Source organism: Pseudomonas fluorescens (assembly GCF_001307275.1).
Classification (GTDB): domain Bacteria; phylum Pseudomonadota; class Gammaproteobacteria; order Pseudomonadales; family Pseudomonadaceae; genus Aquipseudomonas; species Aquipseudomonas fluorescens_AA.
Genome location: NZ_CP012831.1, coordinates 3,153,680 through 3,269,022 on the forward strand (window position 1 = coordinate 3,153,680; position 115,343 = coordinate 3,269,022).

The 115,343-nt window shown below is 61.7% G+C and carries 96 protein-coding genes, 1 tRNA gene and 1 pseudogene (2 of these 98 running past the window's edge); 48 read left to right on the forward strand and 50 right to left on the reverse strand.

Translation table 11 applies throughout. The features are described from left to right. The 8 genes from dgcA to AO356_RS13960 all read left to right on the forward strand — a co-directional run. Positions 1 to 80, forward strand: the 3' portion of a protein-coding gene (gene dgcA, locus AO356_RS13925) for a dimethylglycine demethylation protein DgcA (RefSeq protein WP_060740286.1). It extends 1,981 nt beyond the left edge of the window; only the last 80 of its 2,061 coding nucleotides appear in the window; its start codon lies beyond the left edge, outside the window; its stop codon occupies positions 78 to 80. Positions 81 to 250: 170 nt separating this feature from the next. After that, positions 251 to 2,200: a dimethylglycine demethylation protein DgcB gene (dgcB, locus tag AO356_RS13930; RefSeq protein ID WP_060740287.1), complete on the forward strand. Its 1,950-nt coding sequence runs from the start codon at positions 251 to 253 to the stop codon at positions 2,198 to 2,200. After that, positions 2,200 to 3,420 (forward strand): electron transfer flavoprotein subunit alpha/FixB family protein, encoded by a 1,221-nt coding sequence (locus AO356_RS13935; RefSeq protein ID WP_060740288.1) that lies wholly within the window; start codon positions 2,200 to 2,202, stop codon positions 3,418 to 3,420. The genes dgcB and AO356_RS13935 overlap by 1 nt, the downstream gene beginning before the upstream one ends. A gap of 13 nt (positions 3,421 to 3,433) precedes the next feature. After that, a complete protein-coding gene (locus tag AO356_RS13940; protein WP_060740289.1) occupies positions 3,434 to 4,204 on the forward strand; it encodes an electron transfer flavoprotein subunit beta in 771 nt (256 codons plus the stop codon). A 320-nt stretch (positions 4,205 to 4,524) separates the two neighbouring features. Further along, the gene (locus AO356_RS13945) at positions 4,525 to 5,091 is read left to right on the forward strand and encodes a GNAT family N-acetyltransferase (protein ID WP_060740290.1); all 567 of its coding nucleotides are present in this window, start codon (positions 4,525 to 4,527) and stop codon (positions 5,089 to 5,091) included. Positions 5,092 to 6,193: 1,102 nt separating this feature from the next. After that, a complete protein-coding gene (locus AO356_RS13950) occupies positions 6,194 to 9,646 on the forward strand; it encodes a GMC oxidoreductase (protein WP_060740291.1) in 3,453 nt (1,150 codons plus the stop codon). Between the two features lie 162 nt (positions 9,647 to 9,808). Next, positions 9,809 to 11,677, forward strand: a complete 1,869-nt coding sequence (locus AO356_RS13955) for a hypothetical protein (RefSeq protein ID WP_060740292.1) — start codon at positions 9,809 to 9,811, stop codon at positions 11,675 to 11,677. Positions 11,678 to 11,704: 27 nt separating this feature from the next. After that, positions 11,705 to 12,949, forward strand: coding sequence for a metallophosphoesterase (locus AO356_RS13960; RefSeq protein ID WP_060740293.1), 1,245 nt, complete (start codon positions 11,705 to 11,707; stop codon positions 12,947 to 12,949). Between the two features lie 101 nt (positions 12,950 to 13,050). On the opposite strand, the gene gbcA is transcribed toward AO356_RS13960, so the two are convergent. Then, the gene (gene gbcA, locus AO356_RS13965) at positions 13,051 to 14,343 is read right to left on the reverse strand and encodes a glycine-betaine demethylase subunit GbcA (RefSeq protein ID WP_060740294.1); all 1,293 of its coding nucleotides are present in this window, start codon (positions 14,341 to 14,343) and stop codon (positions 13,051 to 13,053) included. Positions 14,344 to 14,627: 284 nt separating this feature from the next. Between gbcA and gbcB the strand changes: the two genes are divergently transcribed. Then, positions 14,628 to 15,728, forward strand: coding sequence for a glycine-betaine demethylase subunit GbcB (gene gbcB / locus AO356_RS13970; protein ID WP_060743118.1), 1,101 nt, complete (start codon positions 14,628 to 14,630; stop codon positions 15,726 to 15,728). Positions 15,729 to 15,903: 175 nt separating this feature from the next. Here the strand turns inward: gbcB and AO356_RS13975 are convergent, their stop codons facing one another. Then, complete coding sequence (locus AO356_RS13975) at positions 15,904 to 16,944, reverse strand: low specificity L-threonine aldolase (protein WP_060740295.1); 1,041 nt, start codon at positions 16,942 to 16,944, stop codon at positions 15,904 to 15,906. Between the two features lie 194 nt (positions 16,945 to 17,138). Here AO356_RS13975 and AO356_RS13980 point away from each other — a divergent pair, with 194 nt between their 5' ends. The 8 genes from AO356_RS13980 (at position 17,139) to fdhA (ending at position 27,202) form a co-directional block, all read left to right on the forward strand. Continuing rightward, a complete protein-coding gene (locus AO356_RS13980; protein ID WP_060740296.1) occupies positions 17,139 to 17,843 on the forward strand; it encodes a TraX family protein in 705 nt (234 codons plus the stop codon). A 300-nt stretch (positions 17,844 to 18,143) separates the two neighbouring features. Continuing rightward, entirely contained in the window at positions 18,144 to 19,397 is a 1,254-nt protein-coding gene (glyA, locus tag AO356_RS13990) for a serine hydroxymethyltransferase (protein WP_003206308.1), read from the forward strand. A gap of 21 nt (positions 19,398 to 19,418) precedes the next feature. Next, positions 19,419 to 20,669, forward strand: coding sequence for a sarcosine oxidase subunit beta (locus AO356_RS13995; protein ID WP_003177603.1), 1,251 nt, complete (start codon positions 19,419 to 19,421; stop codon positions 20,667 to 20,669). Between the two features lie 14 nt (positions 20,670 to 20,683). Next, entirely contained in the window at positions 20,684 to 21,013 is a 330-nt protein-coding gene (locus tag AO356_RS14000) for a sarcosine oxidase subunit delta (protein ID WP_060740298.1), read from the forward strand. Beyond that, positions 21,010 to 24,027 carry a sarcosine oxidase subunit alpha gene (locus AO356_RS14005; RefSeq protein ID WP_060740299.1) on the forward strand — a complete coding sequence of 1,006 codons (3,018 nt, stop codon included), beginning with the start codon at positions 21,010 to 21,012 and terminating at the stop codon, positions 24,025 to 24,027. The genes AO356_RS14000 and AO356_RS14005 overlap by 4 nt, the downstream gene beginning before the upstream one ends. A 159-nt stretch (positions 24,028 to 24,186) precedes the next feature. After that, positions 24,187 to 24,819, forward strand: a complete 633-nt coding sequence (locus AO356_RS14010; protein WP_060740300.1) for a sarcosine oxidase subunit gamma — start codon at positions 24,187 to 24,189, stop codon at positions 24,817 to 24,819. Positions 24,820 to 24,977: 158 nt separating this feature from the next. Further along, positions 24,978 to 25,835 (forward strand): formyltetrahydrofolate deformylase, encoded by an 858-nt coding sequence (gene purU, locus AO356_RS14015; RefSeq protein ID WP_060740301.1) that lies wholly within the window; start codon positions 24,978 to 24,980, stop codon positions 25,833 to 25,835. Between the two features lie 167 nt (positions 25,836 to 26,002). Further along, positions 26,003 to 27,202 (forward strand): formaldehyde dehydrogenase, glutathione-independent, encoded by a 1,200-nt coding sequence (gene fdhA / locus AO356_RS14020; protein ID WP_060740302.1) that lies wholly within the window; start codon positions 26,003 to 26,005, stop codon positions 27,200 to 27,202. Positions 27,203 to 27,270: 68 nt separating this feature from the next. On the opposite strand, the gene AO356_RS14025 is transcribed toward fdhA, so the two are convergent. The 3 genes from AO356_RS14025 to AO356_RS14035 form a co-directional block, all read right to left on the reverse strand. Further along, positions 27,271 to 27,483: a cold-shock protein gene (locus tag AO356_RS14025; RefSeq protein ID WP_060743119.1), complete on the reverse strand. Its 213-nt coding sequence runs from the start codon at positions 27,481 to 27,483 to the stop codon at positions 27,271 to 27,273. A gap of 311 nt (positions 27,484 to 27,794) precedes the next feature. After that, the gene (locus tag AO356_RS14030) at positions 27,795 to 28,370 is read right to left on the reverse strand and encodes a hypothetical protein (RefSeq protein WP_060740303.1); all 576 of its coding nucleotides are present in this window, start codon (positions 28,368 to 28,370) and stop codon (positions 27,795 to 27,797) included. 106 nt (positions 28,371 to 28,476) lie between these two features. Beyond that, entirely contained in the window at positions 28,477 to 28,899 is a 423-nt protein-coding gene (locus AO356_RS14035; RefSeq protein ID WP_060740304.1) for a hypothetical protein, read from the reverse strand. A 303-nt stretch (positions 28,900 to 29,202) separates the two neighbouring features. On the opposite strand from AO356_RS14035, the gene AO356_RS14040 reads away from it, so the two are divergent. Continuing rightward, complete coding sequence (locus tag AO356_RS14040; protein ID WP_060740305.1) at positions 29,203 to 29,772, forward strand: DUF2780 domain-containing protein; 570 nt, start codon at positions 29,203 to 29,205, stop codon at positions 29,770 to 29,772. Here AO356_RS14040 and AO356_RS14045 read toward each other — a convergent pair whose 3' ends face one another. Continuing rightward, complete coding sequence (locus AO356_RS14045) at positions 29,773 to 30,660, reverse strand: acyltransferase (protein ID WP_060740306.1); 888 nt, start codon at positions 30,658 to 30,660, stop codon at positions 29,773 to 29,775. It abuts the gene before it with no gap. A 210-nt stretch (positions 30,661 to 30,870) separates the two neighbouring features. On the opposite strand from AO356_RS14045, the gene AO356_RS14050 reads away from it, so the two are divergent. The 4 genes from AO356_RS14050 (at position 30,871) to creD (ending at position 35,140) form a co-directional block, all read left to right on the forward strand. Continuing rightward, on the forward strand, positions 30,871 to 31,377 hold the full coding sequence (locus AO356_RS14050; RefSeq protein WP_053188779.1) for an ATP-dependent zinc protease: 507 nt from the start codon (positions 30,871 to 30,873) through the stop codon (positions 31,375 to 31,377). Between the two features lie 70 nt (positions 31,378 to 31,447). Next, on the forward strand, positions 31,448 to 32,128 hold the full coding sequence (gene creB, locus AO356_RS14055) for a two-component system response regulator CreB (protein WP_060740307.1): 681 nt from the start codon (positions 31,448 to 31,450) through the stop codon (positions 32,126 to 32,128). Then, positions 32,128 to 33,546 carry a two-component system sensor histidine kinase CreC gene (creC, locus tag AO356_RS14060; RefSeq protein ID WP_060740308.1) on the forward strand — a complete coding sequence of 473 codons (1,419 nt, stop codon included), beginning with the start codon at positions 32,128 to 32,130 and terminating at the stop codon, positions 33,544 to 33,546. The genes creB and creC overlap by 1 nt, the downstream gene beginning before the upstream one ends. 220 nt (positions 33,547 to 33,766) lie before the next feature. Next, entirely contained in the window at positions 33,767 to 35,140 is a 1,374-nt protein-coding gene (gene creD / locus AO356_RS14065; protein ID WP_060740309.1) for a cell envelope integrity protein CreD, read from the forward strand. Positions 35,141 to 35,337: 197 nt separating this feature from the next. On the opposite strand, the gene AO356_RS14070 is transcribed toward creD, so the two are convergent. From AO356_RS14070 to AO356_RS14110, 9 genes are all read right to left on the reverse strand, one after another. After that, positions 35,338 to 35,967, reverse strand: a complete 630-nt coding sequence (locus AO356_RS14070; RefSeq protein WP_060740310.1) for a glutathione S-transferase — start codon at positions 35,965 to 35,967, stop codon at positions 35,338 to 35,340. A 101-nt stretch (positions 35,968 to 36,068) separates the two neighbouring features. Continuing rightward, entirely contained in the window at positions 36,069 to 37,367 is a 1,299-nt protein-coding gene (locus AO356_RS14075) for an MFS transporter (RefSeq protein ID WP_060740311.1), read from the reverse strand. Between the two features lie 206 nt (positions 37,368 to 37,573). Continuing rightward, positions 37,574 to 37,753 carry a hypothetical protein gene (locus tag AO356_RS14080; protein WP_060740312.1) on the reverse strand — a complete coding sequence of 60 codons (180 nt, stop codon included), beginning with the start codon at positions 37,751 to 37,753 and terminating at the stop codon, positions 37,574 to 37,576. After that, positions 37,750 to 38,880, reverse strand: a complete 1,131-nt coding sequence (locus AO356_RS14085; protein WP_060740313.1) for a PepSY-associated TM helix domain-containing protein — start codon at positions 38,878 to 38,880, stop codon at positions 37,750 to 37,752. The genes AO356_RS14080 and AO356_RS14085 overlap by 4 nt, the downstream gene beginning before the upstream one ends. A 213-nt stretch (positions 38,881 to 39,093) precedes the next feature. Further along, a complete protein-coding gene (locus AO356_RS14090) occupies positions 39,094 to 41,532 on the reverse strand; it encodes a TonB-dependent siderophore receptor (RefSeq protein ID WP_060740314.1) in 2,439 nt (812 codons plus the stop codon). A gap of 231 nt (positions 41,533 to 41,763) precedes the next feature. Then, a complete protein-coding gene (locus AO356_RS14095) occupies positions 41,764 to 42,735 on the reverse strand; it encodes a FecR domain-containing protein (protein ID WP_060740315.1) in 972 nt (323 codons plus the stop codon). After that, entirely contained in the window at positions 42,732 to 43,250 is a 519-nt protein-coding gene (locus tag AO356_RS14100; protein WP_060740316.1) for an RNA polymerase sigma factor, read from the reverse strand. The genes AO356_RS14095 and AO356_RS14100 overlap by 4 nt, the downstream gene beginning before the upstream one ends. 226 nt (positions 43,251 to 43,476) lie before the next feature. Further along, entirely contained in the window at positions 43,477 to 44,184 is a 708-nt protein-coding gene (locus AO356_RS14105) for a PolC-type DNA polymerase III (protein WP_060740317.1), read from the reverse strand. Beyond that, positions 44,181 to 46,115 (reverse strand): putative nucleotidyltransferase substrate binding domain-containing protein, encoded by a 1,935-nt coding sequence (locus AO356_RS14110; RefSeq protein WP_305882487.1) that lies wholly within the window; start codon positions 46,113 to 46,115, stop codon positions 44,181 to 44,183. The genes AO356_RS14105 and AO356_RS14110 overlap by 4 nt, the downstream gene beginning before the upstream one ends. A gap of 259 nt (positions 46,116 to 46,374) precedes the next feature. Here AO356_RS14110 and AO356_RS14115 point away from each other — a divergent pair, with 259 nt between their 5' ends. Next, positions 46,375 to 46,821, forward strand: a complete 447-nt coding sequence (locus tag AO356_RS14115; RefSeq protein ID WP_060740319.1) for a response regulator — start codon at positions 46,375 to 46,377, stop codon at positions 46,819 to 46,821. Positions 46,822 to 47,004: 183 nt separating this feature from the next. Here the strand turns inward: AO356_RS14115 and AO356_RS14120 are convergent, their stop codons facing one another. Further along, the gene (locus tag AO356_RS14120; RefSeq protein ID WP_060740320.1) at positions 47,005 to 49,182 is read right to left on the reverse strand and encodes a malate synthase G; all 2,178 of its coding nucleotides are present in this window, start codon (positions 49,180 to 49,182) and stop codon (positions 47,005 to 47,007) included. 430 nt (positions 49,183 to 49,612) lie between these two features. On the opposite strand from AO356_RS14120, the gene AO356_RS14125 reads away from it, so the two are divergent. After that, complete coding sequence (locus AO356_RS14125) at positions 49,613 to 50,131, forward strand: glycine cleavage system protein R (RefSeq protein WP_060740321.1); 519 nt, start codon at positions 49,613 to 49,615, stop codon at positions 50,129 to 50,131. Between the two features lie 217 nt (positions 50,132 to 50,348). On the opposite strand, the gene rarD is transcribed toward AO356_RS14125, so the two are convergent. From rarD to AO356_RS14150, 5 genes are all read right to left on the reverse strand, one after another. After that, complete coding sequence (gene rarD, locus AO356_RS14130) at positions 50,349 to 51,236, reverse strand: EamA family transporter RarD (protein WP_060740322.1); 888 nt, start codon at positions 51,234 to 51,236, stop codon at positions 50,349 to 50,351. Positions 51,237 to 51,440: 204 nt separating this feature from the next. Beyond that, positions 51,441 to 52,415 (reverse strand): serine/threonine protein kinase, encoded by a 975-nt coding sequence (locus AO356_RS14135; RefSeq protein ID WP_060740323.1) that lies wholly within the window; start codon positions 52,413 to 52,415, stop codon positions 51,441 to 51,443. Positions 52,416 to 52,631: 216 nt separating this feature from the next. Continuing rightward, the gene (locus AO356_RS14140) at positions 52,632 to 54,533 is read right to left on the reverse strand and encodes a PhoX family protein (RefSeq protein WP_060740324.1); all 1,902 of its coding nucleotides are present in this window, start codon (positions 54,531 to 54,533) and stop codon (positions 52,632 to 52,634) included. Between the two features lie 67 nt (positions 54,534 to 54,600). Further along, positions 54,601 to 55,365, reverse strand: coding sequence for a TOBE domain-containing protein (locus AO356_RS14145; RefSeq protein WP_060740325.1), 765 nt, complete (start codon positions 55,363 to 55,365; stop codon positions 54,601 to 54,603). A 58-nt stretch (positions 55,366 to 55,423) separates the two neighbouring features. Continuing rightward, complete coding sequence (locus tag AO356_RS14150; protein ID WP_060740326.1) at positions 55,424 to 56,164, reverse strand: ComF family protein; 741 nt, start codon at positions 56,162 to 56,164, stop codon at positions 55,424 to 55,426. Positions 56,165 to 56,254: 90 nt separating this feature from the next. Between AO356_RS14150 and bioB the strand changes: the two genes are divergently transcribed. The 14 genes from bioB to AO356_RS30935 all read left to right on the forward strand — a co-directional run bounded on the left by bioB (position 56,255) and on the right by AO356_RS30935 (position 70,818). Next, positions 56,255 to 57,310, forward strand: coding sequence for a biotin synthase BioB (gene bioB, locus AO356_RS14155; RefSeq protein ID WP_014340550.1), 1,056 nt, complete (start codon positions 56,255 to 56,257; stop codon positions 57,308 to 57,310). Between the two features lie 168 nt (positions 57,311 to 57,478). Beyond that, positions 57,479 to 58,657, forward strand: coding sequence for an 8-amino-7-oxononanoate synthase (gene bioF / locus AO356_RS14160; protein ID WP_060740327.1), 1,179 nt, complete (start codon positions 57,479 to 57,481; stop codon positions 58,655 to 58,657). After that, a complete protein-coding gene (locus AO356_RS14165) occupies positions 58,650 to 59,381 on the forward strand; it encodes an alpha/beta fold hydrolase (RefSeq protein ID WP_060740328.1) in 732 nt (243 codons plus the stop codon). Before bioF ends, AO356_RS14165 begins: the two co-directional genes overlap by 8 nt. Next, complete coding sequence (gene bioC / locus AO356_RS14170) at positions 59,374 to 60,186, forward strand: malonyl-ACP O-methyltransferase BioC (RefSeq protein WP_060740329.1); 813 nt, start codon at positions 59,374 to 59,376, stop codon at positions 60,184 to 60,186. The genes AO356_RS14165 and bioC overlap by 8 nt, the downstream gene beginning before the upstream one ends. Beyond that, complete coding sequence (bioD, locus tag AO356_RS14175; protein WP_060740330.1) at positions 60,183 to 60,863, forward strand: dethiobiotin synthase; 681 nt, start codon at positions 60,183 to 60,185, stop codon at positions 60,861 to 60,863. The genes bioC and bioD overlap by 4 nt, the downstream gene beginning before the upstream one ends. A gap of 119 nt (positions 60,864 to 60,982) precedes the next feature. Continuing rightward, positions 60,983 to 61,279 (forward strand): hypothetical protein, encoded by a 297-nt coding sequence (locus AO356_RS14180; protein ID WP_060740331.1) that lies wholly within the window; start codon positions 60,983 to 60,985, stop codon positions 61,277 to 61,279. A gap of 276 nt (positions 61,280 to 61,555) precedes the next feature. After that, positions 61,556 to 63,361: a phenylacyl-CoA dehydrogenase gene (locus AO356_RS14185; RefSeq protein ID WP_060740332.1), complete on the forward strand. Its 1,806-nt coding sequence runs from the start codon at positions 61,556 to 61,558 to the stop codon at positions 63,359 to 63,361. A 357-nt stretch (positions 63,362 to 63,718) separates the two neighbouring features. Beyond that, on the forward strand, positions 63,719 to 63,853 hold the full coding sequence (locus AO356_RS33205) for a hypothetical protein (protein ID WP_257720544.1): 135 nt from the start codon (positions 63,719 to 63,721) through the stop codon (positions 63,851 to 63,853). Beyond that, complete coding sequence (locus AO356_RS14190; protein WP_060740333.1) at positions 63,843 to 64,334, forward strand: DUF1097 domain-containing protein; 492 nt, start codon at positions 63,843 to 63,845, stop codon at positions 64,332 to 64,334. Before AO356_RS33205 ends, AO356_RS14190 begins: the two co-directional genes overlap by 11 nt. Positions 64,335 to 64,420: 86 nt before the next feature. After that, positions 64,421 to 64,933: a DoxX family protein gene (locus tag AO356_RS14195; protein ID WP_237140814.1), complete on the forward strand. Its 513-nt coding sequence runs from the start codon at positions 64,421 to 64,423 to the stop codon at positions 64,931 to 64,933. A 180-nt stretch (positions 64,934 to 65,113) separates the two neighbouring features. After that, positions 65,114 to 66,403, forward strand: coding sequence for a GGDEF domain-containing protein (locus AO356_RS14200; RefSeq protein ID WP_060740334.1), 1,290 nt, complete (start codon positions 65,114 to 65,116; stop codon positions 66,401 to 66,403). Between the two features lie 91 nt (positions 66,404 to 66,494). Beyond that, positions 66,495 to 68,291, forward strand: a complete 1,797-nt coding sequence (locus AO356_RS14205) for an acyl-CoA dehydrogenase C-terminal domain-containing protein (RefSeq protein WP_060740335.1) — start codon at positions 66,495 to 66,497, stop codon at positions 68,289 to 68,291. A 243-nt stretch (positions 68,292 to 68,534) separates the two neighbouring features. Beyond that, complete coding sequence (locus AO356_RS14210) at positions 68,535 to 70,313, forward strand: acyl-CoA dehydrogenase C-terminal domain-containing protein (RefSeq protein WP_060740336.1); 1,779 nt, start codon at positions 68,535 to 68,537, stop codon at positions 70,311 to 70,313. Positions 70,314 to 70,659: 346 nt separating this feature from the next. Continuing rightward, positions 70,660 to 70,818 (forward strand): YqaE/Pmp3 family membrane protein, encoded by a 159-nt coding sequence (locus AO356_RS30935; RefSeq protein ID WP_003177654.1) that lies wholly within the window; start codon positions 70,660 to 70,662, stop codon positions 70,816 to 70,818. A 127-nt stretch (positions 70,819 to 70,945) separates the two neighbouring features. Here AO356_RS30935 and AO356_RS14215 read toward each other — a convergent pair whose 3' ends face one another. From AO356_RS14215 to AO356_RS14250, 9 genes are all read right to left on the reverse strand, one after another. Beyond that, complete coding sequence (locus AO356_RS14215; protein ID WP_060740337.1) at positions 70,946 to 72,775, reverse strand: alpha/beta hydrolase family protein; 1,830 nt, start codon at positions 72,773 to 72,775, stop codon at positions 70,946 to 70,948. Then, entirely contained in the window at positions 72,741 to 73,910 is a 1,170-nt protein-coding gene (pqqE, locus tag AO356_RS14220) for a pyrroloquinoline quinone biosynthesis protein PqqE (RefSeq protein WP_060740338.1), read from the reverse strand. The genes AO356_RS14215 and pqqE overlap by 35 nt, the downstream gene beginning before the upstream one ends. After that, on the reverse strand, positions 73,882 to 74,157 hold the full coding sequence (gene pqqD, locus AO356_RS14225; RefSeq protein WP_060740339.1) for a pyrroloquinoline quinone biosynthesis peptide chaperone PqqD: 276 nt from the start codon (positions 74,155 to 74,157) through the stop codon (positions 73,882 to 73,884). Before pqqD ends, pqqE begins: the two co-directional genes overlap by 29 nt. After that, on the reverse strand, positions 74,154 to 74,906 hold the full coding sequence (gene pqqC, locus AO356_RS14230) for a pyrroloquinoline-quinone synthase PqqC (RefSeq protein WP_060740340.1): 753 nt from the start codon (positions 74,904 to 74,906) through the stop codon (positions 74,154 to 74,156). The genes pqqD and pqqC overlap by 4 nt, the downstream gene beginning before the upstream one ends. 202 nt (positions 74,907 to 75,108) lie before the next feature. Continuing rightward, positions 75,109 to 76,020 (reverse strand): pyrroloquinoline quinone biosynthesis protein PqqB, encoded by a 912-nt coding sequence (gene pqqB / locus AO356_RS14235; protein WP_060740341.1) that lies wholly within the window; start codon positions 76,018 to 76,020, stop codon positions 75,109 to 75,111. Positions 76,021 to 76,100: 80 nt separating this feature from the next. Next, a complete protein-coding gene (gene pqqA, locus AO356_RS30940) occupies positions 76,101 to 76,175 on the reverse strand; it encodes a pyrroloquinoline quinone precursor peptide PqqA (protein WP_003177660.1) in 75 nt (24 codons plus the stop codon). A gap of 170 nt (positions 76,176 to 76,345) precedes the next feature. Continuing rightward, positions 76,346 to 78,778: a pyrroloquinoline quinone biosynthesis protein PqqF gene (gene pqqF / locus AO356_RS14240; RefSeq protein ID WP_060740342.1), complete on the reverse strand. Its 2,433-nt coding sequence runs from the start codon at positions 78,776 to 78,778 to the stop codon at positions 76,346 to 76,348. 62 nt (positions 78,779 to 78,840) lie between these two features. Further along, positions 78,841 to 79,635 (reverse strand): carbon-nitrogen hydrolase family protein, encoded by a 795-nt coding sequence (locus tag AO356_RS14245; RefSeq protein ID WP_060740343.1) that lies wholly within the window; start codon positions 79,633 to 79,635, stop codon positions 78,841 to 78,843. A gap of 12 nt (positions 79,636 to 79,647) precedes the next feature. Then, positions 79,648 to 81,330, reverse strand: a complete 1,683-nt coding sequence (locus AO356_RS14250) for a flavin monoamine oxidase family protein (RefSeq protein WP_060740344.1) — start codon at positions 81,328 to 81,330, stop codon at positions 79,648 to 79,650. Positions 81,331 to 81,688: 358 nt separating this feature from the next. On the opposite strand from AO356_RS14250, the gene AO356_RS14255 reads away from it, so the two are divergent. Both AO356_RS14255 and AO356_RS14260 read left to right on the forward strand, forming a co-directional pair. Next, on the forward strand, positions 81,689 to 82,054 hold the full coding sequence (locus tag AO356_RS14255; RefSeq protein ID WP_060740345.1) for a type II toxin-antitoxin system RelE/ParE family toxin: 366 nt from the start codon (positions 81,689 to 81,691) through the stop codon (positions 82,052 to 82,054). Further along, positions 82,047 to 82,361 carry an XRE family transcriptional regulator gene (locus AO356_RS14260; RefSeq protein ID WP_025215812.1) on the forward strand — a complete coding sequence of 105 codons (315 nt, stop codon included), beginning with the start codon at positions 82,047 to 82,049 and terminating at the stop codon, positions 82,359 to 82,361. The genes AO356_RS14255 and AO356_RS14260 overlap by 8 nt, the downstream gene beginning before the upstream one ends. Positions 82,362 to 82,486: 125 nt before the next feature. Here the strand turns inward: AO356_RS14260 and AO356_RS14265 are convergent, their stop codons facing one another. Beyond that, positions 82,487 to 82,948: an Lrp/AsnC family transcriptional regulator gene (locus tag AO356_RS14265; RefSeq protein WP_060743121.1), complete on the reverse strand. Its 462-nt coding sequence runs from the start codon at positions 82,946 to 82,948 to the stop codon at positions 82,487 to 82,489. Between the two features lie 35 nt (positions 82,949 to 82,983). Continuing rightward, a complete protein-coding gene (locus AO356_RS14270) occupies positions 82,984 to 85,311 on the reverse strand; it encodes a hypothetical protein (RefSeq protein ID WP_081015470.1) in 2,328 nt (775 codons plus the stop codon). Positions 85,312 to 85,631: 320 nt separating this feature from the next. Between AO356_RS14270 and AO356_RS33060 the strand changes: the two are divergent. Beyond that, positions 85,632 to 85,760, forward strand: a pseudogene (locus AO356_RS33060) (transcriptional regulator); the annotation flags it as partial. A 187-nt stretch (positions 85,761 to 85,947) separates the two neighbouring features. Here AO356_RS33060 and AO356_RS14275 read toward each other — a convergent pair. The 5 genes from AO356_RS14275 to rpsU all read right to left on the reverse strand — a co-directional run bounded on the left by AO356_RS14275 (position 85,948) and on the right by rpsU (position 94,477). Beyond that, positions 85,948 to 86,024, reverse strand: a tRNA-Ile gene (locus AO356_RS14275). A 15-nt stretch (positions 86,025 to 86,039) separates the two neighbouring features. Further along, a complete protein-coding gene (locus AO356_RS14280; RefSeq protein WP_060740347.1) occupies positions 86,040 to 89,783 on the reverse strand; it encodes a bifunctional diguanylate cyclase/phosphodiesterase in 3,744 nt (1,247 codons plus the stop codon). Between the two features lie 126 nt (positions 89,784 to 89,909). Continuing rightward, on the reverse strand, positions 89,910 to 91,757 hold the full coding sequence (rpoD, locus tag AO356_RS14285; RefSeq protein ID WP_060740348.1) for an RNA polymerase sigma factor RpoD: 1,848 nt from the start codon (positions 91,755 to 91,757) through the stop codon (positions 89,910 to 89,912). A 67-nt stretch (positions 91,758 to 91,824) separates the two neighbouring features. After that, positions 91,825 to 93,783, reverse strand: coding sequence for a DNA primase (gene dnaG / locus AO356_RS14290; RefSeq protein ID WP_060740349.1), 1,959 nt, complete (start codon positions 93,781 to 93,783; stop codon positions 91,825 to 91,827). 478 nt (positions 93,784 to 94,261) lie between these two features. Further along, positions 94,262 to 94,477 (reverse strand): 30S ribosomal protein S21, encoded by a 216-nt coding sequence (gene rpsU / locus AO356_RS14295; RefSeq protein ID WP_002551877.1) that lies wholly within the window; start codon positions 94,475 to 94,477, stop codon positions 94,262 to 94,264. Positions 94,478 to 94,676: 199 nt separating this feature from the next. On the opposite strand from rpsU, the gene tsaD reads away from it, so the two are divergent. Further along, positions 94,677 to 95,702 (forward strand): tRNA (adenosine(37)-N6)-threonylcarbamoyltransferase complex transferase subunit TsaD, encoded by a 1,026-nt coding sequence (gene tsaD, locus AO356_RS14300; protein WP_060740350.1) that lies wholly within the window; start codon positions 94,677 to 94,679, stop codon positions 95,700 to 95,702. Between the two features lie 8 nt (positions 95,703 to 95,710). Here the strand turns inward: tsaD and plsY are convergent, their stop codons facing one another. Beyond that, on the reverse strand, positions 95,711 to 96,280 hold the full coding sequence (gene plsY / locus AO356_RS14305; protein WP_060740351.1) for a glycerol-3-phosphate 1-O-acyltransferase PlsY: 570 nt from the start codon (positions 96,278 to 96,280) through the stop codon (positions 95,711 to 95,713). Positions 96,281 to 96,354: 74 nt separating this feature from the next. Between plsY and folB the strand changes: the two genes are divergently transcribed. Further along, a complete protein-coding gene (folB, locus tag AO356_RS14310; RefSeq protein ID WP_060740352.1) occupies positions 96,355 to 96,708 on the forward strand; it encodes a dihydroneopterin aldolase in 354 nt (117 codons plus the stop codon). Continuing rightward, the gene (gene folK, locus AO356_RS14315; protein ID WP_060740353.1) at positions 96,699 to 97,217 is read left to right on the forward strand and encodes a 2-amino-4-hydroxy-6-hydroxymethyldihydropteridine diphosphokinase; all 519 of its coding nucleotides are present in this window, start codon (positions 96,699 to 96,701) and stop codon (positions 97,215 to 97,217) included. The genes folB and folK overlap by 10 nt, the downstream gene beginning before the upstream one ends. A gap of 150 nt (positions 97,218 to 97,367) precedes the next feature. Here the strand turns inward: folK and AO356_RS14320 are convergent, their stop codons facing one another. From AO356_RS14320 to AO356_RS14370, 11 genes are all read right to left on the reverse strand, one after another. After that, positions 97,368 to 98,594 carry a multifunctional CCA addition/repair protein gene (locus AO356_RS14320; RefSeq protein ID WP_060740354.1) on the reverse strand — a complete coding sequence of 409 codons (1,227 nt, stop codon included), beginning with the start codon at positions 98,592 to 98,594 and terminating at the stop codon, positions 97,368 to 97,370. A 63-nt stretch (positions 98,595 to 98,657) separates the two neighbouring features. Then, the gene (locus AO356_RS14325) at positions 98,658 to 100,223 is read right to left on the reverse strand and encodes a SpoVR family protein (protein WP_060740355.1); all 1,566 of its coding nucleotides are present in this window, start codon (positions 100,221 to 100,223) and stop codon (positions 98,658 to 98,660) included. Then, positions 100,220 to 101,491, reverse strand: a complete 1,272-nt coding sequence (locus AO356_RS14330) for a YeaH/YhbH family protein (RefSeq protein WP_014340517.1) — start codon at positions 101,489 to 101,491, stop codon at positions 100,220 to 100,222. The genes AO356_RS14325 and AO356_RS14330 overlap by 4 nt, the downstream gene beginning before the upstream one ends. Positions 101,492 to 101,604: 113 nt before the next feature. Further along, complete coding sequence (locus AO356_RS14335) at positions 101,605 to 103,527, reverse strand: PrkA family serine protein kinase (protein WP_053125937.1); 1,923 nt, start codon at positions 103,525 to 103,527, stop codon at positions 101,605 to 101,607. 299 nt (positions 103,528 to 103,826) lie between these two features. Next, on the reverse strand, positions 103,827 to 104,156 hold the full coding sequence (gene glpE, locus AO356_RS14340; RefSeq protein ID WP_060740356.1) for a thiosulfate sulfurtransferase GlpE: 330 nt from the start codon (positions 104,154 to 104,156) through the stop codon (positions 103,827 to 103,829). Positions 104,157 to 104,188: 32 nt separating this feature from the next. Continuing rightward, entirely contained in the window at positions 104,189 to 105,064 is an 876-nt protein-coding gene (locus tag AO356_RS14345) for a symmetrical bis(5'-nucleosyl)-tetraphosphatase (RefSeq protein WP_060740357.1), read from the reverse strand. Further along, a complete protein-coding gene (gene apaG / locus AO356_RS14350; RefSeq protein ID WP_053125932.1) occupies positions 105,064 to 105,444 on the reverse strand; it encodes a Co2+/Mg2+ efflux protein ApaG in 381 nt (126 codons plus the stop codon). The genes AO356_RS14345 and apaG overlap by 1 nt, the downstream gene beginning before the upstream one ends. 116 nt (positions 105,445 to 105,560) lie before the next feature. After that, positions 105,561 to 106,379 (reverse strand): 16S rRNA (adenine(1518)-N(6)/adenine(1519)-N(6))-dimethyltransferase RsmA, encoded by an 819-nt coding sequence (gene rsmA, locus AO356_RS14355; RefSeq protein WP_060740358.1) that lies wholly within the window; start codon positions 106,377 to 106,379, stop codon positions 105,561 to 105,563. Then, complete coding sequence (pdxA, locus tag AO356_RS14360; RefSeq protein ID WP_060740359.1) at positions 106,376 to 107,365, reverse strand: 4-hydroxythreonine-4-phosphate dehydrogenase PdxA; 990 nt, start codon at positions 107,363 to 107,365, stop codon at positions 106,376 to 106,378. Before pdxA ends, rsmA begins: the two co-directional genes overlap by 4 nt. Then, positions 107,362 to 108,678 (reverse strand): peptidylprolyl isomerase SurA, encoded by a 1,317-nt coding sequence (surA, locus tag AO356_RS14365; RefSeq protein WP_013694355.1) that lies wholly within the window; start codon positions 108,676 to 108,678, stop codon positions 107,362 to 107,364. Before surA ends, pdxA begins: the two co-directional genes overlap by 4 nt. Then, positions 108,659 to 111,457, reverse strand: coding sequence for an LPS-assembly protein LptD (locus AO356_RS14370; protein WP_060740360.1), 2,799 nt, complete (start codon positions 111,455 to 111,457; stop codon positions 108,659 to 108,661). The genes surA and AO356_RS14370 overlap by 20 nt, the downstream gene beginning before the upstream one ends. A gap of 130 nt (positions 111,458 to 111,587) precedes the next feature. Here AO356_RS14370 and AO356_RS14375 point away from each other — a divergent pair, with 130 nt between their 5' ends. Genes AO356_RS14375 through AO356_RS14385 form a run of 3 tightly spaced genes read left to right on the forward strand, consistent with a single transcriptional unit; the run spans position 111,588 to position 114,050 of the window. Then, the gene (locus AO356_RS14375) at positions 111,588 to 112,613 is read left to right on the forward strand and encodes an aminoglycoside phosphotransferase family protein (protein ID WP_060740361.1); all 1,026 of its coding nucleotides are present in this window, start codon (positions 111,588 to 111,590) and stop codon (positions 112,611 to 112,613) included. Beyond that, on the forward strand, positions 112,610 to 113,281 hold the full coding sequence (gene murU, locus AO356_RS14380) for an N-acetylmuramate alpha-1-phosphate uridylyltransferase MurU (protein ID WP_060740362.1): 672 nt from the start codon (positions 112,610 to 112,612) through the stop codon (positions 113,279 to 113,281). The genes AO356_RS14375 and murU overlap by 4 nt, the downstream gene beginning before the upstream one ends. Position 113,282: 1 nt before the next feature. Beyond that, positions 113,283 to 114,050, forward strand: a complete 768-nt coding sequence (locus AO356_RS14385) for a TerB family tellurite resistance protein (protein WP_060740363.1) — start codon at positions 113,283 to 113,285, stop codon at positions 114,048 to 114,050. Positions 114,051 to 114,245: 195 nt separating this feature from the next. Here AO356_RS14385 and AO356_RS14390 read toward each other — a convergent pair whose 3' ends face one another. Next, on the reverse strand, positions 114,246 to 115,238 hold the full coding sequence (locus AO356_RS14390; RefSeq protein ID WP_060740364.1) for an alpha/beta hydrolase family protein: 993 nt from the start codon (positions 115,236 to 115,238) through the stop codon (positions 114,246 to 114,248). 74 nt (positions 115,239 to 115,312) lie between these two features. On the opposite strand from AO356_RS14390, the gene AO356_RS14395 reads away from it, so the two are divergent. Beyond that, positions 115,313 to 115,343, forward strand: the beginning of a protein-coding gene (locus AO356_RS14395; protein ID WP_060740365.1) for a PAS domain-containing sensor histidine kinase. Its footprint extends 2,366 nt past the window's final position; 31 of the gene's 2,397 nt are visible here — the first part of the coding sequence; its start codon is at positions 115,313 to 115,315; its stop codon lies off the right edge, out of view.

Below are 115,343 nucleotides of genomic sequence, written 5' to 3' on the forward strand. Positions count from 1 at the left end.
TCCGCATCGGTGACTGCGTGGCCCAGCGTAATACCCACGCGGCCATCTACGACGCCCTGCGGTTGTGCAAGGATTTCTAACGGCTTGTGGATAACCCTGTGGGAGCGAGCTTGCTCGCGATAGCGGTGGATCAGGCGACATTTATGTTGGATCTGAGTCCGTCTTCGCGAGCAAGCTCGCTCCCACAGGGATCGAGCAAGACATCCAGGTTTCTGTGCCTGCAAGACCTGAGGTCTTTGGGAGCTTCACCATGCTGAACACCCTTCTTCCAACCCTGCTGTTCGCAGCCCTGGGCCTCGCGGTCCTCGGCGCCTTGCGGCGGGTGAACATGTGGCGCCGGGGACGACCGGCCAAGGTCGACCTGATCGGCGGTCTCTTTGCCATGCCCAAGCGCTACATGGTGGATTTGCACCACGTAGTGGCGCGGGACAAATACATTGCCAACACCCACGTCGCCACGGCCGGTGGTGCGGTGGCGTCGGTGGTGCTGGCGATTCTGGTCCACGGGTTTGGCCTGCATAACCGTTTCCTCGGCTATGCGTTGCTGTTGATGTCGGCCGTGATGTTCGTCGGTGCGATCTTTGTCTACCTGCGTCGGCGCAATCCGCCGGCCCGTTTGTCCAAGGGCCCGTGGATGCGCCTGCCGAAAAGCCTGTTGGCGTTTTCGGCGTCGTTCTTCCTGGTGACCCTGCCGGTGGCGGGCATCCTGCCGGAGAACTTCGGCGGTTGGCTGGTGGCGGCGGTCCTGGGTGTCGGTGTGCTGTGGGGCGTCTCGGAACTGTTCTTCGGCATGACCTGGGGCGGGCCGATGAAGCACGCCTTCGCCGGTGCCCTGCACCTGGCCTGGCACCGCCGCGCCGAGCGCTTTGGCGGCGGCCGTTCCACCGGTCTCAAGCCGCTGGATCTGAACGATCCCGCCGCGCCACTGGGCGTGGAGAAACCCAAGGATTTCACCTGGAACCAACTGCTGGGCTTTGACGCCTGCGTGCAGTGCGGCAAGTGTGAGGCTGCCTGCCCGGCGTTCGCGGCCGGCCAGCCGTTGAACCCGAAAAAACTCATCCAGGACATGGTCGTCGGCCTGGCCGGCGGCACCGATGCGAAATTCGCTGGCAGCCCATACCCGGGTAAACCTGTGGGCGAACATGCGGGTAATCCCCATCAGCCGATCGTCAACGGCCTGGTAGACGCCGAGACCCTGTGGTCCTGCACCACCTGCCGCGCGTGCGTCGAGGAATGCCCGATGATGATCGAGCACGTCGATGCCATCGTCGACATGCGCCGCCACCTGACCCTGGAAAAAGGCGCCACGCCGAACAAGGGCGCCGAGGTGCTGGAAAACCTCATCGCCACCGACAACCCTGGCGGCTTTGCCCCGGGCGGGCGGATGAACTGGGCGGCGGACCTGAACTTGAACCTGCTCAGCGAGAAGAAATCCACCGACGTGCTGTTCTGGGTCGGCGACGGTGCCTTCGACATGCGCAACCAGCGCACCTTGCGCGCCTTCGTCAAAGTGCTGAAGGCGGCGAAAATCGATTTTGCCGTGCTCGGCCTCGAAGAACGCGACAGTGGCGACGTGGCCCGGCGCCTGGGTGATGAAGCGACGTTCCAGCTGTTGGCCAAACGCAACATCCAGACCCTGGCCAAATACAGCTTCAACCGCATCGTCACCTGCGACCCCCACAGCTTCCATGTGCTGAAAAACGAATACGGCGCCTTCGATGGCAACTATTTGGTGCAGCACCACAGCACCTACCTGGCGGAGATTATCGACGCCGGCGCGCTGAACCTCGGCCAGCACAAGGGCGACAGCGTGACCTATCACGACCCGTGCTACCTGGGCCGCTACAACGGCGAATACGAGGCGCCGCGCCAGGTGCTGCGTGCGCTGGGTATCGAGGTCAAGGAGATGCAGCGTTCCGGTTTCCGTTCGCGTTGCTGCGGCGGCGGTGGCGGTGCGCCGATCACTGACATTCCAGGCAAGCAGCGGATTCCTGATATGCGCATGGACGACATTCGCGAAACCGGCGCTGAGCTGGTGGCAGTGGGTTGCCCACAGTGCACCGCGATGCTCGAAGGCGTGGTCGAACCGCGGCCAATGATCAAGGACATTGCCGAACTGGTGGCTGACGCACTGCTTGAAGACGCAGCCCCGAGCAAGCCCGTGGCCCCAGCCAAACGTGAACCTGCGGAGGTGCATTAATGAGCGACATCATCCGCCGCGACCCGCGCGCCGAGTGGATCGCCCGCAACCGCCTGCACCCGCTGCACGCGGCCATGCAACCGGTCCAGCACAGCTGGATGGGCCCCAACGGTGTCATCCGCAAGAACGTCCATGGCATCGGTTTCATTGGCCCCAACGGCATCAAGCGCATCGACCGCAGCGGTGCCCAGCAGGGTGGCGCGAGCAAGCGCACTGCCGCCGTTGAAGTGCAATTGCCGCTGCATCAAGTACCGCAACCGGCGTTCTACATCAGTGTGGTGCCGGACATGGTCGGTGGTCGCCTCAGCAGCCACGACCGCGATCTGCTGGGCCTGGCCCATCAGCTGGCGGGTACGGACGGCGCGGTGCTGGCAGTGGTGTTCGGCGAGCACAAGGAAAACGCCTTCGCCACGGCCGGTGTCGACCGCTTGCTGGTACTGGAAGGTGAGGCCTTCAGCGGTTATGCACCGGAACAACGGGTGCAGGGTCTGCGGGCTGTGGATAACCAATTCAACCCACGCCATTGGCTGCTGCCCGACAGCCGCACCGGTGGCGGTGAACTGGGCCGGCGTTTTGCCGCAGCCCTGGGTGAGCGCCCGGCCACGCGGGTCTGGCAGGTCAAGGGCGAAGAGTGCATTGGCCGCGCCGGTGCGGGCCTGCAAGACTTGGCCCGGCCGTTGGCGCGCTTGATCCTGGCAGCGGCCGAATGCGCCGAACCGGTCAGCGAAACCCGCCACGAAGCCTTGCCGGTGGAGTTATCCACAAGCGTGGCCCGCAGCTTGTCGCGAATCGAAGATCTCGGTGCGGTGGCGGTGGACCCGGGCGCGATCCCGATGGCCGAGGCCGAATTCATTTTCTCCGGCGGCAACGGGGTCAAGGACTGGGCGCTGTTCCACCAGACCGCTGCGGCCCTGGGTGCCACCGAAGGCGCTTCGCGGGTGGCAGTGGACGACGGCTTCATGGCCCGGGATCGCCAGGTCGGTGCGTCCGGTACCTGGGTCACGGCACGGGTCTACGTGGCGGTGGGGATTTCCGGGGCGATCCAGCACCTGCAGGGCATTGGCGCCTGCGACAAGGTGGTGGCAATCAACCTCGACCCAGGCTGCGACATGATCAAACGGGCAGACCTGTCGGTGATCGGTGACAGCGCGGCGATTCTCCAGGCCTTGATCGCGGCGGTAGAGGCTTACCGCAACGAAGCCAAGCGTGATGCGGCTTAAGAAGGATAAGTTGATGAGTACCCAAGTGATCAGCCTCGTGTCCATTGGCGCCCACCCCACTTCCGGTCGGCCCCGGCGCGCCGAACAGGACGCCCGGGCCGTGGAACTGGGCCTGCAACTGGCCGGCAACGACCTGCAAGTGCTGCACGCCGGTGACGTGGCCGAACCAGCCCTGCGCGCCTACTTGGGCATGGGCCTGGATGAACTCCACGTCCTGGAAAATCCCGAGGGGGCCGACGCCCTGCCGGCCCTGACCGACTACCTGCGTGACGCTGGCGCCCAAGTGGTGCTCACCGGCAGCCAGGCGGAAACCGGTGAAGGCTCGGGCATGCTTCCCTTTCTGCTGGCGGAAAACCTCGGTTGGCCGTTGGTGGTGGGGCTGGCCCAGGTCGAGTCCATCGACAGTGGCGTGGCCCTGGTGCTGCAAGCCTTGCCCCGCGGCCAACGGCGTCGTCTCAAAGTGCGCCTGCCATTCCTGGCCACTGTGGATAACGCCGCGCCAAAACCTCGGCAAAGCGCCTACGGTCCGGCCCGGCGTGGGGCATTGCATGCCGAGGAAGTCGAAGTGATCGACGACACCTTGCTGGCGGTGGCGACCCTGCAACCGGCCAAGCCACGCCCCAAGCGCTTGAAAGTGATCAAGGCCAAGAGCGGCGCCGACCGCATGAAAGCCGCCACGGCCAAGGCCAGCGGCGGAGGCGGGCAAGTGCTCAAGGGCGTGAGCCCGGAGGCCGGGGCCGAGGCCATTCTCAAGTTGTTGATTGAGGAAGGGGTCGTTCGCTAACCCCAGGAATACCTGAATCCCTTTGTGGGAGCGAGCTTGCTCGCGATGGCGGTATGTCAGGTTGCATCTTCTTCGCTGACACGCCGCTATCGCGAGCAAGCTCGCTCCCACAGGAGGGTAGTGTTTGCCCACCATTATCGTGCGTCTCTGTGGATAACCTGCTCGGCCCCCCGCCGTAAACCAGGCCATCCAGGCCTGCGCTCAAACCCCCCCACCTGACCTGCTGCAACATCCGGCCATAAAACCGCTGGCCTGACGGGTTGCCGCGTCCCAAGCCTGTGGGTGAAAAAGGTCGTTTCATCGCCAATGGAGTCCTATCAATGGAAGTAGCAATTCGCCCGGCCTTGCCCACGGATGCACGGGAGATCGCCCGTCTGTTCCGGATTTCCTCAGAGGGGGCGTCGGATTACATCTGGAGCCAACTGGCGGAGCCTGGTCAGGATCTGCTTGACGTGGGCGCCGCGCGTTATGCCCGGGAAGGTGTCGATTTTTCCTACCAGAACTGCCTTGTCGCCCAGGCCAACGGACAGGTCATCGGCATGATGCACGCTTATGTCACGCGTCATGATCCACAGGCGGCACCAGTCACAGACCCGGTCCTGGCGCCCTACGCCGACATGGAAGTGCCCGACACCCTCTATATCTCAAGCTTGGCCCTGCATGAAGGCTGGCGTAACAAGGGGCTCGGCGTTCGCTTCCTCGAACTGGCGCAACAGCGTGCCGATCAACTGGCACTCAAGGGCCTGAGCCTGATCGACTACGCCGCGAATACCGGCGCACGGCGTTTTTACGAGCGCCATGGCTTTGGCATCGTCAAAACCTGTCAGGTCGTCCCGCATCCGTTGATTCAAGTAACGGGCGCCGCCTACCTCATGCATCGGCCTTAGCCGGCACAGCGGCCCTGAAACCCTGTGGGAGCGAGCTTGCTCGCGATAGCGGTAGATCAGTGGCATCGATGTTGACTGACGCACCGCCATCGCGAGCAAGCTCGCTCCCACAGGGGCATGTGTTTACCCACAATCCCTGTGCGCGCCTCTGTGGATAACCTGTTCGCCCCTCGCTGCACCCCATGCAGATCGGGCCCTGCCGGCCTGCGATCAAAAAGTAGCCAGGCTAACCCACGGTTTTTATTGGCTTTTTGTGGTGAATAACGACCCCTTCCAGCTGAAACTTGCCCCCAATCTCTGTTGGCGCTTCTGTGGATAAGATGTTCGCTCAACGCTGCAAGCCATACGAGACGGGGTGTTCAGTGGATTGATCATAAAATGATCGATTGGTGTTTTTTATCGGTAAAACCTCCGGAAAACCGCGATTTACAAGCCGTCCACGGGGTTTTCCACAGAATCGTCAAAATTACCCCCAAACACTGTTGGCGCTTCTGTGGATAAGGTGTTTGCTCACCGCCACAGCCCATGCTTATCGGGGCTTACAGGGATTTGTTCAAAAAACAACCGATGGACCCCTAAAACCGTGATTGTCCATAAGTCACGGTTTTTATTCACTTTGCCACGGAGAAAATGCCCGACTTACGCACACTTGTCCCCATTTGCTGTGGGTGGTCATGTGGATAACTTGTTCACCAAACGCTGCCGGCCACGGCCGGCATAGCGCAAATCGCGATAGATCAAATTTCATACAGTTCTAAGGCCCAACCTTGACGCAGGTCTGTCGGCTGTCTTCACTTCCATGGCACAAGGACATCGCACTTTATCCACATCAGGTTCAGGGAGAACACATGATGGATAGCAAGCACCCCCGCTCGCACCCGCTCCCCCTGCTGACCTGCGTCCCGGCACCGCCCACTTCGCTGCATAAACGCATCCACCGTCGCGCCGCCAATCAGCGTGCACGTCTATAGCGTCCGGTTTTTCCCCCTGTAGCACCGCTGACTGCCGCTGGACCCTGCACGGGACAGTGGCCAGGCGTTCGTGCGCCTGTCGATTTGCAGGCAACCGCAGAGTTGCCCCTTCTGCCTGAGAGGACTTGAACATGACACGGATCTCAACCCCCATCAGTGATATCCAGGAGCACTACGACGTCATCGTCATCGGTTCCGGCTACGGTGGCGGCATTGCTGCCTCGCGCCTGTCCCGGGCCGGACGCAAGGTGTGCCTGCTGGAGCGTGGCCGGGAAATCCAGCCCGGCGAATACCCCAACACCCTGCTCGCGGCCACCGAGGAACTGCAGGTCCATGACCCGGACGGGCATATCGGCTCGCGCACCGGGCTGTTCGACCTGCACGTCAACGCCCAGCAGAACGTGGTGGTCGGTTGTGGCCTGGGCGGCACGTCGCTGATCAATGCCAACGTTGCGCTGGAGCCGGAGCCTGGCGTGTTCGACGACCCGCGCTGGCCCCTGGCGGTACGGGAGCACCGCGACACGCTGCTCAAGGACGGCTACGCCCGGGCCCGAGAGATGCTCAAGCCCAACCCTTACCCGGCTTCAGCACCGAACCTGCCCAAGCTCGACGCTCACAAGAAGTCGGCCGATTACCTCAAGCAAGGCGCGCATTTCTACAAGCCGCCGATCAACGTGACCTTCGACAAGCTGCCCAACAACCTCAACCACGTCGGCGTCGAACAGTTGCCCTGCAATGGCTGTGGCGATTGCGTCTCGGGCTGTAACAACAAGGCCAAGAACACCACGCTGATGAATTACCTGCCGGATGCCTGGAACCACGGCGCGGAGATTTTCTGCCAGGCCGAGGTGCGGCACCTGGAGCGCGACGGCGACGGCTGGATCGTGCACTTCCAATACCTGGACAGCGGCCGCGAGCTGTTCTCGGCGCCCACTTTGTTCGTGCGGGCCGATATCGTGGTGGTGTCCGCCGGCACCCTGGGCTCCACCGAAATCATGTTGCGCTCGCGGGACAAGGGCCTGGCCATGTCCAGCCAACTGGGCGAGCACATGAGCGGCAACGGCGACATCCTCGGGTTCGGCCACAACTGCGACCAGGTCATCAATGGCATCGGTTTCGGCGCCCATCCGGCCAAGGAGCTGGAGCCGGTGGGGCCGTGCATCACCTCGATCATCGACATGCGCACCGAAGGCGACTGGCGCAGCCGCATGGTCATCGAGGAAGGTTCGATTCCCGGCGCCCTCGGCCGGGCCATGGTGCCGAGCATGGCGGCGTTTGCCGAAATGATCGGCGTGGCCACCGACACCGGTTTCGGTGCCAGCCTCAAGTACAAGGGCCGGGAGGCCGAGAGCTTCCTGCGCGGGCCGTATTACGGCGCGCTGCACAACATGCAGACCTACTTGATCATGAGCCATGACAACGCCAAGGGCCGCATGCTGCTCGACAACAAGGACCAGTTGCGCATCGACTGGCCCGGCGTCGGCGAACAGGAGAACGTCACCCTCGGCAACGAGCGGCTGCACCAGAGCACCAAGGCCCTGGACGGGATCTGGGTCGAGAACCCGATCTGGACCAAGCTGCTCAAGCACAGCATCGTTTCGGTCCACCCCCTGGGCGGTTGCGTGATGGGCGAGGATGCCACCCAAGGGGTGGTCAACCACAAGGGCCAGGTGTTCAGTGGCGCCAGCGGCACCGATGTCTACCCGGGCCTGTACGTGACTGACGGTGCGGTGATCCCCACGTCCCTGGCGGTCAATCCGCTGCTGACCATCTCGGCGGTAAGCGAGCGCAACATGGGGCTGCTGGCGGCCGATCGTGGCTGGATCATCGACTACACGCTGCCCTCGGCCCCGCGCAAAACGGTGGCGCCGCCGACCCTTGGCGTGCAGTTCACCGAAACCATGAAGGGCTACTTCTCCACGGCCTTCACTCAGGCCCAGGGCACCGATCTGAGCCTGTACGAGGCGGCGGCCAAGCGCGGCAAGGCCGACAACTCGCCCATCGAATTCACCCTGACCATCACCGCCGCCGACCTCAACCGTCTGATCAAGGAGCCGGAACACGCCGCCACCCTGGTGGGCACCCTCGATGCACCGCTGCTCTCACCGCAACCGCTGGTGGCCAGCAACGGGGTGTTCAACCTGTTCGAGCAGTACCAGGAACAGGTCGGCGTACGGCACATGAACTACGACATGAAGCTGACCGCCGAGGACGGCAGCGACTATTACTTCAGCGCCTTCAAGACCGTGCCCGAGGACAACGGCGTGCTGAATATCTGGCACGACACCAGCACGCTCTATGTCACGCTCTATCGCGGGCCGGACAAGACCGGCGCAGTGATTGGCTGCGGCGTGATGCACATCCTGCCGGCCGACTTCGCCAAGCAGATGACCACTATGAAAGTGCTCAACGCGCGCAACGAGCGTGAGCGCGTGGAGGCGCTGGCGCGGTTCGGCAAGTTCTTTGCCGGGATCCTGTGGGAGAGCTACGGCGGTGTCTTCGCCGGCGACGTCTATTTCAACCCGGACGCGCCGCCCCGGTTGAAACGGCCGTTGGATGCGCCGGCGCCGGCCGTGCATTTCTTCCAGACCGAAGACAACGTCGAGCTGCGCCTGACCCGTTATCAGGCCGGCACCAAAGGTCCGGTGATGTTGGTCCATGGCTTGGGCGTGGGCTCGAACATTTTCTCCACCGACACCATCCACACCAACCTGCTGGAGTACCTGTGCAAGCACGAATATGACGTCTGGCTCCTGGATTTGCGGGTGAGTATCCTGCTGCCGGCCAGCAAGCACGAATGGAACGGCGACCAGGTGGCCCAGTACGATTTCAAGGCCGCCATCGAGCAGATCCAGCAAGCGACCCTGGCCCGTGACGTGCAGTGCGTGGTGCATTGCTACGGCGCGACGACGTTCTTCATGTCGATGCTGGCGGGGCTGCAGGGCGTGCGCTCGGTGGTCTGCTCGCAGATCGCCGCCGACACGGTGGTCGCCACCGCCACCGGTCTGAAGGCCGGCTTGCACTTGCCGGGGATGCTCGATGCCATCGGCATCAAGTCCCTCACGGCCTACGCCGACACCAAGGAAAGCTGGTTCAACAAACTCTACGACAAGGCCCTCAATGGCTATGCCCGGATCGAGGCCCAGGGCTATTGCACCAACCCGGTCTGCCATCGCATCACGTTCATGTATGCCTCGCTGTACCGCCACGACACCCTCAACGAAACCCTGCACGACAACCTGCATGAGTTGTTCGGCGAGTCGAACATCCAGACCTTCGAGCACCTGGCGCTGATCGTGCGCAAGGGGCACCTGGTGGACTTCAAGGGCAACGACGTCTACATGCCGCATTTCGATCGGTTGAAGTTGCCGATCTGCTTCATCAGCGGCGCCGACAACCAGTGCTACCTGCCGCAAAGCACCCTCAAGACCTACGAGCGACTGTGCGAGATGCATGGCCCGCAGTTGTTCAGCCGCCACGAAGTGCCGGGGTACGGTCACATCGACTGCATGTTCGGCAAGGATGCGGTGGTGGATGTGTATCCGATCATTCTTGAGCACTTGGAAAAGACTGCCCTCGGTTGACGCAAGACCGAGTGGTCTGCATCGCGAGCAAGCTCGCTCCCACAGGGGCCATGTGCCGCTGATTTTGTGCACGCCACACATCCAGTGTGGGAGCGAGCTTGCTCGCGATGGCGATCGTCAGAGCGCCGCATATCGTGAGCCAAGAATAAGGAAAAGGATGCCATGAACACTTACATCCGCTGGTTCCAACGCATCATCTGGGTCGGGATTGTCATGAACATGTTCTTCGCGATCCCGGCGTTGTTCGCGCCGGCATTGCTGACGTCCATGATCGGCCTGCCACCTGTCTTGTCCGATCCCTGGCTGGAGAACGCCGGCATGTTGCTGGTGGGGATCAGCCTGTTCTACATGCCCTCGGGGTTCAACGCGCCGCGTTTCGTCGTGCATTCGTGGTTGTGCGTGCTGTCGCGGCTGGTGGCGGTGGTGTTCTGGATCTACCTGATCAACACCAATAACCAGGGCCAATTGTTTGTGCCGATGTTGATGGGCGACCTGAGCATGTTCCTGATCCTGGGCGTGCTGCTGTACCTGGGCAGCCCGGTGGCCAATCGTCCGCTGGCCCTGCTGTGCGCCGGTTGGCGGGAATGGCGCGCCGGCTGGGCGCTGCGCTGGCAGAGCCACGGGTTCAAGGTCGGCATGTTGGTGGTGGTCGTGTTGCTGGGTTTCATTGGCTACCAGACCTGGTACCAAATGATCCGGGAGGTACCGCAACCGGATTTCGCCTCCGACGAAGACCATTACAAATACGCCGCCATCGGCCTGGGCATCGAGGCGCGGATTCCCTACTACCTGTTCGCCGTGCTGCCGCAAATGTGCCCGGAAAAACTGCCCAAGCCCGGCGGCTACGAAGTGTTCGGGTTTCTCTATGAAAACGGCAAAGACCTGCCCATCGGCATGGCCAAGCGCCAACTCGGTTACCCCACGGTCGAGCCCAATTGCGCCCTGTGTCACACCGGCTCCTACCGGGCCAATGCCACTGACGTGGCAGTGCCGGTCGCCGCCGCGCCGGCCAATACCCTGCAACTGCAAGCCTTCCAGTGGTTCGCCTACGATTGCGCCAGCGACCCGAAATTCACCCCCGAGGCGGTGATGGCGGCGATCAATGGCAAGTTCCAGCTGGGTTTTTTCGAAAAACTGTACAACCGTTACTTGATCATCCCGATGGCCAAGAGTGCGCTGCTCAAGCAGAAGCAGGCCTATGCCTGGCAGAAGCTGCGCCCGGCCCAGGGGCCAGGGCGGACCGACACCTTCAACCCGACCAAAATGGTGGTGTTCGGCTTCCCGGATGACTCCACCATCGGCACCGTGGATCTGCCACAGGTCTGGAACCAGAAACCCCGCGAGTCCATGTACCTGCATTGGGACGGCAATAACAACCAGATCCACGAGCGCAACTACGCAGCGGCCATGGCCGTGGGCGCGACGCCGGAATCGGTGCTGCCGCCGAGTTTCAACCGGGTGACCAACTGGCTGCTGGGCCACAAGGCACCGGCCTGGCCGTTCGCCCTGGACCAGGCGAAAGTCACCCAGGGCAAACCGATCTGGGAGAAAAACTGCGCCGGTTGTCACGACTTCGGCCGCACCGATACAGGCCAGGTCACCACCAACATCGACCAGTTGGGCACTGATCCCCATCGCCTGAATTCCTTCACCACGGGCCTGGTGACGGCGTTCCACGGCTTCAAGAAACCGCCGTTCGACTTTGGCGCCTACCGCAAGACCCAAAGCTACAGCAACACCCCCACCGACGGCATCTGGCTGCGGGCGCCGTACCTGCACAACGGTTCGGTGCCAACCCTGTGGGATTTGCTGCAAGCACCGGAACAGCGTCCGCAGGTGTTCTACACCGGCTCTGACATTTACGACCAGGAGAAGGTCGGCTTCGTCACCCGCGGTGCACAGATGAAAGCATCGGCGGATTTCAAATACGACACCCGCCTGGAAGGCAACCACAACGGCGGCCACCTGTATGGCACGCAACTGTCGGACGTCGACAAACGGGCCCTGATCGAGTTCATGAAGACCCTGTAGCCCAGGGCATTGCGAAGGAGCGTTCACATGTCATTACTGCACCATTGGGAACATGAGTTCGACAAGGTCAAGGTCCGCCTGCACGGGTTGGTCACGCGGCTGGAGATGTCCTGGAAGAAACTCGTCAACGACCTGGAACCCGAGGAGTTTCAGGCCATCGTCAAACTGCTGCAGCGCGGGCACGACCAGGCGCGGCACGTCATCGAGCATGGCGACCTCCCGGATGACGAGCCGGCCGTACCCTGGGAGCTGGCCCACGGCCTGTCGATCCTGAAGATCGGTAACCCCACGCCGTTGCCGCAAAGCGAAGACGAACTGCCGACCCGGGTGCTCAAGGACGGCACCTTGCTCGGTTGTCGCAAATGGGAGCTGCTGGACCTGCTGTGGAGCGAGGCGCTGCTCAAGTGGATCGAGAACCTGCGCCATCACGCGCCGTTCGCCACCAACCCGGCGCTGGTGAAAATGGACAGCGACGTGGTGCTGGCCATCGCCGGCGACTGGGGCACCGGGCCGTTCGACAGTCACGCGCCGGCGGTGGCCGTGGCCAATCAGATGCAACTGGCCCAGGCTGACTTCACCATCCATCTGGGTGATGTGTATTACGCCGGCACCCATTCCCAGGAAGACGTCGACATGGTCGGCTGGCCCCAGGGCAAGCACGGCTCGTTCACCCTCAACTCCAACCACGAGATGTACAGCGGTGCCCACGGTTATTTCAAGGAACTGGCCAAGCGTTTTCCGGTGCAGCAAGGCACCAGCTACTTTGCCTTGTACAACGACGATTGGCTGGTGGTTGGCCTGGACAGTGCCTACGCCTCGGACGCGATGAACCTGTACATGGACGGCACCCTCAACACCCAGCAGATCGAGTGGATGAAAACCCTGCCCAAGCGCAAGAAGTTGATGGTGCTCAGTCATCATCAGGGCTTCGATATTTCCGGACACAACAAGACCGCCCTCTACCAACCGGTGTGCGATGCCCTGGGGCGTGAGCCGGACTACTGGTATTGGGGGCATTTGCATAACGGCATCTGCTACGCCACCCAGGGCGGGCTGCATGCGCGCTGCGCCGGGCATGGGGCGATTCCCTACGGCACCACCAGCGAGCTGAACGGGCATGCCCGGGTGCTGTGGTCGGAGACTCAATTGGCGGGGGACGAGGCGTATCCGGAGCGGGTGCTGAATGGGTACGTGAAGGTGCGGTTGGTGGGGGAGAACATCGAAGAGACGTTTTATGGGGAGGATGGCAGTGTGCGGTGGTCTTCCAAGTAGACGGTGAGTGTCAGGCCGTTATCGCGAGCAAGCTCGCTCCCACAGGTTTGTGAACGACACAGAACCCCTGTGGGAGCGAGCTTGCTCGCGATGCTTCTGACTTAGCCCTGGACCGGAACGCCCTTGAGGTACGGCGCTGGCTCGGCCCCGAGGTTGTTGAGCATGCGCTCGCTGTACCAGTCCACGAAGTTCACCACGCCGAACTCATAGGTCTTGGAGTACGGGCCAGGCTGGTAGGCGGTGGAGTTGATGCCGCGCTGGTTTTCTTCGGCCAGGCGACGGTCCTGGTCGTTGGTGGCGTCCCAGACCTGGCGCATGCGCGCGACGTCGTAGTCCACGCCTTCGACCGCGTCCTTGTGCACCAGCCACTTGGTGGTGACCATGGTTTCCTGGGCGCTGATCGGCCACACGGTGAACACGATGATGTGGTCGCCCATGCAGTGGTTCCACGAGTGCGGCAGGTGCAGGATGCGCATCGAGCCCAGATCCGGGTTCTTGATGCGACCCATCAGCTTGGCGCAGCCTTGCTTGCCGTCCATGGTCATCGACACGGTGCCCTTGAGCAGCGGCATGCGCACGATACGGTTGCGCAGGCCGAAGCTGGCGTGGGCGTAAGGGATCTTCTCGGCGTCCCAGGCGGCGGCGGAGGCGGCCACGTGGTCCTTGAAGGCCTGGTCGGCCCGCGGGTCGGTGACGTCGTCCCATTCCAGCAGGGTCTTGAGCAATTCCGGGTGCGAACCGCCGCAGTGGTAGCACTCGCGGTTGTTTTCCAGCACCAGCTTCCAGTTGGCCTTTTCCATCAAGGTGGTTTGCACCGCCACCTTGGTGTTTTCCATGTCGTACGGTTCCATGTAGTGGTTCAGCGTCGACAGGAAATCATCGATGGCCGGCGGATTCTCGGCCAGGCTGATGAAGATGTAGCCGCCCGCGGTCTTCACGTTCACAGGCTTGAGGCCGTACTGCTTCATGTCGAAGTCGGCGCCCATCTCGGTGCCGGCGAACAGCAGGCGACCGTCCAGCTCGTAGGTCCACTGGTGGTAGTGGCAGACCAGTTTGGCGACCTTGCCCTTTTCGCTGGTGCACAGCCGCGAACCGCGGTGGCGGCAGACGTTGTGGAAAGCGTGGACCACACCGTCGGCACCGCGAATCACGATGATGGGGTTCTTGCCGACTTGCAGGGTCAGGTAGTTGCCCTTGGCCGGGATCTCGCAGGTCATGCCGGCGATCAACCATTCCTTCTGGAAGATTTCCTGCATATCGATATCGAACAGGCGCTCATCGCTGTAGAACGGTTGTGGCAGCGAGAAGGTGCGCTCGCGCTCTTGCAGCATTTGCGCGGTGGCCTTGCGTGCGGGTTCCAGCGGATCGCCCAGGCTCAGGGTAGTGGTGTCCATCGTTTTATCCTCGTGGCCCTCTAAGCGGAGCCGGTGAAAATGACTAATCGGTTGTGCTACGCAAGGCAGAAAACTTTGTTTATCTGTTGGGGCGAGTGTGGGGCCGCGCAGGGGCCGAACCTTATCCATGGGCGACATGGCCCAATCTGTTCCCGACGCGCAAGCCCCGGTAGTTAAGGGCTGGTCGCGATAAGTATGTGAATGTCGCAGATAGGTAAATGGTCACCCAGGCGCCTGCGCACAATCGCCATCATGAAGGCCGACAGTCGGCCGTGGAGATCAGCATGTCCAATAACTTCCTGAACCCGGTCACTACCCAGACCTGGGCCAATGGCCGACATATCGTACGTTGCGTCAAAGTCATCCAGGAAACCTGGGATGTGCGCACCTTCTGCTTCATGGCCGATCAGCCGATCATGTTCTTTTTCAAGCCGGGGCAATTCGTCACCCTGGAGCTGGAAATCGAAGGCCAGCCGATCATGCGCTCCTACACCATCTCCAGTTCGCCGTCGGTGCCCTACAGCTTCTCGGTCACCATCAAGCGCGTGCCGGGGGGCAAGGTCTCCAACTGGTTGCACGATACCCTGCATGAAGGCCAGGAGCTGGCGGTGCACGGGCCGGTGGGGTTGTTCAACGCCATCGATTTCCCGAGCCCGAAAGTCCTGTACCTGAGCGGTGGCGTGGGAATCACGCCGTGCATGTCCATGGCTCGCTGGTTCTACGACACCAACGCCAATGTCGACATGACCTTCATCCACAGCGCCCGGTCGCCCAAGGACATCATCTACCACCGCGAGCTGGAACACATGGCGTCGCGGATCGACAACTTCAGCCTGCACCTGATCTGTGAAAAGCATGGCCTGGGCGAGCCTTGGGCCGGGTATCGCGGTTACCTGAACCACAAGATGCTGGAATTGATGGTGCCCGACTTCCTCGAGCGCGAAGTGTTCTGTTGCGGCCCGACCCCGTACATGACCGCGGTCAAGCGCCTGCTGGAAGCGGCTGGCTACGACATGAAGCGTTACCACGAGGAATCCTTCGGCGCCACGCCACCGGAAGCCCGTGCCGACGCCGTGGAACAGGCCGAACAGGCGGCCGACGCGCCGGAAGTCGATGCGGCGGACCTGCACCTGGTGGAATTCACTTCCTCTGGCAAGAGCATCCGCGTGGGCCCGGGCGAAACCGTGCACGCCGCCGCCGCCAAGCTCGGCATGATGATCCCCAAGGCCTGCGGCATGGGCATCTGCGGTACCTGCAAGGTGCTGAAGCTGGGCGGGGAAGTGGAGATGGATCACAACGGCGGGATCACCGAGGACGACGAGGCCGAGGGCTACATCCTGTCGTGCTGCAGCGTGCCGAAGGGGGATGTGCGGATCGAATTCTGATGCTGCAGTGAGCCCCCTGTGGCGAGGGAGCTTGCTCGCGCTCGGCTGCGCAGCAGTCGTCATCCGGTAAACACGAGCTACCTGATACACCGCATGGGGCTGCTACGCAGCCCAGCGGGAGCAAGCTCCCTCGCCACAAAAGGCGCCCAAAGCCACCCAGGCTCTGGGTGGTCACTTAAAGGCTCATCACTTCCCGAATATCCGCCGCCAATTCCCGCACCCGCGCTTCTTCGGTGTCCCACGAGCACATGAACCGTGCGCCGCCCTTGCCGATGAAGGTGTAGAAGCGCCAGCCCTTGGCGGTCAGCGCGGCGATGGCCGGTTCCGACAGTTGCAGGAAAACGCCGTTGGCCTGGACCGGGAACATCAGTTCCACGCCGGGAATGTCGTTGACCAGTTCTGCCAGCAATTGGGCGCAGTGGTTGGCGTGGCGGGCGTGTTTGAGCCAGGCGTCGTTTTGCAGCAGGCCGACCCAGGGCGCCGACAGGAAGCGCATTTTCGACGCCAGTTGCCCGGCCTGTTTGCAGCGGTAGTCGAAATCCACGGCCAGGTCATGGTTGAAGAACAGGATCGCCTCGCCCACCGCCATGCCGTTCTTGGTGCCGCCAAAGCACAGCACGTCCACGCCGACCTTCCAGGTCAGGTCCGCCGGGGAGCAGCCGAGGAAGGCGCAGGCGTTGGAAAAGCGCGCGCCGTCCATGTGCAGGTTCAGCCCCAGTTCCTTGCAGGTGACGCTGATGGCGCGGATTTCATCCGGCGTGTAGACGCTGCCGACTTCCGTGGCTTGGGTCAGGGTGACGACCCGAGGCTTGGGGTAGTGGATGTCCTGGCGCTTGAGGGCGATCTCGCGGATCGCCTCGGGGGTCAGCTTGCCGTTTTCAGTACGTGCCAGCAGCAGCTTGGAGCCGTTGGAGAAGAACTCCGGTGCACCGCATTCGTCGGTTTCGACGTGGGCGGTTTCCGAGCAGATCACGCTGTGATAACTCTGGCACAGCGAGGACAGGGCCAGGGAGTTGGCCGCCGTGCCGTTGAACGCGAAGAACACTTCGCAGTCGGTTTCGAACAAGGCCCGGAAATCGTCCGCCGCGCGGTGGGTCCACTCATCGTCGCCGTAGGCACGTTGATGACCCTGGTTGGCTTCTTCCATGGCGGCCCAGGCTTCGGGGCAAATGCCGGAATAGTTGTCGCTGGCAAACTGTTGACTCTTGTCGGTCATGGCCTTGCTCCTGAATAGAGAGTCCTGGATAAAGAGATCCCTGGCGGAATGCCCGGATGGGGCGTTCCCTGGTTCGGCGTGTTTGGGTCCACAGCGCCGTGGTCGATACTGGTGCGCACTTTACCCAAGATTAGTGGGGGAACACACCGGATGTTTCTGTCGGAAAGTATCAATCTCGTCGCGCGGCTTTATACATGAGCCGGCGTGACGGGGCCCTGGACCTGCTCAAGTGGTTGGCTCTTTTGTCGATGGTCCTCGATCATCTGCGATATGTCGGTTTTTCCGTCGATTGGCTCTATGTGCCGGGACGCTTGGCATTCCCGTGGTTCTGCCTGGCGATGGCGGCGAATCTGGCGCGCAGGGGTGCCAGCGCCGCTCCATGGCGGTACCTGGGCTGGCTGCTGCTATTCAGTGCCGTCAGCGAAATCCCCTACCGCTTGTTCATTCCTGATCCCACCACCCTGAATGTGATGCCAACCCTGGTGCTGGGATTGTTGGTGGCGCGCTGTTGGCAAACGCCCACCCTGGAGGCGCGATGCCTGGCGGTGATGGCGTTGCTGTTGGCGGCGCTGTTTTCGTCGCAGTTGATGTTCGGTTTCTTCGGTGTGCTGCTGCCGCTGGCGATGTTGCTGGTATTCAAGCGTCCCTTGTACATGGCGCTGTTGCCGGGGCTGGTCTGCGTGGCGGCCAACCAATGGCGAGTATTGTATGGCGCGGCGTGGTTGGGAGATGGGGTGGCGTTGTGGGGGCTGGTGGCTTGCCTGATCGCGCCATGGCTTGGGCAGGTGCTTTTGCGACATGCCGGTCGTTTTCATCCACCGGCGATGCGGCGCTGGGCCTATGGCCTTTATCCAGCGCATTTCCTGCTATTGCTCGCGGTTCGCCAGGTCGCTGCTTAACCCTGCGGGAACTGTATTTTGGGAACAGGCCTGTGGGAGCAAGGCTTGCCCGCGATGAAAGCGCCGCGGTCTCCCATGGATCGCGGCGCCTGGATCGCGAGCAAGCTTTGCTCCCACAGTGCTATCGCGCAGGCCTTGCTCTCCGACTCTTTGATCCCATGTCGTAAACGCACCTTTGCGTGGCGTCCATAGGCATTTGACATGCCTGCGCCAGCCATACCATCGCATCCAAAGGGCACGACCGAATGGTCCGTGCCTCACCGAGACGAAAGGCGCACCGCCGCCGCTGGGAGAGACGCGATGTTCAGCAAACAAGACCAAATTCAAGGCTACGATGATGCGCTGCTGGCGGCTATGAACGCCGAAGAGCAACGTCAGGAAGATCACATCGAGCTGATCGCGTCGGAGAACTACACCAGCAAGCGCGTGATGGAGGCCCAGGGCAGCGGCCTGACCAACAAGTACGCCGAAGGCTATCCGGGCAAGCGCTACTACGGTGGCTGCGAGCACGTCGACAAAGTCGAAGCCCTGGCCATCGAGCGCGCCAAGCAGTTGTTCGGTGCCGATTACGCCAACGTCCAGCCGCACTCCGGGTCTTCGGCCAACAGCGCCGTGTACCTGGCCCTGCTACAAGCCGGCGACACCATCCTGGGCATGAGCCTGGCCCATGGCGGTCACCTGACCCACGGTGCCAAGGTGTCGTCCTCGGGCAAGCTCTACAACGCGGTGCAATACGGCATCGACACCACCACCGGCCTGATCGACTACGACGAAGTCGAGCGCCTGGCGGTCGAGCACAAGCCGAAAATGATCGTGGCCGGTTTCTCCGCTTACTCCAAGACCCTGGATTTCCCACGTTTCCGTCAGATCGCCGACAAGGTCGGTGCCCTGCTGTTCGTCGACATGGCCCACGTGGCTGGCCTGGTTGCCGCCGGTCTGTACCCGAACCCGCTGCCGTACGCCGACGTGGTCACCACCACCACCCACAAGACCCTGCGCGGTCCGCGTGGTGGCCTGATCCTGGCCAAGGCCAACGAAGAAATCGAGAAGAAGCTCAACGCCGCGGTATTCCCCGGCGCCCAGGGCGGCCCGTTGATGCACGTGATCGCCGGCAAGGCGGTGTGCTTCAAGGAAGCGGCGGAGCCTGGCTTCAAGGCTTATCAGCAGCAAGTGATCGATAACGCCCAGGCCATGGCTGGCGTGTTCATCAAGCGCGGCTACGATGTAGTGTCCGGTGGTACCGATAACCACCTGTTCCTGGTCAGCCTGATCCGTCAGGGCCTGACCGGCAAGGATGCCGATGCTGCCCTGGGCCGCGCCCATATCACCGTCAACAAGAACGCCGTGCCGAACGACCCGCAATCGCCATTCGTGACGTCGGGCCTGCGCATCGGCACCCCGGCGGTGACCACCCGTGGCTTCAAGGTTACCCAGTGCGTCACGCTGGCCGGCTGGATCTGCGACATTCTCGACAACCTCGGCGATGCCGATGTCGAGGCCAATGTCGCACAGCAAGTGGCGGCCCTGTGCGCGGACTTCCCGGTTTATCGCTGAGTCGGTTTTGGAGTAATGACTATGCAACGCTATTCGGGCTTCGGCCTCTTCAAACACTCACTCAGCCATCACGAAAACTGGCAGCGGATGTGGCGCACGCCGACCCCGAAAAAGGTCTACGACGTGGTCATCGTCGGCGGTGGCGGGCATGGTCTGGCGACCGCCTACTACCTGGCCAAGGAACACGGCATCACCAACGTGGCGGTGGTCGAGAAGGGCTGGTTGGGCGGCGGTAACACCGCGCGCAACACCACCATCGTGCGCTCCAACTACTTGTGGGACGAATCGGCCCACCTGTACGAACACGCGATGAAACTCTGGGAAGGCCTGTCCCAGGACCTGAACTACAACGTGATGTTCTCCCAGCGTGGCGTCTACAACCTGTGCCACACCCTGCAGGACATCCGTGATTCCGAGCGTCGCGTCAGCGCCAACCGCCTCAACGGCGTGGATGGCGAGCTGCTCAACGCCAAGCAAGTGGCCGACGAGATCCCGTACCTGGATTGCTCGAAAAACACCCGCTACCCGGTGATGGGCGCCACCGTCCAGCGTCGCGGCGGCGTGGCCCGTCACGATGCCGTGGCCTGGGGCTTTGCCCGGGCGGCGGACGCGTTGGGCGTGGACTTGATCCAGCAGACCGAAGTGATCGGTTTCCGCAAGGAAAACGGCGTGTGCATCGGCGTGGAAACCAACAAGGGCTTCATCGGCGCCAAGCGCGTCGGCGTGGTGACCGCCGGTAACTCCGGGCACATGGCCAAGCTCGCGGGCTTCCGCCTGCCGATCGAATCCCATCCGCTGCAAGCGTTGGTGTCCGAGCCGATCAAGCCGATCATCGACAGCGTGATCATGTCCAACGCCGTGCACGGCTACATCAGCCAGTCCGACAAGGGCGACCTGGTGATCGGTGCCGGTATCGACGGCTACAACGGCTACGGCCAGCGTGGCTCGTACCCGGTGATCGAGCACACGGTCCAGGCCATCGTCGAGATGTTCCCGGTGTTGTCCCGCGTACGCATGAACCGCCAGTGGGGCGGTATCGTCGACACCACGCCAGATGCCTGCCCGATCATCTCCAAGACCCCGGTGCCGAACATGTTCTTCAACTGCGGTTGGGGCACCGGCGGCTTCAAGGCCACTCCGGGTTCAGGCAACGTCTTCGCTGCAAGCCTGGCCAAGGGTGAAATGCACCCGCTGGCCGCGCCGTTTTCCATCGACCGTTTCCACAACGGCGCACTGATCGACGAACACGGCGCTGCTGCCGTCGCCCACTAACAGGAGAAATCCCTATGTTGCACATCTTCTGTCCTCACTGCGGCGAACTGCGCTCCGAAGAGGAATTCCACGCATCCGGCCAGGCGCATATCCCGCGTCCGCTGGATCCGAACACCTGCACCGACGAGGAGTGGGGCGACTACATGTTCTTCCGTGACAACCCGCGCGGGTTGCACCATGAACTGTGGGACCACGTTGCCGGTTGCCGCCAGTACTTCAACGTGACCCGTGACACCGTGACCTACGAGATTCTCGAAACCTACAAGATCGGCCAAAAGCCGCAGTTCACCGACAAGGCTGACAGTCCGAAAGCGGCTGCACAGGCTCTGGGAGAGAAGGTATGAGCCAGATCAATCGCCTGTCCAACGGCGGACGGATCGACCGCAACAAAGTGCTGAGCTTCACCTTCAACGGCCAGACCTACAAAGGTTTCGAGGGCGATTCCCTGGCCGCTGCGCTGCTGGCCAACGGTGTCGACATCATCGGTCGCAGCTTCAAGTATTCCCGCCCGCGCGGCATCTTCGCCGCCGGTGCCGAAGAGCCGAACGCGGTGCTGCAGATCGGTGCCACCGAAGCCACGCAGATCCCTAACGTGCGCGCCACGCAACAGGCGCTGTACCAAGGTTTGGTCGCCACCAGCACCAACGGCTGGCCGAACGTGAACAACGACATGATGGGGATTCTCGGCAAGGTCGGCGGCAAGCTGATGCCGCCGGGTTTCTACTACAAAACCTTCATGTACCCGCAATCGTTCTGGATGACCTACGAGAAGTACATCCGCAAGGCCGCCGGCCTGGGCCGCTCGCCGACCGAGAACGATCCGGACACCTACGACTACATGAACCGTCACTGCGACGTGTTGATCGTCGGTGCTGGCCCTGCTGGTTTGGCCGCCGCACTGGCCGCGGCCCGCAGCGGTGCGCGCGTCATCCTGGCCGATGAGCAGGAAGAGTTCGGCGGCAGCCTGCTCGACTCCCGCGAGAGCCTGGACGGCAAGCCAGCGACCGAATGGGTAGCCTCTGTTGTCGCTGAACTCAAGTCGATGCCCGACGTGGTGCTGCTGCCTCGTGCCACGGTGAACGGTTACCACGACCATAACTTCCTGACCATCCACGAGCGCCTCACCGACCACCTCGGTGACCGCGCACCGATCGGCCAGGTTCGCCAGCGCATCAACCGCGTTCGCGCCAAGCGCGTGGTGCTGGCGACCGGCGCCTGCGAGCGCCCGCTGGTCTACGGCAACAACGACGTGCCGGGCAACATGCTGGCCGGTGCGGTGTCGACCTACGTGCGTCGCTACGGCGTGGCACCGGGCAAGAAACTGGTGCTGAGCACCAACAACGACCACGCCTATCGCGTCGCCCTGGACTGGTTCGACGCCGGTCTGCAAGTGGTGGCCGTGGCCGATGCGCGCAGCAACCCACGTGGCGCGCTGGTGGAAGAAGCCCGCGCCAAGGGCATCCGTATCCTCACCGGCAGCGCCGTGGTCGAGGCTCGTGGCAGCAAGCGTGTCACCGGGGCACGTGTTGCCGCGATCGACGTCCGCGCCCATAAAGTCACCAGCCCAGGCGAATGGCTGGACTGCGACCTGGTAGCCAGCTCCGGCGGCTACAGCCCGGTGGTCCACCTGGCTTCGCACCTGGGCGGCAAGCCGATCTGGCGTGAAGATATCCTCGGTTTCGTACCGGGCGAAGCACCGCAAAAACGTGTCTGCGTCGGCGGTGTGAACGGTGTCTACAGCCTCGGCGACAGCTTGGCCGACGGTTTCGAAGGCGGCGTGCGCGCGGCCAGCGAAGCCGGCTTCAAAGCGGTGGAGGGCGTATTGCCCAAAGCCCTGAGCCGTCATGAAGAGCCGACCCTGGCGCTGTTCCAGGTGCCTCACGAAAAATCCACCGCACGGGCGCCGAAGCAATTCGTCGACCTGCAGAACGACGTCACTGCCGCCGCCATCGAACTCGCCACCCGCGAAGGCTTCGAGTCGGTGGAACACGTCAAGCGCTACACCGCACTGGGCTTCGGTACCGACCAGGGCAAACTGGGCAACGTCAACGGCCTGGCCATCGCGGCCCGTTCGCTGAACGTGAGCATCCCGCAGATGGGCACCACCATGTTCCGTCCGAACTACACGCCGGTGACTTTCGGCGCGGTGGCTGGCCGGCACTGTGGGCACATCTTCGAGCCGGTGCGCTTCACCGCGCTGCATGCCTGGCATGTCAAGAATGGCGCTGAGTTCGAAGACGTCGGCCAATGGAAACGCCCTTGGTACTTCCCGAAGAACGGCGAAGACATGCACGCCGCGGTCAAGCGCGAATGCAAGGCGGTGCGTGACAGCGTCGGCCTGCTCGATGCCTCGACCCTGGGCAAGATCGACATCCAGGGCCCGGATGCCCGCGAGTTCCTCAACCGCGTCTACACCAACGCCTGGACCAAGCTCGACGTGGGCAAGGCCCGCTACGGCCTGATGTGCAAGGAAGACGGCATGGTCTTCGACGACGGCGTAACGGCCTGTCTGGCGGACAACCACTTCCTGATGACCACCACCACGGGCGGCGCGGCGCGCGTGCTGCAATGGCTGGAGATCTATCACCAGACCGAATGGCCGGACCTGAAGGTGTACTTCACCTCGGTCACCGACCACTGGGCGACGATGACCCTGTCGGGCCCCAACAGCCGCAAGCTGCTGAGCGAAGTCACCGACATCGACCTGGACAAGGACGCGTTCCCGTTCATGACCTGGAAGGAAGGCCTGGTGGGTGGCGTGCCGGCACGGGTGTTCCGGATCTCGTTCACCGGTGAACTGTCGTACGAAATCAACGTACAGGCCGACTACGCCATGGGCGTGCTCGAGCAGATCGTCGAGGCCGGGAAGAAATACAACCTGACCCCGTATGGCACCGAGACCATGCACGTACTGCGGGCCGAGAAGGGCTTCATCATCGTCGGCCAGGACACTGATAGCTCGATGACGCCGGACGACCTGAACATGGGCTGGTGTGTAGGCCGGACCAAACCGTTCTCGTGGATCGGCTGGCGTGGCATGAATCGCGAAGATTGCGTGCGTGAAGACCGCAAGCAACTGGTGGGTCTCAAGCCGATCGACCCGAATGTCTGGCTGCCGGAAGGTGCGCAACTGGTGTTCAACACCAAGCAGGCGATCCCGATGACCATGGTGGGTCACGTGACCTCCAGCTACGCCCACAACTCCCTGGGTTATTCATTTGCCATGGGTGTGGTCAAGGGCGGCCTCAAGCGGATGGGCGAGCGAGTGTTCGCGCCATTGGCTGATGGCAGCGTGATCGAGGCAGAGATCGTTTCTTCGGTGTTCTTCGATCCGAAGGGGGATCGGCAGAATATCTAACATTCAAGCCCTGCGGTGGGGGCGTGTGGGAGCAAAGCTTGCTCGCGATGTAGGCGACACGGTAGCCATCAGACCGAGTTATCGTTCATCGCGGGCAAGCCTTGCTCCCACAGCGCCACGCACCGGCAGGTCGAGCAAGCATTCAGACAGGTGCTCCATATGACCGCAGTCAACGTGTACCAACAACGCCCAACCACCGGGGCCAAGGCCGAGTCGTCGCTGCACCATGCCGACCTCGCCAGCCTGGTGGGCAAGGGTCGCAAGAACGCCGGTGTGACCGTGCGCGAGAAAAAACTCCTGGGCCACCTGACCCTCCGTGGCGATGGCCATGACCCGGCGTTCGCCGCGGGCGTGCACAAGGCCCTGGGCCTGGAATTGCCAGGCGCCCTGGCCGTCATCGTCAAGGGTGAAACCAGCCTGCAATGGCTCGGCCCGGATGAATGGCTGCTGGTGGTGCCCACTGGCGAAGAGTTCGCCGCCGAGCAGAAACTGCGTGAAGCCCTGGGCGACCTGCACATCCAGATCGTCAACGTCAGCGGCGGTCAGCAGCTGCTCGAGCTGTCCGGCCCGAACGTGCGCGACGTGCTGATGAAATCCACCAGCTACGATGTACACCCAAGCAACTTCCCGGTGGGCAAGGCCGTGGGTACGGTGTTCGCCAAGTCGCAACTGGTGATCCGCCACACGGGCGAAGACACCTGGGAGCTGGTGATTCGCCGCAGCTTCTCCGATTACTGGTGGCTGTGGTTGCAGGATGCCGCGGCTGAGTATGGGTTGAGCGTGCAGGCCTGATTGATGGCCTTGGAATGCTTTTGTGGCGAGGGAGCTTGCTCCCGCTGGGTTGCGAAGCAGCCCCCAGTATCAGGCGACTGCTGCGCAGTCGAGCGGGAGCAAGCTCCCTCGCCACAGGGTTCTTTGTCGCCCAGTTAATTTGAACAGGAGTCACCGCAATGAGCCGCGCCCCGGATACATGGATCTTGACTGCCGACTGCCCCAGCGTGCTCGGCACCGTGGACGCGGTGACCCGCTTTCTGTTCGAGCAGGGCTGCTATGTCACCGAGCACCACTCCTTCGACGACCGGCTCTCGGCGCGTTTCTTCATTCGCGTGGAGTTTCGCCAGCCCGACGGTTTTGACGAGCAGGCCTTTCGCGCCGGCCTGGCCGAGCGTGCGCAAGCCTTCGGCATGGTCTTCGAACTGACACCGCCCAACTATCGGCCCAAAGTGGTGATCATGGTCTCCAAGGCCGATCACTGCCTCAACGATCTGCTCTATCGCCAGCGCATCGGCCAGTTGTCCATGGACGTGGTGGCCGTGGTGTCCAACCACCCCGACCTCAAGCCGCTGGCCGACTGGCACCAGATTCCCTACTACCATTTCCCCCTGGACCCGAACGACAAGCCGGCCCAGGAGCGACAGGTGTGGCAGGTGATCGAAGACACCGGTGCCGAACTGGTGATCCTTGCCCGTTACATGCAAGTGCTGTCGCCGGAGTTGTGCCGCAAGCTCGACGGCAAGGCGATCAACATCCATCACTCGCTGCTGCCGGGCTTCAAGGGGGCCAAGCCGTATCACCAGGCCTATAACAAAGGCGTGAAGCTGGTGGGCGCCACGGCGCACTACATCAACAACGACCTGGACGAAGGCCCGATCATCGCCCAGGGCGTGGAAGTGGTGGACCACAGCCACTATCCCGAAGACCTGATCGCCAAGGGCCGGGACATCGAAGGGCTCACCTTGGCCCGGGCGGTGGGGTATCACATTGAAAGAAGGGTGTTCCTGAACGCCAATCGTACTGTCGTTCTTTAGGCCGCCATCGCGAACAAGGGGCTCGCGGTCAAAATTGTGGGAGCGAGCTTGCTCGCGATGAGGCCTTTAAGACAACAAAGAAACAAGACACAAGCACTAACCCGAGCAATCAACGCGCTGCCTGCCTGGGCAACGCAGTTCCACAAAAACAACAGCGAGGTGAAAGCATGTCTGGTAATCGTGGTGTCGTGTATCTCGGCAACGGCAAGGTCGAAGTACAGAAAATCGACTATCCAAAAATGCAGGACCCGCGCGGCAGGAAGATTGAGCACGGTGTCATCCTGCGCGTGGTCTCCACCAACATCTGCGGCTCCGACCAACACATGGTCCGCGGTCGTACCACTGCCCAGACCGGCCTGGTCCTGGGTCACGAGATCACCGGTGAAGTGATCGAAAAGGGCAGCGACGTCGAGAACCTGAAAATCGGTGACCTGGTGTCGGTGCCGTTCAACGTGGCTTGCGGGCGCTGCCGTTCCTGCAAAGAGCAACACACGGGCGTCTGCCTGACCGTCAACCCGGCCCGTGCCGGCGGTGCCTACGGTTATGTGGACATGGGCGACTGGACCGGCGGCCAAGCCGAATACGTGCTGGTGCCGTACGCCGATTTCAACCTGCTGAAACTGCCGGACCGCGACAAGGCCATGGAGAAGATCCGTGACCTGACCTGCCTGTCCGACATTCTGCCGACCGGCTACCACGGCGCCGTCACTGCGGGTGTTGGCCCTGGCAGCACCGTCTACATCGCGGGTGCCGGCCCGGTTGGCCTGGCGGCTGCCGCTTCCGCTCGCCTGTTGGGCGCGGCGGTGGTGATCATTGGCGACGTCAACCCGGTCCGCCTGGCTCACGCCAAGGCCCAGGGTTTCGAAATTGCCGACCTGTCCACCGATACACCGTTGCACGAACAGATCGCTGCGCTGCTGGGCGAGCCTGAAGTCGACTGTGCTGTCGATGCGGTAGGCTTCGAAGCCCGCGGCCATGGCCATGACGGCGTCAAGCACGAAGCCCCGGCCACCGTGCTCAACTCGTTGATGGGTGTGGTCCGCGTCGCTGGCAAGATCGGTATTCCCGGTCTCTACGTTACCGAAGATCCGGGCGCAGTCGATGCGGCGGCAAAAATGGGCAGCCTGAGCATCCGCTTCGGCCTGGGCTGGGCGAAATCCCACAGCTTCCACACCGGCCAGACCCCGGTCATGAAGTACAACCGCGCGCTGATGCAAGCGATCATGTGGGACCGTATCAACATCGCCGAAATCGTGGGTGTGCAGGTCATCAGCCTGGATGATGCGCCGAAGGGTTATGGCGAGTTCGATGCGGGCGTGCCGAAGAAGTTTGTGATTGATCCGCACAAGTTGTTCAGTGCGGCGTAAAGCAGTAGGCAGGACGGAAAAAGGGCGACAGTGATGTCGCCCTTTTTATTCGGCCTGTCCCGGATTGCTTATTCCGGCGTCACTCTTGTGGCCTGCATGCCTTTAGTTCCCTTCTCGATTTCAAATGAAACGGTCTGCTTCTGTTTCAACGTTTTATAACCCTCGCCGGCTATCGCCGAGTAATGAACGAACAATTCCTCGCCGCCGTTGCCGCAGGTAATGAAGCCATAGCCTTTTGCATCGTTAAACCATTTAACGGTTCCTTTGATTCGGTCGTTCATTTTTATTGTCCTGCTTGCCGAATGAATAAAGGCGTGGTTGCCCATGACCTTGTTTCCGTTGACACAACGGGAGCTTAGGGACGGGGCAAATCGTTGCCTACTGTCAGAGTTGACAGTAGGCAATACCGAGAGGAAATAACCGATTGCAGGTGATATTCAGAGGCCTGTCATGAGGCGGTCATGCCATGGCTTGCGCTTTCCATTGTGGCGAGGGGATTTATCCCCGTTGGGCTGCGTAGCAGCCCCTTGCTTTTCAGATACCAGCGGCGAGCGCTTCGCACTCGAGCGGGAGCAAGCTCCCTCGCCACGGGTTATTGATGTGCAGTTGCGGCCCCGACCCGGTCGCAGAATTCAGGGTAGAACCCCCGGGCGCTAGGGCCTTGGCAATAGTCTTGCGCCTGGGCCAATGCAGCACCGCTGAAATTCAGGTTGCGAGGCATGCTGGCAAAGGTGATGTAGCCATCCTGTTGCGTCTTGATGGCGTCGAAACCCTGCATGTCGTAGACCAATTCCACGTCATCATCAGCCAGCAGTCGCGCCTTGACCGTCACCTGTGTGTATTGCTTGCCCCCTGGTGCGCCATTGAGTGCCGCCAGGCCGTGGCCGACGACACGCAGCATGTGCGGGACCCAGGGCTCGCAGTCATCCGCGCAAGGGCCTGGACGGTAGAGCACGGTCAGCGCCTGTTGATCGCGGCTCACCTCGGTCAGGGTCGGGTCGGAGCGTTTGATGCGGTGTTCGATGGTCAGCCAGGTCTTTTGTTCTTCGCTGGTGCCATCGGCAAGTTCCGGGGTCAGCGGGCCGCGCTGGCATTCGCTGACGCCCAGGGCGATGAGCATGCCGGTCAGGATGACCGCGAGGGTGGCGCCGCCGATTTTTACGTTCATGGGCAAACTCTGCAGGAGGAAGCCGCACTGTACGGTAATGGTGCAGGCGAGGGCAGGGGGCTTTGGGCGGGCGGTGCTGGAACAGTGACGCGGTTACCATGACCGATCAATAAATCAAGTTGAAGTAGTCGCCGTTCATCAACCTGCACATTCGGGTCTCCGCGCTTTCGCAGCGATTGCTCATCCATTTTGAAAAGGCCGGTTCCAGGATTTGTTGATCATCCAACTTCAGATTGATCGCCCCGTACCTGCACGTGATGGTCGCACGGGGGGCTGTCTGCTCGTCCCCATCGTCCTCATGGATGACGTACTCGGCGCCTTCGAATTGCAACGAGGTCGGGTCGACCACGTCCACCAGGCTTTCGCTCTTCCATTCGTGGTCTTCCCGGATATCGACGAAGTAAACGTCTTCCAGAGATTCAATGTTCCGGTGAATGTCAGTGACGGCGGGGCACGTTATTTCACTGGCATGGACGGGGCCGATGATCAGCAAAAGCAAGACCGCGCCTCCAGCCAGTATTTTTTTCATGTGCCAGGCTCCAGGGCTCAGTTCGACAATTTCACGGCTTTGGTCGGGGCGGGCTACTGTCAATGTTGGCAGTTATTTATGTCAATTTAGAACTGTATAGGGATGTTTGGTAACTTTTTGCTATATAAAAAAGCGCAGTTTTCGTTAAATCAGACGCTTCCTACTGGCCCTGAAGAATTTTCTGTAATGGCTATCGGCCATTCTCGTAATACGTTTAGGAACAATCTCCGTCCGTGCCAGTCCAACGCACGTTTTAAGCCGCTCGTTATGGGCGGCTTTTTCATGCTCAAGAGGATGTACCGGATGAAGGTTTCACGAGGTTTTGCACTGTCCTGGCTGCTGACACTGGCCGCCAGCCCGGCCTTCGCGCAGTTCAGCCTCAGCGATGCGGCCAATGTGGTGTCGGCGATGCAGGGCAACTCAGGTGAGGAAGAGGGCGTCGTAGCCGCCGCGCCGAAAGCTGCCGGCCTGCTCAACACCCTGGGGTCGGAACTCAAGATCACGCCGGAACAGGCCATCGGCGGCGCCGGTGCGATGCTGGGGCTGGCGAAGAATCGGCTCAGCGAGCCGCAGTTCTCCGAGTTGAGCAAAAGTGTGCCGGGCCTGGATCAGATCGCCGGCAACAGCGCCATTGGGGGGCTCAATGGCTTGGGCGGTTTGCTCGGTGGCGGGTCGGACAAAAATGCCTTGCTCGACGGCCTGCTGGGTAACGTCAAGGACACCGGCGACCTGAACAATGCCTTCAGTGCGCTGGGCATGGACAGCGGCATGATCGGCCAGTTTGCCCCGATCATTCTGCAGTACCTCGGCCAGCAGGGTGTGGCCGGTTCGCTGCTGCAGAACCTGGGTGGTATTTGGGGCACAGGTGTCTGATCAGCCACCCTTGTTGCGCAAAGCTGCAATACGTTGGTCCTTTTCAGTCCAGAGCTGGTTGACCCAATCCTGCACATGCTGGCGAAACACCGGGTCGTTTTCGTAGTCGCCCTGCCACAAGACGGGGTCCAGTTCGCGGGTCTGGATGTCGATGATGACCCTGGGCACCGCGCCGCTGATCAAGTCCCAGAACCCGGGAATCTTCTCTTGCGGATAGACCACGGTCACGTCCAGTACCGCATCCAGTTGTTCACCCATGGCCGCCAGCACGAACGCCACGCCACCGGCCTTGGGCTTGAGCAGGTGGGTGAAGGGCGATTGCTGTTGTTGGCTTTTGGTGGTGGTGAAGCGGGTGCCTTCGAGGTAGTTGACCACGGTGACCGGTTGCCGCTTGAACAGCTCGCAGGCGGCCTTGGTGATTTCCAGGTCCTTGCCGGCCAGCTCCGGGTTCTTCGCCAGGAACGCCTTGGTGTAGCGTTTCATGAAAGGGTAGTCCAAGGCCCACCAGGCCAGGCCCAGGAACGGTACCCAGATCAGTTCCTTCTTGAGGAAGAACTTGAAGAACGGCGTGCGCCGGTTGAGGGTCTGGACGAGGGCGGGGATGTCTACCCAGGACTGGTGATTGCTGATCACCAGGTAAGAGGTATCGCTGCGCAGGTCCGCACCGCCGCGAATGTCCCAGCGGGTAGGGATGCACAGGGCAAAGATCAGTTTGTCGATCTCGGCCCAGGTCTCGGCGATCCACATCACCGCCCACGAGGCGTAGTCGCGAAAGCGCCCGGGCAGGACCAGTTTGAGCAGTGCGAACACCATCAGCGGCCCGAACAGCACCAGGGTGTTGAGCAACAGCAGCAGGGTGACGAAACAGCCGGTGAGCAGGCGGCGCATAGATGACTCTTGCAAACGGGTGGGCGGGCCATGATAAGCAAGCTTCGGGCGGTAGGCCAAATCGGTGTGGACGAATGTTTCACCTTTTGATCGGTATGCTGGGTTTGCTTCTGTGGCGGGCTGGTTGTTCTCGGCTATCGATCTTGAAGTACGCAGAACGAATCCCTTTGCCACTGTCTAAAAGCCCACCCATACAGGAAGCCCTATCCCATGAAATCCCTTCTCGCCCTGCTTTCCCTGGTGGCCCTTCCAGTGCTGGCCGCCGAGCCGACCCTGTACGGGCGCTACGAATACATCGCGCTGCCGGAAATCGGCGGTGAAGTGCTCAAGGCCAAGATGGACACCGGCGCCCTGACCGCCTCGCTGTCGGCCAAGGACATCGAGACCTTTACCCGTGACGGCGATGATTGGGTGCGGTTCCGCCTGGCGACCAAGGATGCGAGCAACAAGGTCTACGAACACAAGATCGCCCGCATCAGCAAGATCAAGACCCGTTCCGAAGAGGATGAGGACGACGACGAAAAGATCGCCCCCACCAAGCGCCCGGTGGTCGATCTGGAGTTGTGCCTGGGTAACGTCAAGCGCACGGTCGAGGTCAACCTGACTGACCGCAGCAGTTTCAATTACCCACTGTTGATTGGTGCCAAGGCGTTGCGTGAGTTCGGCGCGGCGGTGAACCCGGCGCGGCGGTTTACGGCGGATAAGCCGGACTGCTGATTTCCCTGATTGACTCACCCCAAGCCTTGCGGCACCGTTCCGGCAACTTTTACTGCCGGGCTCGCAAGCCATGCCTCATATCCTGATTGTCGAAGACGAAGCCGCCATCGCCGATACGCTGGTGTTTGCCCTGCAAGGGGAGGGGTTTGACACCACTTGGTTGAGTCTTGGCGCCGCCGCCCTCGAGTACCAGAAAAGCACCCCGGCGGACCTGATCATTCTCGATGTGGGCCTGCCGGATATCAGCGGATTCGAGACTTGTAAAAATCTCAGACGTTTCAGCGACGTTCCGGTCATCTTTCTGACAGCCCGGGATGGGGAGATCGACCGGATCGTAGGCTTGGAAATCGGTGCCGACGATTACGTGGTCAAACCCTTCAGCCCCCGCGAGGTGGCGGCCAGGGTCCGGGCGATCCTCAAGCGCGTGGCGCCGCGGCCAGCGGTAGAGCCGGGCATGGGATTGTTTCAGGTCGATGCCGACCGTGTGCAGATCAACTATCGCGGCAAACCGCTGAACCTCACCCGCCACGAATTTCGCCTGCTCAATTGTCTGCTGGAGCAACCCGAGCGGGTCTTCAGCCGCGAGCAATTGCTCGATGCCTTGGGGGTTGCCAGCGATGCCGGCTACGAGCGCAGCATCGACAGCCACATCAAGAGCGTGCGCGCCAAGTTGCGCCTGGTTCGGGCCGAGGCCGAACCGATCCAGACACATCGAGGCCTGGGCTACAGCTACAGCCCAGGGCACAGCTGATGTCGCTGGGGATCCGGATTTTCCTGGTGTATGTGCTGTTTATCGCCCTGACCGGCTATTTCGTGCTCAACACGGTCATGGAGGAAATTCGCCCCGGCGTGCGCCAGTCCACCGAAGAAACCCTGGTGGACACCGCCAACCTGATGGCCGAGATCCTGCGGGACGATTTCAAGGCCGGCACCCTCAACCAGAATCGCTGGCCGCAGTTGCTCAAGGCCTACGGCGAGCGCCAGCCGGCGGCGACGATCTGGGGCTTGCCGAAGAATCAGGTCAGCCATCGCATCTACGTCACGGATGCCAACGGCATCGTGGTGCTCGACTCCAGTGGCGTGGCGGTAGGGCAGGATTACTCGCGCTGGAACGACGTCTACCTGACCCTGCGCGGCCACTACGGCGCCCGCTCGAGCCGCAGCGATCCGGACGATCCGGCGTCTTCGGTGATGCACGTCGGCGCGGCGATCCGCGACAACGGCCGGATCATCGGCGTTGTCACCGTCGCCAAGCCCAACAGTTCCTTGCAGCCTTATGTCGACCGCACGGAGCGGCGCCTGTTGGCCTACGGCGCCGGCTTGGTCGCCCTGGGCTTGTTGCTGGGCGGCTTGCTGTCGTGGTGGCTCAGCGCGGCACTGCGGCGTTTGACGATCTACGCCCAAGCGGTCAGCCAGGGGCGTCGGGTGGAAGTGCCGCATTATCGTGGCGGCGAGTTCGAGCAATTGGCGGGTGCCGTGGAACACATGCGCACCCAACTCGAAGGCAAGGCGTACGTCGAGCGTTACGTGCACACACTTACCCACGAACTCAAGAGCCCGCTGGCGGCGATTCGCGGCGCCGCCGAGCTGCTGCAAAGCGACATGCCCGCCGCCCAGCACCAGCGCTTCGTCAGTAACATCGACAACGAAAGTGCGCGCATGCAGCAGTTGATCGAACGCTTGCTCAACCTGGCCCAGATCGAGCAGCGCCAGGGGCTGGAGGAAGAGGTCTCGGTGCCGCTGGCGGCGTTGATGGACGAGTTGCTGGAAGCGCGCGGCGGCTGGCTCGAAAGTCGCCAGTTGACGGTTGAACAGCACATCGCTGCCGACCTGACATTGACGGGAGAGCCGTTCCTGTTGCGCCAGGCCTTGGGCAATTTGCTGGAAAACGCCCTGGACTTCACCCCCGTCAACGGCCTGCTACGAGTCAGCGCCGAGCGCCGTGGGAGCCGCGTCGAGATCCGCCTGTTCAACCAGGCCGCGCCGATCCCCGACTACGCGCTGCCTCGCCTGAGCGAACGCTTCTACTCCCTGCCGCGCCCGGACAGTGGCCGCAAGAGCACCGGCCTGGGGCTCAACTTCGTGGAGGAGGTGGTGCAGTTGCATGGGGGGCAGTTCAGTATTGGCAATGTCGAGGGCGGGGTGGAGGTGGTTTTGCGGCTGCCCTGAAACCGCATCCGCTATCTGACGGAACACTCATCCTTGTGGGAGCGAGCTTGCTCGCGATAGCGGGGTACCAGCCGGCATAACTGGCGCTGACCCACCGCCATCGCGAGCAAGCTCGCTCCCACAGAGGTTCCTGGTTCTCCACACAATCTCCACATTGCGCCCATAAACCCCTCACACAGCCACCCCAGACTCTCCCTCATTCGAACAGGGAGAGCCCCACATGAACCGCAGCCTCGCCATAAAACTGGGCATGATTGCCCTCTTGATTCTCTTGCTGATGATTCCGCTGTTGATGATCAACGGCCTCATCGATGAGCGCCAGGAGTTGCGCGACGGTGTGCTGCAGGATATCGCCCGCAGCTCCAGCTACAGCCAGCAATTGATCGGGCCGATGATCGTGGTGCCGTTTCGCAAGAGCGTGAAGGTCTGGAACACCAATGAGAAGACCGGCGTGCGTTTCCTGGAAACCGTCGAGCGCACGGGCGAGTTGTATTTCTTGCCGGAGCAATTCGAGCTCGACGGCCAGGTCCGCACCGAGACCCGTGCCCGGGGCATCTACGAAGCGCGGATGTTCCACGCCGATAACCGGATCGATGGCCGCTTCAAGGTGCCAGAGCGCTACGGTGTCGCCGCCAAGGACTTTGCCGACTACCGCTTCGACGAACCGTATTTGAGCGTTGGCATCAGCGATATTCGTGGCATCGAGAACGCGCTGACCCTGACGCTGAACCAGCAGACCGTCGACTTCCTGCCCGGTTCGCGGCTTGGCTGGCTGGGGCCGGGTGTGCATGTGCCGCTGCCGATGATCACCGCCCAGGGCGGCCCCGAGCTGACCTTCGGTTTTGACCTGCGCCTGCAAGGCACTGGCGAGTTCCAGATTCTGCCGGTGGGCAAATCCACCAAAGTGCACTTGTCGGCGGACTGGCCGCACCCGAGCTTCATTGGCAACTATCTGCCCAGCAATCGCGAGATCAATGAGCAGGGTTTCAGTGCCGACTGGCAGACGTCGTTTTTCTCCACCAACCTGCTGGAAACATTGCAAGCCTGCGAGCCGAGCGATGGCTGTGAAGCGTTCCGCAGCCGGGCCTTCGGTGTGAGCTTCATCGACCCGGTGGACCAGTACCTCAAGAGCGACCGGGCGATCAAATATGCGCTGCTGTTCATTGCCCTGACGTTCGCCGGCTTCTTTCTCTTCGAAGTGCTCAAGAGCCTGGCCGTCCACCCGGTCCAGTACGCCTTGGTGGGCGTGGCGCTGGCGTTCTTCTACCTGCTGCTGTTGTCGCTGTCGGAGCACATCGGCTTCACCCTGGCGTACCTGGTGTCGGCCAGTGCCTGTGTCGTGCTGATCGGGTTTTATGTCTGCCACGTGTTGCGCAGCGTGAGCCACGGCCTGGGGTTTTCGGCAGGGCTGGCGGGTTTGTACGGTTTGCTCTACGGCCTGTTGAGCGCGGAGGACTATGCGTTGCTGATGGGGTCGCTGTTGCTGTTCGGCCTGCTGGGCGTGTTCATGGTGCTGACCCGCAAGCTGGATTGGTACGGGGTCGGGGCGAAACCGGCCGCGGCGATGAGTTTTGAGCTGGGAGAGGTGAAATGAGCCGGTCGCTGGGGTTGCGTGAGGATCAGCGGGAGGGGGCGATGTTGGTGGCGCTGATTGCCGGGTTGTTTCCGCTGGACCGCGTTGGCCCTATCGCGAGCAAGCTCGCTCCCACAGGAGACCTCGTTTACCCAGGCAACCGAATCAAATGTGAGAGCGAGCTTGCTCGCGATGGGGCCGGTGCAGCCAGTGCAGAGCTAGATTTTTGGCACTGTCTCAATCATTGAAGGCCGCAAGCTCACCTCGGCAAACCACGCCGCCAATTGCGGGTTGGCCTTGCGCCATTCCAGGTCGGGATGGCGCAGGTCCAGGTAGCCCAGGGCGCAGGCCACGCTGATGGAGGCCACGTCGAAATGGCTGGCCAGTTCGGCGATCGCCTCGGCTTCGAGCAGGCCCAGGGCGCGGCGAATTTTGTCCCGTTGCGCATCGAGCCATTCGTCCCAGTGTTTTTCCACAGGACGTAGCGCGGTTTCGTAGCGGATCATCACCGCCGCATCCATGACTCCATCGGCCAGGGAGGCGAGGGTCAAACGCCGCCAGCGAGCCGCGCCGTCCCGGGGGATCAGCGGGTTGCCGACATGCTGGTGATCGAGGTAGTCGAGAATGACCCGGCTGTCATGAATCACGCTCCCGTTGGCCAGGCGCAGGGCCGGGATCTTGCTCAACGGGTTGTCCTCGATCAGCGCCCGATCCGGCTTGACCGGCGTGAGCTGGCTGAGCTGCAACGCCACGCGGTCCTGCTGACCGGTTTCGTGCAGCAGCACCAGGACCTTGCGAACGAAGGGCGAAGCGGGGTTGTGGAACAGCGTCATGCTGGGGGTGGACATGGCAACGTCTCGATTCAATGGGACTTGTCGCGCAGCATAGCGCGTTCATCCGTGTTCAAGGCAGGCGCGACCGAGGCGAAGAAGGGCGGTCGCGCCATGCATCAGGTGGCCGGTTGAAGGGCCTGCGGTTCTGGCGTCGACGTCGTCGGTTGCTGCTTGAGTTCCCGGGCGACAGTCCAGACGATGAACGCGGCGATGACATCGAAAATGGCCAGCAGCACAAACAGTGGGCTGTAGCCGATCTGGGTCACCATGACGCCGAACAGCAGCGTGAAGGCGGCGGCGCCCAGGTAACCGAACATCCCGCCCATGCCGGTGGCGGTGGCGACTTCATTCTTGCCGAACGAATCGGACGTGATGGCGTACAGCGCGCCGGACAGAGTCTGGTGGGCAAAGCCGCCGATGCACAGCAGGGCGATCGCTGTGTACGGACTGGCGACCAGGCCGATACAGGCTGGGCCGATCATGCAGGAGGCGCCGAACAGCAGGACCATCTTGCGCGAAGTGAACAACGACACCTTGCAGTATTTATGGAAGAACGGGCTCAGGTAGCCGCCCAGCACGCAACCGAGGTCGGCGGCCAGGAACGGCAGCCAGGCGAACATCGCGATCTCCTTGATGTTCATGTGCCGCTCGGTCATCAGGTACAGCGGGATCCAGGCGTTGAACGTCTGCCAGGCCGGCTCGGAGAGGATCCGGGCACTGGCAATGGCGTAGAAGTTGCGGCTGGCGATGATGCGTTTCCAGCTGCCTTTCTTCGGCGTCGGGTCTTGAAAGTGAGCTTCCTGGCCGCTGAGGATGTAATCGCGCTCGGTGTCGCCCAGGAGCTTCTGGTCGCGTGGATGTTTGTAAAAGATCAGCCAGAGGAACGTCCAGGCCACGCCCAGGCCGCCAACGATCAGGAACGCCAGCTCCCAACCACTGTTCAGGATCGCCCAGACCACTAGCGGCGGAGCCAGCACGGCGCCGATCGAGGAACCGATGTTGAACCAGCCGATGGCCACCGAGCGTTCCTTGGCCGGGAACCATTCGGTAGAGGTCTTTACCGCAGCCGGCAGCCCGGCGGCTTCCGTCAGGCCAAGCAAACCGCGGAAAAACGCCAGGCCCTGCCAGCCCGACGCCATGGCCGCCGCGGCACAGGCGATGGACCAGGCGAAGGCGAAAATGGCGAAGCCCATCTTGGTGCCGATGGCATCGATGATGTAGCCGGCCACCGGTTGCATCAACGCGTAGCAGACCTGCCAGGCCACGACGATGTGGGAATACTGCTCGGTGGAGATATTCATTTCGCTCATCAGGGTGGGAGCGGCCACCGAGAGGGTATTGCGAGCCAGGTAGTTGACCATCAGGCCGGCCGTGACCAGGCCGACCATCCACCAGCGGATGCCTTTGATTTTCATCACTTCACCATCGATTATTTTTGGATTTGGCGTGGCGTGTTTCGTTGTAGGTTGTCGTACAACTAGCGCACTTATAGAGGGTCAAGAATTAATTTGTCAACAAATATGTCAAAGGCTGGGCGGTCTGAAACAGCCGGCGCGCTCGCGGTTGTCGTATGACGAAGAGAGAAGGGGCGCCCACTCTGGCAAGTGCACGCCCGGATGACTCAGCGGCGGGGGATCAGTCCCCACACCGCCAACACGGAGGGTATGCCCAACCCCAGCCAACTGACGGCGTCCCACAGGCCGTCACCCAGCAAGGCACTGAACAGCCCGGCGGCGCAGAGAATGGCGATCAGCACGGGCATGCCGAACACTTTCCAGAAACTCGACTGCCGTGGCCTCACGAGGCGACCTCCGTACCGACCGTTGCACGCTTGGCCGCTTTGCGCCGCACTAGCCACAGGTAGACGCCGCTGCCGAGGACGATGATGGTGAGCACGTCGAGGGTGGCCCAGAAGATCTGCATCGGCCGGCCACCGTAGTCGCCGAAGTGCAACGGTAGAGACAGGCTCATGACGTCCATGTACCACGGCCGCTCGGCCACCGCGGTGACCGCCAGGGTGCTGGCATCGATCAATACCGGCGTCAGCAAGTGCGAGGTCAGGTGGGTGCTGCCTTTCATGAACACGCCGTAGTGGTGTTGGCTGGAAAACAACGTGCCGGGGAAGGCGATGAAGCTAGGCTCCATGCCCGGCGCGACCTCCTTGGCGATGTCGAGCAAGCGGGTGGCCGGGGCCAATTGCGTCAGCGGCGGGGCGTTGCGATAGGGTTCGACCATGGCGCTGAGGCTGTCGTTGCGCCAGGCGGCGATGATCAGGTCGGCGCACGCGGCAATCACGCCGGTGACGCCCACGGTGAGCGCCCAGACCAGCGTCACCACACCGATCAGGTTATGCAGGTCGAGCCAGCGCAGGCGCGTGGATTTGTCCTGGCGCACCGTGGCGAATTTCAACCGGCGCATGAACGGCAGGTACAGGACCACGCCGGAAACGATGGCGATCACGAACAACAGCCCCATGAACGCCAGCAGCAACTTGCCCGGCAAACCCGCGAACATATCCACGTGCAGGCGCAGCATGACCATCATGAAACCGCCGTTGGCCGAGGGCATTTCCAGGGCCTCGCCAGTGCGTGCATCGAGCATGAAGGTATGGGAGGAATTGGGCTCGGTGTCCGGTGTCGGCGCCATGATGGTGAAGATGCCGTTGGGCTCGTCTTCGTCCCAGCCAAAATACTGGACCACTTCACCCGGACGATGGGCCTTGGCCTTCTCCACTAACTGCTGGAGGTCCAGGTGTGGCGTGTCGGCAGGCATCTCCCGGAACTCGGGAGCGTCGCCCAGCAGGTGTTCGATTTCATGGTGGAAGATCAACGGCAGCCCGGTGATCGCCAGCATCAGCAGGAACACCGTGCAGATCAGGCTGGTCCAGGTGTGGACGAAGGACCAGCGGCGGATGGTTTTGCTTTTCATGAGCGATCCGAATGCAAGAGGGCCTCGATGCCTGAGCCCCTTCAGTCCAGTCGTGAAACCTGTGGAAGCGAGCTTGCTCGCGAAAGCGGGGTGCCAGACAACATCAATGTTGACTGTTACGCCGTCTTCGCGAGCAAGCTCCCACAGGGATTTCATTTGACTGGCAGGTCTCGGGTACAGGTGCCCTCAAAAGGTTTTGCAAATGCTAACCGTTTACCATTTGTAATTCACGCTGGCGACGACGTTGCGTTGGTCGCCGTAGTAGCAGTAGAAGCCATCGCAAGTGGACAGGTAGTCCTTGTTGAAAATGTTCTTCGCGTCCACCGCCACCGTGACGCCTTTGAGGGTCTTGTTCAAACGCCCGAGATCGTAGTGGGCCGAGGCGTCGTACACGGTATAGGAGCCGACATGGCCCCAATCGGTGTTGGTGGTATTGCCGTAGGTGTCGCCGACATAGCGCACACCGGCACCGACACCGAAGCCATCCAGCGGGCCGTTGTGCCAGGTGTAGTCCGCCCAGGCGGTGGCCTGGTTGCGCGGTACCTGGGCCATGCGCTTGCCTTTTTCAGCGGCGGTACCCTTGGTGATTTCACTGTCGTTGTAGGTGTAGGAGCCGATGAGCTTCAGGTTGTCGGTCACATCGCCCGAGGCTTCCAGTTCCAGGCCGCGCACCTGGACTTCACCCACTTGGCGGGTGACGTTGTTTTCGGTCACGGAGTTGTTTTTCTGGGTCAGGTCGAACACCGCGGCGGTCAGCAAGGTCTTGGTGCCCGGCGGTTGATACTTGATACCGGCTTCGTACTGCTCGCCTTCTGTTGGCTTGAACGCTTCGGTGCTGTTGACGGTTGAACCGGCCGCTGCCTGGAACGACTGGGCGAAGGAAATGTAGGGCGTCACACCGTTATCGAAGACGTAGCTCAACGCCGCGTTGCCGCTGAATTTCTTGTCGCGCTGGGTGTTGGTGACGTTGTTCTGGTTGTGGAATTCGGTGCCGGTGTGAATCCAGTCTTCACGGCCGCCGAGGGTCAGGCGCCAGTTGTCCAGGGCGATCTGGTCCTGGACATACAGGCCGGTCTGGTTGGTCTTCTGGTTGTAGTCATACATGGTGAAATACTGGACGTTGGAGAAATCCTGTCCGTAAGTCGGGTTGTGGATGTTGCTGGTCGGCACGCCGGTCGAGCCCCACAACCAACGCGAATTGCTGTTGGAGCGCTGGTGATCCAGGCCCAGCAACAGGGTGTGATTGAGGGCGCCGGTCTGGAAGTCGGCCTGGAAATTGTTGTCCACGGCGAACTGGCTGATGTCTTCGTCAACGACACTGGCGCTGCGCTTGATGGTGCCATCGGCGCTGACTGCTTCCTCAGGCCCCGCCGGCCAGAACTGCCCGCCAGCGGAGATGCCCTGGGTTTCCAGGTCGCTCTTGGTGTAGCGCAGGTTCTGGCGGAACTGCCAGGTGTCGTTCAGACGGTGTTCGAACGCATAGCCGAGGGCGTAGTAGGTACGGTCGTAGAATTCCCAATCCGGATCGCCGAGGTTCTTGTGGTGGGAAATCTTGCCTGCTGGCGAGGACAGCTTGGTGCCTTGCAGCGGCAGGAATTGCCCGGTGATGCCGGTGTCGTCGCGGGTGTACTGGGACAGGAAGGTCAGGCGCGTGTCGTCGTTGATGTTCCAGGTCAGGCTCGGCGCGAGGTTGTAGCGCTTGTCCGGGATGTGGTCGACCTGGGAGTTGCTGTCGCGCACGGTGCCGCTGACCCGATAGAGGAACTGGCCTTCGTCATCGACTTTGCCGGTGCTGTCGAAGTTGATCTGCTTATGTTCGTAGCTGCCGGCCTGCAGCTCGACCTCATGGCTGCTTTCGGCCTGTGGGCGACGGCTGACCATGTCCAGCATGCCGCCAGGTGGCGTCTGGCCGTAGACCGAGGAGGCCGGGCCACGCAGCACGGCGATGCGCTCAAGGTTCCAGGGCTCGATTTTCGGCGTGATGTAGTTGCCCTTGGGCAGCGGCAGGCCATCAAGGAATTGGGTCGGTACGAAGCCGCGCACCAGCAGCCAGTCGTTGCGCGAATCCGAGCCGTAGCCGCTGCTTTGCACGCCGGCGGTGTAGCGCAGGGCGTCATTGAGGTTGAGGACAGAACGGTCCTCCATCTGTTGGCGGGTGACCACGGAGACGGAGCGCGGCAGTTCGACGATCGGCGTGTCGGTCTTGGTGCCAGCGGCGGTGCGGGTGGCGACGTAGCTCTCGGTCGGGCCCCACGCGGTTTCGCTGAGACCGGCGCCGATCACGCTGGTTTCCGGCAAGGCCATGACGCCTTCAGGTAAGGCCACCAGGCTGTAGGTGCCAGCGCTGCTTTGTTCCAGTTGCAGGCCGGTGCCGCGCAAGGCCTCGCGCAATGCGCCGGTGGCGTCGAACTGGCCCTGGACCGGGGCCGAGGTCTTGCCCGAGGCCAGGGACGGATTCAGGCTCAGTGCGAGGCCGGCCTGGCTGGCGATCTGGTTCAGGGTGCTGGCCAGGGGCGCGGCGGGCAGGTTGTAGGTGCGCACGCTTGTGGTTTGTTCGGCGGCCAGCAGCGGGGCGCTGGTCAACGGGACGGCGAAGGCAATGGCAACGGCCAACAGGCTGGGGCGCAACAGGGTGTCTAGCGGGCGGGACATACGGCGGCTCCTGAATGGAAATATTTCTCAATTGCCTGGGTGCCGGATGAAAGTCGAAAAGTGATAGGGCTGGATGAAAATAATTTAGATTCGTTTTGCAGCTGGTGGCTTTGTGGTGAAGCGAATGGCCTCATCGCGAGCAAGCTCGCTCCCACAGGATGATTCGTGGGCGACCCGGTCAATGTGGGAGCGAGCTTGCTCGCGATGAGGCCATCACTGACACAAAGCCATTCAGGGCTTGGCTTCAGCCCGTGGCCCCACCACCACCCACCACCGCGTGTGATGCTCGACCTGCACCGGCAAGGTCGGCAGCAGGGCGGTCAGCGCCAGGTCGGTGTCGTGCAGCGGGAAACTGCCGGTGATGCGCAGGTCGGCCACTTGTGGCTCGACACCGAGGTAGCCGCGCCGGTAACGCCCCAACTCATGGATCAGGTCTTCAAGGCGGGTGTTGTCCACCACCAGCATGCCGCGGGTCCAGGCATCGGCGCCGGGGCTCAGGGCAACGGTCGGCCCGAGGCCGTCGCGACGCATCAGCACTTGTTGGCCTTCGCGCAGGATCTGTTCGCTGTCCGTGGCCTGGGGATGCGCCGCCACGGCGGATTTCAACACGCTCAGGCGCGTGCCTTCGTCTTCACGCTTGACCAGGAATCGTGTGCCCAACGCGCGCAGGCGGCCTTCGCGGGTCTCGACGATGAACGGGCGCGGGTCGTCGTGGCCGGTTTCCACCAGGATTTCGCCTTCCTGCAGGACGATACGGCGCTGCTTGTCATCGAAGCGCACGTCCAGCGCACTGTGGGTGTTGAGGTTGATCAGCGTGCCGTCGCTCAGGCGCAGGGTGCGTTGCTCGCCTGTCGCGGTGCGCTGATCGGCCAGCCAGTAATCCAGCGGCAGACGTTCACTGGCAAACAACGCCAGGCCGATGACCGCGACAACGCTGGCCAGGCCGCTGCCGATCTTGCGTATCCGTCGACGAATGCTCACCCGCGATTGCAGCAACGCCGCCCGCGCCGGCCCGTTGGCCACGCTGAAGCGCTGGTCGAGCATGCCCAATTGCCGCCATGCCCGGGCGTGTTCTTCATCGGCGGCATGCCAGCGGGCGAACGCTTCATGCTCCTGGGCGTTGCTCGTGTCCAAAGACAACTGCCAGGCAATGGCGGCATCCAGCACGCTGGCCGAGACCGGTTTGGCATGGGCCTGGCTCATGTCGGTTCACCGTACAGGGCGATGTAGCACTGTCGGATGCCCTGGGCCAGGTACTGCCGTACCCGCGGCACCGAAACCCCCAGGCGCTCGGCGATTTCGGCGTGGCCGAGGCCGTCGAGGCGGTTATAGAGGAAGGCTGCACGGGCCTTGCTCGACAGTTTGCCGAGCAGGCGATCGATGGCCTTGAGGTCTTCCAGGATGATTTGCTGTTCTTCCACCGAGGGCTGCTCGGCCTCGGGGATCAGCATCAGTTCGGTGAGGTAAGCCTGCTCCAATGCCGCTCGACGGAAATAATCGAACAACAGGCCCTTGGCGATGGCCACCAGAAATGCCCGGGGCTCGCGGGGCGTCTTCAGGTCCTCGCGTCCCAGCAAGCGCACAAAAGTGTCCTGGCTCAGGTCTTCCGCCCGGTGCGCACACGCCACGTTGCGTCGCAGCCATGCCAATAGCCAAGCGCGATGGTCACGGTACAACGCACCAACCAAATCACTGTGGGGGCTAGGAACTGACGACACGGAGCATCACCGATGTTTTAAGTAACGAGAATTGTTCGCGATTGTGGCAGAGGCGGGGGCGGGAAAGCAATTGGCGCTGGTCGGGCAGTGCAGGTAAGGAAATTGAGGCCGGGTTCTGTGTGGGAGCGAGCTTGCTCGCGATAGCGGCAGGTCAGTCAACATCAATGCTGACTGACAGTACGCCATCGCGAGCAAGCTCGCTCCCACAGGGTAGTGTGTTCATCTTTCAAAGCGAAGGCGCCTGTTGCCGCCGTTTCCACTGGCCCAGGCGCTGTTGCAGGTCAAGCGGGCTGTGGATCTGTTGCTGGCGGGCGCGGCTGAACAGGATCAGCGCCAGTTCCGCCGTGGCCAGGGCGTCGGCGCTGGCGTTGTGGCGGTCGAAGACTTGCAGCTTGAACCAGTCGATCCACTCGTCCAGGCCGGACTTGCGCAGGTTGGCTTGTGGACAAAGCATCGGGGCCAGGTCCGCCACGTCGAGGAACGGATGCTGCAGGCGATAGCCCAGATGGTCTTTCAAGGCGCGCCCGAGCATGTGGGAATCGAACGGCGCGTGAAAGGCCAGCAGCGGGCTGTCGCCCACGAACGCCATGAACGCCAGCAGCGCCTCGGCCGGGTCGCTGCCGGCGGCGATGGCACTGGGCGCCAGGCCATGGATCAACACACTGGGCCCGAGCTTTTGCTGATTGCACTGCAAGGTACGTTCGAATTGCTGGCTGAAGTCGATGGCACCGTCTTCGATGACCACCGCGCCGATGGACAGCACTTGGTCCTTGTTCAGGTTCAACCCGGTGGTTTCCAGGTCCAGGACGACCCAGCGTTGCGCCCGCAGGTCGCCTTCGCCCAGTGGCGAAGGCGCGGGCAGGCGCTCCAGGCGCTGCTGCAGCGCGTCGGGCAATGTCGGCTGGGCCGGGCGCAGCCAGGAAAACAGGTTCACAACTGATACCTCAGCGTCAGGCTGCTTTGCAGGCGTTGGGCCTGGCGCAGGGATTCGCGCAGGATGCGTCGGTCCAGATGGTTGAGGCTGTCGGGGTCGACGCGGTTGGAATAGGGCAGGTTCTCGCGGGTTTGCAGTTGGTGTTGTTGCATGCGAGTCTGCTGGATGAAGTGATAGGCCTCTTCATAGGCCGCGCCATCGAGCGGTTCGATCACTTCCTTGACGACCAGTTGCCGCAGGCGTTCCAGGGTATTGTTGGCTTCGATGCCGTTGGCCAGGGCCAGCAGGCGGGCGCCGTCGACGAAGGGCGTCAGGCCCTGCACTTTCAAGTCCAGGGTCGCCTTTTCGCCATTCTTGCGGCTCAGCACGAAGTCCCTGAAGCGTCCCACCGGTGGGCGATGACGCAGCGCATTCTCGGCCATCATGCGCTGGAACAGGCGATTGTCGGCCACTTGACCAAGGATCTGCTGGCGCAACTGCTCGCAACCTTGCTCATCGCCCCAGACCACCCGCAAGTCGAAATAGATGCTCGAGCCCAGCAGGTTTTCCGGCGTCGCTTCGCGAATGAATGACGCGAAGCGCCGGGCCCATTCGGCGCGGGACAGGCACAGCTCGGGGTTGCCGGCCATGATGTTGCCCTTGCACAAGGTGAAGCCGCACAGGGCCAGGCTCTGGTTGATCTGTTGGGCGATGGGCAGCAGCAGGCCGCGGATCTGCGCGGCATGGGCGGCGTCCCGGGCTTCGAACAATATGCCGTTGTCCTGGTCGGTGTGCAGGGTTTGCTCGCGCCGGCCTTCACTGCCGAAACACAGCCAACTGAACGGCACACCCGGGTCGCCTTTGTCGGCCAGGGTCAGCTCGATGACGCGGCACACCGTGTGGTCGTTGAGCAGGGTGATGATGTGGGTGATCTGGGTCGACGACGCACCGTGGGCCAGCATGCGCTCCACCAGTTGGCCGATCTCGCCGCGCAGGGCCACGAGGTTTTCCACCCTGGGGGCGTTGCGGATGGTCCGGGCCAGGTGCACCAGGTCGACGCGCTGCAAGGAAAACAGATCGCGCTCCGAGACCACGCCACACAAGCGCTGATCCTTGACCAGGCAGACGTGGGCGATGTGGCGCTCGGTCATGGCGATGGCCGCGTCGAAGGCGCTGTGGTCCGGCGAAAGGAAGAAGGGGGCCTGGGTCATGTGGCCTGCGATGGCCTGGGAAAAGTCCCCGGAACCATCGGCCACCACCTGCCGCAGGTCGCGCAAAGTGAAAATTCCCACCGGCGCCTTTTGCTCATTGACCACCACGATGCTGCCGACCTGCTGCTCGTGCATCAGTTTCACGGCTTCGCGCAGCGGCGTGTCCGGGCTGCAGCTCACTGGATGGCGCATCGCCAGTTCACCCAGCCGCGTATTGAGGGAGTACTGGGTGCCCAGGGTTTGCGCGGATTTCTGCTGGACCTGTTGGTTGACCTGGTCGAGCAGGCTGCTGACCCCGCGCAGGGCGAAATCGCGAAACGGGGCGGACAGGGCGAAGAGCTTGATGAAGGCCAGTTTGTTCAGTTGCAGGCAGAACGTGTCTTCGCCGGCCCGATGCTCGGTGCGCGTGGCCCGCTCGCCCAGCAGCGCGGCCAGGGGGAAACATTCGCCGGTGGTGATCTCGAAGGTGGTCTCGGTGCCACCCTTGGCCGAATGCGGGCGTTCGCCCACCACCCGGCCCTGCTTGACGATGTAAAAGTGCTCCACCGGGCCGTCGGCCGGTTTGATGATGGTGTCGCCCGGGGCGTAGAAACGCAGCAGGCATTGCTCCACCAGATAGGCCAGGTGGGCGTTTTCCATTTGATTGAACGGCGGAAAGCGCTGGAGAAACTGCAGCGTCCCCTGGATGTTTTGCAACACCGCGGTTTTCCCTGCCTGGATGAAGGCGTCCGCTTTTTTCATAACCATTACGCAGTCTTATTCGAATTGTTGTGGTCGGATCTGTTCTCCATGGTCGGCCCCTCAGCGCGGGGTGCCCATTGGACGTAAGTCTAGGTCGCGGCCTAAGGGCCGGACTCACAGAAAAGTCTTACGCCAGGCGTCAGAAAAATCTTCATTGAATGTTCTTGGAAAAAAATCCGACGAAGTGCACATTGAAGCGCCGCAGAACGATGTCTGACCACTGTGCCAGGGGATCGATTTAAAGAACGTAGAGAGCACCATGTCCGACCACGATATTTTGAGTGACGCCGAGCGCGAGGCGCTGAGTGCCGTCATGTTGGAACCTGACTTGCCGCCGCAGCGCGTCTTGATCGTTGATGACGATAAGGACGCCCGTGAGCTGTTGTCGGAGATCCTGGCATTGGACGGGATTCACTGCATGACCGCCGCCAGCGGCGAAACGGCACTCAAGATGCTGGAAACCAAGCCGTCGATCGGCCTGCTGATCACCGACCTGCGCATGGGCAATGTCGATGGCCTGGAACTGGTCCGCCTGGTGCGCGAGTCCGAGCGGGCAGCGCTGCCGATCATCATCGTGTCAGGCGATGCCGACGTGAAGGACGCCATCGAAGCCATGCACTTGAGCGTGGTGGACTTTCTGCTCAAGCCGATCGATACCGACAAACTGCTGGGGTTGGTCAAGCATGAGTTGGGGATGGATCTTTAAGACCGTCCGCCGAGGACTGGCGTCATTCAAATGTGGGAGCGAGCTTGCTCGCGATGGCGGCCTGACATTCAACATCTCCATTGACTGCCACACCGCTATCGCGAGCAAGCTCGCTCCCACAGGGGCATGAAAAAGCCCTGATCTTTCGATCAGGGCTTTTTTTGTGCCGCGTCTACCGCTCAATCACAAGCCATTGGCGGCCTTGAACTCGCGACGGCGACGGTGCAGCACCGGCTCGGTGTAGCCGTTAGGTTGCTTCGTGCCTTCGATCACCAGTTCGACCGCCGCCTGGAAGGCGATGTTGCTGTCGAAGTCTGGCGCCAGTGGACGGTACAGCGGGTCGCTGGCGTTCTGGCGGTCGACCACTGGCGCCATGCGCTTGAGGCTTTCCATCACCTGGTCTTGCGTAACGATGCCGTGGCGCAGCCAGTTGGCGATGTGCTGGCTGGAGATACGCAGCGTCGCACGGTCTTCCATCAGGCCGATGTCGTTGATGTCCGGCACCTTGGAGCAGCCGACGCCCTGGTCGATCCAGCGCACCACGTAGCCAAGGATGCCCTGGGCATTGTTGTCCAGTTCGTTCTTGATCTGTTCCGGCGTCCAGTTCGGGTTGACGGCCAGCGGGATGGTCAGGATGTCGTCCACCGAAGCGCGAGCACGCTTGGCCAGTTCGGCCTGGCGAGCGAACACGTCGACCTTGTGGTAATGCAGCGCGTGCAGGGCGGCGGCGGTCGGCGAGGGAACCCAGGCGGTGTTGGCACCGGCCAGCGGATGAGCGATTTTCTGTTCGAGCATCGCGGCCATCAGGTCCGGCATCGCCCACATGCCCTTGCCGATTTGCGCGCGACCTTGCAGGCCGGTGCTCAAGCCGATATCGACGTTCCAGTTTTCATAGGCGCCGATCCACTTCTCGGCTTTCATGTCGGCCTTGCGCACCATCGGGCCGGCTTCCATGGAGGTGTGGATTTCATCGCCGGTACGGTCGAGGAAGCCGGTGTTGATGAACACCACGCGTTCGCTGGCGGCCTTGATGCAGGCCTTGAGGTTGACCGTGGTACGGCGCTCCTCGTCCATGATCCCGACCTTGAGGGTGTTGCGCGGCAGGTTCAGCACGTCTTCGACGCGACCGAACAGCTCGTTGGTGAACGCGGCTTCTTCCGGGCCGTGCATCTTCGGCTTGACGATGTACACCGAGCCGGTGCGGCTGTTGCGGCGCGAGGTGTTGCCGTTGAGGCTGTGGATCGCCGCCAGGCTGGTGACCAGGCCGTCGAGGATGCCTTCCGGCACTTCGTTGCCGTGCTTGTCCAGGATCGCGTCGATGGTCATCAGATGGCCGACGTTACGCACGAACAGCAGCGAGCGGCCGTGCAGGGTCACGCCCGAGCCGTCGACGGCGGTGTAGACACGGTCAGGGTTCATGGTCCGGGTAAACGTCTGGCCGCCCTTGGCGACTTCTTCCGACAGGTCGCCCTTCATCAAGCCGAGCCAGTTGCGGTAGATCACCACTTTGTCATCGGCGTCGACGGCGGCGACCGAGTCTTCGCAGTCCATGATGGTGGTCAGCGCGGCTTCCATCAGGATGTCTTTGACGCCGGCGGCATCGGTCTGGCCGACGGGCGTGCTGGCATCGATCTGGATTTCGAAGTGCAGGCCGTTGTGTTTCAGCAGCACGGCGGTCGGTGCCGAGGCATCGCCCTGGAAGCCGATCAACTGGGCATCGTCACGCAGGCCGCTGTTGCTGCCGCCCTTGAGGGCGACGACCAGTTTGCCGTCGACGATTTTATACGCGGTGGAGTCGACATGGGAGCCGGCCGCCAGGGGGGCCGCTTCGTCGAGGAAGGCGCGGGCGAAGGCGATGACCTTGTCGCCGCGTACCTTGTTGTAGCCTTTGCCTTTTTCCGCGCCATCGGCTTCGCTGATGGCATCGGTGCCGTACAACGCGTCGTACAGCGAACCCCAGCGGGCGTTCGAGGCATTGAGGGCGAAACGGGCGTTCATCACCGGTACCACCAGCTGTGGACCGGCCATGCGGGCGATTTCGTCATCGACGTTCTGGGTCGTGGCCTGGAAATCCGCCGCTTCTGGCAGCAGATAGCCAATGTCTTGCAGGAAGGCTTTGTAAGCCACGGCGTCGTGGGCCTGGCCGGCACGGGCCTGGTGCCAGGCATCGATCCGCGCCTGGAAATCATCGCGTTTGGCGAGTAGGGCTTGGTTCTTCGGGGCCAGGTCGTGGATGACCTTGTCGGCACCGGCCCAGAATGCGCCGGCGGTGAGGCCGGTTCCGGGAATGGCTTCGTTATTCACGAAGTCGAACAGGACTTTGGCGACCTGCAGGCCACCGACTTGAACGTGTTCAGTCATTGCTTGCCTCACTCTGCTCAGCTATTTCGCTTTTCAGCTCTTCGATTTTGACAATGAAGCCTCGGGACATTTAAACCACAAACCCCGGAACCAGTACATGCCATCGCTGGCGGCTGGGTATTCAAGCCTTGCTGACGGGGCTTTTCAGGGATGCGACTGGCCTTAAGCAGACATCGGTACAACAGGGGTATCACGATTATGTAGTGCGCGCTGCGGCATACTACATGATCAATTGCGGTTGTGAAAATTAGACTAATTGCGTCGTTCCGCGACCGACTAAAGCAGTACAGTCACGGCGCGGCTTCTGATGTTCTCAAAAAAACTGTGGATTGTTCCAGATAAATATTAAAACTTGTACACGATTGGCGTGAGCACACAGCACTTGCGCGTCCTGCCTATACTGTTCCTTCCACCACAAGAGGACTGCGCCATGGACCACCTCGTCATCACTGTTTTCGCCCCGGACAAGCCCGGGCAGGTCGAGCGCATCGCCGATTGCATTGTCGAACATGGCGGTAACTGGCTGGAAAGCCGCATGGCGCACCTGGCCGGGCAATTTGCCGGGATCGTGCGCTTCAGCGCCCCGGCCGAGGCCCATGAAGAATTGATCGAAGCCTTGCAGGGGCTGGCGGCCCACGGCATCCGCGTATTGATCGCTGAAAGCGCCGTTGAGGAGTCCTGCACCTGGAAACCCATCACCATGGAACTGGTGGGCAACGATCGTCCCGGTATCGTACGGGACATCACCCGGTTGTTGAGCGAGCAGGGCGTCAATGTCGAGCGGCTGGTGACCCATGTCCGGCCGGCACCGATGAGCAGTGAGCTGCTGTTTCATGCCGAAGCGATCCTGGGCGTGCCTTTGACCTTGTCCCTGGAGACCTTGCAGGAACGTCTGGAAACCTTGGCCGATGAGTTGATGGTGGAGCTCAAGCTCAGCGACGAAGTGTAATGAAGGTTATCCAAGGAAAAACTGCGCCTGCCTGTGGATAACCTGTAGAGACCCGGCTCCAGCCCAGGCCCGCCGGGGCTCAGCGGCCAATGATCAAAAAATCACCAGTTTTCAAGGGCTTGTGCACAAACGGCGGGGATCACGCTGTGGATAACCTTGGGAAAGATAAGCGCAGGCCACGGCGCACGTGGCCTGTAGAGGGTTGTGCGTTTTTTGATCAGCTGCGCCGGCGCATGCTGATCACCGCATCGACGCTGTACACCGCCAGCCCGGCCCAGATGAACAGGAACGCCACCAGCGTGCTGGACGACAGGTGCTCACCGAACAGCAGCACGGCGAGCAACAGCACCAGCGTCGGCGCGATGTACTGGAGAAAACCGATGGTCGTGTAGGGCAAATGCCGTGTTGCGGCGTTGAAGCACACCAACGGCACCAGCGTCACGGGGCCTGCCGCCACCAGCCACCAGGCTTCGGAGGTGGTCCAGAATGCCGCCTGGGCACTGGTGGCCGTCGGGTTGAACAGCAACCAGGCGATGGCGATCGGCACCAGCATCCAGGTTTCTACCACCAGCCCCGGCAATGCCTTGACCGGTGCCTGCTTGCGGATCAACCCGTAGAAGCCGAAGGTCAGCGCCAGCACCAGTGACACCCAGGGCAGGCTGCCCACTTGCCAGACCTGCTGCGCCACGCCGACCGCCGCCAGCCCCACCGCCAGCCATTGCATGCGGCGCAGGCGCTCGCCGAGGATCACCATGCCCAGCAGCACGTTCACCAGTGGGTTGATGTAATAACCCAGGCTGGCTTCGAGCATGCGTTCGTTGTTCACCGCCCAGACGTAGGTCAGCCAGTTGGCCGCGATCAGTGTCCCGCTCAGGGCGAGAATCGCCAGGCGCTGTGGATTGTCCCGCAGTTCGCGCCACCAGCCCGGGTGTTTCCAGACCAGCAGCAATGCCGCGCCGAACAGGGCCGACCACAGCACCCGGTGGATGATGATTTCCACTGACGGCACGCTGGCGATGGCCTTGAAGTAGATCGGGAACAGACCCCAGATGATGTAGGCACTCAGGCCCAGGATATACCCGCGACGCGGGTTGGCGGCTTGCATGCAGAGTCCTTGCTTAGGCAGCTAACAAAGGGGGATTGTAAGGAGATTTGTCAGGTTGTGCTGTGAACCTTTGTGAGCGTTCCAGCGCGAATCCCTTTGTGGGAGCGAGCTTGCTCGCGATAGCGATGTGTCAGTCGACAGAGGTGTCGAGTGTTCGATCGCCATCGCGAGCAAGCTCGCTCCCACAGGGGGACCCGCAGTAGGTCAGAACAGCTTCAACGGCTCTTCATTGAGCGCCGCCAATTGCTCGCGCAGTGCCAGCACCTGGTCGCCCCAGTAGCGCTCGCTGCCGAACCACGGGAAGCTGCGGGGGAACGCCGGGTCGTCCCAGCGCCGTGCCAGCCAGGCGCTGTAGTGCATCAGCCGCAGGGCCCGCAGCGGTTCGATCAGCGCCAGTTCACGCGGGTCGAAGTCGTGGAACTCACGGTAGCCGTCCATCAGTTCCGACAATTGCCCCAGGCACTCCTGGCGATCGCCGGCGAGCATCATCCACAAGTCCTGCACCGCCGGCCCCATGCGGCAGTCGTCCAGGTCGACGATGTGGAACACCTCGTCGCGGCACATCATGTTGCCGGGGTGGCAATCGCCGTGCATGCGGATGTTCTGGTGGGGCGTGGCGGCGTAGACCTCTTCGACGCGCTTGAGCAAGTCCCGGGCGACCGACTCGTAGGCCGGCAGCAGGCTGCGGGGAACGAAGCCGCTCGCCAGCACGGTGGCCAGTGAATCGTGGCCGAAATTCTTCACGCCCAGGGCTTCGCGATGCTCGAACGGCCGGGTCGCCCCGAGCGCGTGCAGGCGTCCGAGCAATTGTCCCAGGCGATAGAGTTGGTCGAGATTGCCCGGCTCCGGCGCCCGGCCACCGCGACGAGGAAACAGGGTGAAACGAAACCCGGCGTGTTCGTGCAGGCTGGCGCCGTTGTGGATCAGCGGCGCCACCACGGGCACTTCGTATTCGGCCAGCTCGAAGGTAAAGCTGTGCTCTTCCAGGATCGCTTCGTTGGTCCAGCGCTGGGGGCGATAGAACTTGGCGATCAGCGGCTCGGAATCTTCGATGCCCACCTGATAGACGCGGTTCTCGTAGCTGTTGAGGGCCAACACGCGGGCGTCGCTGAGAAAGCCGATGCTTTCAACGGCATCGAGCACCAGGTCGGGCGTGAGGGTTTCAAACGGATGGGACATGCTGACTCCTGCGCAGCGGCAGGGCTGCCGCGTCCGGCACAGCATGGTAGCGCAGACAGAGGCAGATAGGTGGCGGCTGTGCTGACGTTATCGCCAGCAAGCTCGCTCCCACAGGGATAGCGGATCCATTGGACTGCCCCCAAAAGCCAGATGGGTGTCCAACTTTTTGGGGGCAATCCACATTGTGGGAGCGAGCTTGCTCGCGATGAGGCGCTGTCAGGCGCCGATGACCCCGCCATCGTCCCGGGTAATCACCATCACCGAAGACCGCGGCTTGCCGTTGGGCAGGTGCTCAGGGAAGGTCGAACCACCGTTTTCCCCTGGATGCTGGATCCCGACGAACAAGGCTTTCTGGTCCGGGGCAAAACTGATCCCGGTCACTTCGCAGCCCACCGGTCCGACCATGAAGCGGCGGATTTCGCCACTGCTAGGGTCGGCGCAGAGCATCTGGTTGTTGCCCATGCCGGCGAAGTCCCCGGCGTTGCTGGAGTCGCCGTCGGTGAGAATCCACAGCCGGCCAGCCTTGTCGAAGCCCAGGCCGTCGGGGCTGTTGAACATGTTCTGCGGGTTGATATTGGACGACCCGGCTTTCGGCGTGCCGGCGTGTACCGTTGGGTTGCCGGCGACCACGAACAGATCCCAGGAGAAGGTCTTGGCGGCATGATCGTCGCGGTCGGTGCGCCAGCGCAGGATCTGCCCGTAGACGTTCTTGGCCCGAGGGTTCGGCCCGTCCACCGGTTGGCCGTCCTCGCCGCGCTTGGAGTTGTTGGTCAGGGTGCAATAGACCTGGCCGTCTTTCGGGCTGACCACGATCCACTCAGGGCGGTCCATGCGGGTGGCACCCACGGCGCTGGCGGCCAGGCGCGCATGGATCAGCACCTCGGCCTGGTCGGCGAAGCCACTGCTGGCGTCGAGGCCGTTCTTGCCGTGGGTCAACTCGATCCACTGGCCCTTGCCTTTGGGGTGGTCCGGGTTGCCGTCGCCGGCATCGAAGCGCGCCACGTACAAGGTGCCGTGGTCCAGCAGGTTGCGGTTGGCCTTGGCATTGCGATGATTGATGCGCTCGCGGCTGACGAACTTGTAGATGAACTCGCCGCGTTCATCGTCGCCCATGTACACCACGGCGCGACCGTCGTTGGTTTGTGCCAGGGCGGCGTTTTCGTGTTTGAAGCGGCCCAGGGCGGTGCGTTTCACCGGCGTGGATTCTGGATCGAACGGATCGATTTCCACCACCCAACCATGGCGATTGAGTTCGTTGGGGTTCTTCGCCAGGTCGAAACGCGGGTCGTACAGGTGCCAGTTGATCTCGCGGCTGGTGACGGTGGCGCCGTAGCGCTTTTGCGCCTCATCGAACTGCAGGTCGGTCTTGCTGCTGCCGAAGCAGTCGGTGAAGTTTTCTTCGCAGGTCAGGTAGGTGCCCCACGGCGTCATGCCGTTGGCGCAGTTCTGGAAGGTGCCCAGCACTTTCTTGCCGCTCTTGTCGGCACTGGTTTTCAGCAGGTCGTGGCCGGCGGCCGGACCACGCAGGCGAATCGGCGTGTTGCCGTGGATCCTGCGGTTGTAGCGCGATTCCTGGACGAACTGCCACTGGCCGCGACGACGCTGGACCTCGATCACCGACACCCCTTCGCTGGCCTGGGCCTTGTGCACGTCTTCGGCCGACTGCGGCTGGCCGCCGTGGGGGAAGAGGTAGCGGTAGTTGGTGTATTCGTTGTTGATCGCCATCAGCGCCCGGTTCTTGTCGCCGGGGAATTCGAACAGGCTCATGCCGTCGTTGTTGTCGCCAAACTGCACTTCCTGTGCGCGGGCAGTTCCATTGCCACTGGGGTCGAACGCCGGTGCATTTTTCTGCAGCGGCTGGCCCCAACTGATCAGCACCGAGGCCTTGTAGCCTGGCGGCAGCGTGACGGTGTCGGCCGTGGCGGCGGCGATGCTGTTGAAACCCAGCAGCCGGCTGTTGCCTTCGCTCACGGCGGCGGCCAGCACGCTGCGGCTCAGCAGGTTGCCGCCCAGGAACATCGCCGCGCCGCACAGGGCGCCGGCGCTGATGAAACTGCGCCGGCTCAGGCCGACGATCTTTTCCAGGTCGGTGGATTGGTTTTCTTCTAATAGGCTCATCATCAGGCTCCCTGCTGGTTTTGGCAGTCACCTTAAAGCGGGTCGATGAAACTATTGTTGCAGCGCGCTACAGCGGTGTGCCGAGCAGCACATTTGTCGCTGAAAACGTCACTTGCACCGGTGAGCCGGCTGCCAGGTCCTGCGCTTGCAACTGAAGCGGGTCGGCCAGGGCGCACAGTGTCTGGCCGTTGGGCAGGCCGATGCGCACTTCGCTGGGGCCGTCTTCGGCGGCGTCGACCTGCTCGATCATGCCGCGCAGCGTATTGATCCCCTGTTTTTCCGCTTGTTCGACGGGGTGCAATTCCAGCCAGCCGGCCTTGATCAGCGCCACCACGTCGGTGCCGACAGCCAGCTCCAGGCGCAACGTGCTGTCATGGGTGATCCGCGCTTCGATGACCAGGCCCCGGGCCAGCTCCAGGCGTACCCGGTCGTTGTGCCCCTGGGCCTCGATGCCCAGGACCTTGCCATGCAATTGATTGCGGGCACTGGTGCGCAGCATCAGGCGACTGAGCAGGCCCAGGTCCCCGGCGTCTTCGCTGGCTTCCAGCAGTTGCGCCTGCAGCGCTTGCAGGCGCTGATACAGGCGCAGCACGCGTTGGCCTTCCTGCGACAGCCTCGCGCCGCCACCGCCCTTGCCGCCGACGCTGCGTTCCACCAACGGATGGTCGGCGAGGTTGTTCAACTCATCGATGGCATCCCATGCCGCCTTGTAGCTCAGGCCCGCGCTCTTGGCGGCGCGGGTGATCGAGCCCTGTTCGGCGATGTGCTGCAACAGCGCGATGCGTTGTGGTCGCCGGACGATGTGTTGGGTCAGGAGCGTGGGCAATGACATGACGGCAAACTGCGTGCAAAAGTCGATGAGCGGACGTTGGCGCCTTGGGCGCGGCACGTCAAGCCGGTTCACCGGGTTTCGGCGTGCGGGCCAAGCAATACACATCGACCCGCGCCGCGCCGGCATCGAGTAACAGGGCGGCCAGGGCCTGGGCGGTGGCGCCGGTGGTGAGCACGTCGTCGACCAACGCCAGGTGACGATTGCGTAACGTCGCCTGGGGCGCGAGGGCAAAGGCCTGGCGCAGGTTTTGGCGCCGGGCCCTGGCGTCGAGGGCCTGTTGGGCGGGGGTGTCCTGGGTGCGTCGCAGCAGGTTTTCTTCGCAAGGGATCGCCAGCGGCCCACTGAGCCAGCGGGCCAGCAGTGCCGCCTGGTTGAAACCGCGCTGGCGCAAACGCCGGGTTGCCAGTGGCACCGGTACCAGTGCGTCGGGTCGTTCCAGCCCTTCGTCGAAATGATGTTGCAGCGATTGCGCCAGCAGTTCGCCCAGCAGCCGGCCAAGGGGCCATTTCGCCTGATGCTTGAAGCGGGTGATCAGGGTGTCTACCGGGAAGTCGTAGGCCCAGGGTGCCAGGACCCGCTCGAAGGCCGGCGGCCGCGAGGCACATTGGCCGCAACGCAGTCCGGCCATGGGCAGTGGCAGGGCGCAAATGCTGCATTGATCGCCGAGCCAGGGCAGCTCGCTTTCGCAGGGGGTGCAGATGGGTTGCGGGGTATCCGTGCTTTCGCCGCAGAGTAGGCAGGATTGCTTATTTTTTAACCAGATGTAAACCGGCCATTTGTATCGTGGTTGACAGCGCATGACTCTTCCTTAAATATGCCGAACATCCGTGTCGCACCTGTGGGTATTGCATGCCCCAGGCGCCAGCCAAGCATAATCAAGGAAATGCCCATGAGCGCCAGCACCACTGCCAACCTGCGTCATGACTGGTCTTTGGCCGAAGTCAAAGCACTCTTTGTCCAGCCATTCAATGACCTGTTGTTCCAGGCGCAGACCGTGCACCGCGCGCACTTCGACGCCAACCGCGTCCAGGTTTCCACGCTGCTGTCGATCAAGACCGGCGCTTGCCCGGAAGATTGCAAATATTGTCCGCAGTCCGGTCACTACAATACCGGTCTGGATAAAGAGAAATTGCTCGAAGTGCAGAAGGTCCTCGAAGAGGCTGCGCGGGCCAAGGCCATCGGTTCGACCCGTTTCTGCATGGGCGCGGCCTGGAAGCATCCGTCGGCCAAGGACATGCCGTATGTGTTGGAAATGGTCAAAGGCGTGAAGGCCATGGGCCTGGAAACCTGCATGACCCTGGGCCGCCTCGACCAGGAACAGACCGAAGCGCTGGCCCAGGCTGGCCTGGACTACTACAACCACAACCTCGATACCTCGCCGGAGTTCTACGGCAGCATCATTACCACCCGTACCTACAGCGAGCGCCTGCAAACCCTGGCCTATGTGCGTGATTCGGGGATGAAGATCTGCTCCGGCGGCATCCTGGGCATGGGCGAGTCCCTGGACGACCGCGCCAACCTGCTGATCCAGCTGGCGAACCTGCCGGAGCACCCGGAATCGGTGCCGATCAACATGCTGGTCAAAGTCGCCGGCACGCCGCTGGAGAATGCCGAAGACATCGATCCATTCGATTTCATCCGCATGCTTGCCGTGGCGCGGATCATGATGCCCCAGTCCCATGTGCGCCTGTCCGCTGGTCGTGAAGCGATGAACGAGCAGATGCAGGCCCTGGCATTTTTTGCTGGCGCCAACTCGATTTTCTACGGCGACAAGCTGTTGACCACCGCCAACCCGCAAGCCGACAAGGACATGCAATTGTTCGCACGCCTGGGCATCCAGCCCGAAGCCCGCGAAGAACATGCCGACGAAGTGCACCAGGCGGCTATTGAACAGGCGCTGGTGGAGCAGAAGAGCAGCGAGCAGTTCTATAACGCGGCTGTCTGATTGCTCACCGATCCCCTGATTGGAATGCAAGACCTTGTGGGAGCGAGCTTGCTCGCGATGGCGGTATAACAGCCGACAGAGATGTTGAATGTCATGGCCTCATCGCGAGCAAGCTCGCTCCCACAGGGGATCTCACTCCGTCCATAAATGGTTCACCCCGAGGCCTGCATGCCCTTCGATCTCGCCGCACGCCTGGCTGCCCGTCGTGCCAACAACCTCTACCGCCAGCGCCCGCTGCTCGAAAGCCCCCAGGGCCCGGAAGTGGTAGTGGACGGCCAGCCGTTGCTGGCGTTCTGCAACAACGATTACCTGGGCCTGGCCAATCACCCGCAAGTGATCGAGGCCTGGCGCGCCGGCGCGGCGCGTTGGGGCGTCGGGGGCGGCGCCTCCCATTTGGTGATTGGCCACAGCAGCCCTCATCACGCCCTGGAAGAAGCGTTGGCCGACCTGACGGGGCGTCCGCGGGCGTTGCTGTTCACCACCGGTTACATGGCCAACCTCGGCGCGGTCACCGCGCTGGTGGGGCAGGGCGATACGGTGCTGGAAGACCGCCTCAATCATGCTTCGCTGCTCGACGCCGGGCTGTTGTCCGGTGCGCGTTTCAACCGATACCTGCACAACGATGCCCAGAGCCTGGCCAGTCGCCTGGAGAAAGCCACTGGCAATACCCTGGTGGTCACCGACGGCGTGTTCAGCATGGACGGCGACATTGCCGACCTGCCGGCCCTGGCCCGTGAGGCAAAGGCCCGGGGCGCCTGGCTGATGGTCGACGATGCCCACGGCTTTGGTCCGCTGGGGGGCCATGGTGGCGGTATCGTCGAACATTTCGGCTTGAGCCAGGACGATGTGCCGGTGCTGGTCGGCACCCTGGGCAAGGCCTTTGGCACCGCCGGGGCCTTCGTCGCCGGTAGCGAGGAACTGATCGAAAGCCTGATCCAGTTCGCGCGTCCCTACATCTACACCACCAGCCAACCGCCGGCCCTGGCCTGCGCCACGCTCAAGAGCCTGGAACTGCTGCGCGGCGAGCATTGGCGGCGTGAACACCTGCAGGTGCTGATCCGCCAGTTCCGCCAAGGTGCCGAGCAGATCGGCCTGCAATTGATGGACAGCTTCACGCCGATCCAGCCGATCCTGGTGGGCGATGCGGGGCGGGCCATGCGCTTGTCGCAGATGCTGCGTGAGCGCGGGCTGATGGTCACGGCGATCCGCCCACCCACCGTGCCGGCCGGCAGCGCTCGTTTGCGCGTGACCCTGACCGCCGCCCATAGCGAGGCCCAGGTGCAGCTATTGTTGAATGCACTGGCCGAGTGTTTTGCCCTGTTGGGACCGGAGCCAAGCCATGCGTGATCGACTGATTTTGCTGCCCGGTTGGGGCTTGGGTGTTTCACCGCTGGAACCGCTGGCGGCGGCCTTGCAAGGGCTCGACGAACACCTGCGGGTGGAAATCGAGCCGTTGCCGGTATTGCTATCGAGCGACCCCGATGAATGGCTCGAAGAATTGGACGCCACCGTGCCTCAGGACACCTGGCTGGGCGGTTGGTCCCTGGGCGGCATGCTGGCCTCGGCGCTGGCGGCGCGCCGGGGTGAGCGCTGCTGTGGCCTGCTGACCATGGCCAGTAATCCGTCCTTTGTCGCCCACGAGCAATGGCCGAGCGCGATGGACGGCCAGACGTTCGATGGCTTTCTCGCCGGCTGTGCGGCCGACCCACGCCAGACCCTCAAGCGTTTCAGCCTGCTGTGTGCCCAGGGCTGCGGCGATCCACGCGGGTTGTCGCGGTTGTTGTTGGCCGGGGCGCCAAACACTTCGCCCGAAGTATTGATGGCCGGGCTCGAACTGCTGGCGCGATTGGACACCCGCGCTGCGTTGCAGAGTTTCCGAGGCCCGCAACTGCATCTGTTTGCCGGGCTCGATGCCCTGGTGCCGGCCGAAGCGGCGGGTGATTTGCTGGTCTTGCTGCCGGATGTCGAAATCGGTCTGATTGAACAGGCCGGCCACGGATTCCTTCTGGAAGACCCTCACGGTATAGCGGCGGCGATCCAGGTTTTTTTGCATGAGTCCGGCGATGACTGATTTGTCTCTCCCTCCATTGCCCGGTGCCTTGCCCGACAAACGCCAGGTAGCGGCGTCGTTTTCCCGGGCAGCGACCAGCTATGACAGCGTGGCCGAGCTGCAGCGCGACGTGGGGCAGCAATTGCTCGGTCGCTTGCCGCCTTCTTTCACGCCGCAACGTTGGCTGGACCTGGGCTGCGGCACCGGCTACTTCACTCGGGCCTTGGGTGCGCGTTTTGGTGCGACCACCGGCCTGGCGTTGGATATCGCCGAAGGCATGCTCAACCATGCGCGTCCTCAAGGTGGCGCCGCGTATTTTGTCGCCGGTGATGCTGAGCGGCTGCCTTTGCAGGCGGCGAGCTGCGACCTGGTGTTCTCCAGCCTGGCGGTGCAATGGTGCGCGGATTTCGCCACGGTGCTGAGCGAGGCCCATCGGGTGTTGAAGCCGGGTGGGGTGTTGGCCTTCACCAGCCTCTGCGTGGGCACTTTGTACGAGTTGCGCGACAGCTGGCGTCAGGTGGATGGCTTGGTGCACGTCAACCGTTTCCGTGCGTTCGAAACGTATCAGCACCTTTGCGCGGCCAGCGGGCTGAATGTCATCAGTCTTGAAATCCGTCCGCATGTGCTGCATTACCCTGATGTGCGCAGCCTGACACATGAATTGAAAGCTTTGGGTGCCCACAATCTGAACCCTGGTCGCCCCGGTGGCTTGACGGGCAGGGCGCGGATTCTCGCGCTGGTTGAGGCCTATGAGCAGTTTCGTCAGGCCCAGGGGCTGCCGGCAACTTACCAGGTGGTCTACGCCGTTTTGGAGAAACCGCTATGAGCAAGGCCTATTTCATTACCGGCACCGACACCGATGTAGGCAAGACCACCGTCGCGGCGGGCCTGCTGCATGCTGCGCGACAGGCTGGGATGAGCACGGCTGCCGGAAAACCCGTGGCCTCTGGCTGCGACGTGACGCCCAAGGGGCTACGCAACGCCGATGCCTTGGCCTTGCTGGCCGAATGCTCGATACCGTTGACGTATGCACAGGTCAATCCGGTGGCGTTCGAACCGGCAATAGCGCCGCACCTGGCCGCCCGGGAAGCGGGCGTTGCCTTGACGGTGCAGTCGCTACTTGGCCCGATGCGCGAAGTGCTGGCGCTGAACGCTGATTTCACCCTGATCGAGGGCGCAGGTGGTTGGCGGGTACCGCTGGCCGGCCAGGACAATCTTTCCGATCTGGCGATCGCGCTGGGCTTGCCGGTGATTCTGGTGGTGGGCGTGCGCCTGGGTTGCATCAGCCACGCGTTGTTGACCGCCGAGGCTATCGCCCGTGATGGCTTGCAGCTTGCCGGTTGGGTCGCGAACATCATCGACCCGGCCACCTCGCGCCTGGAAGAAAACCTGGCAACCTTGGCCGAGCGACTTCCGGCGCCGTGCCTGGGCAGGGTGGCGCGGATCCAGAGTGTGACGGCCGAAGCCGTGGCCGGACACCTGCAACTGGATCTGCTGGACTGAGCCCCCGCCAAGGTTTTGCCTATGACACGGCACTGTGCCATTAGTGTTTTTGTCGGGCCTTTTCCCTGGGCTTCTGATTCAATGGCCACTGTCGACCCTTCAAGAAGACGAGCTCTGCCATGGAAATCTCAGGAAGTACCGCGTTCTATGCCGGTCTGAGCACGATTCAGACAGGGCAGAACCGCGTCGATCAGGCCTCCGGCCAGATCGCCAACAACACGATCGAGCGTTCGGTCACCAGCCAGTCGTCTGAAGTCCAGGTAGATCGCCTGCGTTCGGTGGATCGTAGCCAGCAGTCGGACCAGGCCGCCAACATGGTCGAAATGGCCCAGGGCAAGTTCCAGGTGCAACTGGGTGCCAATGTCGCCAAGGCATCCGACGAAATGCTCGGGACATTGATCGATACCTTTGCCTGATCCTGTTCTTCAGATTTGCCAAAACGCCGCGATTATTCGCGGCGTTTTTGTCTCTAACGTCTTATTGCTCAACTAATCTTTTCCTACGCGCATCGCGGATTCTTCAGGGCGATGGGTTTCCTGTGTCCGACATTTTTCTCAGGCTGATGACGAACGGCAAAAGATCGGCGCTTGACAAGATTTGGGCGTAAACGTATGTTTCAAACAACTGTTTGACCGCCACAACAAATCCACGCGGTCGTTCATTCCCGGTTACATCAGCAGAGGTTTATCGCTATGCCTGACTACAAGGCCCCCTTGCGTGATATTCGCTTCGTTCGTGACGAACTGCTTGGCTACGAAGCGCATTATCAGAGCCTTCCGGCTTGCCAGGATGCAACTCCGGACATGGTTGACGCCATTCTCGAAGAAGGCGCCAAGTTTTGTGAGCAGGTGCTGGCTCCGCTGAACCGTGTGGGCGACATCGAGGGTTGCACCTGGAGCGAGTCCGGCGTGAAAACCCCGGCCGGTTTCAAGGAAGCCTACAAGCAATTCGTCGAAGGCGGCTGGCCGAGCCTGGCCCACGACGTCGAGCATGGCGGTCAAGGCCTGCCGGAATCCCTGGGCCTGGCGGTCAGCGAGATGGTCGGTGAAGCCAACTGGTCGTGGGGCATGTACCCGGGCCTGTCCCATGGCGCGATGAACACGATTTCCGAGCACGGTACGCCCGAGCAGCAAGAGGCCTACCTGACCAAGCTGGTTTCCGGTGAATGGACCGGCACCATGTGCCTGACCGAACCGCACTGTGGTACCGACCTGGGCATGCTACGCACCAAGGCCGAGCCTCAGGCCGACGGTTCCTACAAGGTTTCCGGTACGAAGATCTTCATTTCGGCCGGTGAACACGACATGGCCGACAACATCGTCCACATCGTACTGGCACGCCTGCCGGACGCACCGGCTGGCACCAAGGGCATTTCGCTGTTCATCGTTCCAAAATTCCTGCCTAACGCCGACGGCTCCATCGGCCAGCGCAACGCGGTGAGCTGTGGTTCCCTGGAACACAAGATGGGCATCCACGGCAACGCCACTTGTGTGATGAACTTCGACGCGGCCACCGGTTACCTGATCGGCCCGGCGAACAAAGGCCTGAACTGCATGTTCACCTTCATGAACACCGCACGCCTGGGCACTGCGCTGCAAGGCCTGGCCCACGCCGAGATCGGCTTCCAGGGCGGCCTGAAATATGCCCGTGATCGCCTGCAAATGCGCTCCCTGACGGGCCCGAAAGCGCCAGACAAGGCCGCCGACCCGATCATCGTGCACCCTGACGTGCGTCGCATGCTGCTGACCATGAAGGCCTTCGCCGAAGGTAACCGGGCGATGGTGTACTTCACCGCCAAGCAGGTCGACATCGTCAAGTACGGCGTGGACGAAGAAGAGAAGAAAAAAGCCGATGCGCTGCTGGCGTTCATGACGCCGATCGCCAAGGCCTTCATGACCGAAGTCGGTTTCGAATCGGCCAACCATGGCGTGCAGATCTACGGCGGCCACGGCTTCATCGCCGAGTGGGGCATGGAGCAGAACGTTCGCGACAGTCGTATCTCGATGCTGTACGAAGGCACCACCGGCATCCAGGCCCTCGACCTGCTGGGCCGTAAAGTGCTGATGACCCAGGGCGAGGCACTCAAGGGCTTCACCAAGATCGTCCACAAGTTCTGCCAGAGCAACGAAGGCAACGAAGCGGTCAAGGAGTTCGTCGAGCCCCTGGCTGCGCTGAACAAGGAATGGGGCGAGCTGACCATGAAGGTCGGCATGGCGGCCATGAAGGATCGTGAAGAAGTGGGCGCGGCATCGGTGGACTACCTGATGTACTCCGGTTACGCCTGCCTGGCCTATTTCTGGGCCGACATGGCGCGCCTGGCAGCGGAAAAACTCGCAGCCGGCACCACCGAAGAAGCCTTCTACACCGCCAAGCTGCAGACCGCGCGCTTCTACTTCCAGCGCATCCTGCCGCGCACCCGTACCCACGTGGCAACCATGCTGTCGGGCGCGAACAACCTGATGGACATGAAAGAAGAAGACTTCGCGCTGGGTTACTAAGCCTTACGCGGTTCTTTGAAAAAAGCCGCTGCTTCTTCGGGAGCAGCGGCTTTTTTTTGCGCCGCCGACAAACACGCGCCTCAAGCACCAGCAGGCTTCAAGTCGCCGAATTTCTTACTGTGGAAATCCAGCCTCGTGCTTCAAATTCCGTCACCTGTCCCTGCAACGCGTCGAAACGGTCCATAGCGGCCCATTTGTTGTGGTTTTTGGAATAGATAAGTCAATTTCATCCCGTTTATTCACAGACGGTCAATCGACATCATGGGGTTGTGGGCTGACAACCTTCGCCCCATGTGGGTCGGCCGGTGCCGATCCCGTGAAACCAGCTTTATCGCACGTACCGGAAAGGAATTGACCATGAACGTGAACACCACTCTTGCGGCCTGGCGTCTGATCGCCGTTGGCGATCGCTTCCTGCGTCGTATCGCCCTGTCTGGCCCCTTGACGTCACGGCGGGTACTTGCGACCCGGGAGGTGAGTCATGGCCAATAATGCATTTTTCACTCATCTGAAGGTGGTGGTGGGGGAGTCGGTCATTGCGTCATCCGCCGCCACCCTGAGCGTGATGGCGCTGGAGGTTCCGGTGTGGGCCATGTTTGTCGGGTGGATTTCATTCTTTACCCGCGGGCTCAACCTCAAGCAAGGGGCGATCAACCTGGCCTGCGTGCTGATCGGCGTCATTCTGGGGATCGGTGCGGCCCAGGCCATGGCTGCCCTGACGCCTGTTCTGGGCAGCTATGCCATCAGTGCAGTGGTGTTCGCCATCACGGTCATTGCGCTGTCTTTGGCCAAGGCGCCGGTGTTCAACAACCTGCTCGGTTTTTTCCTGGGGCTGGTGGCGTATTTCGCTTCGCACCAACCCCCGTCGCTCACAACCTTCGGGATGCTGGCCCTGGCCGGGACGCTGGGAGCGACAGCGGCCCTGCTGGCGCATTCGCTGCAAAAGCGGGTTCGCCAGGGCGCTGGTCATTGACGCGGGGAGTCCAGCATCTCGCCAGCAAGTGCCGGCCGCGTTAGCGGGTGGCTCTGAAAACCTCATTCACAAAAAGGACTACCGCGATGGACACGTCACAACGTAAATCCGCGATGACCTCCATGGAAACCACCGCCTCCCAAGAGCGCCTGCTGTTTCCGGCGCTGGATGGGCTTTACACCCGTGCGGAGCCCGTTTTGTATGCAGTGCTGCGGTTTGCGTTCGGCGTTGTCATGTTCACCCACGGCCTTCCAAAAGCCCTGGGGATATCCCACGGTTCCATGGCGGATCCCATGGCGGGCTCCATCAACCTGATCCAGAACGTCATGGGCCTGCCGTTCGCCGCGCAATGGGCGGTTCTGGTCATGCTTCTTGAAACGGTCGGTGCGGTCATGCTGGCTGTCGGTCTGTGGGCGCGCCCGGTCGCGTTCATGATGGCGGTGCAAATGGTGGCTATCAGCTACGCGCTTGGCCCCACTTGGCCGTGGATCGATCGCGGCATTGAGTTTCCCGTATTGATGGGATTTCTTGCGCTCTATATTGCCGTGCGCGGTAGCGGCCACTTTGCAGTGGATCGCAAGCTCAGATTTTCCATCTGAGCAGGCGCAGTTGTTTGCATGAAAATTCTGTAACAACAATTGCTCCGACAAAGCCTTAAGAAAACCTCCCGCCCTGCCGTTACAGCGATGGCAGTGTGACATCTGTCACATCTCGCGTGCCTTACTGTTCCAATTGCAGGCACAATGCCATCTTTGATCAGCCGGGTCGGAGCTTTACCCTTGCCGCGTTCTTCCGCTGTACGTTTGAGCCATTTCCTACCGTCGTTGCTGTTGTTGGTGGCGGGGCTTGCGGCTGCCTACGTCAAGGATCTCAACGTTTTCTTCACCTCGCTGTTCAACGTTCTCCCGACGCTGGTGCTGTTGCTAGGCGGGGCGTATTGCGCGGTCTACCGACGTCAACGTGAACTGTTTCTGATGGTCACGGTGTATATCGCCTACTTTCTCTTGGATACCCAAACCGACTTTTATCGCGATAACGGCAAGGTGCGCGAAGACGCGGCGGTGGTGTTCCATCTCGTCTGCCTGTTGTTGCCGCTGTTGTTCGGGCTGTTCGCCGCGTGGCAGGAGCGCACCCACCTGTTCCAGGACATGGTGGCGCGGTTTGCGGTGTTGCTGGTCTTTGGCAGTGTGGCGCTGGCCTTGGAGCAGAGTTTCCCCCAGGCCTTGTTGTTGTGGCTCTCGGAGATCCGCTGGCCCGCGTTGCACGGTGCCTGGATGAGCCTGATCCAATTGTCCTACCCGATGTTCGCCGCCGCGTTCCTGCTGTTGGCCTGGCAATACTGGCGCAATCCCCGGCCATTGCACGCGGCACAACTGGTGGGTTTGCTGGGGTTGTTCTGGATGCTGCCCAAGACCTTTATCCTGCCGTTCACCCTGAACATCATGTGCAGCCAGGTCATGTTGATGATCGCCGCGGCGGTCGCCCACGAGGCCTATCAGATGGCCTTCCGTGACGAACTCACCGGCCTGCCGGGCCGGCGGGCACTGAACGAACGCATGCAGCGCCTGGGGCGCAACTATGTGTTGGCGATGAGTGACGTGGATCATTTCAAGAAATTCAACGACACCCATGGCCACGACGTGGGCGACCAGGTGCTGCGCCTGGTCGCCAGCAAGTTGTCGAAGATCGGCGGTGGCGGTAGGGCGTATCGCTACGGCGGTGAGGAATTTGCCCTGGTGTTCGCAGGCAAGACCATCGACGAGTGCATGCCCCATCTGGAAGTCATCCGCCAGTCCATCGAGACGTATGCCATCCAGCTGCGCAATCCCGATAGCCGTCCCCAGGACGATCAGCAAGGCCGCCAGCGTCGCTCCGGCGCGGGTGCTTCCAGCGTATCGGTGACGGTCAGCATCGGTGTCGCGGAGCGCCTTGAGCAGCGCACGCCCGAAGAAGTGCTCAAGTCCGCCGACCAGGCGCTGTACAACGCCAAGGGCGCGGGGCGTAACTGTGTGGTTGCCTTCGGCCAGAACCGCCGCGGCGCGGTGCGCATGGAAGCCGCCGCGGGTTGAGTGATGACGGCGCATTCAGCGTCTGGACTGTGATTGTGGGACAGGGTGGCCGGCAGTAGGTTGGAACGATCTGCTACCGGAGAAAACCACCATGCCCGAGTACAAAGCCCCCCTGCGCGACATGCGCTTTCTGATCGATCACGTCTTCGATTTCCATGGCCGTTATGCCGAGCTGGGTGCCAGCGATGCCAGCCCGGACATGGTCAGCGCGATCCTCGAGGAAGGCGCCAGATTCTGTGAAAACGTGCTGGCACCGCTCAATCGCTCCGGTGACGAAGAGGGCTGCCATTTCGACAACGGCGTGGTCACCACGCCTACAGGCTTCAAGCAGGCTTTCGCACAGTACGTGGAAGGCGGCTGGCACGGCTTGGCGGCAGATCCGGCGTATGGTGGCCAAGGCTTGCCCAGCTCCCTGGGCCTGGTCATCAGCGAGATGATCGGTTCCAGCAACACGTCCTGGGGCATGTACCCGGGCCTGACTCACGGTGCCATGTCGGCCATTCATGCCCACGGCACTGAAGAGCAGAAACAGACCTACCTGAGCAAACTCACCGCCGGCCAGTGGACCGGCACCATGTGCCTGACCGAAGCCCACTGCGGCACCGACCTGGGCATCATCAAGACCCGCGCCGTGCCCCAGGCCGACGGCAGTTACGCGATCTCCGGCAGCAAGATTTTCATCTCCGCCGGCGAACACGACATGAGCGATAACATCATCCACCTGGTGCTGGCCAAGCTGCCGGACGCCCCTGCCGGGACCAAAGGCATCTCGTTGTTCATCGTGCCCAAGTTCCTGCCCGACGCCACCGGTGAGGCCGGGGCGCGCAATGGCGTTTCCTGTGGCTCGATCGAACACAAGATGGGCATCAAGGCCTCGGCCACTTGTGTGTTGAATTTCGATGGGGCCAAGGGTTTCCTGATCGGCGAGCCGAACAAGGGCCTCAACTGCATGTTCACCATGATGAACCACGCCCGGCTTGGCACCGGCATGCAGGGCCTGTGCCTGGGGGAGGCGAGCTTCCAGGGCGCGATCAAATACGCCAACGAGCGTCTGCAGATGCGCGCGCTGACCGGCCCCAAGGCACCGGAAAAAGTCGCGGACCCGATCATCGTCCATCCCGATGTGCGCAGGATGTTGTTGACCATGAAGGCCTTCAACGAAGGCAACCGGGCGCTGACGTATTTCACCGCGCAACTGCTCGATACCGCCCACCTGAGCCCGGACGACACCGCGCGCCAGGAGGCCGAGGACCTGCTGGCGTTTCTTACCCCGATCTGCAAGGCCTTCATGACCGACACCGGGCTGGAGGTAACCAACCACGGCATGCAAGTGTTTGGCGGCCACGGCTTCATCCGCGAGTGGGGCATGGAGCAGTTGGTGCGCGACTGCCGCATCGCGCCGATCTACGAGGGCACCAACGGCATCCAGGCCCTGGATTTGCTGGGGCGCAAGGTGCTGGGTAGCCAGGGCAAGTTGTTGCGTGGCTTCACCAAGATTGTCCATAAGTTCTGCGCTGCCAACGCGCAACATCCGCAGCTCAAGGAGTACGTCGCGCAACTCGACGGGCTCAACCAGCAGTGGGGCGAGCTGACCACTCGGGTTGGCATGGCCGCCATGAAGAATCCGGATGAAGTGGGTGCCGCCTCGGTGGACTACCTGATGTACAGCGGCTACATCATCCTGGCCTATCTGTGGTTGCGCATGGCCTTGGTGGCCCAGGCGCAACTCGACAGCGGCAAGGGTGACGGCGATTTCTGCCAGGCCAAACTGGCGACCTGCGAGTTCTACTTCAAGCGCCTGCTGCCACGTACGACCGCCCATCGGGCTGCGGTCGAGGCCGGGAGCGAGTGTTTGATGAAGCTGCCGGCAGCGTTGTTTTCCCTCTGACTGAACCGTGGCGAGGGCGCTTGCTCCCGTTGGGCTGCGTAGCAGCCCTCTTTTTGTGATGCTGCGCACTCAAGCGGGAGCAAGCTCTTTCGCCACGGTTAATCTCTAAAATCCTGTGGTGACTAAAAATAACAAAACAGTCATGGGTTGACCCTGTGTGTCGCAAAAGTTGTTGAGGTACACTCGGGTCATTGCGAAACCGTCTTTTACGAACCCAACTGTTTAGATCCTGCGAGGTTTGCCATGGCTGACTACAAAGCGCCCCTGCGCGATATGCGCTTCGTCCTCAATGAAGTGTTCGAGGTCGCGAAGCTCTGGGCCCAATTGCCGGTACTGGCCGACACCGTGGACGCTGAAACGGTCGAAGCGATCCTCGAAGAAGCCGGCAAAGTCACCAGCAAAAGCATCGCCCCCCTCAGCCGCGCCGCTGACGAAGAAGGTTGCCACTGGGCCAACGGCGCCGTCACCACGCCGGCAGGTTTCCCACAGGCCTACAAGACTTACGCTGAAGGCGGTTGGGTCGGTGTCGGCGGTGATCCGGTGTACGGCGGCATGGGCATGCCCAAGGCCGTTTCGGCCCAGGTCGAGGAAATGGTCAACTCCGCCAGCCTGTCCTTCGGCCTGTATCCGATGCTGACCGCCGGCGCCTGCCTGTCGATCAATGCCCATGCCAGCGAAGAACTGAAGGCGGCGTACCTGCCGAACATGTACGCCGGCGTCTGGGCCGGTTCCATGTGTCTGACCGAGCCTCACGCGGGTACGGACCTGGGGATCATCCGCACCAAGGCCGAACCTCAGGCCGACGGTTCCTACAAGGTCAGTGGCACGAAGATTTTCATCACCGGTGGCGAGCACGACCTCACCGAGAACATCATCCACCTGGTGCTGGCGAAACTGCCAGACGCACCGGCGGGCCCCAAGGGTATCTCGCTGTTCCTGGTGCCCAAGTTCATGGTCAATGCCGACGGCAGCCTGGGCGCGCGCAACGCGGCCAACTGTGGGTCGATCGAACACAAGATGGGCATCCAGGCGTCCGCCACCTGCGTGATGAACTTCGACGAAGCCGTGGGTTACCTGGTGGGTGAGCCGAACAAAGGCCTGGCGGCGATGTTCACCATGATGAACTACGAGCGTCTGGGGGTTGGCATCCAAGGCCTGGCCTCCGGCGAGCGTTCCTACCAGAACGCCGTCGAATATGCCCGTGACCGCTTGCAAAGCCGTTCGCCCACTGGGGCGCAGAACAAGGACAAGGTCGCTGACCCGATCATCGTCCACCCCGACGTGCGTCGGATGCTGCTGACCATGAAGGCCTCGAACGAGGGTGGCCGGGCATTTTCCACCTACGTGGCGATGCAACTGGACACCGCCAAGTTCAGCGAAGACCCGGTCACCCGCAAGCGCGCCGAAGACCTGGTGGCGTTGCTGACCCCAGTGGCCAAGGCATTCCTGACCGACCTGGGCCTGGAAACCACGGTTCATGGCCAGCAGGTGTTCGGCGGCCATGGTTACATTCGTGAATGGGGCCAAGAGCAACTGGTGCGTGACGTGCGCATCACCCAGATCTACGAAGGTACCAACGGTATCCAGGCGCTGGACCTGGTAGGGCGCAAGATCGTCGGCAGTGGCGGAGCGTTCTACCGGTTGTTCGCCGATGAAATCCGCCATTTCACCGCCACCGCGAGCAGCGACCTGGCGGAGTTCACCAAGCCACTGAACGATGCGGTCGGTACGCTGGATGAGTTGACCGATTGGTTGCTGGACCGGGCGAAGAACAACCCGAACGAAATCGGCGCCGCTTCGGTGGAGTACCTCCAGGCGTTCGGCTACACCGCTTACGCTTACATGTGGGCGTTGATGGCCAAGGCGGCTTTTGGCAAAGAAAACCAGGATGATTTCTACGCGAGCAAACTGGGCACGGCGCGGTTCTATTTCGCTCGCCTGCTGCCGCGCATTCACTCCCTGAGTGCTTCGGTGAAAGCTGGCAGCGAGTCGCTGTTTCTGCTGGAGCCCGGGCAGTTCTAAAAACTGACATTGTGTAAGCAAAAGCTTACACAATGTGCTGGCGTTTTCCCTCTATCGGCAGATTGGATCCAGGGCTAATCTACTTCACATGGACGCCGCGCAGGACGCGCAAAAGTAACAACACGGACACGTAGGATTCTGCCAGGACGGCGGAGTGAAATGGATGTCAGGGAAACAGTCTGCAAAGCCCCGCTTCGGCGGGGTTTTCTTTTGCCTGGATTTTTTGTTCCTTGGCAGCGCGCCCTACTCCGGGTTGCTTCTGCTTGCGTTTCACTGAACCCTGACGAGCGGCTTGAGGTCAATGAGCTATGTGGCAATTTGGCCATCGTCGATCAGGGAGTCATCCATGGATTTCATTCGCATTATTATCGCCATCCTGCTGCCGCCACTGGGGGTGTTCCTGCAAGTCGGTTTCGGCGGGGCGTTCTGGCTGAATATCCTGCTGACGCTGTTGGGTTACATCCCTGGCATCGTGCATGCGGTGTACATCATCGCCAAGCGCTGAATTCATCGGTCATAAAATCCCCCTGTGGGAGCGAGCTTGCTCGCGATAGCGGTGTGTCAGTCCACGGAAATATCGACTGGACTACTGCTATCGCGAGCAAGCTCGCTCCCACAGTTTGTCTGGCGTCCTACAGATCGCCATCCATCACCTTGCGATAGAACAACCACTCATGTTCCAGCGCATGCGCCTGGTTCGCGGCTTTGCGAAAACCGTGGCGCTCATCCGGGTAGTAGTGCGCCTCGACGGCCACGCCGTTGGCCTGTAAGGCACTGACCATGTCGCGGGTTTGCTGCGGCACCACCACGGCGTCCAGTTCACCCTGGAAAAAGATCACCGGCACACGGATGTTCCCGGCGTGCAGCAGCGGCGTACGGGCGCGGTAGCGTTCGACGTCCTGTTGCGGATCGCCGATCAGCCAGTCCAGGTAATCACCTTCGAACTTGTGCGTGGCCCGGCCGAGGGCGACAGGGTCGCTCACGCCATAGAGGCTGGCGCCGGCACGGAAGACCTCATGGAACGCCAAGGCGCAGAGGGACGTATAGCCGCCGGCACTGCCACCCCGAATGAACGCATGACGGCCGTCGATCAGGCCTTGTTCATCCAGGTAGGCGACCACCGCGCAGGCATCCTCGACATCCACCACGCCCCAGTTCAAATGCAATGCCTGCCGATAGGCCCGGCCATAGCCGCTGCTGCCGCGGTAATTGAGATCGGCAACGGCAAAGCCACGCTGGGTCCAATACTGGATACGCGGATCGAACAGGGGATAACAGGCCGAGGTGGGGCCGCCGTGAATGAACACCACCAGGGGCGGCTTCGCCTGTACATTCATGGCCGGGTAAAAGAACCCGTGGGCCTCACCTGACCCGGATGGATAACGCAGGGTGCGAGGACGGCTGATCTGTTCGACGGGCAATGGCGCGACGCCGCCGGCCAGCACCGCCACGTCATGACTATGCCGCTCGATGGCAATGACCGCCGACGGGCCGGTCGGCGAGGCGGCAATGGCGTAGATGAACCGCTCATCCAGCGCCAGGCTGCGAAAGCGGGTATAGGTGCCGGTAAAGTCATCGCTGGCGTGGTCTTCGCGACACAGGCCCAGGCGCCCGAAACCCGCTTCGGTCCAACTCGCCAGGTACGTGTGTTCATCCTGCGGCAGCCAGGTACAGCCACCCAGTTGCCATGGCGCCGGGGCGTGATCGGCTTCGGCGGCGGGCAGTGGTTCCAGGCCTTGGGCCGACTCCTTCCAGGGCTGCCAATAACCACCGCGATCACTCAGGCAATAAAGGCGACCGGCCGCGTCGAAGCGCGGTTGCTGAATGGACTCTTGCTCACCCTCGCCGGCCACACAGCGTGGCTCGCCCCAACCCGAAGCATTGCGTTCGGCCAACATCAACCGCGTGGCTGTCCAGGGTTGATGCGGGCGGCTCCACTCAACCCAGGCGAGCCGCTGGCCGTCCGGGCTCAGGGTCGGCGAAGCGTAGAAATCGGCGCCTTCAGCCAGTAGATGTCGCTGATGATCCGCCAACCCGATCGACACCAGGCGATGCTGGTTGGCTTGTTCTTCCACCGCCAACACCTGGCCACCGGCAAAGCCAAGGTCCCCGTAGCGACACTCACCGGAGGTCAGCGCCACGGGCTGCCCGTCGCTCAGCGACTGGTGATACAGCTGCTGGTCGGTCTCATTGACGAACAGCACGCCGTCACGGCTCAGGCAGAACGACCCGCCGCCGTATTCATAGACCCGGCTGCGCGCGCTGAACCCGTCCGGCGTCAAACAGCGGGCCTGGGTATCTTGCCAATGCCAGATCCGGCAGGCGCCGTCCGCGGGGCGGTATTCATTCCAGAACAAGCCCAAGGGCCCGACCTGCAGTTCGGCGAAGTCGGTGCCGGCGGCAACGGCCTGGGCGGCGCTGAAAGGCTCAGCCTTTGGCGATGAGGCGCGAGTTTCGTTCATTGCGAAAGGCCAACTGTTCAATGGTTTGCGTGGCGTGCTCGGCGTCTTCACGGGCCTGGAGAATCACTCCGTGGTGTTCGGACTTGCTGCACACCGGGTCGGCGTTACTGGCGTCCCCCGTGAGCATGAACGCCTGGCAGCGGCAACCGCCGAAGTCCTTCTCTTTTTCATCGCAGGAGCGGCATGGTTCGGGCATCCAGTCATAACCGCGGAAACGGTTGAAACCGAACGAGTCGTACCAGATGTGCTGCATGCTGTGGTCGCGCACATTGGGAAACTGCACCGGCAGCTGTCGGGCACCGTGACAGGGCAATGCCGTGCCGTCCGGCGTGACGGTGAGGAAAATGCTGCCCCAGCCGTTCATGCAGCCCTTGGGGCGTTCTTCATAGTAGTCCGGCGTGACAAAGATCAACTTGCACGGATTGCCTTCGGCTTCCAGCTTGGCGCGGTATTCATTGGTGATGCGCTCGGCGCGCACCAGTTGCTCCCGGGTGGGCAGCAGGCCGACGCGGTTCAATTGCGCCCAGCCGTAGAACTGGCAGGTGGCGAGTTCGACGAAGTCGGCCTCCAGGGCGATGCACAGCTCGATGATGCGGTCGATCTTGTCGATGTTGTGCCGGTGGGTCACGAAGTTCAGCACCATCGGATAGCCGTGGGCCTTCACCGCCCGGGCCATTTCCAGTTTTTGCGCGAAGGCTTTCTTCGAGCCGGCCAGGAGGTTGTTCACCTGCTCGTCGCTGGCCTGGAAACTGATCTGGATATGGTCGAGCCCGGCCTTCTTGAAGTCGCTGATTTTCTGTTCGGTCAAGCCGATGCCGGAGGTGATCAGGTTGGTATAGAAACCCAGCCTGCGCGCCTCGCCGATCAGTTCGGCCAGGTCCTGGCGCACCAGCGGCTCGCCACCGGAAAAACCCAACTGCGCGGCGCCCATTTCCCGGGCTTCGCGAAAGACCTTGAACCACTGCTCGGTGCTCAGCTCCTTGCCCTGCTCGGCGAAGTCCAACGGGTTGGAGCAGTACGGGCATTGCAACGGACACCGATAGGTCAGCTCCGCCAGCAGCCACAGCGGCAGGCCGACTTCCGGCCTGGGCGGCAGGGCGGTGGTGTCAGGCAAGTTCGATCCAGTGCTGTGCACGGGCGACCTCCATGAATTGCTCGATGTCGTCACCAAGTTCCGGCACGTCGGGAAACTGCTTGGCCAACTCGTCGATGATGGCCGCGACATCCCGTTCGCCGTCGATCAGGCCGCCGATCAGCGCAGCGCTGTCGTTCAACTTGATCATGCCTTCAGGATAGAGCAGCACGTGGCCTTTCTGGGCCGGTTCGTACTGGAAACGATAGCCGGGGCGCCAGCGCGGGGTTTGGCTGCGATCGAAACTCATAAGGTAATTCCTTTGTGCCAAACCCGTTGGTCGGTCACGCTGTGATAGGGCGGGCGATTCAATTCGTAGGCCATGCTCATGGCGTCGAGCATGCTCCAGAGGATGTCCAGCTTGAACTGGAGAATCTCCAACATGCGTTCCTGCCCTGCGCGGGTGGTGTAGTGCTGCAAGGTGATCGCCAAGCCATGCTCCACATCGCGCCGGGCCTGGCCCAGGCGGGTGCGGAAGTATTCATAGCCGGCCGGGTCGATCCACGGGTAATGCTGGGGCCAACTGTCCAGGCGCGACTGGTGGATCTGCGGGGCGAACAGTTCGGTCAGCGAGCTGCTGGCAGCCTCTTGCCAACTGGCCCGGCGGGCGAAGTTGACGTAGGCGTCCACGGCAAAACGCACACCTGGCAACACCAGCTCCTGAGAGCGCAGTTGGTCAGGGTCCAGGCCCACCGCCTGGCCCAGCCGCAGCCAGGCTTCGATGCCGCCGTCTTCGCCGGGCGCGCCGTCATGGTCGAGCAGGCGCTGGATCCACTCGCGACGGATTTCCCGGTCCGGGCAGTTGGCCAGGATCGCGGCGTCCTTGAGCGGGATATTCACTTGATAGTAGAAACGGTTCGCGACCCAGCCCTGGATCTGCTCGCGAGTGGCACGACCTTCATACATCGCCACGTGATAGGGGTGATGGATGTGGTAATACGCGCCTTTGGCACGCAGGGCCGCTTCGAACTCGGCGGGGGACAGGGGGGTGTCAGTCATTTCGGTCTCCGGGGAATAACCGTTGGGTTCTGTGGCGTCAGGGCTGGCCCCATCGCGAGCAAGCTCGCTCCCACACGGGTTGTGCTGTGAATCAGATATCAGGACTACTGTGGGAGCGAGCTTGCTCGCGATAGCGTCCTACCAGTCGGCACCCATGTCGACGGATACACCGCAAGCCCACCCCACATTGGTTCCGACCTTCCTACAACTCAATACTCATTCCGTCGTAGGCCACTTCAATCTTTCGACGTACAAGCTCGGCCCGTTCGGGCGAGTCTTCATCCAGGATCGGGTTGGTGTTGTTGATATGGATAAGGACCTTGCGCTGCTCAGGCAGTTGCTCCAGCACTTCCAGCATGCCGCCGGGGCCGTTCTGGGCCAGGTGGCCCATTTCCCGGCCGGTGCGGGTGCCTACGCCACGGCGCTGCATTTCATCGTCGTCCCACATCGTGCCGTCCACCAGCAGGCAATCGCTGCCGGCCATGATCGCCAACAATGGCTCGTCGACCTTGCCCAGGCCCGGGGCATAGAACAGCTTGCCGCCCGTGCGCAGGTCTTCGACGATCAGCCCGATGTTGTCGCCCGGGTGCGGGTCGAAGCGATGGGGTGAATAGGGCGGTGCGGCGCTGCGCAGGGGCAGCGGGGTGAAGCGCAGGTTCGGGCAGGCGGCGATGGTGAAGCTCTGGTCGAGCTCGATGCGATTCCAGCTCAGCCCGCCGTTCCAGTGGGTCAGCATGTTGAACAGTGGAAAGCCCGTGCTCAGGTCTTCATGAACCATGTCGGTGCACCAGACTTGATGCGGGCAACCTTCGCGCAGGCTGAGCAGGCCGGTGGTGTGGTCGATCTGGCTGTCCATCAGGATGATCGCGCCAATGCCGGTATCGCGCAGGGCCCGGCCAGGCTGCATCGGGGCGAAGCCCTGGAGCTGGGCACGAATGTCCGGGGAGGCGTTGCACAGCACCCAGTTCACACCGTCATCGGACAGGGCGATGGACGACTGGGTACGCGCCTGGGCCCGCAGGCTGCCGTTGCGAAAACCTGCGCAGTTGGCGCAGTTGCAGTTCCACTGGGGGAAACCGCCACCGGCGGCGGAACCTAGAATCTGGACGAACATGGCTGCTCCATCTGCAAACCGAAATAAAAACGCCTCGGCTGGCCGAGGCGTAGTGCTGCGTGCTTAATCGCCTGCAGCAATCAACGGCTGGCGAAGTACATGGTGACTTCGAAACCGATACGCAGGTCGATATATGCGGGTTTGGACCAGGACATGGGAATACTCCTTTGGTTGGGGGACTTTGGTTCGATGGAACGGTGGAGACCTATACATATAGTCCACCTCCGTTCGGAGATGTTCAGATGCTTAGGCGCCTATGTTACTAAATCTGACAAATTCGTTCGCCGCGATTCTCGAAGAAAGCTCATTACAGCGGCTGCAATGATCACCGCGCCGCTTGCCAGTGTTCTGGTGGGCAGGCGCCGTTGCTCAGGCAATACCATCCCCCTTGCGCATCGAGCAAACCCTGGGCGGCAGCCTCGAGCCGGGCGCGATCCAGGCACAGGATGGCAGCAGACAACTGCTCAAGATAATCCGACGGGCGGCCGGCCAGCTTGCCCTGCCAGAGCAGTTCGGCGGCCTGGGCGAAGGGCAGGGCACTGCTCTGGAGTTGGGCGGCGAGTGCCTGCTGCTGACGGGCAAGGGACGCATCATCAAGCTGCTGGATCAGCGCCGGTAACCCGGCCAGGAATTGCTCGAGGTGGGCGATCAGTTCCGCCACCGAAAGGCTGGGCGATTGGACGCCGAACAACACTCCGGTTTGCCCATCGACCTGCTTCAAGCCGCTGAACACCGCATAACCCACCTGCAACTCGACGCGCAGGCGCTGGTAGAACGGCGTCTGGCACAGCTGCGCCAGCCACCGCCAGGCGGCTTCGTCGGCGAGCACCGAGGTGGCGGTCGGGCAAAACAGCAACACGGCCGATTCTTCACCGTGGGTCTGGAGCCTATGCCAGACGCGTTGCCCGCGCGACGCCGTCGCCAGGCTGACGTCCTCGCCGACAACGCCCGGCACACGGGCCAGCGCCGGGCCAAGCGCCCCTTGGGTGGCGGCCGACAGACCGATGGACAGCCCATCCCAGCGGGCCGTTGTCCATACGTCTTGATCGCTGTCGGGCATTGGCAACGTTGATATTTGCCGGCAATGATCCGGCAGCGCCTTCAACAGCTGTCGAATCGGCATCGACGGCGTTTCATCACCGGCCTGGGCCATTGGCAGGGGTTGGGCAAGCTTCGCCAGAACGTGTTCGAGCACCAGCGGCAGCGGTGCCTGCAAGCCGACCAGTTTTAGCAGCCATTGATGGGCGGACGCTTCGAAACTGACGTCCACGCCAGCCTGCCGAGCCTCTTCGCGCACATCCTGCAGGTGCCGGTCGAGCCTGGATTGAACGTCGGGCGGTGCCTGGCTCGTCAGTTGCCAGCGCAGGTACACCGCGCCTTCACGACCGTTGTCTGGCAGCGCCTGGCTGAACTGCATGGGCGAGCGTTCCCGCCGGCCCCGGGAGCGATCCTGGGCGAAGGTTCGCAAGCCGCGGTGGGCGCTGGTCTGGCCGCGGATCAGCCCGGCGCGAGGCGCTTCGCTTGGTGTTTGCAGGAACGGGTTGGGCGCGGGCAGTTGCCAGGGTTCCACGACGTTATCGGCGGGGTGCAGTTGCCTGAGGATTTCCCTGAGCCTCACGAGGTCGTTTGCCAGCAGCGGCGTGTCACGTCCCTCACAGTCCCAGCGGGCCAACTGCAAGGCCGATCCTGTCTCCTGCCGTCGCTGCAACAACGCGGTGAACTCCTGGCGCAACGGCGCCCAGTCATCCTGGGCGGCAAAGAATCCCAACCAGTCGTGCAGCAACGGCTGGATTTGCGCCGCTGCCTGAGCGTTGCCGTGCTTGAATTCGATGTGCAGCAGCCCTTGTCCGGCAAACTCATACAGCGCAGTGGCCTTGAGGCTGTCAGCCAGGCCGCGCTGACGCAACATGGCGAGCAGGCCGCCCGGTTTGCTGGAGTTCAGCCACGTACAGAGAAAGTCCAGGGCTTGGGGGGAGGCGGCGGGCAACGCTTCGAAGGCGAACAGCAGCTCGAGACAACCTTCCCGGGCCTGTTGATAACGCATCTGGGGCGATGCCATCAGCCTTGGCGGCGACGATCCAGCGACCGCTTCACCGGCCGATACATGGCTGCCGAACCGTTGCGCCAGCGCTTTCAAGGCGTCGATGCTTTGTGGGCCGACCAGGCTCAACGTCATCTGGCCGCTCTGGTAAAAGCGGCGATAGAAGTTGTGCAATGCGCTTTGGAATTCGGCGTGTTCCACGGCGAGGCTGTCGCGATTGCCGGCGTGAAAGCCCCGCAGCGGATGGGACGCTGACACGCCGTCATACAAGGCAAGTTGCCGTTGGGCGGCCGCATCCTGGGACCAGGCGATGAACTCCGCGTGCAACACTTCCCGTTCCCGCAACTGCTCAGCTTCATCCAGGCGTGGCTGGGCGAGCATGTCCCACAGCCGTTCCAGCCCGTCGGCGAAGGTTGCGGGAGGGAGTTCGAAGAAAAAATCCGTGGTGCGTTCACTGGTGCGCGCATTGACCTGACCGCCGTGCCGCTGCACGTAGGCCATCAGATGCTCCCCGGCGGGAAACCGTTCGGTACCGAGGAAGAACAGGTGTTCGAGCAAGTGCGCCATGCCCGGCCAGGCCAGGGGGGCATCATGGCTGCCAGCGGCGACGCGCAGTACCGCGGCGCTGCGCTTGAGGCCCGGGACATGACGCAATGTCACCCGCAAGCCGTTGGCCAGGGTTTCGGTGTGGGGGCGGAGGGAATCGGGGACCGGCATGGGCGCTTCCAGAACAAGGATGCGCCCATGCTAGCGGATCAGGGCCCTTTCTCAATCCTCAATCAGTGTTTGTGCAGGTCGTCGTAAAGCTCGGGACGGCGATCGTGCAGGTAGTTGTAGGCCGCGCGGGAGTCGTCCAGCAGTTGTCGATCCAGTTCACCGACGATCAAGGCCTCGTCCAGCCCCGCCAGCGCCGGGCGACTGCCATTCGGTGCGGCGATGCTGCTTTGGCCGCAATACTGCAATTCAGCTTCATGGCCGCAGTAATTGGCGTACGCGACGAAACACTGGTTCTCGATGGCCCGGGCGCGCACGGTGACGTCGGCGATGAACTCGTAGGGTTGCATGTTGGCGGTTGGCACCAGGATCAGCTCGGCGCCGGCCAGGGCCAGGCGTCGGGCGTTTTCCGGGAATTCCAGGTCGTAGCAGATCAGCAGGCCGAGCTTCCAGCCGTTGAGCTCGACGATGGGCAGCGCTGAGTCGCCGGCGCTGAACATGGCGTGATCAAGGTCGCCGAACAGGTGGCTCTTGCGGTAGTTGGCCAGGCGCTCGCCCTGGGCGTCGATCAGTTGCACCGCGTTGTAGATCTGCCCGTCTTCGCCACGTTCCGGGTAGCCATAGACAATCGCCAGGTTGGCTGCCTTGGCGATGCGGCCGATCTGCTGCGCCCATTCGCCGTTGTAGACCTCGGCCAGTACATTCACCGCATCGACACCGATGTTGTAGCCGGTCATGAACATCTCCGGCAGCACCAGCACATCGGCGCCCCTGGCTTCCAGCGCCACCTGGTGCAGGCGGTGCAGGTTGCCGGCCGGATCCAGTGGCAGCGGTGGGCATTGGTAGAGGGCTACGCGCATCGAAAACTCCTTTTATTCAGGCAGGGCGATCGGACCGATCTCATGGAACACATCACCTGGACCCGGGTTCTCGGCGTGAGTTTCACCGCCGAAGTGCTTCATGATGCCCCACACGGCATTGAGTGAGGTCTGTACCGCGCCTTCGACCCAGGCGGGTGTCCATGAGACGTCATCGCCAGCGATAAAGATCCCGCGTTGTTCGGCCGGCATGTCGTCTTGCATGAAATGCGCGTACATGCGCTGGTTGTAGCGATAGTGGCCGGGCAGGGCGCCCTTGAAGGCACCGAGGAAGTGCGGGTCGGCTTCCCAGGACACGGTGATCGGATCGCCGATGATCCGTGCGGCGATGTCCACCTTGGGGTAGATCTTCTTCAGGGCATCGAGGGCCAGCTTCACGCGTTTTTCCACCGGATGCGGGAGCATTTTCAGCGCATCGCTCATCCAGGAATACGACAGGCAAATCACCCCTGGCTTGTCATCGCCGTTGTCGAACAGGTAAGTGCCACGGGTCAGGCGGTCGGTCAGGGTCATGCTCATCAGGTCGCGCCCGGTTTCCGGGTCCTTGTCCTTCCAAAATGGGCGGTCGACCATCACGAAGGTCTTCGACGATTGCATGTAGCGGGTGCGGTCCAGGGCCATCCACATTTTTTGCGAGAACAGCGCTTCTTCACATTCGATCTGGGTGGTCAGCAACCAGCTCTGGCAAGTGACCAGCACGGCGGCGTACTCACGGGTGTTTTCCCACACGTCCGTCACACTGAACCGGCCATCGGCGGAACGGGCAATGCGCTTCACGCCGCTGCGTGGGGCACCCAGGTGCAGCGAATTCAGGCTGGTACCTTCCGGCCAGTGCGCACAGCGTTCGGGCACGTGATTCCAAATACCGTGGGGCACCTGTTCGACGCCGCCGACCACCAGGTGCTGGTGGTCGTCGCAGTTGGTCATCACGACGCGGAAGATTTCCAGCATCGAATTGGGGAAGTCCGAATCCCAGCCGCCCGTGCCGAAACCGACCTGGCCGAACACTTCGCGGTGCTGGAACGAGAGCTTGGCGAACGCCTTGGAGGTGGCGACGAAGTCGTAGAAGGTGCGGTCGTCCCACAGCGGGACCAAGGTGTTCCATAACTCTTTGAGGCGTGGCACGTCGCGGTCGCGGATCGCCTGCTGGATGTCGCCGAAGCGCGAACCGTCCTCCAGCGCATCGGCCCAGGCGTCGGCGACTTCCTGGAACAGTGCGGGAAGGTCCGCCAGTTTCTGTGCGTAATAGGTCTGGCCTTCCAGGTCGATGACCGTGCTGCCGGACGCCGGGGTCAGCGGGTTGGGGAAGGGTTTGGTTTCCAGGCCCAGTTTGTCGACGTAATGGTAGAACGCGGTGGATGACACCGGAAAACGCATGCCGCCCAGCTCGGCGATCACCCCTTCGGCGCCGTTGAACGCCTGTGAGCGCAGGCGCCCGCCCATTTTCGACGCCTCGTAGACCACGGGCTTGAGCCCCAGCTTCATCAGTTCGTACGCCGCCACCAGGCCGGCGATCCCGGCACCGACAATCGCCACTTCCGTACCGTGGTTGTGGGCGGGAATGCTGCCCAGGCCCGCCGGGTGCTCGATCCAGTCGTCAAAGGCGAAAGGAAAGTCCGGCCCGAAAATGGTGATGGGCTTCTTACCGTCTGCTGGGTGGCGATTGTTCTTGTTCATGGCGGACCTTGATGGGCGACTCGACGCGATGTTCGCGTCTGAGTATAGGAAAGATGCCAGCCATTCTAGGGAGGGTAGAACACGTTAATAAGACACAATATGTCGTCGTTTTGAGTGGTTATAAGTCATTTTGACGTGATTGTAAGACGTAGTGACGAAATGCATTCCTGTGGGAGCGAGCTTGCTCGCGATAGCGTCGGTTCAGTCAGCACTTTCATGGACTGACAGACCGCTATCGCGAGCAAGCTCCCACAGAAACTCTCCTTAGCAATTGCTTGCGCGATCAACAGGAGCAGATACCCGCCCAAACTCCTATGGTTATTCCCTTGAGGTTATATATCCTGGGTGGCATATTTGAATGAAATGGGACGTTGAATACACTGACGAATTTGAGAGGTGGTGGAACCGTCTCTGTGAGTCAGAGCAAGACTCTGTACAGGCCTCGGTAATGCTGCTCGGCGACACCGGGCCGTATCTGGGCTTTCCTCACACCAGTGATATCAAGGGTTCGCGCCATGGCAACCTTCGTGAGTTACGAGTGCAACACGCGGGTAGGCCTTATCGTGTGCTCTATGCGTTTGATCCTCGCCGCTGCGCCATCCTGCTGATCGGGGGAGACAAGACCGGCCAGGGCCGTTGGTATCAGGAATATGTGCCTTTGGCCGAACGCCTCTATGACGAGCATTTGGAAGTATTGAAGAGAGAGGGCTTTGACAATGGCTAAGAAATTTTCCGACTTGATGGCGCGTCGGTCGCCTGACTCCCAGGCTCGTGCACAGGCTCTGTATCAGACGTTGCGTGCAGAAATGCCGTTGCACGAGTTGCGCCAGGCGCAGGAGTTGAGCCAGGAGGCCTTGGCCAAGGCACTGCATATCAACCAGGCGGCAGTCTCGAAAATGGAGCGTCGGACGGATATGTACATCAGCACGTTGCGAAATTACATCCGGGCCATGGGGGGGGAATTGGAGATTATCGCGACCTTTCCAGAGGGGCAGGTCAGGATCGAAAATTTCTCCCATCCAACACCGTAACTGGCGATATTCCTGTGGGAGCGAGCTTGCTCGCGATAGCGCCGGTTCAGTCAGCACTTTCGTGGACTGACAGACCGCTATCGCGAGCAAGCTCGCTCCCACAAGGTAAGTCGCATGTATAAGCGCTAGACCGGTTGGCCCCGATCGATCTTGCTGCTGAGGATGATCGAGGTGGTGGTCTTCTCCACACCGTCCACGCTGCCGATCTGGTCCAGCAACTGGTCCAGTTGTTCCGGTGAATCGGTGCGCAGCCAGGCGACGTAATCGAACTCACCGCTGACCGCGCACAGTTGCTGGACTTGGGCCATGGCGCTCAAGCGTCGCAGCACGTCCTTGCCGGAGCGCGGTTGCACCTTGATGCCCACGTAAGCCTGCAAGCCGCCATCAATCACCCGTTGGCCCAGGCGCACGCCATACCCGGTAATGACCTTGGTCTTTTCCAGGCGCGCCAAGCGCGAAGTGACGGTCGTGCGGGCGATACCCAACTGCCGGGCCAGCATGGCGACGCTTTCCCGGGCATTGATTTGCAGGGCCGCGATCAGTTGGCGGTCGATTTCGTCGAGGACGGGAGGGCGGGTGTCAGGCAAGGTGGGCTCCGGCGTGGGCATCGATGGCGAGCATGTTACAGGCTCTCGCGTTCGAAATAGCCAATGGCGGGTAAGGTCAACGCTCGCCAGGCGGGGGCCAGGTGTACTTGCGTAGACCTTAGCCAGAAACCGTCCTGGCACACCAGCTGTTCAGCGGGCGCTTGCAGCAAAAGGGTCAGAGGCAATGACTGTATTGAACCTGGGTCCTCGTCGTCCTCTGCTTCCCAATCGCGTTCAAAACAGCGCACGTGCACCTGATCGTCGGCGAAGTCTTCAAACAGAGGGCGTTGACCCAGCCATTGCGGATGTACTCGCAACGTGTGCGCCTGGACATCCAGCAGCAGCAACTGCCAGCCTCGATAGCTGCCACACAGCTCGGTCACGTCGGTAGCCATACAGGTCAGGGCCAGATAGCGACCATTCGCCGACCAGATCATCGAGGGTGCCAGGTCGGTCAACGCGCAGCCTGATGCTGTCAGCAGATGGCCGCCAAGCCGAGGCGTCCGCGCCCGCATCCAACTGTCGGCATATTCCGTCTCGCTGCCGAACAACCAGGCGGCATCTCGATGGTCGGGTGCGGGCTGGATGAAGTCGCCATCGGCGTTGGCCACTTGCGGGCGATCCACCAGACGCCAAGGTGTAACGCTGTGCAGGTGTGAATCGGTCACCTGCAGCTCCACGGTGTTGTAGAACAGCCGGGATTGCTCGTCGGGTTGAAAGAACGAAGAGTCGCTATCGCTCTGCGGCGCGGGGATATTGAAGCGTTGCAGCGCGCTGCTCTCCAGGTCTTGATCGAGACGGCCGGCCACCACCGCCAGGCTCAGCCGGCCTGCGCGGAAATCGAGCAGGCGAGCGACCCACATCGTGGGCCCCTGCAGTAGCTGTCGCTCCTTCAGATCGGCAACCACCCCGTGGGTCGCGACCGTCGTGGCACCGTCGAAGGGCAGCAGGGCCAGGTAACGTCCGCAATCGGAGACCCGATGATCCAACAACCAGCGGCCAGGCAATTGCCAGTCGCCGATCTGACAGCGATAACCGCCCAGCCCGTCGGGATTATCGCCAAGCCAGGTCAACCGTGCGCGCACCCCGTCCTGCATCGGCTGCGTTTCGATGGATGAATCGCCGCGCTGGCCTTGGCTGTCCAGCGGCATCGCGATGGTCATGCGGGTCAACGCAAACTCGCCCTCCTGCACGCGACCTTGGGCATCGTGACCGACCTGGGTCTCGCTATCGCCGTGGATGCTGTCCAAGCGGTAGCCATAACGCCCGGAGCCCGGTCGCGGATAGTCAAGGTACGAGCCGATCTGCACATGGCTTGCGTCGAGACCCAGCAACTCGTGCCAATAGAAGGACGGTTCTGCTTCGCTCTTCACCCAAGGCGAGGGCAGGGCGCGCCAGCCCAGGTCGAGCTGCCACAGCCAATACTGGTCGCCGTCTGCATGAGGGGGTTGTTCCTGGGCCAGACACACCAGGGCGCGTTGATCGCTGCTCCATACCAACGGCGCATCGGCCGCCATCGACAGGCCGGCCGGTTGCCCGTTGACGCTGATGGCGTAGCGCGGTGAAACCAGCGGTTCCAGCGGCTGGGCCAGGTCGCGAAACGTCGCGGGCAAGGCAATGTCGCCCCGCAGGCAGTGCTGGCCGTCCGCAGAACGCCGCTCGAAGGCCTGCTGAACCTGCTCCGGATGCCAATCGGAGTCCAGCCAGAGGTCGGCGAAGGGGACCAAGTGGGTAACGCTGGCCGTCTGGAATAGCTCATCCAGTCGGATTTCGCGAACGCTGTCGTCCACCAGTGGGCTATGGCGCCCGCTCAACACGCCGAGATCAAAAGCGTCCAACTCCCAGAGTTCGCTGTCGGCACAGCGGTATACCTGGCGCTGTTGACGGTCGAGGACGACCAGCCCCCAGTTCTGCCTGGACGGTACGGTCGCCGCAAAATAGCGCCCGTCGCGGGAGAACAGTGACGAAGAGCCGAGGCCTTGCAGGAGCACGCCATCGGGAAACAGATAGTCGCAATAGGTGGGGCCGCCCATGGCGATTTCACTGTGGTTGAACACCCGGATCGGTTCGCCTTCAGGCGTCAGTTGCGGCTCGCTTCCACCCCAGGCACTGGCGCCCTTGCCAGAAACGGGCGCCAAGCCCAGACGCCGCTCCCAGGTGCTGACGCCCGCCAGCCCGCCGCCGATGCAGGCGATGGCCGCCAGGATGCCCCACCACTCAGGCAAGGCCCGACCCACGCTGAAACCCAGGCCGAACACGGCGCCGACGATCAACCTGCCACAGACTCGCCCGGCCGACAGAAAACCGAATCGTGCGGCAAGCCCCATCAGCAGGCCGAAGAACAACACCGCTAACAAAGCCAATGGAGGCGGCAATATCGTGACGAAAAAAGCCGGCACCAGCAGGATGCCGAGTTGCCAGAACAGTTCAAGAAACAGTCGGGAGAGGCTGGGGCTGGCGATGATGGGGATCTCGCTTGAGGAGGTTGAACGGCTTGGACGTGGGGTCTTCGCCCGTCGTTAATTCCCCAGAGTATTACTTCCAGGTGAGTCGAGGAACAAGGAAAGAGGGCGGGCAGTTGCCAAAGTTGCTATCGCGGTCAAACAACGGCGAGCTTTTGACGTCGATTCGGGGACGGATGTTTCGGTGAAAGGTGAGTACGTTAACTGCGAGGGGATATCCGCTCGAAAAGGGTGACCCGTCGGTGGGGATGCTTGCCTATGCACGAGTCCTGGGGGCCCTGGATTGTGAGTTCGCCGTGGTACCGGCTGCGATGCCTACGCTTGAGGAAATCCAGGGAGTGTTCGACTGATGACGACCTTGCTACGGGTAGCAACGCCTCAGGTGCTGACCCGCTCGACTGAACTTTGTGAACAAGCAGCGAATGGGGTCGCAGCCATCAGGCAGTGTGCAGAGCCGTTTTATGAAGACCTTCGCCTAGGGCGCAAGAGTCAACAGGCTCAAGAACGCAAAAGCCGCGCAATGCGCGGCTTTTTGTATGGTGGGCCCACACGGACTCGAACCGTGGACCAAAGGATTATGAGTCCTCTGCTCTAACCAACTGAGCTATAGGCCCTCAGTAGGCCGCGGATTATAGCGACGGTTTCTCGGCTGTGCTATCCGAAAAATCCGATACGCTCACACGAAGAAACGTTGCGGCAAACTCGTCGGCGCACAGGGGCAGGCTGACGATGTAGCCCTGGATCTGTTCGCAACCTTCTTCGGCCAGGAATTGCTGCTGGGCCAGGGTTTCGACGCCCTCGGCGATGATGGTGAATTGCATGCTGCGGCCCAGGGCGATGATTGCCCGCACGATGGCCGCATCGTGTGGGTCGTCGGGCAGGCCGCGGACGAAGGACTGGTCGATCTTGAGGATGTCCAGCGGCAGGCGCTTGAGGTAGCTCAGGGAGGAATAGCCCGTGCCGAAGTCGTCGATGGCCAGTTGCACACCGAGGTTCTTCAACTGGTGCAGCACCGTCAGGGCCTCTTCGGCCTGGCTCATGATGAAGTTCTCGGTAATTTCCAGTTGCAATAAGTCGGGCCGGAGCTGGTGTTCGCGCAGCAGTTGTTCGATACGCCCCAGCAGGTTGGGCTGGCGCAGTTGGGCGCCGGCCAGGTTGACCGACAGGGAGCCGAGGCTTTCGTAGGTGCTGTTCCATTCGCACAGTTGCCGGCAGGCGCGTTCCAGTACCCAGTCGCCAATTTGCAGGATCATGCCGTTTTCTTCCGCCAACGGGATGAAATGTTCGGGGGGAACGTCGCCAAATGTCGGGTGATACCAGCGAATCAGCGCCTCGGCCCCCACCAGTCGGTTGTCGGCGAGGCTGATTTTCGGTTGGAAGGACAGTGACAGCTCGTTGCGTTCAATCGCTCGGCGCAGTTCGTGTTCCAGGGCCACGCGCTCGCTCGCCTGGGCGGTGAGGTCGCGGGTGTAGCTTTCCACCCGGTTACGCCCCTTGGCCTTGGAGCGGTACATCGCCGCGTCGGCATTCTTGACCAGCGTGGCGACGTCGCAGCCGTCCTGGGGGTAGAGGCTGGTGCCGATGCTGGCGCTGATGAAAAACTCGTGCTCGCCGGCCTGGAACGGTGCGGTAAAGCAGTTCAACAGTTTTTGGGCGATGTGCTCGGCATCGCTGGGCTGTTGCAGGCCTGGCAGCAGGATAATGAATTCGTCGCCGCCCAGGCGCGCCACGGTGTCGATGTCGCGCAGCTGCTCGCGCAAGCGCACGGCAATGCCCTTGAGCAGGAGGTCGCCGACTGGGTGCCCGAGGCTGTCATTGATGTGCTTGAAGCGGTCCAGGTCCAGGAACAGCACGGCACCCTGGCCGCCGTTTTCCTGCTGGCCGTTGAGCGCCGCCAGCAAGCGGCTTTCGAACAGCGTGCGATTGGGCAGGCCCGTCAGCGGGTCGTGGTGAGCCTGGTAGTCGAGCCGGGCCTGGGCGTGCTTGAGGCTGGAGATATCGGCGAAGACCGCGACGAAATGGGTGATCTGTCGGCCCCGATTGCGCACCGCGCTGATGGTCAGCCAACTGGGGTACAGCTCGCCGTTCTTGCGTCGGTTGGAGATCTCTCCCTGCCAGTGTCCCTCCGCGGTCAACTGGTGCCACATCGCGGCGTAAAACGCGCTGTCATGCAGGCCGGAAGCCAACAACCGAGGCGTATGGCCCAAGGCTTCGGTTTCGCTGTAGCCGGTGATTTCGGTGAAGGCCCGGTTCACGGCGCTGATGTGCTGTTGCGTATCGGTGATCAGTACGCCTTCGGCAGTGCTTTCGAACACGGTGGCGGCCTGTTGCAGTTTTTCCTGCATCAGGTGGCGCTCGGTGATGTCCCGGGCGATGGTCAGCATGCAGTCTTCGTTGCCGATGGGCAGGGGGCGGCTGGACACTTCGCAGAGCCGGATCTGTCCGTCGTTGCGGCGGATATGGCAGCTGAAATCCTTCACGAAGCCGTCCCGTTGCAACAGGTCGAGCATCTGCTTGCGTTCGTTGAGATTGACCCAGATGCCCAGGTCCAGGGTAGAGCGGTCCACCGACAGGGCGCTGTTGAAGCCGGTAATGCGGCTGAACCCTTCGTTGACCTCGATCAACAGGCCATCGCTTTGCCGGGACAGCAGCAGTCCATCGGGCGAGGCGTGGAACGCCTTGGCGAACTTCTCTTCGGAGGTCTGCAATTGCTGCTGGGTTTCCTTGAGCTGGCTGATGTCCCGCACCACCACGACCAGGGCTGGCGTCGTGTCGAGGTCGAAGGGTTCAGCGGAGATCAGCCCGGTGAATACCTGGCCGTTGCTGCGACGAAAGGGCATTTCCAGGTTGCGAATGCTGCCGGCCTGCAAACGCTGCAACAGGCTCGGCCCCACGCCCTGGATGCCCCAGATATTCAGTTCGGTTGCGTTGTGCCCCACCACTTCTGCGGCGCTCAGGCCGATCTGCTCTTCGAACGCCTTGTTGACCTCCAGCAGGCAACCGTCCAACAGCCGGGCTATCACCAGGATGTCCGGACACTGGCGGAACACCGAGGCAAATTTCTGCTCCGAAAGACGCAGCGCTTCCTCGGTGCGCTTGGCTTCGCTGATATCGATCATCAATCCGCGCATCAGCGGCTCGTGCCCGTGTTCGATCAGGCTGACAATGTCGCGCACCCACAGGCAGCGACCATCGGCCGTGATGACCCGGTAATCGATGCAGTGATCGCGACCCGCCAGCACTTCATGGTCGCAATAGGTCTGGGCGCGGATCAGGTCGGCCGGATGAATGATGTTGCGCCAGAAGCCCGGGACCAGCCAATGGGAGAGGGGATAGCCCAACAGGTCTTCGGCGTGAGGTGACACGTAGCTGTAGGTGAAATCGCTGACCCTTGCCTCCCAGGCAATGGCCGACAGGCTCTCCACCAGCCCACGGTAATGGTATTCGCTGCTGCGCAGCTCCTGCTCAAGCTCCACCCGACGGGCGATTTCCGAGCTGAGCCGGCGATTGATGCGAATCACCACCGCCAGTATGCCGACCAGGAGCAGCAGCGCAGGCAGGCCGTAAAACAGTAAATCTGACCAGAGCTGGCCATAGTCGTGCACATTGCCGATCCACTTCTGCTGGATCTCGGCGACCTCGGCCGGGCTCATGTCTGCCAGGACTTTGTCCAGGATGCCCACCAATACCTTGTTGTCTCGAGGGACGGCCATTGCCAATTGATAGCGATAAGGCGTTTCCCCGCTGACATAAAGGCCTTCGAGCTTGAGCTGGCGCAGGCTCCAGACACTGGAAGCGAGATCGCCCACCACCGCGTCCACTTCATCGGTCGCCAGTGCTTGCAGGGCTGAACTGACGTTAGGCAGCGCCACCAGGTTCAGGTCGGGATGATGGTTGCGCAGCAATTCATGAGGCGCGTAGTTCTCCACCACGGCGATTTTCAGCCCATACAGCTCCTTGAGGCTGTGAGGCTGGGCGCCACCGTAATGGGCCAGGATGACAATGGGGAAGTCCAGGTAGGGGCGGGTAAATGCCAGGTAATTCTGGCGCTCCGGAGTGGACATGATGCCAGGCAATAGGTCGATATTGCCCTGTCCGACCTGCTCCAGTACGGCAGTCCAGCTGGCCGGCTCGACGGGCGTGAGCCTGACGGCCAACCGTTCACGGATGATCTCGATGTAGTCGGCGGCCAGGCCCTGATAGCGACCTTGATCGTCGCGAAACTCAAACGGCGGCCATGAGGCGTCGACACCCAGGCGCAGGTCGGGGTGGTCCTTGAGCCAGCGGAGCTCCTCATCGGTGAGCGTCAACGCGCCAGCTGTTGCGGTCCAGGTGATCAATGACAGCAAAAGCGCGGCCGTCAGTCTGGGCATCACTGTCTCGTCATGGCTTGGGGAGGATGTTTCGAGTGTAGACGGGCAACAGGGGGGGAGGAGCGTAACGAAGGGGATTTTATCTGCGCATAACAAAACCCCCGGCAGGGCCGGGGGTTTTGAAGGTCACTCGTCGAGGAAGGAGCGCAGATGCTCGCTTCGCGTCGGGTGGCGCAGTTTGCGCAACGCCTTGGCTTCGATCTGACGAATCCGCTCGCGGGTTACATCGAACTGCTTACCGACTTCCTCAAGGGTGTGGTCGGTATTCATGTCGATGCCGAAGCGCATGCGCAGTACCTTGGCTTCACGGGCAGTGAGGCCGGAGAGTACTTCGCGAGTCGCTTCCTTGAGACTCTCGACAGTGGCGACATCGATCGGAGACTGCATGGTGGAGTCTTCGATGAAGTCCCCCAGATGGGAGTCTTCGTCATCGCCGATCGGGGTTTCCATGGAGATCGGCTCTTTGGCGATCTTCAATACCTTGCGGATCTTGTCCTCAGGCATTTCCATGCGTTCGCCCAGCTCTTCCGGCGTCGGTTCGCGACCCATTTCCTGCAGCATCTGCCGGGAAATGCGGTTGAGCTTGTTGATCGTCTCGATCATGTGCACCGGGATACGGATGGTGCGGGCCTGGTCGGCGATCGAGCGAGTGATCGCCTGACGGATCCACCAGGTGGCATAAGTCGAGAACTTGTAGCCGCGACGGTATTCGAACTTGTCCACCGCCTTCATCAGGCCGATGTTGCCTTCCTGGATCAGGTCGAGGAATTGCAGGCCGCGGTTGGTGTACTTCTTGGCGATGGAGATCACCAGACGCAAGTTCGCTTCGACCATCTCTTTCTTCGCGCGACGGGCCTTGGCCTCGCCGATCGACATGCGACGGTTGATGTCCTTGATCTCGGCGATGCTCAGGCCGGTCTCGGCCTCCAGCGCACTGAGCTTCTGCTGGCAACGAATGATGTCCGGCTGCAGGCGGGCAATGGCTTCGGCGTATTTGCTCTTGCCCTTGGCCAGTGCATCGGTCCAGCTTTCGTCGACTTCGTTGCCCGGGAACTGGCGCAGGAAATCAGCACGTGGCATGCGGGCATCACGCACGCAAAGCTGCATGATTGCGCGCTCTTGCTGACGCAAGCGATCCAGGGCACTGCGAACACGCTCAACCAGGCCTTCGAATTGCTTCGGCACCAGTTTGATCGGCATGAACAACTCGGCCAGCGCCAACAACTCGGCAATCGCCTGCTTGTTGTTGCGGCCGTGCTTCTTCAGCGCCTTGCGGGTGATTTCCATCTGGTCGGCGACAGCGCCGAAACGCTGTGCGGCGATGACCGGATCCGGACCGCTTTCGGCTTCTTCCTCGTCGTCGCTCGCTTCGGCGTCGTCGTCATCGGTGTCGTCGTCGGCCTTGACGGCTTTCGCATCGATCGGCGGCGGCACTTCGGCGGCAGGCGGCGCAATGCCGTCATCCGGGTCGATATAGCCGCTCAGGACGTCGGACAGGCGGCCACCTTCGGTGGTGACGCGGGTGTACTCGGAGAGAATATGGTCAACCGTGCCAGGGAAGTGCGCAATTGCGCCCATCACTTCACGGATGCCTTCTTCAATACGCTTGGCGATTTCGATTTCGCCTTCACGTGTGAGGAGCTCTACCGTACCCATTTCACGCATGTACATGCGCACGGGGTCCGTGGTGCGACCAATGTCGGTCTCGACCGCTGCCAACGCTGCGGCCGCTTCTTCAGCGGCCGCCTCGTCGGTATCGGCGTCGGCCAGCATAAGGGCATCCTTATCTGGAGCAACCTCGAATACGTTGATCCCCATGTCGTTGATCATGCGGATGATGTCTTCCACCTGTTCCGGATCTGAAATATCCTCCGGCAGGTGGTCGTTGACCTCCGCGTAAGTCAGGTAGCCCTGCTCACGACCCAATAGGATCAACTCTTTGATACGAGACTGCTGTTGCGCTTTTCCGGACATAACACCCTATCCACTGAAGGTCTTGGCGGGCAAAAAACAAGCCGAGGATTATACCTGAGCTGTGACCTCACGCGCCAGTTGAGGTCGGGTTTGATGCGCAAACATTGCGGCTGAGTAAGTCGCGCAATTGGTTTTTCTCTTCGCTGGTCAACTCGCTCTGGCGAGCTTTTCGCAGAAGTTGTTCCAGGTTTCGCTCGCGTTGGCGGGCGGACAAGCTAGTAATGGTGTCGAAAAACTGTTGTTCAAGGTTGTCTCCATCAATCAGCCATTCCTTCTCGGCCAAGGCCTTCAAGAGGCGTCCCTGCTCGGTACCGTGCCACCGTGCGATCAACTGGAAAGAGTTTAGCTTGGGGTTCTTCTGCACGGCTTCAAGGAGAGCGACCAGCAATTGCGTATTGCTGTGGTCCTCGGCGGCGAAGTGCCCTGCGTCCTCTACTTTTTCCGCCAGTTGCGGGTGATGCAGCAAGGTGCGCAAAGCGGCCAGTGTTGGGGGTTCGACGGCGGCCGGCACGCGCGGGGCACGTGGCTGGTCGCGATCGCCGCGCTTGCCGTTCTTGTCCCAGGGTTTCTTGTCCCATTTCTTGCCGCCGCTGCCGGGTTTTTTCGGCGTCCATTCCTGCTGGAGGGCGTAATCCTGCTGGGGTTGATGATAGTCGGCGAAATCCGGCATCGCGTCGTAATCGATGCCCGGGTCATACGCCGGCGGCGCCTCCTGGGGGGCGCTGTGCACCAGTTGATTGACCGCTTCGCTGTTGAGGCCGGTGATCTCGGTCAGGCGCTGGCGCATGAGCGTGCGCAGATTGGCACCGGGCACCTTGTCGATCAGCGGCGCCGCGAGGGTGGCCATGTGGGCCTTGCCTTCGAGGGAGCGTGGATCGGCTTCTTCGGTCAACTGCTGGAAAAAATAGTCGGCCAACGGTTGTGCGTGCTGGTTGATCCGCGCACGGAACGCGTCGGTGCCTTCGGAACGCACCAGGGTGTCCGGGTCCTCGCCCTCGGGCAGGAACAGGAAGCGTGCCCGCCGGCCGTCCTGCAGGCACGGCAAGGTGGCCTCCAGTGCGCGCCAGGCAGCGTTGCGACCGGCCTGGTCGCCGTCGAAGCAGAACAGCACGTTGGGCACGACGCGAAACAGGCGCTTCATATGCTCTTCGCTGGTGGCCGTGCCCAGGGTCGCGACGGCATTGCGCAGGCCTTGCTGGGCCAGGGCTATCACGTCCATGTAGCCCTCGACGACGATGATTTCGTCGAGGTTGCGGTTGTTCTTGCGCGCTTCGTACAGGCCGTAGAGTTCCTGGCCCTTATGGAACACTGGGGTTTCCGGGGAGTTCAGGTACTTCGGCTTGTCATCGCCCAGCACTCGGCCGCCAAAGGCGATGATCCGCCCGCGCGTGTCGCGGATCGGAAACATGACCCTGTCGCGGAAGCGGTCGTAGCGCTTGCCGGTTTCGGCGTTTTCGATCAGCAGGCCTGCGTCGATCATGGCGCGCTGCTGCAGCGTGTCGCTGCTTAGATGCTTGTACAGGTTGTCCCAGCCGGGCGGGGCGAAGCCGAGGCCGAAATCCCGGGCGATTTCGCCAGTCAGGCCGCGGCCCTTGAGGTAATCCACCGCGGCCTTGCGCGCCGGGTGGCTCTTGAGGGCCTGGCGATAGAAATCGGCCGCCGCCGTCAGTAGTGGGTAGAGCGGTGAGTCGGTCGGTTGGCGCGGCTTGTGCGGTCGACCGCTTTCCTCGCGGGGAATTTCCATGCCGGCGGCTTTGGCCAGTTCTTCGACGGCCTGGGGGAAGTCCAGGTTGTCGTGGTCCATGATGAAGCCGAGGGCATTGCCGCCCGCGCCGCAACCGAAGCAATAGTAGAACTGCTTGTCGGGGCTGACGCTGAAAGAGGGCGTTTTCTCTTTGTGAAACGGGCAGCAGGCCGTGTAGTTCTTGCCTGCTTTCTTCATTTGCAGGCGAGAGCTGACCACGTCGACGATGTCGGTGCGGTTCAGGAGGTCGTCAATAAAGCTCTGGGGAATCAGCCCGGCCATGGCGTTCTCATCATCACTGCGCGAAATATGGACCCGAAATCGGCAGGCGTAACCGGGTCTGGGTTTGAGGCACGCTGAATCGGTGGCTCGACCGGGTCGTCTGCATCATCGCTGTCGGGAAGTGTATCTGCCGATAATCCACTGACGTTAATAACTATCAGTATTCGACTGTTTGAATGTGTTGCGCTGAGTCCGGTAACGGCCGGTCAGGCCTCGGATAGCTCATGAAGCGGGCACGCAGGCAGGTGCCTTGGGCTGATCGTCGTTAGAGGAATCAGGGTGTGCTCGTCGGTAGCCTTGGAAGGCTCGTCAGGAAAGACGTGCACCGCTGGCAAAAGAGCCAGGTCTGACGCGGTGAAACGGTTGTCTTGGTCGCGTCTGCGGCTTTGACGGTGAAGCATCAAGCGTTATTCCGCAAATGCCATAAGCCCGGCTTGAAGGCCGGGCTTGGCAGAAGCTTGCTACGGACGTCTGTGTATTAGTACAGGCGTACGGCGCGGCGCTGTTCGCGCTGAACTTTCTTGGCGTGACGCTTAACAGCGGCTGCTGCCTTGCGCTTACGCTCAGAAGTCGGCTTCTCGTAGAATTCGCGGCTACGAACTTCAGCCAGAACACCGGCTTTTTCGCAGGAGCGCTTGAAACGACGCAGAGCTACGTCGAAGGGTTCGTTCTCTTTTACTTTGACGGCTGGCATCCAGAGCTACCTTCATTCATTACCGGGGTCAACATCCTCGCGGCAAAAGAGCACTTGAAGACGTCGGTTTTTAAGGGTTGCGGATGTTAACCCCTCAACGCTCGGAATGCAAAGCCTCTGATCGAAAACCGCTGGTCGGGGCACAACGCGGCGACTATTATGCGCGCCTTCGAATTCAGCCTCTACAAGGCGCAAACCCATGCTAGTACTGGGATTAGAAACCTCCTGCGATGAAACCGGTGTCGCACTTTACGACAGTGAGCGCGGCCTGCTGGCCGATGCGCTGTTCAGCCAGATCGACCTGCACCGCGCCTACGGCGGGGTAGTGCCCGAACTTGCCTCCCGCGATCACGTCAAGCGCATGCTGCCCTTGATCCGCCAGGTCCTGGCCGAAGCCGGCTGCATGCCGACCGAGATCGACGGCATCGCCTACACTGCCGGCCCGGGCCTGGTGGGCGCGTTGCTGGTGGGCGCTTCCTGTGCCCAGGCGCTGGCCTTTGCCTGGGATATTCCAGCCCTGGGCGTGCATCACATGGAGGGCCACTTGCTGGCGCCGATGCTGGAGGCGCAACCGCCACAATTCCCGTTCGTCGCTTTGTTGGTATCGGGTGGCCATACACAGCTCATCCGGGTCGATGGCATCGGCCAATACGAGCTGCTCGGCGAAACCCTCGACGATGCCGCCGGCGAAGCATTCGACAAGACTGCAAAAATGATGGGGCTCAATTATCCCGGTGGGCCGGAAATTTCCCGGCTTGCAAACCAAGGGGTCGATGGGCGCTTCTTGTTCCCGCGGCCGATGTGCGACCGCCCCGGCCTGGATTTCAGTTTCAGTGGGCTGAAGACTTTCGCCCTGAACACCTGGCAGCAGTGTGTCAGCGCCGGGGACGACAGTGAGCAAGCCCGTTGCGACATCTCGCTGGCGTTCCAGCAGGCCGTGGTGGAGACTTTGACCATCAAGTGCAAGCGTGCCCTGAAACAGGCCGGCCTCAAGCGCCTGGTGATCGCCGGGGGCGTGAGTGCGAACAAGGCCTTGCGCACATCGCTGGAGAAAATGCTCGGAGACATGAAGGGCGACGTTTACTACGCCCGGCCGGAGTTCTGCACAGATAACGGCGCAATGATTGCTTTTGCCGGCTGCCAGCGTTTGCAGGCCGGTCAGCAGGAAAGCCTGGCAATCAGTGTGCAGGCGCGCTGGCCCATGGAGCAGTTGGCACCTCTGTGAAACGGTATTTAAAAATGCCGTTCGCGCCCGGCGAACAGGTCGCGTAGATTGCCTCGGTGGCGCCAGACGATCAGTGCAACCAGCACGGTCATTGGCAGCAAGGCCGCCGGTTCCTGCCAGGCCAGCAATGGCAGGGTCAACGGCGTGGCGATCAGCGCGGCCAGGGAGCTGGTGCGGGTCAGGTAGAACGTCAGCAGCCAGGCACAGACAGCCAGCAAGGCGGCGGGCGGGTACAGGCCCAGCAGCATGCCGGCGGCGGTGGCGACACCCTTGCCGCCACGGAAACGGAAGTACAGCGGGAACAAGTGGCCGATGACGGCGCAGACGCCGATCCAGGCCTGTTGCTGCAACGAGAGCCCTGCAAGGCTGGCGATCAATACCGGGACAAGGCCTTTGCAGAGGTCGCCCAGCAGGGTCAGGATGGCGAGTTTGCGTCCGGCCAGGCGCAGCATGTTGGTGGCGCCGGCATTGCCTGAGCCACTCATTCGCGGATCCGGGCGACCGGTCAGGCGGCTGAGCAAAATGGCGAAGGACAGCGAGCCGAGCAGGTAGGCGAGAATCGCCAGTAACCAAAACATGCTAACTATTCCGGGCGAGGACGCCCTGATTCTAACGGGGCATCGCGCCCTTGTCGTGCTGCGGAGAAGAGTGCTTGGACAGAGTGTTTATCGAGGGCCTGGAAGTCGACACGGTAATCGGTGCCTACGACTGGGAGCGAGGTATCCGACAGTGCTTGCGGCTTGACCTGAGCTTCGCCTGGGACAACCGCCCGGCCGCCGCGGGCGACGACCTGACCCTGGCACTCGACTATGCCAGCGTCTCGTCGCGCATCCAGGCGTTTGCCGAACAAGCGCAGTTCCAGTTGGTCGAGACCTTCGCCGAACGACTGGCCCAGGAGCTGATGGACGAGTTCAAGATCACCTGGATGCGTCTGAAGGTGACCAAGCCTGGCGCCGTACCGGCGGCCAGCGGCGTTGGCGTGGAGATCGAGCGCGGATGTCGCTGACTCAGGTTTTTCTCGGGCTCGGCAGCAATATCGAGCGCGAAACCCATTTGCGCGCCGGTCTTGAGGCCTTGGCCGGTTTTCTCGTGGACATGCGCTGTTCGGCCGTGTTCGAGAGCCAGCCGGTGGGGATCAAGAGCGGGCCGTTCTTCAATTTTGTCGTCTCGGCCTTCACGGACCTGCCGCTGATGGAGTTGGATCGTCGCCTCAAGTTCATCGAGGCGGACAACGGTCGCTATGCGCCGGACCGCAAGGGGCTGCCACTGGATATCGACGTGTTGTTGTATGGCGAACAGGTCGGCAACTTCGACGGGCTGATCCTGCCACGTACGGAAATCCTCAAGAACGCCTTCGTCCTGTGGCCTTTGTCGTTGATCGCGCCGGATCGGGTTCACCCAGGAGTGGGCAAAAGCTTCGCCACGTTGTGGGAAGAGTCGCAGATCGACCAGGTGCTGGCGCCGGTGGCTTTCGAGTGGCGCGGCCAGCAGCTTACGCCGTCCAGCCTGCTGTGAGGCGCCTGCCGCCATCGCGAGCAAGCTCGCTCCCACAGAGGATTTCAGTCGAACACAAGACATGTGTCCACTGAGAGTCACTGTGGGAGCGAGCTTGCTCGCGATGACGGCGGAACATCCAGCCAAAATACAAACTGACACGACCTCCCGTCAGCTCGCCGCTTCTTTGTAGCTTTTTAACGCCTTGAGCCGCTCACGCTTGATCGCCTCACCCAGCTCCGGCCCCTTGAAGCCTTTCTCCAGCAAGGGCTGCACCGCCACTGCGCGGGCCGCTGCCGCAGCGCCCCGCAGATAATCAGCCTGTGGATAACTTCGCTGCTCAAGCCCCTTGCGCCCGCGCGCGTCCATCTCGCAGGCCGCAATGAATTCCTCGAAGCGCTGGGGCCGACGGTACACATCAAAACTTTGTAGCAGTTCAAGCAGGGTAGATGCCTTCAGTTCAAGCGCGCGATGACCATGGGTATGGTACTGGCCCACCAATAACGCCAGTTCCTGACAGTCGCGCGGCGCCTTGAAGCGCTCGTTTACGACTTTGATCAGCTTCAAGCCCGTGTGCTCATGGGCGATGTGTCGCGGCCATTCGTGCTGGGGCGTCAGGCCTTTACCCAGGTCATGGAGCAGGCAGGCCCAGCGGACCGTCAACGGCTGTTGATGCAGTGCCGCCTGTTCCAACACGCTCAGGGTATGGACGCCGGTATCGATTTCCGGGTGATGGGCTTCAGGTTGTGGCACGCCGAACAGCGCGTCGACTTCGGGCATCAAGACCTTGAGGGCCGTGCAGTCGCGCAAGACCTGGATAAATACCTGTGGTTGCTTTTCCATGAGGGCGCGGGAAATTTCTTTCCAGCTGCGCTCGGCCGTCAACGCCTCCAGTTCGCCGGACTCGCTGAGCTGGCGCATCAGCTCAAGGGTTTCGCTCGCCACCTTGAAACCCAGCGGCGCATAACGCGCGGCAAAGCGGGCAACCCGCAGGACTCGGAGCGGATCTTCGGCGAAAGCGGGGGAAACGTGACGCAGCACCCGGGCTTCCAGATCGCGTTGGCCGTGGTACGGATCGGTCAAGTTGCCATGGTCATCTTCAGCCATGGCGTTTATGGTCAAGTCCCGGCGGACCAGGTCTTCTTCCAGAGTGACTTCAGGGCTGGCATGGAACACGAAGCCGCCATAGCCCCGACCGCTCTTGCGCTCGGTGCGGGCGAGGGCGTATTCCTCGCCGGTCTTCGGGTCGAGGAATACCGGAAAGTCGGCCCCCACGGGGCGAAAACCCTTGGCGAGCATTTCCTCGGCGGTGGCTCCCACGACGACCCGATCGACGTCGGTGATGGGAATGCCCAGCAGGCGATCGCGTACGGCGCCGCCAACTTTATAGATCTGCATAAAAAACCTCCGTTGGTCCGACAGGATAACCTTTGCGTCGGACGTCCGGAGGCGAAAACGGGATCAAAGATGAATGACGGCCAGGTCCAGGCGGCCATAATCGCCTTCGGCTTGTTCGCCCCTGGGCGGTACATGATGGGTTTTCATCACTTGGTCGCCTTGCAGGGTTTCCAGGTGGATGTCGAAGCCCCAGAGGCGATGCAGGTGCTTGAGCACTTCATCGGTGGAGTCACCCAGTGGTTTGCGGTTGTGGGCCTGGTGCCGCAGGGTCAGCGAGCGGTCTCCGCGGCGGTCGATGCTGTAGATCTGCACGTTGGGCTCGCGATTACCCAGGTTGTACTGCGCCGCCAGGGTTTCGCGGATGATGCGATAGCCGCTCTCATCGTGAATGGCGGGTACCACCAGGTCATCTTTCTGGTCGTCATCCAGGATGCTGAACAGTTTCAGGTCGCGGATCACCTTGGGCGAAAGGTACTGCAGGATAAAGCTTTCGTCCTTGAAGCTGCTCATGGCGAATTTAATGGCGGACAACCAGTCCGAACCGGCGATTTCCGGGAACCAGCGACGATCTTCCTCGGTAGGGTTTTCGCACATGCGTCGAATGTCGCGGTACATGGCGAAACCCAGTGCGTAAGGATTGATGCCGCTGTAGTACGGGCTGTCGAAGCCAGGTTGGAACACCACGCTGGTGTGTGACGTCAGGAACTCCATCATGAAGCCGTCGGTGACCAGGCCTTCGTCGTACAGGTCGTTCATCAGCGTGTAGTGCCAGAACGTGGCCCAGCCTTCGTTCATTACCTGGGTTTGGCGCTGTGGATAGAAATACTGGGCGATCTTGCGCACGATGCGCACGATTTCCCGCTGCCACGGTTCCAGCAGCGGCGCATGTTTTTCAATGAAATAGAGAATGTTCTCCTGGGGCTCGGCAGGGAAGCGGGCGTTGTCTTTTTCGTTGTACTTGTCCGCACCCTTGGGAATGGTGCGCCATAGATCGTTGATCTGTTTTTGCAGGTGTTCTTCTCGGTCCTTCTGGCGCCGGCGTTCTTCTTCGGCGGAAATCGGATACGGTCGTTTGTAGCGGTCCACGCCGTAGTTCATCAGGGCGTGGCAGGAGTCCAGCAGGTCCTCCACCGCGTCGATACCGTGGCGCTCCTCGCATTGCATGATGTACTGCTTGGCGAACACCAGGTAATCGATGATCGAACTGGCATCGGTCCAGGTGCGGAACAGGTAGTTGCCCTTGAAGAAGCTGTTGTGCCCGTAGCAGGCATGCGCCACCACCAGTGCCTGCATGCAGATGGTGTTCTCTTCCATCAGGTAGGCGATGCAGGGGTCGGAATTGATCACGATCTCATAGGCCAGCCCCATCTGGCCGCGGCTGTAGGATTTCTCTGTGCTGAGGAAGTGCTTGCCGTAGGACCAGTGATGATAGCCCAGCGGCATGCCGACCGACGCGTAGGCGTCCATCATTTGCTCGGCGGTGATCACCTCGATCTGGTTCGGGTAGGTGTCGAGGGCATAACGGTCCGCGATACGGCTGATTTCGCGGTCGTAGGCCTTGATCAGCTCGAACGTCCATTCGGAGCCGGTGGAAATGGGCTGGCGTTTCTGCTCTTTTTTGGCGGTCATGTCACTAACCTGCGCTGGAAGAGTTCACGGAAGACCGGGTAGATATCCCCGGCCGAGACCAGTTGCTGTTGGGCAAATGTGTCGGAAAATGCTTCGGCAATCCGTTCGTATTCGTACCACAAGGCCTGGTGTTCCCGTGGAGTAATTTCCACATAGGTGTAGTACTGGACGAACGGCATGATCTGGTTGATCAGGATGTCACGGCAGATCGGTGAATCGTCGTTCCAGTTGTCACCGTCCGACGCCTGGGCCGCATAGATGTTCCATTCGTTGGCCGGGTAGCGTTCGGCCATGATTTCCTGCATCAGCTTCAGGGCGCTGGAGACAATGGTGCCGCCGGTTTCCCTGGAGTAGAAAAACTCTTCTTCGTCCACTTCCCGAGCGCTGGTGTGGTGGCGGATGAACACCACATCGATCTTGTCGTAATTCCGTTTCAGGAACAGGTACAGCAGGATGAAGAAGCGCTTGGCGATGTCCTTGGTGGCCTGGGTCATGGAGCCGGAAACATCCATCAGGCAAAACATCACCGCCTTGGAGCTGGGGTTGGGCTGTTTCACCAGCAGGTTGTACTTGAGGTCGAACGTATCGAGGAACGGGACGCGGTGGATGCGTGCGCTGAGTTTCTCGATTTCCGCTTCAAGGTCCTGAATGTCGCCGAAATTGTCGGGTTCTTCGCGTTTCAGGCGAGCCAGTTCTTCCTTGGCTTCGCGCAGTTTGGCCCGGCTGCTGCCCGACAGCGCGATGCGTCGGGCGTGGGCCGAACGAAGGGTGCGGATGATGTTGATGCGTGACGGGTTGCCTTCATTGCTGATACCAGCACGCACGGTCTTGAAGGTGTCGGTCCCGGTCAGGTTGCGCTTGACCAGGTTCGGCAGCTCCAGGTCCTCGAACATGAACTCCAGGAATTCCTCCTGGGTGATCTGGAAGACAAACTCATCCATGCCTTCGCCGGAATTGCCGGCCTTGCCAGGGCCCTTGCCGGCACCGCCGCCCTGGGGCCGGGGGATGTGCTCGCCACTGGTGAATTCCTTGTTGCCAGGGTGCACGACGGTCTGTTTGCCGCCGCGACCATGGTGAAGCACCGGCTCGTCGATGTCGCGGCCGGGGATGCTGATCTGCTCGCCGTGTTCCATATCGGTAATGGAGCGCCGGCTGACCGCCTCTTCGACGGCCTTCTTGATGTGGTCGCGGTAACGCCGCAGAAACCGCTGGCGGTTCACCGTGCTCTTGTTCTTGCCATTAAGGCGTCGGTCGATCACATAGCTCATAGGCCCCTCCAGGGGAGCTTCAAGTCGTAAGCCTCAAGCCGTAAGGGGCGTGGCGTCGAGCCTTGGGCTCGACGCCGCTCCCTTGCAGTTTGTAGCTAGAAGCTTGCCGCTGCTTACTGCGATTTCCGGACCCGCAGGTACCACTCGGAAAGCAGTCGTACCTGTTTGTCGGTGTAGCCACGTTCGACCATGCGTGTGACGAAATCGTTGTGTTTTTGCTGGTCCTCCTTGCTGGCCTTGGCGTTGAAGCTGATGACGGGCAGCAGGTCTTCGGTGTTGGAGAACATTTTCTTCTCGATGACCACCCGCAGCTTTTCATAGCTGAGCCAGGTTGGGTTCTTGCCGTTGTTGTTGGCCCGGGCGCGGAGCACGAAGTTGACGATTTCGTTGCGGAAATCCTTCGGATTGCTGATGCCCGCCGGTTTCTCGATTTTTTCCAGTTCCTCGTTGAGGGCCACACGATTGAGTATTTCGCCGGTTTCCGGGTCGCGGTATTCCTGGTCCTGGATCCAGAAGTCTGCGTACAGCACGTAGCGGTCGAAGATGTTCTGGCCGTATTCGCTGTAGGACTCCAGGTACGCCGTCTGGATTTCCTTGCCGATGAACTCGATGTAGCGTGGGGCCAGGTATTCCTTGAGGAAGCGCAGGTAACGCTCGCGGGTTTCGGCCTGGAACTGTTCCTGTTCGATCTGCTGTTCCAGCACATACAGCAGGTGAACCGGGTTGGCGGCAATTTCGTGGGGGTCGAAGTTGAAGACCTTGGACAGGATCTTGAACGCGAAGCGTGTGGACAGCCCGTTCATCCCTTCATCGACGCCGGCGTTGTCGCGGTACTCCTGGATCGACTTGGCCTTCGGATCGGTGTCCTTGAGGTTTTCACCGTCGTACACACGCATCTTCGAATAGATGTTGGAGTTTTCCGGCTCCTTGAGACGCGACAGAACCGTGAACTGGGCCAGCATCTTCAGGGTGTCGGGGGCGCAATGAGCCTTGGACAGCGAGCTGTTGAACAGCAGCTTGTCGTAGATCTTCACCTCGTCGGTCACTCGCAGGCAGTACGGCACCTTGACGATATAGATCCGGTCGATGAAGGCTTCATTGTTCTTGTTGTTGCGGAAGGTATGCCATTCCGACTCGTTGGAGTGGGCCAGCAGGATGCCGGTGAACGGAATGGCCCCCAGGCCCTCGGTGCTGTTGTAGTTGCCTTCCTGGGTGGCGGTCAGCAGCGGGTGCAGCACCTTGATAGGTGCCTTGAACATCTCGACGAATTCCATCAGGCCCTGGTTGGCCCGGCACAGCGCACCCGAATAACTGTAGGCGTCGGCGTCGTTCTGTGGGAATTCTTCCAGTTTGCGGATATCGACCTTGCCCACCAGGGCCGAGATGTCCTGGTTGTTTTCGTCCCCCGGCTCGGTCTTGGCTACCGCGATCTGGTTGAGGATCGAGGGGTAGAGCTTGACCACCCGGAACTGGCTGATATCACCGCCGAACTCGGCCAGGCGCTTGGTCGCCCATGGCGACATGATGGTGTTGAGGTAGCGGCGTGGAATACCGAAGTCTTCCTCGAGGATCGCGCCGTCCTCTGTTGCATTGAACAGCCCCAGGGGCGATTCGAACACCGGCGAGCCCTTGATGGCATAGAAGGGCACTTTTTCAATCAGTTGCTTGAGTTTTTCGGCCAGGGACGATTTACCACCACCCACGGGGCCGAGCAGATAAAGGATTTGTTTCTTCTCTTCCAGGCCTTGGGCGGCATGGCGGAAATAGGACACGATCTGTTCGATGCATTCTTCCATCCCGTGGAAGTCCGCAAAGGCCGGATAGCGGCGAATCACCTTGTTGGAGAAGATGCGCGAGAGCCTCGAGTTGGTCGAGGTATCCAGCAGTTCCGGTTCTCCGATGGCCAGCAACAGACGCTCCGCAGCCGACACATAGGCACTGCGGTCCTGCTTGCAGAGTTCGAGGTATTCCTGCAGCGAGTATTCCTCTTGCCGCGTGGACTCGAAACGTTGCTGGAAGTGGCTAAAAATGCTCATGACGTCACCTCGCTCGATACGTGGAGCCGGTGTCGGATCAATCAGTCGATGCTGGACAGCCGCTGGGAACCCAGTTGCCGTTTACCCCCCAGAATGCTTTCAAGAATGCAGGCTCCTGAAAGCTGACTCCCGATGACCCGCGCGCCGGTGTACCGGCTCTCCCCTGTTTTGGATGGCCTGAGGCTAAGGATAGTTCGGAATCACGGAGGTAAAGGTGGAATACGTAATTAGTTGTGGCTGACCGTTCGTCTGCCATCGCTCAAGCCCACGGTTCACGCGGGCTTGGCCGGCATAAAAAATTATTCGGCGGTGCCTTGCGCTGTTTCTGCAGGATAGGTCGTGCGCCACAACTCGAAACCACCGTCCAGGCTGTAGACGTCGGTGAAGCCCTGGCTGATCAGATAGGCGGCTGCGCTCTGGCTGGAGTTGCCGTGATAGCAGACCACGACGGTCGGCGCATCGAGGTCGGCGGCACGGATGAAGTCGGCGATGGAATGGTTATCCAGGTGCTTGGCGCCACTGATGTGCAGAGCCGCGAACGTGGCTGGGTCGCGGACGTCGACGACGACCGCGCCTTGCTCGCGCAGGGCCTGGGCCTGTTCCGGGGGGATGCGTTTGAATTCGGTCATGAGGGACTCCTGTAGCTTGAGCGCAACGCCGGTCAAACGGCGGTGCCGGCCGGCAATGGTGCAGTGGTCGGGTGATGGATTCTGGCGTGGCCCTGTTCGTCGCAATCGCAATGCAGTTGCTCGCCCGTGTCGACGTTCATCAACGTCATGGCGCTGCCCCACACGCAGCCGGTATCGAGGGCGAAGACGCCGGGTTCGTCGCATTGACCGCCCAGTGCCGCCCAGTGTCCGAAAATGATTTTCAGGTGACGGGTCTTGCGCTCGCTGTGCTTGAACCAGGGGGCGTAGCCGGGTGGTGCGGTCTCGATGCCTTCCTTGCCCTTGAGATCGAGCTTGCCGTCGCGGGTGCAGAAGCGCATGCGCGTGAAATAGTTGGTGATGACGCGAAGGCGGGCGCTGCCGGTGAGGTCGTTGTCCCACTTGACCGGCTCGTTGCCGTACATGCCATCGAGGTAGGGCGCGAACAGATTGTCGTCTCGCAGTGCCTGCTCCACCTCGCCGGCGCACTTGAGTGCCTTGCGCAGGGACCACTGGGGCGGGATGCCGGCATGGACCAGCGCCAGGTTCCGTGGCTCGTCGTAGTGCATGAGCTTTTGCTGGCGCAGCCACTCCAGCAGTTCAACGCAATCGGGGGCGTCGAGGATTTCACTCAAGGTGTCGGACTTTTTCAGGCGCTCGATGTTCTGCCAGGCGGCCAACAGGTGCAGGTCGTGGTTGCCGAGCACGCACACCAGCGACTGGCGGATGCCGTAGAGAAAACGCAACGTCTCAAGGGATTGCGGGCCACGGTTGACCAGGTCGCCCACCAGCCACAGCGTGTCTTTCTGGGGGTCGAAGGCGACGCGTTCCAATAGGCATTTGAGCGGATCGAGGCAGCCTTGCAGGTCGCCGACCGCATACGTGGCCATTAGTGCAGCGCTCCGGGCACGGCCAGGCGAAAGGGCTTGATGACGGCGTCGAAGCGTGTGCCGTCCTCGGCCAGCATCTGGTAGGTGCCCTGCATGGTGCCGACCTTGGTGGTCATCACGGTCCCGCTGCTGTAGCTGTGGCTTTTACCGGCGTCGATCAACGGCTGCTGGCCGACAACGCCTTCACCACGCACTTCTTCGACATGGCCGTCGCCATCGGTGATGACCCAGTGCCGCGACAGCAGCCTGGCCGGCAAGGAGCCATTGTTGCGCACGGTAATGCTGTAGGCGAAGGCGAAGCGGTCATGCTCGGGTTGCGACTGTTCTGCCAGAAAACGGGTGGTGACGCTGACGTCGACCTGGTAACGAGGATCAGACATGCAAATAAGGCCTTAAAAACGAAGCGGGACGCGGGCGCGACTCAGGAGATCAGTCTAGGCCAAGTATCGGGTAGTAGACCAGACTGGCGTACTGCCCGATAGCGCTTGTCACCCGTTCAGCTGGCGTCGGCTTGCGGGGCGACCTGTTCGCTGAGCTTGTCGGCCAGGCGTACGAAGGCAGCCAGGTCCAGTTGCTCGGGGCGTAGGCTGCCATCGACGCCGGCGGCTTCGATTTCGGCGCTGCTGAGCAACAGTTTCAAGGTGTTGCGCAAGGTTTTGCGGCGTTGGTTGAACGCTTCGCGCACCACCCGCTCCAGCAGGCGATGATCCTTGGCCGGGTGCGGCAGGACGGCATGAGGTACCAGGCGGACGATGGCCGAATCGACTTTCGGCGGCGGGTTGAATGCCCCCGGGCCGACGTTGAACAGGTGTTCGACCCGGCAATGGTACTGGACCATGATCGACAGGCGACCCCAATCGCCACCGCCAGGGCCGGCGGCGAGGCGCTCGACCACTTCTTTCTGCAGCATGAAGTGCATGTCGCGGATCAGGCTGGCGTTGCTCAGCAGATGGAAGATCAGCGGTGTGGAGATGTTGTACGGCAGGTTTCCCACCACCCGCAGGCTGTTCGGCGCGGCATTCAGGCTATTGAAGTCGAACTTCAGTGCGTCGCCCTGGTGCAGGTTGAAATTGCTCTTGCCGGCGAACTGCTGGTTGAGGATCGGGACCAGGTCCTTGTCCAGTTCCACCACGTCCAGTTGCGCGCCGCTGTCGAGCAGGCCCTCGGTCAGGGCGCCCTGGCCCGGCCCGATTTCCAGCAGGCGGTCGTCGGGCTTGGCCCGGATGGAGCGCAGGATGCGATCGATCACGCCGGCGTCATGCAGGAAGTTCTGGCCGAAGCGCTTGCGCGCGCGGTGTTGGTATTGCTCGGTCATAAATGGGTCTCGGCCATCTGGTAGGCGGTTTCCAGGGCGACTTGCAGGCTGCCGGTATCGATCTTGCCGCTGCCGGCCAGGTCCAGGGCGGTGCCATGGTCCACGGAGGTACGGATGATCGGCAGGCCCAACGTCACGTTGACTGCCGCGCCGAAGCCTTTGTACTTCAGCACGGGCAGGCCCTGGTCGTGGTACATCGCCAGCACTGCATCGCAGTGCTCCAGATATTTGGGGGTAAACAGAGTGTCGGCAGGCAGCGGGCCACGCAGGTCCATGCCCTCGCTGCGCAAGCGCTCCAAAGTGGGTTCGATGATGTCGATTTCTTCACGGCCCAGGTGCCCGCCTTCGCCGGCATGGGGATTGAGCCCACAGACCAGGATACGTGGCCGGGCGATGCCGAATTTTTCCTGGAGGTCGGCGTGCAGGATGCGCGTGACCCGCTCCAGGCGTTCCGGGGTGATGGCGTCGGCGATGTCCCGCAAGGGCAGGTGAGTGGTCACCAGGGCCACACGCAGGCCGCGGGTGGCGAGCATCATCACCACTTGCGCGGTGTGGGTCAGGTCCGCCAGGAATTCGGTGTGTCCGGAAAAGGCAATCCCGGATTCGTTGATCACGCCCTTGTGCACCGGTGCGGTGATCATGCCAGCGAACACCCCGTCCAGGCAGCCTTGGCCGGCGCGGGTCAGGGTTTGCAGGACGAACGCGGCGTTGGCCTTGTCCAACTGCCCGGTGACGACCGGGGCGCCCAAGGGCGTATCCCAGACATACAGGCTGTTGGCGGGCGCCGGAGCATCCGGCCAGGCCTGCGGCGTCACCGGCAACAGGTCGACGACCACCCCCAGTTGCGCGGCCCGCTCAAGGAGCAGGTCGCGACTGGTGATGGCAATCAGGGGGTGCGGCTGGGGGTGCGAGGCGAGCAGCAGGCACAGGTCGGGACCGATGCCGGCTGGTTCGCCGGGTGTCAGCGCGAAACGCTTGGGTTTCACTGCGCTGCCTGGTCTGCACCAGGAAGTTTGATTTCAACGTAGGCTTCATCGCGAATCTGACGCAGCCAGGTTTGCAGCTCTTCGTCGTATTTGCGGTTACGCAATACGGTCATCGCCTGCTGTTCACGCGCCTGGGTGGTGCTGTCGGTGGCGCGACGGCCAAGGACTTCCAGTACGTGCCAGCCATACGGGCTCTTGAACGGCTTGGACAGTTGGCCTTGCGGCGTATCGGCCATGACCTGGCGGAACTCGGGAACCAGTGCATTCGGGTCAACCCAGTTCAGATCGCCGCCGTTGAGGGCCGACCCCGGGTCTTCGGAGAAACTCTTCGCCAGTTCGGCGAAGTCCTCGCCCGCTTCGATGCGGTCGTAGAGTTTTTCCGCCAGGCGCTTGGTCTCGGCTTCGCTGCGAATCTCGCTTGGCTTGATCAGGATGTGGCGAACATGCACTTCGTCACGGACCTGGGTTCCGCCACCGCGCTTTTCCAGCACTTTCAGGATAATGAAGCCGCCTGGGGTGCGTGCTGGCTGGGTGATGTCGCCCACGGCCATGGCGCTGAGTTCACGGTCGAACGGAGGCGGCAGTTGAGCGGGCTTGCGCCAGCCCATGTCGCCGCCTTCCAGGGCGTTGTCGCTGCCCGACTTGGCAATGGCCATCTGGCCGAAATCAGCGCCTTGCTTGAGCTGCTGGTAGACATCCATTGCCTGGCGATAAGCGCTCTGGATGGCTTCGGAGTTGGCGCTTTCCGGGGTAGGAATCAGGATGTTCGCCAGGTGCAGCTCTTCGGAAAGCTGCATCTTGCCCAGGTCGGAGGCGAGGAAATTCTTCACTTCCTGTTCCGACACCTGGATGCGTTCGGCGACACGGCGCTGGCGCACACGGCTGATGACCATTTCGCGACGGATCTGATCGCGGGCGTCCTCGTAGGAGAGGCCGTCGCGAGCCAGGGCGGCGCGGAACTGGTCGATGCTCATGTTATTGCGCTGGGCAATGGTGCCGACAGCCTGGTTCAGTTCTTCATCGGTAATGCGGATGCCGGAACGCTCGCCGATCTGCAGTTGCAGGTTTTCGACGATCAGGCGCTCGAGCACTTGTTGGTCCAGTACGCCTGGTGGCGGCTGGCCGCCGCCGCGCTTGGCGATGGTTTGCTGCACTTCATGGACGCGCTGGTCCAGCTGGCTCTGCATGACCACGTCGTTGTCGACGATAGCCACGACCTTGTCGATGGACTGTACCGCGGCGTTGGCCGCGGTACCCAGGAACAGCGCGCCCAGCATCAGCGGGCGCAGACAATCAGAAAGCTTGGTCTTCACGTTCACGATAACCTTGGATGCCTTTGTCGAGGAAGCTCTCTACCTTGGCGCCGGTGAGGCCGCCGAGTCCCTTCAGAACAATTTGGAGGAAGACGCCGTGGTCGCCTTTTTCGTTTTCCGGGGCGGCTTGACTGAACTCTTCGTAGTCGACCCAGTAACGGTTGATCAGGCGCAATTTCCAGCAGCAGTTGTCGTATTCGAAACCACCGAAGGCTTCCAGGGTACGGTTGCGGTTGTAGTCATACTGCCAGCGGCTGATGGCGTTCCACTGCGGCACGATCGGCCAGATGACCGAGAAGTCGTGCTGCTGGATCTTGTAGTAGTCCTTCACGTAGCCAGGCTGGCCAGGCGTACCGTAGTCGCCACCGCCCACGGACCATTGACCCGTAGTCTGGTCGTAACGGACCTGGTCGTTGCGATAGCGATAACCGGCGTTGATGACCTTGTTCGGGTTGTCTTCAGGCTGGTAGTGGAACATCGCGCTACCCGAGCGAGGGCTGCGAGTGTCCGGGTCCCAGTTATAGGTAGCCGTGGTGCGCCAATCGCGGTTCCAACGGAACTCATACTCCAGGGCGTAAGGCGAGACATCCGATTTGGCGTCTTCGCGCGTCTTGAAGTCGATGCCCGGCAACTGGACTTCGCGATCCTTGAAGTAAAAGGCCTGGCCGACGCTGATGCGCTGGCGTTCGAAACCGTTTTCTTGGATCCAGCGGCTGGTTATGCCCAGCGACAGTTTGTTCTCGTCGCCGACACGGTCGGAGCCCGAAAAACGATTGTCACGGAACAGCGAGGAGTAGCTGAAGGTGTACTCACCAGTGTCGAACACAGGGATATCGCTCTGGTCTTTCTCAGGTACGTAGAGATAGAACAGGCGCGGTTCCAGGGTTTGGCGATAGTTGGTGCCGAACCACTGGGTATCACGGTCGAAATACAGGCCGCTATCGATACTGGCGATTGGGACGCCGCGGCTCTGGCTGCCGCTGTACGTGCCGCGCAGGCGATCTGTCTCGGCGGATTGCGCGGCGATCTGGGATTTGCCAGTGCCGTCCAGATCCAGATCGTATTGGGTGTATTGGTATTTGAGCGACGGCGTGATGAAGCCGTAGGTGGCTTCCATCGGCAGGCTCATTACCGGTGCCAGATTCAGGCGAGTACCGTTGGCCCGTGCCAGTCCGCGAACGTTGGAGTCCAGCCTTGGCTCGGAGTTACCGTCTTCGTCGGTGTAGGCGCCGGTCCGCAGATCACGATCGAACCGCACCAGCTCTGTCTTGTAGGCGAGGTCCAGTCCATACGGGTGTTGCGGCAGCTCACCGATGAAGGTGATCTGAGGCAAGCGGTTGTAAGGGGTGATCTTCGAAATCGTTGCCATCTGGTAGGCCTGGGCATTCACCCGCGCCGTGTAGCTGTCGCCACGATAGCTGACTGCGCCTTGCTGATTGACGTAATCATTGGACTCGATACCAATCTGATCGCTTTCAAGATCCTGGAAATAGTACGGATCGCTGATCTTGGTGTAGTCGACTTCTGTCAGCACGCGCGAATCGAGGCCGCCCTTGTGCTGCCAGTTGTACATGTAGCGGGTCTTGTCGTAGTCGCTCTGCCCGCTGCGCTCGTTGTCTTCGTCGTTGAGGTACGCCGCGCCGAACTGACCTTCGCTGGACTTGGTCAGGTAGCGGAACTCGCCTTCCATCAACAGGCCGCGCTTGCTCATGTAGCGTGGGTACAACGTGGCGTCATAGTTCGGCGCCAGGTTGAAGTAGTACGGGGTGACCAGCAGGAAGCCGGTGTCGCTGCCGCTGCCGATGGTCGGCGGCAGGAAGCCGGACTGGCGACGGTCGTCGATCGGGAAGTAGATGTACGGCGTGTACAGGACCGGGAAGTCCTTGACCCGCAGCGTCACGTTGGTCGCGGTGCCGAAGCCGGTGGCCGGGTTTAGGGTGATGTTGTTGCCCTTGAGCGTCCAGGCGTTGCTGCCCGGTTCGCACGTGGTGTAGGTACCGTCCTTGAGGCGGATGATCGCGTTCTCGGCGCGCTTGGCGTACAGCGCGTTACCGCGGATGCGCGATTTGTGCATCACGTATTCGGCGTTGTCGACCTTGGCTTCGCCGGTGTCCAGCTGTACATCGGCATGGTCGCCGACGATCAGCGCACCGTTGTCGCGAACCCGTACGTTGCCGCTCAGCTCGCCACGGTTCTCGGCCTGGTACAGGCTGGCCTCGTCGGCCTCGACCTGCATGCTGCCCTGGCGCATGACCACGTCACCGGCCAGGGTCGCCACCTGTTCTTCCTGCTGATAGCGTGAAGCCTTGGCACCGAGGAACGTGGGCGCATCGCTCTTGGCGGTCTTGTCATTCATGCCAGGACGCGTCGGCTCGATATAGGCACCGGCGCAGTAAGGACCGGTTTCAGCCAGTTGCGCCGGGGTGAGGTTCTCGCGTGGAACCCAATCCAGGTGGCTGTAGTCTGCACTGCGCGACTTCAGACCGCGGCCCTTGGCTTCGGTAACGAGCATCGGCTTTTCGCCGGCTTCCTCGCCCGAGCTGCTGTCGGCTGGTGCCGCGCCGCTGTCGGAAACCGCACTGCCGTCATGCACGGGACGCGGCGGCAACGCGGCGGCCGGTGTCTTGGGCGCACAGTCCCAGGCACCCGAAGCGGAGACGGAGCAGTCATACTGCTGCGCCGCGACGACGAATGAAGAGGCCAGGGGTTGCAGGGCCAGCAGACTGCCGGTGACCAGCAACGGAAATTTTTTACGAAACGCGGGGGATTTCAATGCCATCTTATTAGTCCGGGCTTCCTGCGTGCCATCTGCCCGCGGTGTGGGCCGCACGCCTCTCGATGGTCTGAAAAAGATGCTGGATAATAAAGCATGACCCGCTTGACGGCTAGCGCCGTCGGAGACCCTTGCAATGCCCGACCAAGATGTACGCTTGCAACACCTGAAAGTTTGGCTCGATGAACAACTGCCGATCCTTTTCACTCAACAGGGCTGGGGCACCGTACCCCCGGCCACGTTGACCGCCGCCAGCAGTGACGCGAGTTTCCGGCGGTATTTCCGCTGGGAAGGCGAGGGTCGCAGTTTGATCGTAATGGATGCGCCACCGCCCCAGGAAAACTGCAAACCCTTCGTGGATATTGCTTTTTTACTGGCGAAATCCGGCATCAACGTGCCGAAAATTTATGCCGAAGACCTTGAGCGCGGCTTTCTTTTGCTCAATGACCTGGGCAATCAGACCTACCTGGACGTGATCGACGGTGAAAATGCCGACGATTTATTCGACGATGCCTTGCAGGCCTTGTTGGCTTTCCAGCAACTGCCGATGGTCGCGCCGTTGCCGAGCTACGATGTCGCGTTGTTGCGTCGGGAGCTGGAATTGTTTCCCGAGTGGTACGTCAAGCGCGAGCTGGGCATCGAATTCGATCCGGCCCAGCAACAACTCTGGCAACAGGCCAGCGAGCTGTTGATCGACAGCGCCCTGGCCCAGCCCAAAGTGCTGGTGCACCGCGACTACATGCCGCGCAACCTGATGCTCAGCGTACCGAACCCCGGTGTGCTGGACTTTCAGGATGCGGTCTATGGCCCGGTGACCTATGACGTGACCTGCCTGTTCAAGGATGCGTTCCTCAGTTGGCCCGAGGCGCGTGTGCGTGGTTGGCTGGAGCGTTACTGGCAGCAGGCTGGCGCCCTTGGCATTCCCGTCCAGCCGGATCTCGAGGATTTCCTGCGGGCCAGCGACTTGATGGGCGTGCAGCGTCACCTCAAGGTCATCGGGATCTTCGCGCGCATTTGCCACCGTGATGGCAAACCACGTTACCTCGGTGATGTGCCGCGTTTCTTTGCTTATATAGAAGCGGTCATCGCCCGGCGTCCTGAACTGGCACCGCTCGATGAGCTGCTTGGCAGCCTGCGGCAGTTGGCCGGAGCAACAGAATGAAGGCAATGATCCTGGCGGCGGGCAAGGGCGAGCGCATGCGCCCCTTGACCCTCACCACGCCAAAGCCGTTGATTCGCGTGGGTGGCGTTCCCTTGATCGAATACCACTTGCGGGCGCTCGCCAAGGCCGGGTTCTCCGAGATCGTGATCAATCACGCCTGGCTCGGCCAGCAGATCGAAGATCACCTGGGGGACGGTTCGGGTTTTGGCGTGAGCATTCGGTTTTCACCCGAAGGCGAGCCGTTGGAAACCGGTGGTGGAATCTTCCGGGCCTTGCCGCTGCTGGGCGATGACGCGTTTGTGGTGGTGAACGGCGATATCTGGACCGACTACGATTTCAGCGTCTTGCGCAGGCCGCTCAAAGGGCTGGCGCACCTGGTGCTGGTCGATAATCCAGAGCATCACCCGGACGGCGATTTCATCCTGGCCGACGGAAAGGTTCACGATGGGCAAACACCTGCCGACAACCTGACCTATAGCGGCATTGCCGTCCTGCACCCGCGCTTGTTCGACGGTTGCACAGGCGGTGCCTTCAAGCTCGCACCGCTGTTGCGCACGGCCATGGCCGAAGGGTGCGTCAGTGGCGAGCACCTGAAAGGACATTGGGTCGATGTCGGCACCCATGAACGGTTGGCGCAGGTCGAAACCTTGATAGAAGCGAGCGGTTGATATGTGGTGGCCAGGGACTCTGATTGGAGCCGGGGCAGGCTTTGCCATCGCCAGCATTCCGGGGGCCATGCTTGGCGCGTTGTTGGGGCAGGCGCTGGACCGGCGCCTGAACCTGCAGGGCTGGGCGCAAGTACGCGAGCGTCTGGGCGGCCGCCCGGCGTTGCGCAACGATGAATTGTTGTTCGTATTGCTCGGGCGCTTGGCCAAATGCGATGGGCGCGTGGTCGACGGCCACATCCAGCAGGCTCGCCAGGAGATGCGGGCGTTGGACTTGAGTGAATCGGCGCAGCGCCGGGCGATCGCGGCGTTCAACCGGGGCAAGTCCGGAAACGATCGGTTGCGCGGTTACATGCGTCGCCTGGCCGTCCAGCCCCATGCGGCTGAAGGGGTATTGCGCGCCTGTTGGCGGATGGTCTGGGCCGATGGGCGTGCCGGTGTCGGCGAGCGAGAGCTGGTGGCCCAATGGGGCCGCTGGTTGGGCTGGACGCCGCAACAGGTCCAGGCGCTGGCGGCTGATTACGAACCGCAGAAACTGTCGCGCCCCAACGCCGGCGTGACCTATCAGGAGGCCTTGCGCTTGCTGGGGGTTTCGGCCACCAGCGAGCCGTCGCAGATCAAGCGTGCTTACCGGCGACTGCTCAGCCGCCATCACCCGGACAAGATTGCCGGCAGCGGGGCGACGCCTTTGCAGGTGCGTGAAGCCACCGACAAAACCCGAGAGCTGCATAACGCCTATCGGTTGATTCGCGAGCGGCGGGATTTTCGGTAGAAGGGATAACAGTAGAGAGGAAGGTAACCACTGTGGCGAGGGGATTTATTGTGGCGAGGGGATTTATCCCCGCTCGAGTGCGCAGCGCTCGCCATCAGATTGTGTTGTCGCGCGGGCTTTGGGGTTGCTGCGCAACCCAGCGGGGATAAATCCCCTCGCCACAAAGTTAGTGTTCGGCTTGGCCAGCTGTCAGCCTTACTCCCCTGCCTTTTGCGGATTCAACCAACCCCGAACCCGACGAAACAACTGCTCCTGCTCCGCCGACGGGTTCGGCAGGGCCTTGAGGGACACTTGGCTGAAGGTCGAACCTTTCAAGCGTTTGCTCGCCTGCAAGCGCTCCAGCGCCGCGTTGCGATCCAGCGGTTTGTCCATGTAGAAAATATCGGCGGTCGCCAGTTTCAAGGTCGGGGTCAGTTCGGCCAGGCCGGGTTTGGCAGTGACCGGCGTCTGCGCAGCCACCATCACGAAGCGTTCGACTTGCGAGGGTTGCTTTTCACTCAAGTAACGCGCGGCCCAATAGGCGCCGGTGCCATGGCCCAGTAGCACGATACGGCGTGCGCTTTGCTGTTCGGCGTAGGCCAGCGCCGCATCGATGCGGGCGAAGATGCGCTCGGCGTCGGCCTTGGCGTGCTCTTCATCGGTTTGCGCAACGAGCGGATCCACCGCATCGGCTTCGCCGCCGGCGACCTGTTCGATCGGCGCCGAAGTGGTCGCGTCCGGTGCCGCGGCAGCGGTGTCGGCCGGTTTGGTCTCGGGCGCAGCTTCCTCCACGCGAGGAGCAATGACGTCGCTTTGCAGGTCCGGCAGGGTGATACTCAGGCTGCTCCATTCGACATCGGGCAACTTTTTGCGTAATGGGCCGACGACTTGAGGCCAGTCAGCGGTTTCGCCGGCACCGGGGATGATGATGACCGCGCCTCTGGGGTCACTGGTATTGGCCGGTTTCCACAGTGCGAGGAAGGTGTCGCTGCCGGTCTGCAACTGTTGCTGTTCCTGGGGCGGGACTGTTCGTCCAAGTGCAGCCGCTTCTTCCTGGCTACGCTCGAGCAAAGGCTGGCGCTCGACAGGTTTTTCCCCGGCGGGTTGCTCGGCGGCGGGGGCCGTTTCGCTGGCCTGGACAGAAAAGGCACTTGGCAGGATCAGCGATAGGCACAATGCTGGCAACGCCAGGCGATAAACAGAGGGCATCGGATATTCCATGACCAGAAGTATTTCCGGCAGCCTAATGGGTTGGTCAGTATTTGTCAGTGCATGAGACTTCAATGATGCGTTTTTGCTGCCTGTGGGTTATCG

What these genes read in the sequence shown, in the direction of transcription:
- dgcB (WP_060740287.1), top strand. Translation starts at nt 251, where the DNA reads ATGCTGAACACCCTTCTTCCAACCCTGCTGTTCGCAGCCCTGGGCCTC.
- AO356_RS13935 (WP_060740288.1), top strand. Translation starts at nt 2,200, where the DNA reads ATGAGCGACATCATCCGCCGCGACCCGCGCGCCGAGTGGATCGCCCGC.
- AO356_RS13940 (WP_060740289.1), top strand. Translation starts at nt 3,434, where the DNA reads ATGAGTACCCAAGTGATCAGCCTCGTGTCCATTGGCGCCCACCCCACT.
- AO356_RS13945 (WP_060740290.1), top strand. Translation starts at nt 4,525, where the DNA reads ATGGAAGTAGCAATTCGCCCGGCCTTGCCCACGGATGCACGGGAGATC.
- AO356_RS13950 (WP_060740291.1), top strand. Translation starts at nt 6,194, where the DNA reads ATGACACGGATCTCAACCCCCATCAGTGATATCCAGGAGCACTACGAC.
- AO356_RS13955 (WP_060740292.1), top strand. Translation starts at nt 9,809, where the DNA reads ATGAACACTTACATCCGCTGGTTCCAACGCATCATCTGGGTCGGGATT.
- AO356_RS13960 (WP_060740293.1), top strand. Translation starts at nt 11,705, where the DNA reads ATGTCATTACTGCACCATTGGGAACATGAGTTCGACAAGGTCAAGGTC.
- gbcA (WP_060740294.1), bottom strand. Translation starts at nt 14,343, where the DNA reads ATGGACACCACTACCCTGAGCCTGGGCGATCCGCTGGAACCCGCACGC.
- gbcB (WP_060743118.1), top strand. Translation starts at nt 14,628, where the DNA reads ATGTCCAATAACTTCCTGAACCCGGTCACTACCCAGACCTGGGCCAAT.
- AO356_RS13975 (WP_060740295.1), bottom strand. Translation starts at nt 16,944, where the DNA reads ATGACCGACAAGAGTCAACAGTTTGCCAGCGACAACTATTCCGGCATT.
- AO356_RS13980 (WP_060740296.1), top strand. Translation starts at nt 17,139, where the DNA reads ATGAGCCGGCGTGACGGGGCCCTGGACCTGCTCAAGTGGTTGGCTCTT.
- glyA (WP_003206308.1), top strand. Translation starts at nt 18,144, where the DNA reads ATGTTCAGCAAACAAGACCAAATTCAAGGCTACGATGATGCGCTGCTG.
- AO356_RS13995 (WP_003177603.1), top strand. Translation starts at nt 19,419, where the DNA reads ATGCAACGCTATTCGGGCTTCGGCCTCTTCAAACACTCACTCAGCCAT.
- AO356_RS14000 (WP_060740298.1), top strand. Translation starts at nt 20,684, where the DNA reads ATGTTGCACATCTTCTGTCCTCACTGCGGCGAACTGCGCTCCGAAGAG.
- AO356_RS14005 (WP_060740299.1), top strand. Translation starts at nt 21,010, where the DNA reads ATGAGCCAGATCAATCGCCTGTCCAACGGCGGACGGATCGACCGCAAC.
- AO356_RS14010 (WP_060740300.1), top strand. Translation starts at nt 24,187, where the DNA reads ATGACCGCAGTCAACGTGTACCAACAACGCCCAACCACCGGGGCCAAG.
- purU (WP_060740301.1), top strand. Translation starts at nt 24,978, where the DNA reads ATGAGCCGCGCCCCGGATACATGGATCTTGACTGCCGACTGCCCCAGC.
- fdhA (WP_060740302.1), top strand. Translation starts at nt 26,003, where the DNA reads ATGTCTGGTAATCGTGGTGTCGTGTATCTCGGCAACGGCAAGGTCGAA.
- AO356_RS14025 (WP_060743119.1), bottom strand. Translation starts at nt 27,483, where the DNA reads ATGAACGACCGAATCAAAGGAACCGTTAAATGGTTTAACGATGCAAAA.
- AO356_RS14030 (WP_060740303.1), bottom strand. Translation starts at nt 28,370, where the DNA reads ATGAACGTAAAAATCGGCGGCGCCACCCTCGCGGTCATCCTGACCGGC.
- AO356_RS14035 (WP_060740304.1), bottom strand. Translation starts at nt 28,899, where the DNA reads ATGAAAAAAATACTGGCTGGAGGCGCGGTCTTGCTTTTGCTGATCATC.
- AO356_RS14040 (WP_060740305.1), top strand. Translation starts at nt 29,203, where the DNA reads ATGAAGGTTTCACGAGGTTTTGCACTGTCCTGGCTGCTGACACTGGCC.
- AO356_RS14045 (WP_060740306.1), bottom strand. Translation starts at nt 30,660, where the DNA reads ATGCGCCGCCTGCTCACCGGCTGTTTCGTCACCCTGCTGCTGTTGCTC.
- AO356_RS14050 (WP_053188779.1), top strand. Translation starts at nt 30,871, where the DNA reads ATGAAATCCCTTCTCGCCCTGCTTTCCCTGGTGGCCCTTCCAGTGCTG.
- creB (WP_060740307.1), top strand. Translation starts at nt 31,448, where the DNA reads ATGCCTCATATCCTGATTGTCGAAGACGAAGCCGCCATCGCCGATACG.
- creC (WP_060740308.1), top strand. Translation starts at nt 32,128, where the DNA reads ATGTCGCTGGGGATCCGGATTTTCCTGGTGTATGTGCTGTTTATCGCC.
- creD (WP_060740309.1), top strand. Translation starts at nt 33,767, where the DNA reads ATGAACCGCAGCCTCGCCATAAAACTGGGCATGATTGCCCTCTTGATT.
- AO356_RS14070 (WP_060740310.1), bottom strand. Translation starts at nt 35,967, where the DNA reads ATGTCCACCCCCAGCATGACGCTGTTCCACAACCCCGCTTCGCCCTTC.
- AO356_RS14075 (WP_060740311.1), bottom strand. Translation starts at nt 37,367, where the DNA reads ATGAAAATCAAAGGCATCCGCTGGTGGATGGTCGGCCTGGTCACGGCC.
- AO356_RS14085 (WP_060740313.1), bottom strand. Translation starts at nt 38,880, where the DNA reads ATGAAAAGCAAAACCATCCGCCGCTGGTCCTTCGTCCACACCTGGACC.
- AO356_RS14090 (WP_060740314.1), bottom strand. Translation starts at nt 41,532, where the DNA reads ATGTCCCGCCCGCTAGACACCCTGTTGCGCCCCAGCCTGTTGGCCGTT.
- AO356_RS14095 (WP_060740315.1), bottom strand. Translation starts at nt 42,735, where the DNA reads ATGAGCCAGGCCCATGCCAAACCGGTCTCGGCCAGCGTGCTGGATGCC.
- AO356_RS14110 (WP_305882487.1), bottom strand. Translation starts at nt 46,115, where the DNA reads ATGAAAAAAGCGGACGCCTTCATCCAGGCAGGGAAAACCGCGGTGTTG.
- AO356_RS14115 (WP_060740319.1), top strand. Translation starts at nt 46,375, where the DNA reads ATGTCCGACCACGATATTTTGAGTGACGCCGAGCGCGAGGCGCTGAGT.
- AO356_RS14120 (WP_060740320.1), bottom strand. Translation starts at nt 49,182, where the DNA reads ATGACTGAACACGTTCAAGTCGGTGGCCTGCAGGTCGCCAAAGTCCTG.
- AO356_RS14125 (WP_060740321.1), top strand. Translation starts at nt 49,613, where the DNA reads ATGGACCACCTCGTCATCACTGTTTTCGCCCCGGACAAGCCCGGGCAG.
- rarD (WP_060740322.1), bottom strand. Translation starts at nt 51,236, where the DNA reads ATGCAAGCCGCCAACCCGCGTCGCGGGTATATCCTGGGCCTGAGTGCC.
- AO356_RS14135 (WP_060740323.1), bottom strand. Translation starts at nt 52,415, where the DNA reads ATGTCCCATCCGTTTGAAACCCTCACGCCCGACCTGGTGCTCGATGCC.
- AO356_RS14140 (WP_060740324.1), bottom strand. Translation starts at nt 54,533, where the DNA reads ATGAGCCTATTAGAAGAAAACCAATCCACCGACCTGGAAAAGATCGTC.
- AO356_RS14145 (WP_060740325.1), bottom strand. Translation starts at nt 55,365, where the DNA reads ATGTCATTGCCCACGCTCCTGACCCAACACATCGTCCGGCGACCACAA.
- AO356_RS14150 (WP_060740326.1), bottom strand. Translation starts at nt 56,164, where the DNA reads ATGCGCTGTCAACCACGATACAAATGGCCGGTTTACATCTGGTTAAAA.
- bioB (WP_014340550.1), top strand. Translation starts at nt 56,255, where the DNA reads ATGAGCGCCAGCACCACTGCCAACCTGCGTCATGACTGGTCTTTGGCC.
- bioF (WP_060740327.1), top strand. Translation starts at nt 57,479, where the DNA reads ATGCCCTTCGATCTCGCCGCACGCCTGGCTGCCCGTCGTGCCAACAAC.
- AO356_RS14165 (WP_060740328.1), top strand. Translation starts at nt 58,650, where the DNA reads ATGCGTGATCGACTGATTTTGCTGCCCGGTTGGGGCTTGGGTGTTTCA.
- bioC (WP_060740329.1), top strand. Translation starts at nt 59,374, where the DNA reads ATGACTGATTTGTCTCTCCCTCCATTGCCCGGTGCCTTGCCCGACAAA.
- bioD (WP_060740330.1), top strand. Translation starts at nt 60,183, where the DNA reads ATGAGCAAGGCCTATTTCATTACCGGCACCGACACCGATGTAGGCAAG.
- AO356_RS14180 (WP_060740331.1), top strand. Translation starts at nt 60,983, where the DNA reads ATGGAAATCTCAGGAAGTACCGCGTTCTATGCCGGTCTGAGCACGATT.
- AO356_RS14185 (WP_060740332.1), top strand. Translation starts at nt 61,556, where the DNA reads ATGCCTGACTACAAGGCCCCCTTGCGTGATATTCGCTTCGTTCGTGAC.
- AO356_RS33205 (WP_257720544.1), top strand. Translation starts at nt 63,719, where the DNA reads ATGAACGTGAACACCACTCTTGCGGCCTGGCGTCTGATCGCCGTTGGC.
- AO356_RS14190 (WP_060740333.1), top strand. Translation starts at nt 63,843, where the DNA reads ATGGCCAATAATGCATTTTTCACTCATCTGAAGGTGGTGGTGGGGGAG.
- AO356_RS14195 (WP_237140814.1), top strand. Translation starts at nt 64,421, where the DNA reads ATGGACACGTCACAACGTAAATCCGCGATGACCTCCATGGAAACCACC.
- AO356_RS14205 (WP_060740335.1), top strand. Translation starts at nt 66,495, where the DNA reads ATGCCCGAGTACAAAGCCCCCCTGCGCGACATGCGCTTTCTGATCGAT.
- AO356_RS14210 (WP_060740336.1), top strand. Translation starts at nt 68,535, where the DNA reads ATGGCTGACTACAAAGCGCCCCTGCGCGATATGCGCTTCGTCCTCAAT.
- AO356_RS30935 (WP_003177654.1), top strand. Translation starts at nt 70,660, where the DNA reads ATGGATTTCATTCGCATTATTATCGCCATCCTGCTGCCGCCACTGGGG.
- AO356_RS14215 (WP_060740337.1), bottom strand. Translation starts at nt 72,775, where the DNA reads ATGAACGAAACTCGCGCCTCATCGCCAAAGGCTGAGCCTTTCAGCGCC.
- pqqD (WP_060740339.1), bottom strand. Translation starts at nt 74,157, where the DNA reads ATGAGTTTCGATCGCAGCCAAACCCCGCGCTGGCGCCCCGGCTATCGT.
- pqqC (WP_060740340.1), bottom strand. Translation starts at nt 74,906, where the DNA reads ATGACTGACACCCCCCTGTCCCCCGCCGAGTTCGAAGCGGCCCTGCGT.
- pqqB (WP_060740341.1), bottom strand. Translation starts at nt 76,020, where the DNA reads ATGTTCGTCCAGATTCTAGGTTCCGCCGCCGGTGGCGGTTTCCCCCAG.
- pqqF (WP_060740342.1), bottom strand. Translation starts at nt 78,778, where the DNA reads ATGCCGGTCCCCGATTCCCTCCGCCCCCACACCGAAACCCTGGCCAAC.
- AO356_RS14245 (WP_060740343.1), bottom strand. Translation starts at nt 79,635, where the DNA reads ATGCGCGTAGCCCTCTACCAATGCCCACCGCTGCCACTGGATCCGGCC.
- AO356_RS14250 (WP_060740344.1), bottom strand. Translation starts at nt 81,330, where the DNA reads ATGAACAAGAACAATCGCCACCCAGCAGACGGTAAGAAGCCCATCACC.
- AO356_RS14255 (WP_060740345.1), top strand. Translation starts at nt 81,689, where the DNA reads ATGAAATGGGACGTTGAATACACTGACGAATTTGAGAGGTGGTGGAAC.
- AO356_RS14260 (WP_025215812.1), top strand. Translation starts at nt 82,047, where the DNA reads ATGGCTAAGAAATTTTCCGACTTGATGGCGCGTCGGTCGCCTGACTCC.
- AO356_RS14280 (WP_060740347.1), bottom strand. Translation starts at nt 89,783, where the DNA reads ATGCCCAGACTGACGGCCGCGCTTTTGCTGTCATTGATCACCTGGACC.
- rpoD (WP_060740348.1), bottom strand. Translation starts at nt 91,757, where the DNA reads ATGTCCGGAAAAGCGCAACAGCAGTCTCGTATCAAAGAGTTGATCCTA.
- dnaG (WP_060740349.1), bottom strand. Translation starts at nt 93,783, where the DNA reads ATGGCCGGGCTGATTCCCCAGAGCTTTATTGACGACCTCCTGAACCGC.
- rpsU (WP_002551877.1), bottom strand. Translation starts at nt 94,477, where the DNA reads ATGCCAGCCGTCAAAGTAAAAGAGAACGAACCCTTCGACGTAGCTCTG.
- tsaD (WP_060740350.1), top strand. Translation starts at nt 94,677, where the DNA reads ATGCTAGTACTGGGATTAGAAACCTCCTGCGATGAAACCGGTGTCGCA.
- plsY (WP_060740351.1), bottom strand. Translation starts at nt 96,280, where the DNA reads ATGTTTTGGTTACTGGCGATTCTCGCCTACCTGCTCGGCTCGCTGTCC.
- folK (WP_060740353.1), top strand. Translation starts at nt 96,699, where the DNA reads ATGTCGCTGACTCAGGTTTTTCTCGGGCTCGGCAGCAATATCGAGCGC.
- AO356_RS14320 (WP_060740354.1), bottom strand. Translation starts at nt 98,594, where the DNA reads ATGCAGATCTATAAAGTTGGCGGCGCCGTACGCGATCGCCTGCTGGGC.
- AO356_RS14325 (WP_060740355.1), bottom strand. Translation starts at nt 100,223, where the DNA reads ATGACCGCCAAAAAAGAGCAGAAACGCCAGCCCATTTCCACCGGCTCC.
- AO356_RS14330 (WP_014340517.1), bottom strand. Translation starts at nt 101,491, where the DNA reads ATGAGCTATGTGATCGACCGACGCCTTAATGGCAAGAACAAGAGCACG.
- AO356_RS14335 (WP_053125937.1), bottom strand. Translation starts at nt 103,527, where the DNA reads ATGAGCATTTTTAGCCACTTCCAGCAACGTTTCGAGTCCACGCGGCAA.
- glpE (WP_060740356.1), bottom strand. Translation starts at nt 104,156, where the DNA reads ATGACCGAATTCAAACGCATCCCCCCGGAACAGGCCCAGGCCCTGCGC.
- AO356_RS14345 (WP_060740357.1), bottom strand. Translation starts at nt 105,064, where the DNA reads ATGGCCACGTATGCGGTCGGCGACCTGCAAGGCTGCCTCGATCCGCTC.
- apaG (WP_053125932.1), bottom strand. Translation starts at nt 105,444, where the DNA reads ATGTCTGATCCTCGTTACCAGGTCGACGTCAGCGTCACCACCCGTTTT.
- rsmA (WP_060740358.1), bottom strand. Translation starts at nt 106,379, where the DNA reads ATGACCGAGCAATACCAACACCGCGCGCGCAAGCGCTTCGGCCAGAAC.
- AO356_RS14370 (WP_060740360.1), bottom strand. Translation starts at nt 111,457, where the DNA reads ATGGCATTGAAATCCCCCGCGTTTCGTAAAAAATTTCCGTTGCTGGTC.
- AO356_RS14375 (WP_060740361.1), top strand. Translation starts at nt 111,588, where the DNA reads ATGCCCGACCAAGATGTACGCTTGCAACACCTGAAAGTTTGGCTCGAT.
- murU (WP_060740362.1), top strand. Translation starts at nt 112,610, where the DNA reads ATGAAGGCAATGATCCTGGCGGCGGGCAAGGGCGAGCGCATGCGCCCC.
- AO356_RS14385 (WP_060740363.1), top strand. Translation starts at nt 113,283, where the DNA reads ATGTGGTGGCCAGGGACTCTGATTGGAGCCGGGGCAGGCTTTGCCATC.
- AO356_RS14390 (WP_060740364.1), bottom strand. Translation starts at nt 115,238, where the DNA reads ATGCCCTCTGTTTATCGCCTGGCGTTGCCAGCATTGTGCCTATCGCTG.